Below are 104,792 nucleotides of genomic sequence, written 5' to 3'. Positions count from 1 at the left end.
ACGAATACTAATCGATCGAGGGCTTAACCTAAAAACATTATTGGAAAACGTTGTGAGTGCTATCTAGTTTTCAGGGAGCAAACCCCTGAAACAAGGAAGTTCGACTAAGTTCCACCACGTCCTGTGGTGAACATCGAACGGCTAACATCCTGTTAGTCTAGTGATGATGGCGAAGAGGTCACACCCGTTCCCATGCCGAACACGGAAGTTAAGCTCTTCAGCGCCGATGGTAGTTGGGGGATCTCCCCCTGCAAGAGTAGGACGTCGCTGNCCAGAGATCAAATGATCTCTGGCTTTTTTTGTATGATTTTTGCTAATAAACGCTCCTTTCAAAAGTAATCGCGGATATAATCTCAAATTCGCGGATAAAATGGTGGGAATCGCGGATATATTTCTGTTTTCGCGGATATATCGAAAATATCGCGGATAAACAGGAAATAAAGGCCAAACAGTGAAAAGCATACATCTCCTTTTAGAATTCTATCTATAGGGTAATAAAGTAAAGAACACATTATAACTGTTAACAATAACTCTAGGAGATTACAATAAGTGTTGAGGTGAAGGCTATGAGTGATACTGTGATTGTTTGGTTTCGTCGGGATTTTCGATTGAATGACCATACAGCACTTCAGAAAGCAATTGAATACTGTGAAGAACATGATAAAAAATGGATGGGGCTATTCCAATTAGACCCTCAATTTACGAAAAAAATAGATTTGCATCATGATTACTTTTTTCAAACAGTTGCGGAGTTTCAGAAGCGCTGTACTGAAGAGGATATTTCTTTTCAAATTATGAGTGGTGAGGCAATTGATGTATTTGATAAAGTGACGAAAAAATTAAACGTTGATGCTGTTTTTTACAATAAAGATGAAGCTGGTTATGGTAAGAAACGGGATAAAGAAGTGTCAGATTGGCTCAAAGAAAAAGACATTAAAGTGAAAGCTTTTCATGATTACTATCTTCATGGTGCTACTGAAATTAGAACGAAAACGGATAATACCATGTATCAGGTGTTTACTCCTTATTATAAACAGTGGCGATCCGTACAGAAGCCTTCAGTCATTAACACGGCCCTTAAAGAAGTTAAAAAGCACAGCGAAAAACGGAAAAAATCAATTGATGCTGAATCCGACAAAGAATTTGAAAAAGTAATAAAGGAATGTAATCAAACTTGGAAAGCACTTGGAGAAAAGAGTGCATTGAAACGAGCGAAGCGTTTTGTAAAGGAGAGAATGGTAGATTATGATGAGAATCGCGATCTGCCTTATGTGGTTGGAACAAGCAAGCTGTCACCCTATTTAAAAACAGGTTGCCTATCCGTTCGAACGCTTTACCATATGGTAGCAGAACATGATAGCAAGGGGGCAGAAACCTATATTCAAGAACTTGCTTGGCGTGACTTTTATGGTATGGTGCACGCTGAATTTCCTGAGTTTCGCGATAAAGAGTACCAGTCAAAGTATCGGAATTTGCCATGGAATAATGATAAAGAACGGTTGCAAAAATGGGAAGACGGTAAGACAGGATTTCCAATTGTAGATGCTGGCATGAGACAACTTAATAAAGAAGGTTGGATGCACAACAGACTTCGTATGATAACAGCTTCTTTTTTAACGAAAGATTATTTAATTGATTGGCGAGAAGGGGAAAAGTATTTTGAACAAAAATTAATAGACTATGATGAATCATCAAATACAGGTGGATGGCAATGGGCGGCTTCCACAGGAACTGATGCGGTCCCTTATTTCCGAGTTTTTAATCCGACAACTCAGGCTGAACGGTTTGATCCTGATGGGAGTTATATAAAAAAATATGTTAAGGAATTAAAGGAAGTACCTAAAAAGTATATTCATAATCCATCAAAAATGAGTGAAGATGAACAAGAAGAAAGTAATTGTATTATAGGAGAAGATTATCCCTCACCTTCTGTTAATCATAAAGAACAGCGACAGACTGTTTTAAGTGTATATAAAGAAAGGACCTAGAAAGCCAGGTATTATTGTACCTGGTTTTTATTAATTTAATCAGTCTCTTATCCATGAACAGTTCCTTAAAAGATATTTTTGAAATGAATGATCTTTTCACAGGGAATTGGCCCTTGCTACAGAACATTATATGGGAAGTGATAATTTTGAAATAACGCTGATAATAAGATGGATAGCAAATTAGCTCTGCAGTTGATTTAATAGTTGAACTAAATAGAGATAGGGCAGAATATACTAGTGTCAGGAATATGTGATTAATGAAAGGTGTCGATGGATCATGGTCCATTACGACCGTTTCCTCTATACAAGTCACCCGCTTAAAAAATCGATTTGATTTTTTAGGCGGGTTTTTTGATGGGCCTTTACTCAGATAATATGGTAGAGGAGTTGAAGATAATGGTTATTCTTGATGGGTATAGCTTAACAATAGACTCTTTAAGATCTCTCTTATATGATGATGTGAAAGCAGTTTGTGCTGAAGGTAGTTTACTTCGCGTGGATGAGAGTAGAAGAGCAGTTGAAAGAATTGTGAAAGATGGTGACATCGTTTATGGGATTACAACTGGCTTTGGTAAATTGAGCGATGTTCGAATCAATCCGGCAGATGTAGATCAACTTCAGCTTAATCTCATTCATTCCCATGCATGCGGGATTGGTGAACCATTTCCTCCAGTTGTTTCAAAGGCGATGTTAATTCTAAGAGCCAATGCGTTATTAAAAGGCTTTTCAGGTATTCGTAGAGAGGTAATTGAGCGACTTGTATTCTATGCAAATGAAGGGATACTTCCGATTGTTCCGCAACAGGGATCGCTTGGCGCAAGCGGAGATCTAGCCCCACTTGCTCATCTCGTTCTCCCATTGCTCGGTGAAGGAGAAGTTATTTATCTAGGAAATCGCACAAAAACAGAGACGGTATTACAGTCTCTAGCTTTACAGCCTCTGAAGCTTACTGCGAAAGAGGGATTAGCGCTCATTAACGGAACACAAGCTATGTCAGCCATGGGGGCAGTAACGTTCATAGAAGCTGAGAAACTCGCATTAGAAGCAGATGGTATTGCTGCGCTTACGTTGGAAGGATTAAGAGGCATAAGAACGGCATTTGATGAAGAAATTCATTTAGCTCGTGGTTATAAAGAGCAGTGTGAAGTAGCAGCTCGAATGAGAGGGTTACTTCAAGGTAGTCAGTTAGTGACGGACCAAGGCGAGCTACGAGTTCAAGATGCTTATTCACTTCGATGCATCCCTCAAGTACACGGAGCATCATGGCAAGCACTTCGCTATGTGAAGGAAAAATTAGAAATTGAAATGAACGCAGCGACGGATAACCCGTTGATTTTTCAAGGTGGTGCAAAAGTGATATCAGGTGGAAATTTTCATGGTCAACCGATTGCGTTAGCGATGGATTTTTTGTCAATTGCAATGGCTGAGTTTGGTAGTATTGCCGAACGAAGGATTGAAAGACTTGTTAACCCCCAGCTTAATGATTTACCACCTTTTTTAAGTCCAGAGCCAGGACTCCAATCGGGGGCAATGATCATGCAATATGTTGCAGCGTCGCTCGTATCAGAAAATAAATCGCTAGCACATCCTGCGTCTGTGGATTCCATTCCATCATCTGCGAATCAAGAAGACCACGTTAGCATGGGAACAATCGGATCTCGTCATGCGTGGCAAATCACATGTAATGTAAGGAGCGTACTCGCTATAGAAGCTATATGTGCAATGCAGGCCATTGATTATCGTGGATCTACTAAACTTGGATCACCAACAAAAGAAATTTACTGTGCTAGTAGAAAAATAGTGCCAGCAATTGATAAAGATCGTGTTTTCTCTTACGATATAGAAAGGTTTACTGAATGGTTGCGTTGTAATGATCAAATCCAGAAAATTGTACTTGATGCGTAGGAACTATTCTTTCTATACGAATGTCAAAATGAAATAAAATACGAACAATGATATAGTAGATGAAATAGATGAAAAGCAGGGGGATTTGCAGTGAACGAAAAAGAAATAGAAATTCTTGAGATTCTAGAAGATAATGCACGTGTACCGATGGAAGTATTGGCAGACATGGTTGATTTATCAGTTGATGAAGTCGAGAAAATCATTAAGTCTCTCGAAGAAAAAGACATCATCTTAAGTTACTCCTCTGTTATTAACTGGGATAAAACAGCTGGCAAAGATAGTGTCGCTGCTATGATTGATGTAAAGGTAACACCAAAACGGGAAGTCGGTTTTGATGAAATTGCTGAGCGTATTTACCGTTTCCCTGAGGTCAAGGCTGTTTACTTGATGTCAGGCGCATTCGATTTGTCTGTTCAAATCGAGGGCAAAACGATGAAAGAAGTGGCTTTCTTTGTTTCCAATAAGCTATCAACGCTTGATTCTGTTCTCTCTACGACCACTCATTTCTTACTGAAGAAATACAAACACGACGGAGTGATTTTTGAGCCGGAACAGAAAGATAAACGGATTGTGGTGTCACCATGAAGGAAGTTCAGCAACAGTATCTTTCCAAAACAGCTTCTAAATTAAAGCCATCAGGAATTAGAAAGTTCTTTGATCTTGCATCACAGATGGATAATGTCATCTCACTGGGCGTTGGAGAGCCAGACTTTGTCACACCGTGGAATGTATGTGAAGCGGGATATGCATCACTTGAGAGCGGTTATACAGCTTACACAGCAAATGCAGGACTACTTGAACTAAGAGAAGAGATCTCATCCTATTTATCTGATCAGTTTTCCCTTTCTTATTCTGCTGAGTCCCAGATCATTCTAACCGTTGGTGCAAGCCAGGCAATTGACCTTGCATTTCGCTCAATTATCGATCCTGGAGATGAAGTGGTTATCGTTGAACCTGGGTTTGTCGCTTATGCGCCAGCTGTAACGCTTGCTGGTGGTATACCAGTTTCTTTAGAGACGAAGGCAGAGGATGAATTCAAGCTTACACGTGAAAGCCTTGAGAAGGCAATTACGAAACGAACGAAAGCCATTCTACTTTGTTTTCCAAGTAATCCGACTGGAGCAACAATGTCGAAAGAAGAATTACAAAGCGTAACTGACGTCATAGAGAAGCATGATCTTTTAGTTTTATCTGATGAGATTTATGCGGAATTGACCTATGATGAGACGCACTATAGTATAGCGCGATTAGATGGAATGAAAGAGAGAACGATTTTAATATCAGGTTTCTCAAAAGCATTTGCGATGACAGGCTGGCGACTTGGGTATGTTACTGGCCCTGAAGAGATTATTGCGGCTATGCTCAAAATTCACCAATACACGATGATGTGTGCACCGACAATTGCACAACATGGTGCACTTGAAGCACTTCAAAACGGGCGAGACGATCTTGAAAAAATGAAGAAGAGCTATCGTCAGCGTAGAAATTATCTAGTAAAAGCATTTAATCAAATTGGTCTGTCCTGTCATATGCCTGGAGGTGCTTTCTATGCCTTTCCTTCTATTCAATCGACAGGAATGACATCCGATGAGTTTGCGGAGAAGCTCCTTGAAGAAGAACGTGTAGCTGTCGTCCCTGGTCATGTGTTTGGCGCAGGTGGGGAAGGATATATTCGCTGTTCCTATGCAACTTCAATCGAATCACTTCAAGAAGCAGTGAAGCGAATCGGGGTATTTGTTGAGCGTCATAGAGCAGAATAATAGAAGAAGACGCCGACCATAATTGGGCGGCGTCTTTTTCTTAGGCTCTTTTCTCAAAGGTTGTTGCTTTTGAAGAAATCTGTATAAAAAACCAAACTTAGCTGATTGGAGCGGAAAGCGAGCATCCTGAAGCGGAAATCACCCCCACGCTTATAGCAACAGTGTTTACGAAAAGAGCCTTTTCTTAATGAGATGTAGGATCATCGTTTTTTGTTCGTGAAGGCGTGTTACTAGAAACCAATTGACGCAGCAATTCATTTTGCTCCTGATCCGCTGCATTTTTTCGTTTCATAAATCCCATTGCTTTGAAAATAAATACAATGGTTAGAACGATAATAAATAACGCAATTGCAAAATATAAGATTCCGAAAAGGCTGAACATCATGCCAACACCGTCCATGCCCATTCCTTGATTATTAGACATCATAACTATCACCTCTTTTATCAACTATTGCTTTTTTACCACTTTATTCTTTGTGTGAAACATATATTTCATGCTTATTCTTGAACGACTGGGATTAAGTATGAAAAGAGGGTAGATTTACCGGCTGCTTTTCTATATAGGCATGTTATGATATTATTATCAGGTTGGAGAGTTCGTAATTCCCTCCTCTCGTAAAACAAAACTAGGGACCGTGAAAAACTGTAACCCTATTCTCAGGTTGAGAAGGGCTTTTTCATGCGTCTCCCTTTACTGATTAAAGAAGGGGGCTTTTTTATGTCTTATATGATTCCAAAGAAAGTGGAAGTACTTGGAGAAGATATTCAGAAAAGCGAATTAAAATATCATAATAAACGAGTAGCAGTAACAAAAGAATTTACTTTTGACGCAGCACATCACTTGCATTGCTACGAAGGCAAGTGCAAAAGCATGCATGGTCATACGTATAAGGTCGTCATTACCATCAGCGGATTTGTGAATGAAATCGGCATATCAGTTGATTTTGGTGAAATTAAAACGCTGTTTAAAGAAGTGATTGATTCAAAACTCGATCATCACTATTTAAATGAAGTTCTTCCAAATATGAACACAACAGCTGAGAATATGATTGTTTGGATGTGGGAGCAGTTAGATCAGGCTCTAGTTGAGCGTAACATGAAGGATCATGGTCAGCGCCTTGAAGAGCTCGTTCTCTATGAAACACCAACAAGCTACGCAACGCTAAAGCGGGAATGGATGGAAGACAATGAATAAGTGGTTACTACCAGAACGATCAGAATATATGAAGTGGGAATTACCAATGGTCGAGGTATTTGAAACAGTAGAAGGAGAGGGAACGCGCGCTGGATTTCCAACTGTATTCGTGCGCGTCTTTCACTGTAACTTGCGCTGTAGCTGGTGTGATACGCCATATAGCTATGCACCTGATAAGGCAGAGTACACCGGATCAATTGAAGCAATCGTAGATCAGATTAGCCAATATAAGAGTCGCCAGATTTGTTTCACAGGCGGTGAACCATTGATTCACCGTGAGAAATCAATGGCGTTACTTCAGGCGATGGTTGATCTTCCACATATTGAAGATATTCACATCGAAACGAATGGTGCCATTGACCTTACACCATATGAAGCTGTCCGACTTGAAGATAAAAAGTGGCAAGAGAAGGTACGTTTTGTGATGGATTATAAGTTACCTGACTCAGGCGAACAGCATCGCATGCTTCATGAGAACTTTAACTTGCTTGATACACAAGATGAAATTAAATTCGTTATCGGATCGGACGAAGATTTCACTGTCGCTACCGACGTTGTAGCTAAGCATCATGACAAAGGTCAGGTGCTCTATAGTCCAGTGTGGGAGACGATGCCACCACATAAGCTTGTGGAAAAAATACTTGAAGCAGGCTTAAGTAAAGTAAAGTTAAGTATGCAGCTTCATAAAATCATCTGGGATCCTAATAAAAGAGGTGTGTAACGTGAGTAAAAAAGCAGTTATTGTGTTGAGCGGTGGCTTAGATAGCACAACATGCATGGGGATGGCGAAAGAAAAAGGGTATGAGCTCTACCCAATTACGTTTCATTACGGACAGAAGCATAACCGAGAAGTTGAACAGGCAAAGAAGGTAGCAGAGTACTATGATGCACCAGATCATCGCATCGTAAACATTAGTTTTCTCAATCAAATTGGGGGCAGTGCACTAACGGATGATTCTATCGATGTTCCGAGTGATATGGATGAAGATGAAATTCCGGTAACGTATGTCCCTGCTCGTAATATGATCTTTCTCTCTCTTGCATCTGCATATGCTGAAGTTATCGGAGCGGAAGCAATCTATATAGGTGTTTCAGCTGTCGATTACAGTGGCTACCCTGATTGTCGACCAGAGTTCATTCAAAGCATGAATGAAACAGTGAATCTTGCAACGAAAGCGGGCGCGACAGGCAGTGAGATGAAGATTGAAACACCGCTTATTGACATGACAAAGGCAGATACGGTTAAGGAGGGGCTTCGTTTGAACGTTCCTTATGAACTAACAACCTCTTGTTACAACGGTGAAGAAGAGGCGTGTGGCGAGTGTGATAGCTGTCGCCTGCGGTTGAAAGGTTTTGAAGAAGCACGAGCGGTTGATCCGATTCCGTATAAAGCATAATCATGTATGAAGAAAAGCTGCCGAGAAACCGGCAGCTTTTTATTTTGGACATATTTCGACAAATAGCGGGTGGTGACAGGCACCTGCGAACCTGAGAATTATTCCGGCATGCTTCCACTATACACAGAAGAAGGACGGATGATTCTGTTGTTCTCATTTTGCTCATAAACGTGAGCAATCCAGCCTGCACATCTTGCTGCTGTGAAGGTTGGTGTGAACAATTCTGTTGGTAAGTCGATGGCACGTAGAATCGCTGCTGCGTAGTATTCTACATTCGCATATAAGTTACGATCAGGTTTGTATTCCTGAAGGAGACGTACAGCTGTTTGTTCGACTTCGTGCGCCATCGCAAACTCTTCATCGTCATAGAAGGTTGATGTAATCTCACTAAGTGCTACAGCACGCGGATCTTTTGTTTTGTATACGCGATGACCGAATCCCATGAGCTTTTCTTTGTTATCAAGTTTACGTCTCAATACTTTTTCCACGTCACCATCTTGCTTGATTTCCTGCAGTAAATCGATGACGCCTGTTGGTGCACCTCCGTGAAGCGGACCCTTCATTGCTCCAATGGCTCCAGTAACAGCAGAGGCAAGATCACTTTCTGTTGAGGCAATGACGCGGGCTGTAAATGTTGATGCATTTAAACCGTGCTCCATCGTTAAAATAAAATAGGCAGTCAACGCTTGTACGTGATGATTTTCTGCTCGTTCGCCATTAAGCATATATAAATAATTTCCAACATGTGATAGTGACGTGTCGGGCTCTATGAAAGGTAAGTCATTTTGTGAACGATACCGATAAGCAATAATTGTAGGAACAATTCCAAGTAAACAAATTCCCTCGTCATGCTTAGCTGGAAAGGAGAATTCTTCGCTCCCCTTTGCAGATAACAATGTGCGGATCACTGCCATCATATCCATATTAGCAGGTAATCGATCAATGATTTCTTTCTGAGCCTTTGTTAAAGTTCTTGCCTCACTTAGGCTAGTTGTAAAGCGTTCAAGCTCCTCTGCTTTAGGGTAGGTCCCGTTCCAGAGAAAGTAAGCTGCTTCTTCAAATGACCTCTCTTTTGCTATCTTTTTAGCCCATTCTCCTCGATAGACGAGAAACCCGTTTTTCCCATCTACAAGGCTTATTTTTGAATCAGCTGCAACTATTCCTTCCAATCCAGCATGTATCATACACTCATCTCCTGACTATTATTCTTATTTATAGTCTATCGCTCTTATATAATTATGACTAATAAAGAATAAGTGTATAATTAATAGAGATACGTTATTGATTGGAGTGAGCAAGGTTGAACATCAATTGGTTACGAACGTTTGTCGCTGCTGGAACATATGAGAATTTTAGAGAAACATCAGAGAAGCTTTATCTTGCGCAACCAACAGTGACCGTCCATATTCAACAGCTTGAAAAGCAGATTGGTAGTAAGCTTTTTATGAAAAGTGGTAGACGTGTTGTTCTTTCTGAAGCGGGAAGACAGTTCCTCCCACATGCGAGAGAGATCCTTGAACAATACGAGCAAAGTTTACGACATATGAATGGTTTTAAGCAGGGCTATCATCGTAAATTAACACTGGCTGTTTCGCCACTTATTGCGGCTACTGTTCTTCCATACGTTCTTCAACAATTTATGAAAGATCATCCTTCGATTGAGGTTGTTGTAAAAGTAAGCGAATCAAATGAAATAGGGGAGTTAATATCTAAAAACAAGGCAGATTTCGGATTATCTAGAATGAAGTCCATTCACCCTGATGTTACTAGCGAAAAAACAGGTCCTGATCCCATTGTCCTTGTTGTGCCACATGATGGTGGGGACGCTGAGACAAGTTTGCCTCTTTCGCTTGGAGATTATTGTGCTCATGCTACTCTATTAACCCACAGTCATCCTGGTTATTGGGACGATCTTCTCATTGAATTGCGGAACAGATATGAAGGTATTCGAACAATGGTTGTATCTCAAGTTCATATCACAAAACGATTTATCGAGGAAGGACTCGGATTCTCCTTCCTACCTCGTTCATCTGTCCAACGAGAGCTTTTAGAAGGAAGAATGCTGCAAGTTGATACAAATGAAGTTCGATTACCATTCGTTCATACGTACTTGGTTTATCACCATTTATCAGAGGAAACAGAGATCTTTAAGGAGTTTATTGAGAAACATATGCACTAAAAAACCCGAACAGCGTCCTGAACGGGTTTGTCTCTTATTTACCGAGTGTGAAATAAGAGTGTGGGATGGGTACGTGCTATAGTACCTAATGGCTAGCTTACACGTAAGTATAGTTTGTGTACATTTGGTGTAAGTATACATTTAATATGTGGTTAGTCCCCAAATCATCCAACCTGTTGTTTCTTTTGTTGCAAAAAGGTGCATGCGAACAGGCAATTGTCCTGATTGTTTTGTGAGTAGAATGTCGATAAGGTAGGAACTTGCAGCGATCTTTTGTTTACATGCACTAACAGCAGGAGAATAATAGGGAGAACCTTTCTTAAGAGGGGATATGGTAAGAATTTGCCATGACTTCGCACCTTGAGTGGATGCCATTAGACTCGATACAAATAACGTTGCTTTAGAAGTGAGTCCCTTTTGGGAGAGCTTGCTTAGCTTATTTGAATCAGGACATTTCCCTTGTACAAGTTGAACTGGACCTGCTGCATGAGACTGTAGTGGAGTAATGAAAAGAAAACCTATAAGTAGAAAAGATAATAATCGAAGCATCCTATTTGCCACCTTTCTACTTTTACCGTGTCCAGTTTATCTAAACTCTATACATCGAATGGGAATGTATGTTCTGTTTATGGTACACTAAAAATAGGGGGGATACACGTTGAAACCTTCTGTTCAAACCCGAACTTCGCGATCGATACTAACGAAAGGGAGCGGCTTTTTACATGGTTACAGCCATACATTAAATCCATATGCTGGATGTGCATTTGGCTGTTCTTATTGTTATGTACGCAGAATGCCAATTGCTCTCTTTCGTGAGGAAGATTGGGGAGAATGGGTAGATATTAAGGAAAATGCAGTTGAACTTGTGAAAAAAGAAATACCAAAAGCTCGGAAAAAAGGGAAAGTATCTATTTTCATGTCGTCTTCAACTGATCCATACCAACCAGTTGAGTATAATACAGGTTTAACGAGAGGATTACTTGAAGCAATGGTAGAAGAACCGCCTGACTTTTTGTTTCTTCAAACACGGTCACCTCTTGTTTCACGAGATATTGATTTATTAAAGGTGTTAGGAAGCCGTGTCATGGTTAGCCTAACAATTGAAACGGACCTTGATTCAGTTAGGAAAATCTTTGCCCCTTCTGCACCTCCGATCGCAGCACGATTAAATGCGCTCAAGGAATTGAGAAGAGAAGGTATACCTTCCCAGGCTGCTATTGCTCCATTGCTACCATGTTCAGAAGAATTTCCTGACAAGCTATCCGACGTAACGAATCGCATTACGCTAGATGACTTTTTTATGGGAGATGGAAGTGGGGGAAATCGAACAGAACAGCTTGGCATTCGTAAGTTGTTTGAAGAGAATGGACTCTCTGATTGGTATGATCGCAGTACGTATTTAAAAATAAAGAAGCGGCTAGAAAAAACGTTTGCTGATGATGCAATCTATATATCCCAAAAAGGTTTTTTCCCACCTGATCAATTGTAAGAGGATATAGTAAAAAGCTTGAGGATGTTTAAATCCCCAAGCTTTTTTAACTTCCAGTTCATTTACTTCAACTTCTGAGCTTTCCCGGTAAGAATTTTGAGATGGTCATTTTCGTAACCGACTTGATAGGTGACATTATAAAGTGCAGTTGTTGTCTTTTGATCTTCTGTTCGTTCTTCAGCTTTAATCGTAGCTGTAACTTTTACTTCGTCATTCGTTTGATTTAAGCTTCCAGTCGTGTTGGAGACTTCAACGTGAACCGTATGAATATAACCACTTCTGAAATCCTCATAAGACATTTCACTTTGCCAGCGACTGCCTAATAGTGAGTAAGCTGTAACGTAATCTTGAGTTGATAAACTTTCATAAAAGTAGCCAATTAAATATGTCGCGTTATCTTTGTAATCTTCTCCAGTTAGACCTTGAGGTGTAACAATAACTTCATGGCCCTCACTATCAACCGTAATTTCTACAGGCTCCTCTGACCAACCTTTAATCTCGTCAATCACATTTGGAAGAGGAATACTAAATCCGATTGCACCCGAGTCAGTTCCTGCTGAGTTAATTGCAATTGCTTCTCCTGTATCTGCGTCAATTAGAGGTCCACCGCTGTTTCCATTCGTTATCGGTGCAGATATTTGGTAAATGTGTTCGTATCGATATGGCTCTAGGATGAACTCACGATCAAGTCCGCTGATGATTCCTGTTGTGACTGTATTTTGTAAGCCAAGAGGACTGCCAAGAGCAATAATCTCATCACCAACTTCAGCCATTCGTTCTTCAGCTACCACTAGTGGTTCGGTTTCTTTTAAGCCAGGAACACGGATGACAGCGATGTCTGTCGTGTCCCCCATACCAATAATTTGCGCTTCGAACTGTTTGGCATCAGAGGTTTTCACAGTGATTTTCTCAGCACCATCCACAACGTGAGCGTTTGTTATAACATCGCCAGTAGTGTTATAAAGGAAGCCAGATCCAGAAGAAGTATCGTCATCTTTAAGTTGTGCTTCAATTTGTACAACACTTTTTTGTGTTTCGTGAATAATGGATTTTAAATCAGTAGATTTATCTGATTCTGTTGGTGTCTGTACCTTTTCACCGAGAGATGAAGTAGCGTCAACCTCATTCCCGTTGTAGTAATCGTGTAAGCAATAAAAACCCACGCCAGTGCCAATCAGTAGAAAAAGGGAGCTGACTATTGATACTAGTAAAGAACGTTTCATATAAATCCCCAAGCCCCTTTTCGTTAGTTCAAATACCATGTGAAATGATCAACTTCAACTGTGAATTGATCTAAATTCTTCTCGTCTTTCCCGACATCGTATATCATAAAATCAAACTTTCCCGTATCGTCAGGATAAAGCTCGTCAGGATTAATATACACTTCGCCTTTATCAAATTGTTTGCCATCTGCATCTAGAACTCGATAAGAAGCTCCAATGGAGTTGACCGGAACTGTGGCTTTGCTTTTTACGCTTCCTGTTACTTTTAATTCGTTGTAATCTGTAACGGTCGTTTCTAAATCGATAAGCTCAATAGCACTAGTTTGGTTCATTTCTTCTTCTTTTGCTGCAGCTACCATAGCATGCTCGATTCGTTTTTGTTGTTCTTCTTCAAAAGCGGTTCTTCGCTTTTCAATAACGGTCTTTAGATTCAATAATTTCTCATTTTCCTTGTTAATTTGAAGTCCCTCTTCAACAGAGTCCAATGCTTTTGAAAAATGATTATCTTTAAGGTAGTTATTTACTTCGTTAATGGAAAAGTCGACTATTTGATTCCTAATTTGTCCAGCAACTTCCTGTGCTTCGTCGACTTGTAACGTTTCAGCTCTCGTTAGAACTGGTTTAAGATCGTCAATTGATTCTTTTCCTTTCATATCAAACTTTAACTCTGAAACCATAACAGTCGTCCTAGCAGAAACAATTTCTTCTTGAATAGTAGTAAATAGAGGACCATTATAGGGTGCTGAACTTTGTTCTGCATTATTAACAAGTTCCATGGCTTCTGTAAAGTTATCATTTCGTCGTGCTTTATTTGCTTTACTGAGTGTATCGTTCACTTTCATTGCTGTTGAAACCATATTTTCATTCGTTTCCGCTGCTGGAAAACGAGAACGTTTTTGTTTTGCTTCTTCGAATTTTTGTAGAGCTGCCTTCAAGTCGCCTTCTATAGCTAATTTTTCTCCCTGTTCAAATGAACGAATCGCTGCTTTGGTTACAGATTCTTCATAAAGGTAATACCCTGTAAGACCACTACCAAGAAAGAGAAAAATCATTATTGGCATCCATCTCCATAGGAAAGAGCGCCTTTTTTGTTCGTTGGATTGAAATACTAACTCTTTTCCGCAGGAAAAACAAAATTGGTCGTTTTCATTCCTCTTTTTTCCACATTGTGAACAGTACATTCCTATTCCACCTGCTTTCAATCTCCGTAACTAGTTATATTTTGACACAAATAGTTAAGAAGGGAAATATCTTTCAAAGCGATGTTGACGAATTGAAATATAAAGAAATTTTCACGCAAATTAGCTCGTTTCTAGACTTTTAAAATAACTTATTTTGTAATGTTTTTTATGATGCAATAGTAGTGATTTATTTCAATTAGAAGAAAACTAATCTTAACGTCATAGGAGTAAAGTAGTGAATCACGAAAATATGATGTATTTCAACCGTTCGGACTAGGTTTGACGTACCTGTTCACATGAATAATCGTTTGATAAGATGTTTTCAAGACCCCCTTTCAAATATTCCGTTACCAGGAAGACCGGCATTTGCCGGTCCTTTTTTTGGTCTTTTTTTGTAGAAAGTAGATTTATTGTCTGTTTTCCAAAAAATATAAAAAGCTTCACCGCTCGCCCCATGGAAAGCTGGTAGGAGCGGAAATTAACCCACTCATATAGCAACAATGTTTACGAAAAAAGCCTTTAATTTTGAAACCATATCGGTGGCTCTTTCGTCAAATATAGGTGAAACCCTTATTCCCTTAGATGCAGCTACTAGGAGATTCTCCAAGTGGCTGCTTTTTTTGTTTATCAGAACTCACTGATTGCAAGGATACAGAAAACTTGTTATACTAACTAACGAACGGTAGGCAATCGCCTGCTTTTTTATAATGTATCAACCTAACGATCGGTAGGTGTTTTGGATGAAAGAAGAATCGACACAAAACAAGATTAAAGATACAGCTCTCTCTTTATTTGCTCGTAAAGGCTTTGAAGGAACCTCTCTCTCTGATATAGCGTCAGGTGTTGGGATCAAAAAGCCTTCTCTATATGCTCACTTTAAAAATAAAGAAGATCTTTTTCTAGGTGTCATTTACAAAGTAACTGTTGATTACAACGAGTTCTTTGCAAATGAAGCGGAAAGGCTGAATGGTGAATCGCCAGAAAATCAGTTATATTACCTTTTAGTTAAGAATACTGAGTATCTGCGTAATGATGAGCTAGGTCTTATTTTTAAACGAATGATGCTTTTTCCGCCAGAATCATTAAGAGAAGAGATTTATCAAATGTTTGAGAAAACAGAAGAAGTGATGAAGAGTGTGATTAAATCCATTCTTATGCAAATGGATCGGCACAAGGATTGGGAGCAGGTGTTTGATGCGTATTTATGCTTGTTGGACGGAGTCTTTGAGCAAGTATTCTATTACTCACCGGAAGAGCACCAGAAACGTTTAGAAAACTCGTGGAGCCTTTTTATTAATGGTGTTCACTGTAGAACGGAGGGGAAGTAATATGGCTTGGATGTACCTAGTGATGGGTGGACTATTAGAGGTCTTGTGGGCTATAGGATTAAAATACTCAGATGGGTTTACTCATCCGCTCATTAGTGTGTTAACAATCATGGGGATTGCAACGAGTTTCTACTTTTTTGCAAAAGCGTTAAAGTATTTACCTGTAGGAACGGCTTATGCGATTTTTACAGGACTAGGTGCTGCAGGAACAACCATTATTGGGATGGTGTACCTAAATGAATCGGTTAGTCTTATTAAAGTATTTTTTATCTTATTACTCATTTCTTCGATCATTGGATTGAAGTTAAATTCGAAAGAAGAAGCATAGGAGGGATTTAGTATGGCGTGGATCGCATTAATGATTGCAGGTCTTGGTGAAGTTGGCGGTGTCATTAGTTTAAAATTATCTGAAGGATTTACAAAGCTAAAACCTTCTGTCTTCACAATTCTTTTCGGAGGATTAAGTTTCTTTATGCTTTCTCTTTCTCTTAAAGCACTTCCTGTAGGTACCGCTTATGCGATTTGGACTGGGATTGGCTCAGCTGGGAGTGTTCTGATTGGAATGTATTGGTTTAAAGAACCTAGAAATAGAATGCAGTTACTGCTTATAACGTGCGTTATTATATCAGTTGTAGGATTACGCGTAGTAGAGGGTTGATTTTATCAGATCATTCAGATAAGATAAAAGTATTAATTGGAGGAGGTGAGGTAGAGATGTCAAACGCTTTTGTTCGTACGGATTTTATGGAATTTGTTTCAATTTGCCGTGCGATTATTCATGGAGAAGTTGCTAACGGGATAAGTCTGTCCAATAGTAACTTCATATGAAACAAAGCGTAAGGCTCTCTTACCCTGCTTCAGGCGGAATGAATAGGTAACAAGAGGAAGAGAGCGGCATTCCATGTCGTTCTCTTTTTCATATACGTTACGTTTGTCAAACTAACGTAAAAAGATACCAAGTATAGCCACAGGTGAGGTGTATCCTTATCTGTGGCTTTTTTTATACATTTTTATACTGAAAGGATGAACTGGTGATGATGGTTTGCACAGCACAATCAATTAGCAAAATGCTAGGCGGAAATAGTATTTTTGAAGATATTACCTTTGAAATTAATGAGAAGGAGCGCGTAGGTATTGTCGGTAGGAATGGCAGCGGGAAAACGACGCTTTTTCAATTGCTTGCTGGAATCGAAGAGGCTGATAAAGGCATGATTCACTATAAAAAAGGAACTAAAATTGGCTATTTAGCTCAGATTCCAGATTATCCAGGATATACGGTCACAGCTGTTATGAGACAGGCCTTCGAGCATCTTGAAGAAATGGCAAACCGAATGCGTGAGCTCGAAAGTGTGATGGCGAATGGAGATGAAAGTGACAGAGTTCTAAAAGAATATGGTCAAGTACAAGATGAATTTACAAGGAAGGGGGGATATGAGATCGAACCCGCGATACAAAATGTGGCGAATGGTTTAGGTATTGAGGATTTGTTATCAAGTTCATTCGAGCAGTTGAGCGGTGGAGAGAAAACGAAAGTAACGCTCGGGTTAATGTTACTTCAAGAGCCCGAATTACTTCTACTGGATGAGCCGACAAATCATCTTGATGTTGAAGCGGTAGAATGGCTTGAAACTTTTCTGAAGCAATACAACGGAACTGTCCTGATTATTTCTCATGATCGTTATTTCCTTGATGAAGTAGTAACCAAGATTATTGATTTAGAAGAAGGAGAGCTTTCTGTGTATCACGGTTCATACACGGAATTTGTTAAACAAAAAGAAGAAATGCTTCTCGCAGAATTTGCGGCTTATCAAGAACAACAAAAGAAAATCAAAAAGATGAAAGAAGCGATTAAACGTTTGAAGGAATGGGCAAATCAAGCAAATCCCCCAAATGCAGCGCTTCATAAACGAGCTCGTAATATGGAGAGAGCTCTTGAGAGGATAAATAAGATTAAACGACCTGTACTTGAACGTAAGAAAATGGGGCTTGCTTTCGATGTAAATGATCGAAGTGGAAAAGATGTTATTACATTTGAAGATGTCTCTGCTGGATATGACGGGGAACACCTGCTGGTACATGTGGATTTGCACGTTCGATACAAAGAAAGAGTGGCGATTGTTGGAAGAAACGGGAGCGGCAAAACGACTTTACTAAACGTTCTTCTCGGCAACCTAGCGCCTGAGAAAGGAAAGGTCAGTATCGGTGGGAGTGTGAAGGTTGGTTATCTTTCTCAACATGTTCTTGAAGATCGTGGTGAAGAAAGAGTGCTGGATGTCTATCGTGAGACGGCAAAAGTTTCTAAGGGAGATGCAAGACATGCCCTTGCGAGGTTTCTATTCTATGGATACAACGTTTTTGCAAAGATTTCGTCCTTAAGTGGCGGTGAGAAGATGAGACTTCGTCTAGCTCAGTTGATGAGTAAAGATCTTAACTTACTCGTTCTTGATGAGCCGACAAATCATCTTGATATTGATTCAAGAGAAGTGTTGGAAGATGCACTTGATAAGTTTCCTGGCACAATTATTTGTGTATCGCATGATCGGTATCTTTTGAATAAATGTTTTCCAGTAACGTATTGGCTAGATAATGGGAAGCTTCACCATTATGTCCATCCTTATAGTGAGGCGAGGGAGAAGCATACACAAGTTATCGAAGCTGCTTGCGAAGAACCTAGACAAGAAGTGAAGCAAGAGACAAATCCTAAATATGAGAAGAAAAAAAGTCTAAATGAAGGACAGATAGAGGATCAAGTAGAAGAACTTGAGAAAAAGATATACGAGGTCGAGGTGAAGCTAGGCCAAGTACAGGAACAAGAGGAAATGGTAGCGCTCTACGTTGAGAAGGAAAAGCTAGAATTAGAACGTGAAGAACTATATAGCATGTTATTGGAGGAAAAGTGATGAGTGAGATGAATGCAGTAGATAGAGTATGTCTGCCGCATACAATTACTAGTCTTATAACCGATTTTCGAGATTTAGGAGTTAAGGAAGGTATGACGCTAATCGTACATTCTTCCTTAAGCTCATTAGGTTGGGTTTCCGGTGGAGCAGAGGCTGTCATTCGGGCACTTATGAAAGTTGTTGGTGAAAGTGGAACCATTGTCATGCCAGCTCAGTCAGCGGGAAACTCCGATCCGGCAGGATGGATTAACCCACCAGTTCCTGAATCGTGGTGGCCGATTATTAGGGAGTCAATGCCAGCTTTTTGTAAAGAGACGACGCCAACGCGAGGTATGGGCGCAATTGCAGAGCTTTTCAGAAGCTTTCCAGGTGTTGAGCGAAGTAATCATCCTATGTATTCGTTTGCTGCATGGGGAAAAAATCGAACGTATATTACAGAAAGCCAGCCTCTTGCTAGTGGTTTTGGAGAGGAATCACCACTAGCGAAAATATATCAACTTAATGGAAAGATTCTGATGATTGGAGTAAGTCATGAGAGTAATACATCGCTCCACCTGTCTGAACATGCTGGTTCGAAGTCACAAGTAACAAAATCAGCAGCAATAGTAGAAGAAGGAAAACGTGTGTGGAAAACCTATCGTGAAATTGACTATGATTCAGATCGTTTTGATGAAATTGGATTTAATTTTGAAAGTCAAAAAGACTATAGAGTAATGAGGATTGGAAACGCAACATGTAAACTAATTGATCAGAGAAGTCTGGTGGATTTCGGTCAAAGGTGGTTTAAAGAGAAATCTAGGAAGTCTTAATTGTAGGATCGTATCTTACTTTATCTATTAAAACGATTGCCAAGAAAAAATCTCCTATCTAAAGGGGTTTTTTTCGTTGTATTCTGCTCACTAAGAAGGAAATTGAGTATTTATCCCGAATTTTATTTAAGTGATATTATCCCTCTAAAGACCCAAAACGTCATGAAGAATAAATCATAAAAGGAGAAGCTTATGACTTCAAATGACACTCATGCACCATCTATTAATTCGAGCCTTCCTCCTGAAATTAAGCAACAGGGATTGGGGGATACGATAACAAATCTTATAAAATACTATGAATTCTCAACAACAGCCGTAGTCGTTCAAAAGAACGGTATGTGGGTATATTTAAACCCTTCTGCGCTGCACCTTCTTGGATATGAGCATCTTAGTGAAGTTCAAGGAAAGTCGATTTGGGACTTTATCGTTAAAGCGGATCAACAGATGGTTTCAGAAAGAATAAAAGCTTCAATAAATGGAGTGAATCCAGGAACGCATGAGCAGAAATGGTTCAAAAAGGATGGATCGATTATTCCTTTAGAAATAACGGCGGTTCCTGTCGAGAATTTCTTGGGGCAAACTACAGCTATTATTAAAAAGGTGAATCAAGAAAGCCAACACGTGCGAGACACTCTACAGCATTATCAATTGATTACCGAGAATATGAATGAAATCGTAAGCTTATTGGATCGTAGAGGAAACTTACTATACGTTTCACCTACGTACAAAGAATATTCCAAAGATGGAATTCACAATGAGATTGGTCAAAGCGCTATTAAATATGCTCATGAGGATGATAAAGAATTCCTGAAAAGCGAATTCTTAAAACTGCTTAAATATAGAGAACCTCAAACACTACAGTATCGTTTGAAGAAAACAGATGGAACCTATCGATTCATTGAGTCGCAAGTTACCTGTATTTATGGTCAAGCAGATTGTCAATTCATTGTTGTATCAAGAGATGTTACCGATCGCCATCTTGCTGAATCGAAGCTACGCATAAGTGAACTTAAACATCGAATGATTCTTGAACATAGTAATGATCTAATATGCTTGATGAGCGATGAAGGTGTTGCAGTATATGCATCATTATCATATAAATCTCTTTTGGGTTACGAACAGGATGAAGTAGTAGGAAAAGATATTCTCTCATTTATCCATCCAGAAGATTACGAGAAGTGTCAGAAGGCAATTGTGAAATTAACAGAAACAAAACAACCGGTTACAACTATCTATCGCAAAATGCATGCATCTGGTCATATTCTTACGCTAGAAGCAAAAGGGATGGCTGTGTTGGACGATCGCGGAGATGCGAACCACTTTGTATTTATTTCCAGAGACATTACCGAGAAAATTAAATTAGAACAGTATAGAGAAAACATCGAGAAGTTAGCTCTTCTTGGCGATGTAGCAGCTGGATTTGCCCATGAAATTCGTAATCCTCTTACTTCTATTAAAGGTTTTATTACCTTACTTGCAGAAGAAAGAAAAGAAAGTGAACGTGGTTATCACCAAATCATCGAAAATGAGCTTGAGAAGATAGAGGAAGTAGTGAATGGCTTTATTGCACTTGCCAAACCTCAAGCTGGTGACATAGCAGAAGTCAGTTTGCTTAAACTTGTAAAGAACGCCATATCAGTGCTAACTCCGCAAGCTTCATTAAAAAATATAAGAATAAACATTAACAGCCAACTTAAATCAATCATTATCCGTTGTCAAAGAAACCAAATGAAGCAGGTTTTTATAAATATTCTAAAGAACGCCGTTGAAGCCATTGAGCAAGACGGTCATATTGATATCATTCTTGAAGAACAACAGGATCGAGTATGTGTCATTATTCATGACAATGGAATAGGGATCGAAGAGGAACGCTTGCAGCGAATTGGAGTTCCATTCTATACGAATAAAGAAAAAGGAATTGGGCTAGGTATGACGGTGAGTAATAAAATTATCACAGAACATAAAGGTCAACTAAAGGTAGAGAGCAAGCCAGGTGAAGGCACGAAGGTAGTAATCGATTTGCCGAAATATCCTTTTAAATAAATGTATAATTGCCTCCTATTGTGATTTGGAATAGGGGGTTTTATTAATTGGCAAGAAAGATAGATATAAATCAGCTAGGAAAAGAGAGGGTACTTATGACTGAATGTATTGGGATTGACGCAGGTGGAACGCTTATTAAAGTCGTTTACAAAGAAAGAGACGAGTACCTCTATCAAACATTTTTATCGAATGAAGTGGAGAAGCTAGTGAAATGGATCAATGAGTGGCATCCTAACGCAAAATTAAAGATTACAGGTGGAAAACAAGAAAACATCTCTAAGCTTCTTCATAATCCCCATGAACTGATTGATGAATTTGAGGCAACGACAATTGGTATTAAAGAGGTTTTGAAAAGAGCTGAACTCTATCTACCTGAAAAATATTTACTTGTTAACGTTGGAACAGGCACGTCCATTCATTCAATGATAGGTGAAAATTCTGAACGTCTTGGTGGTAGCGGTATTGGTGGAGGCACGCTTATGGGCCTAAGTTATCTGTTAACAAGACAAAAGCAGTTTGAGGAAATAATGTTACTCGCGGAGAAAGGGAAACGAACAGGAATCGATTTGAAAGTAAGAGATATTTATGAAGGAGATAGATCTCCAATCAGTGGCGATTTGACGGCAAGTAACTTTGGGTTTCTTGAACGAATGACAGGCGAGGAATTACAAGAAGACATTCTTGCATGTTTGGTTGGTATGATTTCAGAGGCGGTTTTGATGATGGTGATGCCATTTGCAAAAGCGATAGAATCATCAACGATCGTGTTCATTGGGTCAACCTTTCACAATAATGCTTTGTTTAAGAAACAGCTTCAACGATTTGAAGACTTATTTGAACTAAAACTCCACTTTCCGTTTAATGGACAATATAGTGGTGCGCATGGAGCTTTGTTGTATTAAAAATGAGGGGAGAATCCCCCTCATTTAGCATACTCATGTACTTTTAAAACGTTGTTCGAACAAATTTGATTTCTTCCTTTTCGTTTTGCAGTGTATAGTGCTTGATCCGCTTTACTATAGAATTTGTCCGGGGAGACAATGGTTTCAGGGTAAGTAGCAACGCCAATTGATGCTGTGATATGGATATTCTCTTCAGGATTAACTTTGAACGTATGGTTCTCAATGATCGATCGGAGTCTTTCCCCTATTTCTAACGCGGTATCATGTGGGGAGTTGAGAAGTAATAATGTAAACTCTTCTCCGCCGTTCCGAGAAACGATATCCTCATGACCAGCTGCTTCTCTAAGGACAAGTCCAAACTGCTGAAGAACGGCGTCTCCTGCTGAATGGCCATAAGTATCATTGACATTCTTAAAGAAATCAATATCAATGACAAGAAGAGAAAGTGGCTGATCATTAGATTTGGAGTCGTGAATGGCATTGTTAAGAGCTTCATCAAAACTTCTTACGTTATTTAGACCAGTTAGTGGATCAATTGTTGCACTACGTTTGTATTGACTAAATAGCTGATTCATTTTCCGTAAATGTTCTGTTGTATAAATCGCCATTAATCCTGTAATCATAGACGTTATCCAGAAGAGAAAATTAATCTGATTAGAAAGGCCTGAGAGTTTTAGTAGGAAATACACAATAAGGATACTAAAAACAACATTTGAGTAGATTAACATCCAGAATGCTTTTGTTAGAATCTTTGCATTCCATTTACGCAATACGAGGTATCCTAAATAAAGTGAAGTCATTAATCCAAATGAGAAAAAGGATGAAACATTCACACCAATGATAAATCGAGCTGTTTGTATGACTACTAGGGCTATTAAACCAGGTAAAGTACCGCCATAAAGCGTCACAACAAGCAATGGAATATGTCTAAGGTCAACGATTGTCGCATCGTTTACTTTAATACTAAATATCATAAGGAATATGCTGATCATACCTGCATACAAACCACTAAAAACCTTTCTTTTAATAGAGGATGGAAATTTCAAATCGTCATCTCGAAAGACCTGGAAATAAATAAATATTAAAGCAAGTACAATCATCATGTTGATAAAGAAATCTTGTAGCAATTGCAAACGGGTACACCTCTTAGTGATCTATGTATAGTTTGACTTAATTTTACCATTTTTCAACAAAAATGGTCTCGTGTTTTCTTAATTTGTTGTTCATGAAGTTTCTCATCTAAGAAAATATGATTTAATAGAGACAACGAAAGGATGAGAGAATATGCCATGGATTAAACCAGCTAAGCAATCAGATTTAAAGGGGATGGAGATCTACAGCGAACTCGATCAGCCTGTTCCTGTATTTAATCGTCTTATCGCAAGGAGCCCTGAAATTTTTTCAGCATTTATGCCTCTTGCATCCGCAGTGAAAGCGGGGGTTCTAAGTGAATTTGAAACCGAAACGGTAGTTGTATTCGTTTCTAAACAAAATGGCTGCAACTTTTGTTACAACGGTCACGGCTCTTTACTGAAAGAGATTAGTGGAAATGAAGAAATCTTAGAAGATCTCAATGAATATCAAGAGTCTAGTTCATTTCCAGATCACCTAAAGCATATATTGGTTTATGCCGAGAAATTAGTAACAAGTCCACAAGACTTGAAAAAGGAAGATATCAAGAGGTTATTGGAAGATGGTTATTCTGAAAAAGAAATTGTTGAGATTAATCAATTGATTTCCTATACTTCTTATACGAATCAGACGTCAATTGGTCTTGGATTATAGAAATAATGAAGCTCTAAATGTAAGCCATCTTACATCTAGAGCTTTTTACTTTGCTTCACAGAAAAGAGGATGTTATATTGTTTTTGTACCAACTGGTTGGTTTTGATTCAGCTTCTTCATTCATATGAAAGCTGATCCACTCGGATACGATAGAATTCTAGGTCCCCTTGAATCACTATTTAGGAACATGTTATAGTTGACTGTACCAACTGGTCGGTTATAAATGTTTTAAAGTAGGTGATGTTATGACAAATCGTAAAGAAGAGATTATCTCAGCTACCGCAGGCTTAATTCATGGAAAAGGGTATGAGAGTACTCGATTGAGCGATATATTGTCTGAAGCTAATATAGGTAAAGGGCAGTTCTATCATTATTTTTCATCCAAGCGTGATCTTGGGATTGCGGTTGTTGATCATTTCGTTGAAACCTGGCAACGAGATCTCATTCAGAACATCTTGCAAACCGATGATTCTGCGAGAAGTAAGCTGGATAAAATGCTTTCTTGGGCTATTCAATACCATGAATCACAAGCTAATATGCATGGATGTCCGTTTGGCAATCTTGCTCTTGAAATGAGTGAGCACGACGAAGTGTTTCGTGAGAAAGTGAATAAACTTCTTCATGATTGGATTGAGAGTCTTGAGAATGTCGTTGAAAACCTTGTTGATGATGAGCCTTTGAAGCATGCGCAGTCTATTGTTGCACAGCTTGAGGGAGGCATATTACTGATGAAGAACTACCAGGATATTTCAATTTTGAAAAACATTGCGGATACGATTCGGATCCACTATTTACAAAAATGAAGGGAGACATGACATATGTCTAAAATGATTGAGAAAATTACAGCAGTATCAAAAGGAATGAACACAGTAGGTGATTCAAAAGGGCATAAAGTTGTTATTGATGAACCAGCTCAAATGGGAGGAACTGACGAAGGTGCTAACCCGTTAGCTTCACTTCTTATCTCGCTTTCAGGTTGTGAAAATGCGATTGCAAACTTTGTTGCAAAAGAAATGGAATTTGATCTTCAGGGTATTGAATTCGATATTCGTGGTGAAATTGATCCACGAGGCATGATGGGTGAAGAAGGTGTCCGTCCTTACTTCCAGAAAATCACGGTTAACGCAGTAGTTGAAACATCAGAGAGCGAAGAGCGCATCCAAGAGCTTCAGCACATTGTTGATTCTCGTTGCCCGATCTACACAACTCTTGTAGCGGCAGATGTTGAAATGGTACCTAACTGGACAAAAGCATAAAATGAAGTCGAAAAAGGAGTTCCTGAATTTCAGGAACTCCTTTTGTTTTGTTACCGATTTACTTGTTATTGTAATAATCAACTACACCCTGGTAGATGCCTTCTGCCAGTTCTTCACGATAAGACTGTGTTAATAGTAGTTGGTATTCTTCGTCATTTGTTAAGAAACCAAGCTCCACCAGAACACTAGCCATTCTAGATTGGCGGATAACAGAAAAGCTTTGGTTCTTCACGCCACGGTCTCTTGCCTCTGTTACTTCAATTAAACGCTTTTGAATACTTTCTGCAAGAGCTTTACTTTCTGCTGAACTGTATTTGTCATACCAGTATGTTTCAATACCATGTGCAGCTTCAGGTCCAGCATTGGTGTGGACACTTACGAATGCATCTGCATTTATGTTATTCGCAATGTTTGATCGCTCTGTTAATTCAAGGAACGTATCATCTGTACGGGTCATAACGACAGTAGCACCTGCTGCTTTTAGCTTCTTCTCAAGATAGAGGGATACATCAAGGTTAATATCTTTCTCAAGAAGTTTGCTTCTGCTAGCACCAGGATCATGGTCACCGTGTCCAGGATCTACCACGATTTTAATATCGTTTAATAGGTTGCTATTTTTCTTGACTAAGTATGCACCATGTACATACGCAGTTTGACCCTGGTACTTTATTTTTGCCCAAGATCCTTCGTAACCGTAGATCGATACTTCAGTATTACGCAACAGTGCTCCAATTTTCGTTCCTGAAACTGCTGGAGCTGTACGAACGTTTAAGCTTGAAGCTGTCACAAAAGCTGTTTCTAGAACAATTTCTTCTACTGGCTGTTTCACTTTATAAGAATCTACAATAGAAGAAGGTAAAGCTAACTCTCCTCCTAATACCATCAACCTAGACGCGTGTTTAGAAAGGAAGGTAGCAATGTCTGGATTAACAGTAGAATGGTGAGATAAAACGACTGGCGCATTGTTCATTTTGGAAATAGATGAAGCAGCAACTGCGTCAGGATAATCTTCTCGATCCGTTTTTGTTGAAGTTCCTCTCGCTACAATAAAAGAATCGCTTGATGGAAAGAAGGCTTCATTTACTGCAATATTTGTTTCAAAGCGATCCTGACCTGCAAGGCGAATAACCTTTTTCCCTTGTTGTTCTAATTGTTTCATTAGATTCCCAGAGAGGACACTTTCGCCACCAATTAAATACACAGTCTTAATCGTAGAAGGAAGAGTCGGTGCCTTCTTGTTGGAAGTTAAATAAATCGGATAGTGTTTAATTGAGGAGACACTTGAAGCTGATAGTGAATCTGCCACATTGTTCCCGTTCACAACGATAGCGGTTGAAGATCGATCTAATCCGGCTTCTTTATTAATCGCTTCAGCTGTAGAATAGCGATTTGATCCTTCAAGTCTTGTAACGGCAAAGCTTTTTTTAAGTTCATTCTCTACACCTTGACTAATAGCGGTTGGTCCACCAAGAATGTAAACTTTTCTAGCTTCTAAACGTTTTAATTCGTTTAGTACCCTTGAATCTAGGGTAGTAGGTTTCGTAAGTAGAACTGGTGCATCTTTAACTCCGACAAGGCCTGAACTTGCGAGTGCATCAAATGGCATGTCAGCACGTGTTAGTATAACTGCTTTTTCTGAATTGGTTAATTTACCAGGTGATACTTTCTTTGAAATCTCTAAAGCAGTCGATATGCGATCGTCTCCGCTTATACGTTCCATGTTGTTGTTCGCAGATGATTCACTTGGAAAAGCCATTCCTATAAATAGTAGTATTGCAATAATAAAAGTAGTAAACATTCTCCGCACGATAATTTCCCCCGATATACTTTTTTCTCTGACCTATGTACGTAGTGACTTTACTAGTTTTTGTGTAAAAGTATGAGCTTAGCTCCTTTCTAAATTTAGTAACCATGGAAAGATTTACTTAACTATTTCTTATATCGGTAGCGAAATTTAGATATTATAGGGTCCTTTTGTACTAATTGAATGAAAAAAGTTGTAATTTGTCAGATCCGTTCTATGTAGAAAGATGTAGATGTTGATTGACAGCGCTATCATATTTCTGTAAACTTAATGGAAATTGAAATGGAAGGGAATGGTTAAGAAGCGATGAAAAACTAATCTTATTTTTCTAGGTCAACTTTCGAATAGCGAAATTGATTTACTGGAGAATAGGATTAGTCTGCCGTTTTTTACCATGTGTAATAGCTTGAAGAGGCTTATTTAGTTTGCTTTCTTCCAAGCTAACCCTATGGAAATCGGAATGACTTGTCTCTCCAGTTAGATGGGAGGCTTTTTTTGTGCTCCCGAAAACCGGATAACGAAATGGGGGACACGTATGAACGTGCTATTGATTAAAGGTTTACAAAAAAAATATGATGATCGCGTATTGTTTGAGAAGGTGAACGTTGCTATTCATCGCGGAGAGCGAGTGGGCATTGTTGGACGTAATGGGGCTGGTAAAACAACTCTTGCAAAAATATTGATAGGTGATGATAAACCAGATAAAGGAAGTTGTGAAGTACGAGGTTCAATCGGCTATTTACGACAATCTACCGACCATGAACCGGTCAAGAATGAAGACACTCGAGATCATTATTCATTCCTTCGAAAAAGGGAAAAGGAACTAGGCTTATCACGCGACCTTAAGGAAGGAAACTTAAACAAGTTAAGTGGTGGAGAGAGGTTGAAATTGTCGCTTGCTCAAGTGTCGTTAACAAATCCCGATCTTCTAATCCTTGATGAGCCGACCAATCATCTCGACTCAATTGGTGTTCAGTGGCTTATCCGTGAGCTTGAGAACTATAAAGGAGCCGTTCTTGTGATCTCGCACGATCGATATTTTCTTGACCAAACCGTTCATCGTATTTTAGAAATTGAGAGCGGTGAACTTCATGAATTTAGTGGAAACTATTCAGCTTATCGTCATGAAAAGAAGCGAAGGTATGAGGAACAGCTTCATCGTTATCGTGTTCAAGAAAAGGAGAAAAAACGAATAGAAGAGCAACTTGCTGGCTTAACGAATTGGTCGGATCAGGCACATAGGCAATCAACAAAACAAGAGGGGTATAAAGAACACTACAGAATGAAGGCGAAGAAGATGGATGCTCAAGTTAAGTCGAAACGAAAGCGTCTTGAAAAGCAACTTCAAAAAAGTGGAGTGAACGAACCTTCTAAAGAGAGTGGAGTTCGCTTTCAGTTTGAATCTGAGAACTCACGTGGAAAAAGAATCTTTGAAGCAATTAATGTAAGTAAACAGTACGATAAACGATGGTTGTTTAAAGAAAGTTCATTTTATATTAAGCATGGTGAACGCGTTGGCATGGTTGGTGAAAACGGGTGTGGGAAAACAACGTTTCTACGTATGATTCTCGGTGAAGAAGAAGTTAGTGAGGGAGAGATCTGGAAAAGTCCAATGCTCAGAATTGGTTATTTATCTCAGGATGTTCATAATCTTGCTTCTCATCAAACTGCTCTTCAGTCACTTGAAGTGGAGACAAGGGATGAGGTTTTTAGAGCGAAATCAATCCTTGCTTCAATGGGTATGGAGCGAAGCCGTGTTAATGTGCCAATTCAGGAGCTAAGTCTTGGTGAGCGAACAAAGGTGAAAATGACGCGACTTCTAATGAACAAATACGATGTTCTCATTCTTGATGAACCAACAAACCACCTTGATTTATCTTCAAGAGAGCAACTTGAAGATACGTTACAGCACTTCAAAGGAACGCTTCTTGTTGTGTCTCACGATCACTACTTCATGGATAAGATTTGTGAGCGTCTACTAGTATTTAAGAACCAGAATGTTAATAGGCTAGAAATGAGTCTATCAGAGCTTCGCGAAAAAGAAAAAAGCACTTCTAGCTTCTCCCAACAGATAGGAGAAAAGAAGATGCTGCTTGATAACGAAATATCCGCTTTAATTAGTGAAATCAGTCTGTTGATGGCTGGCGACCCTAGAATTGCTGAACTAGATAAACGGCTGAATGACTTGTTTAAAGAGAAGAGGGCACTTTAAACGTCTTCCACTGCAAAAAAGCGCTCGATGGAATATAAATCTGCTTTTGGATGGTTTCGGAGAAGCACAAATCCTTCACGCTGTGCTTCATCGAAATTATCATATTCATCTTCAGAATGATAAATAGCTCTACGTTTCTCATTGTATAGTGTAATAGAATAGTATTCTTTGATTTCCATTAAACGTCTCCCCTTTTCATAGTTTTTACTAGTTTTATGCAAATCTCTCATTGTTTATACTAGTAAATTAGCAATTAAGTAGATTTACATGATTGGGTTATACTTGGAGTAATGAGAAAAAGGAGGCAGATGTGTGTGGAGGTTGGAAGAATTAAAGAAATGACGCGTCATCCCGTCAAATCAATGACTGGAGAGAAAGTACAGCATACAAAGGTTATGCCTTATGGTCTATACGGTGATCGGAGTCATGTCCTTCTAGATGAGAAAGAATCATTTTTAACAATTACTCAATTTGCAGATCTAGTTCAATATCGAGCTTCTTTTAGCGGGTCGGAATCACTAGATGCTTATCCGGAACCACATATCGTGACACCGAATGGGCAGAAATATATGTGGAGTGATCTAGAATGGCTTAAAGAAATTGAAAGTAAATCCTTAAGACAGCTATCTAGAAAATCGTATCACCCAGAACATGTACCAATTGGTCCGATTGAAGAAGAACATCTCTTGATTGTGACTGACGCATCTCTTCAGTCACTTTCACAATCATGGGGTCAGGACGTAGATGATCGCCGATTCCGTCCGAACCTAGAAATCAATTTGTTCGAGAAAACCCCTTTTGTAGAAAAAGAGTGGGTAGGAAAGTTTCTCCGTATTGGAGAGGAAGTAATTCTAGAAGTAGTGAAGCCATGTGAACGATGCATGATTATCACTGTCGATCCAGCGGATGGAACAAAGCAACCAGGTTTATTGAAAAAGCTTGTGAAGGAACAGAATAATGTATTTGGTGTGTATGCACGTGTTATTCAAAAAGGGGAAATTTCTACTGGTGATCGAGTGTTTGTTACTGAACAATGACGATTTTGATAGGAATGGAAAGAGAGGGATGAATGAAGAAATTTGGACTATATGGCGGACTATTTCTACTTATGGTGATTTGGGGTTTTAATGTGATTGCAATTAAACTCCTTGTGACTGAGTTTACTCCGATTATGATTCAATCGGTACGTATTTTTTCAGCAAGTCTAGTTGTTTTTGCAGTACTCCTTATCGCTAAAGATCTTAGAAAACTATCGCGCAAAGAAGCGAATTATACGATATTTGGGGCAGTGACAGGGGTAGTTGGCCACCACTCTCTTCTCGCCATTGGTTTAACGGATACATCTGCTTCAAATGCAGGTTTAATTCTCGGGCTTGTTCCGTTAATGACCGCTCTGTTTGCGGTTCTTTTCTTGAAAGAAAGGATGACGTTTCTAAAAGCAAGTGGAATTCTTCTAGCACTTATCGGAGTATCATTTGTCGTTCTAAGCGGAGGCGATGGATTAGGATCTGCTTCAAGTGGAGATTTATATGTTTTCTTATCTGTAACAGCACAAGCTGTAAGTTTCATCTTTATTAAAAAAGGGACGGAAACAATGTCATCAAGACTTATGACAGGGTGGATGCTTCTTGCGGGTTCTAGCACTTTATTTATCATTGGGCTGATAGTTGAGCCTCAAGGGTCTAGTGCACTTCAAGAAGCGACGTGGACCATGTGGCTTATTTTTGCCGTTTCCGCAGTATTCGCTACAGGACTTGGGCATATGTTCTACAACAAAGCAATTTACCACATTGGACCTGGAGAGGCAGCCGTTTTTAATAATCTTACACCGTTTTTTGCACTTCTAGGTGCTGCCATTTTTCTTTCTGAGCCAATAGGGTGGAAGCAGGTCATTGGATTTGTCCTCATAGTAGTTGGTGTTATGCTTGGGACGGGAACAGTTGATTATATAATGAAACGAAGAGAAAGGCGCTACACCAGCCTTCAAAGCTATCCTCGAATGAGGGGATAATATTTCTACATTAATCGTTAGAAATATACGTTTATCAGTTCCCTTTTATTGGGTACGAACATGAATGAAGCCCCGTCTTTGGATGGGATGCTTCGGTTTCCACACAGGAGGGGTCCCATCCACGGGGTGGGGGCCCATTTTTTATGGTCAAATACCGGGTATGTTCTTGTTTGGAGGGTCATATGCCAAAGGAGCAATTGTGGTAAACTTATTAGTAGTACATAACACATCTTAAGGGGGAAGCTGATGAGTACATTTTATGTGGAAACGTTTGATTTTAAAAATCCAGGCAAATTAGAAGAAGAGTTTAAAGCGCTCTTACATCAGTCAATCGAATCTACTGATGAACTAGAAAAATGGTTAACGAATGTATCTGATTTGATGGATGGAATAGCTGAAGGGCTTAACGGGCATTATATTGACTTTCAATGCCATAGCAGCAGTGAACAAGCAAAGAAAATGATTGAGCATGATCAGGAGCATATTGAACCTTTGGTGAAACGATATGAAGGTCTTTTTGATAAGAAATTTCAAGAGTCACCTTATCGATTACGCCTTAACCAGGATTACTATAAGCAATTTCTACTTAGAAAAGAAAATGCTATCGATCTTTTCAATGAGAAGAACATTGAATTAGAAGTAGAAGAAGATCGGATTGTAAACAGCTACTTCGAACATACGGGTTCACTTTCATTTAACTGGCAGGGAGAAGAAAAGACGCTTAGTGAAATGTTTCTATTGATGCAGGATGGTAATCGAGAGATTCGTAAAGGTGCTATGGAAGAGATCTTTACGACACTTTTAACAAAAAAAGAAGATTTGCAAACAATCATGGATCAGCTAATTCAGCTTCGACAGCAAAAAGCTGAGAATGTTAATCTCGAGAACTATAGAGATTATATGTTCAAAAAGTATGAGCGGTTTGATTACACTCCTGAAGATTGTAAGGCGCTTGCTGAGTCAGTTAGAAAGCACGTTGTTCCTCTCAAGGAAAAGTTGCAGAAGAAACACCAGCAAGAGCTTGGTCTTTCAGACTATAAGCCCTGGGACACGCGAGCAGTATCTAAAGATAAGTTACCGCTACAACCATTCAATCGTATAGAAGAATTGATTCAAGGAACATCTGACATATTTGATGAGCTTTCTCCTCGCTTCTCTTATCTTCTTAATGATATGAATGAGAGAGGTGCACTTGATCTTGAAAGCCGTAAAGGAAAAGCACAGGGAGGATTTTGTGAATACCTGCCTGTTTCTGAGCTATCCTTTATCTTCATGAATAGTACAAAGTCACAAGATGATTTCATTACTCTTCTTCATGAAATGGGTCATTGTATTCATAACGACTTCAAACGTAATCAACAATTGTCTGCTTATCAGGAAACACCAATGGAATCAGCTGAGCTTGCGAGTATGACAATGGAACTTCTGACGATGGACTACTGGAACCTCATGTACAGTGATGAGAAGGAATTGTTACGGGCTAAGAAAGATCAGCTTGAAGGGTTGATTCTCTTTCTTCCAAATGGCATTGTTGTTGATCAGTTCCAACACTGGATGTACGAGAATCCTAACCATACAAGTGAAGAACGAAGCGAGAAATATATGGAACTGTCACGCACTTATGATTCATCTTTTGTCGATTGGAATGGACAAGAGGAGTGGATTCAAAATAACTGGCAACTAATACTACATATTTTCGAAGTACCGTTTTATTATATTGAATATGTTATTGCCCAACTTGGAGCCATTCAAATGTATCGTCAGTACAGAGAAAATCCAGAGCAAACGTTGAAGAACTATAACCGCGCTCTTTCAATGGGAAGTTCTGTATCCCTAGCAGAAGTGTATGAAGCAGCGGGTATTCATTTCGACTTCTCTGAGACAATGATCAAAGGTTTAATGGATTTCATTTCATTAGAACTTGATGCTTTACCTGAATAATAAAGAAATCCCCTTTCTCAGAAGAGGGGATTTTTTGTTATTCATCAATTGTCCATATCTTACAGCTAGGGCACTGAATGATTTCAAAGCGGTCCTTTTTTAATTCATCCATCCAATCTTCCCATGAATGATGATCTGGTGTTATTTCTAGAGTTTTGACCGTTTGCAACTCATCGCCATCGCTGTTTGTACACGTACATTCGACAATAGCAAGTTGTGTATCACGATAGTCATGATCCTTTGTTCGATCAACAGACCAATTAACTAATCTCTCATCCATTGGTTTACGTTGTTTGTAATGTGAATGATTAAGCAAGTTACATCACTCCTTATTTAATGTTGTTCTTTACATCTCAAGGGGGTCTATTTGTTGGAAAGCGAGCTTTTTAATGCAGTAGTCTTACAAAATTCTAAGTATTTTAGTAACAACAGCCATCAATCCGCAAGAACTTTTCATGCAATATTGGCCCATTTTAGAAGAAGAATAGAAAAAGCAGAAAATTCTTGCCTCGGGTGTTGCTGCTTCTTCATTTTTTAGGCTCTTATTTCCGCTCCAGTGGGGTCTCACCTGTCCCGCTAGTCCCGCAGGAGTCGAGCACCTTCCGCTCCAATTAGCTAAGTGTGGTTTTTTATATTAAATTCTTTCAAAAGCAACAAACTTTTAGTAAAGAGCCTTTGCTTATTAAACCGTATCCTAATAATCCTCTCTTTCCGTTCTTAACAATGTTACCCGTTTTTCATCAGAAAAAATCCTCTAAATCCTATAGGTTCATTAGAAGTAATAAGATATACTGACAGCATACAATCCTATTCATCCTACTGGGGGAAACAATGCAAACGATAAGTGCAACGCTACTTTCTATGGTTATTCTACATAATGAGGAAACTGATGAGATTCTATTATTGAATCGGCCACCTGAGGCAGGTTTTCCTGGGTTTATTGGTCCAGGTGGAAAAATTGAGCTATCTGAAAGTTTTGCAGAAGGAGCAGCAAGAGAGCTCCATGAAGAAACTGGGTTTACGGTAGATCCCTCTGATCTTACGTTCAAAGGGGTGGATGAATTTATCCTTCGTGATGAAATGTACCGCTACATTGTCTTCAATTACGTTGCCACTTCTTTTTCTGGAGAGCTACTAATAAATCCACCAGAGGGCGAGTTATCGTGGGTGAAGCGTCAGTCTGTTAACGAACTTCCTATGCAAGAATGGTTTAAAAGCAGACTTCCAAAGTTCTTTGAAGAGGGGACTTTTGAAGTTTCGATTGAGTATGAGAGAGGAAACAAGGTTCCATTAAAGGAAACGACTAGGAAACTAGGATGAGGAGGTCTACATATGATTCAAAGACAGGATGACGCACGTGAGTTAATTCGAAGGAAAGTTGTTGATTATAACGTAGAGCAGCTATCAAAACATGTCAAAACACCACTTGAAAAAGTGGCGTTTGTTATTGAAGAAGAAGGTGAACTTGTTGGAGGAGTATCTGGCACGATGTTCTGGCAGCATCTTCATCTAGATTTTCTTTGGGTAGCAGAAAACAAGAGAGGCAATCAATATGGCAAGAAACTACTTAAAAAGATCGAAAACCTTGCGGAAAAGAAAGCATGCAATCTTATTCTGCTTGATACATTTAGTTTCCAAGCGCCAGGCTTCTATCTACGTCAGGGCTATGAGATTTGTGGCAAGGTTGATAACCATCCACAGGGGCACACTCAATATTTCTTTCAAAAGAGGTTAACCTAAAGGAGCGTATAAGTAGTGGATAAGATACAACTGAGAGAAGTAAAAGAAGAAGACTGGAAAGCGATTCATTCCTATGCTTCTATAGAGGATGTGTGCAAGTACCAACCATGGGGACCTAACACAGAGGAAGAGTCGAAAGCGTATGTAAGAGATATTATGGATGATGCTCTTGTAGAGCCACGTATTCGCTATGCCTATTCTATTGTTGAAAACGAAACTGTAATAGGAGTGTGCGAATTAAGCATTCGAGACCGAACAAATGAACGAGGTGAGATTGCGTACATTCTCCATCCTGATCGCTGGGGACTCGGTTTCGCTACAGAAGCAGCACGAGCACTTCTGAAATTCTCATTTCAAGAACTGGGTTTGCATAAAGTAAGTGCAACGTGTAACCCAGAAAACAGCGGATCGAAAAAAGTTCTCAATAAGTTAGGGATGAAACAAGAAGGCGTATTACGGGACGACTTAAAGATGCGAGTTGGATGGCGTGATTCCCTTCTGTTCAGCATTTTAGAACGAGAATGGAAGAAACATTAACGAGATTTTCGCTTCTTCATATAAAGTAGCAGACAATAACAGCTAATGAAAAAGACAGCACCAATGCTCAAGGGTAACGTATACACTCTTGCTACTGAATGAATGTGCTGCCAGTTACGACCTAGTTTAAAACCGAAATATAGAAAGAGAATTGACCAGGGGATCATGGCGATTGCAGTATAAAGGGTAAATCGTACGAGAGACATTTTGGCAATCCCTGCAGGAATTGATATGGCATGGCGAACGACGGGAATGAATCTGGCTGTGAAAATGATGCTTATACCGTTTCGGTCGAACCATTCTTCAGCAAGGTTAAGAGACTTTTGCGATATAAGAAGGTATTTTCCATAACGCTCCAAAAACGATCTTCCTCCATAACGGCCAAGCCAATACAAAAAAAGCTGAGCAAAGGTACCACCTACTGTACCTGCTATGACAGCTCCAGTGAAATGTATTGTTCCATTTGAAACCATATAGCCACCGTATGCGAGAACAAGCTCACTTGGAATGATTTCGATCATAAGAGCAAGAGCGATACCGGGGTATCCAAGGCCAAGAAGCCAGTTCAGACACTGCATGATGAAATTCTCCATATGGAATCACTCCTTTCAAGGACAAACTTTTCGTGTTCTCATGTCTATTACAAAATAAGTTTCGTTAGACCTGAAAAAATGAATAAGTGGTATACTCATAAAGTGCTAGTAGTAAACGAAAAATATAGCACCCGGAATTTAAGTAATCCGGGTACTGTTCGTTCTCGCTTGAGAATGACATTTGATTAGAGAGGTGAAAGGTAAGGATGTTAACATCCATGAAGAAATTTCTATCGACGCTGGATCAGCCACTTCAAGCAAAATCGGGGAAAGAAAAAGCATTAACGGTTCTATCTGTTATTGGATTTATTCTATTATTATATCTTGTAGCTTTTTCACCATTTATGTTCAGGTTGTTTCTAACGTGTCTTGGTGTTGGTGTATCGCTCTACGTAATTAAAAAAATTCAGGATTTTGATAAATTACTAAAAGGTGAGGAGATCAAGAGCGGTTCAAAAGCCGCGAACGATCAGTTATCGTTCTCTCTCACAAAGCCAATCGAAGAAGTAGAAGTAGAAGAAGCAGAAGAAGCTGAAAAGGAATTAGAACTTGAGAGAATTAACAGTGATAAAACGCTTCTTTTTGAAGAACTTCTTTCAAAAGCCGATCTTGATGAATTAGAAAAAGAAAACTATCGAAATCGTATGCAGCAAAAGGAATCCGAAAGCAATCGCATTAAGCAAGACATTCTACTGTTTAAAGATCGGATTCAAAAAGCTGTTAGTGATAAGAAGAGCTTATTTATTAAAGAAACGCCCGATATGAAGCTTGTTGCAGAATTAATTGGACTTGAATCTGTTGAGTCGAGTTCACATATTCAATTAAACGAAGAGCTTCGCATGATCCATAATGATATTCCTGAAGCAAAGCGAGAAACGCTACTTGAATATGAAATGGTTAATGAAGATTTTGAATTAACTAGACTTGGCTATAAAGAGCTTATGAAAGAAGTAAGAAAGCTCGAGAAGAGAACGAAGCAGGTTGTAGAACAATAGTAATTCAAAGACGTGTATGAGACTTCATACACGTCTTTCTTTTATTCCAAATGACTTTTGCTACTTGAGGAATTTACTTTATGATAGACTATCAAAAGAGCACTTTTTACGAAATGAGGACGAGCAAATGGAACTAAGACACATTAGCAGTAACGATGCTGAAGCATTTGTACAGTTGATTAGAGATGTCGAGAATGATGCGCAATATATGCTTTATGAACCTAGAGAACGAACGATGTTAGCAGAAGAACAACGTGAGCGAATTAATAAAATGAAACATCAACAATCTACAATAATAGTAGCGGAGGAATCAGGGAATCTGATTGGCTACTTAATTGCAATAGGTGGTCAAGCTAAGCGAAACAGACATTCTGCCTATTTAATTGTGGGAATTAAGAAGGAAAACCGTGGCAAGGGAGTAGGCACAAAGCTAGTTCAAGAAGTAGAAGACTGGGCCTCCGACAATAAGATCCACCGTTTAGAATTGACTGTTGCGACGCGAAATGAAGCAGGACTAGCACTATACAAAAAAGCTGGATTTGAAGTAGAAGGATTAAAAAGACGTTCCTTGCAAATTGATGATGAATTTGTAGATGAATATTACATGTCCAGGCTTTTGTTAAATCAATAATCATATTTGCTACATCCTTCATCCATACTATCGATAAGAAGGAGGCTAAAATGATGTACGATCATAACAAACACATTCCGCTTGAAGGAATACCTGGAGAATTCAAAAAGAACAGTGATTTACCTGAAATAGAGGATAGAGCCGAGATGAGTTTTCCGTTCGATTACAGCATGATGATTCCTCTAGATAATGTAATAAGTGAGGAATAAAAAAAGCGCAAATGCGCTTTTTTTGTTAGAAGTCTAGTGCCACCTTATGGGCTCTGTCAATTGTGTTGGTTTTGATTTCTTCAGCTTTCTCAGGCATTTGAGCCATTCCCTCTGCGATCACTGATTCAACAGAAGGAATACCTAGAAAACCGAGGACAGCGTGGAGGTATCGATCACCAAACTCCATTTCTTTAGCTGGTCCCTCTGAATAAACGCCGCCTCTTGCTTGTATATGAAGAGCTTTTTTATCCGTTAATAACCCAACTGGTCCTTGATCTGTGTACTTGAATGTTTTCCCAGCAATAGCAATTGTATCGATATACGCTTTTAGCTTAGGAGGAAAACTAAAGTTCCAGAATGGTGTAACAAAAACATATTTATCTGCGTCGATGAATTGATCAGTCAAATCGTTTATCTTACTAACTTTCATTTGTTCATCTGCAGATAAATGATGAAATTCATTGCCGCTTTGTAGCTTCCCCCATCCGTTAAATACATCTGTATCGATGTATGGGAGGTCTATGTTATAAAGATCTAGCTTAAGGATTTCATCGCCGGAATGGTTTTCTTGATATGTTTGTAGAAAGGCTTCTCCAATCGTCAGGCTATAAGATTCGTTTACAGGTTTAGGATTTACCGTAATGTATAGCAGTTTTGCCAATTTGATCATCTCCTTTATAGTCGCCACTTAGTATGTCTTCTGAAGATGAAACTATTCCAATAGAGAAACCCGCGTTAGAATGAAAGGAAAAGATAGGAGGAGAAGACTTGTGAAGCGATGTGCATGGGTAAACGATGAAGAGATCTATAAGGTGTATCATGACCAAGAATGGGGAATCCCCGTTTGCGATGATCAAAAGCTTTTTGAAATGTTAATTCTAGAAGGAGCACAGGCGGGTCTGAGCTGGATCACGATTCTAAAAAGAAGAGAGAATTACCGTGAAGCCTTTGATGAATTTAATGTGGAGAAAGTTGCATCTTATGATGAAGATAAAGTACAGCAGCTTTTAAGCAATGAAGGGATTATTCGAAACAAACTAAAAGTCCGAGGCACCGTTAAGAACGCAAAAGCCTTTCTTACTATCCAAAAAGAATTTGGTTCTTTTTCGTCTTACATATGGGCATTTACAGAAGGTACACCGATCATCAACAATTGGCAGTCAACTGACGAAGTTCCAGCCGAAACAGAACTCAGCAAAAAAATAAGCAAAGATATGAAGAAAAGAGGCTTCACTTTCGTGGGACCCGTTATTATGTATAGCTTTATGCAAGCAGTTGGTATGGTAAATGATCATACAAAGGATTGCTTTCGACATCCTACAAATCAGGGGGGAATCACTCAGTAGTGCTGATTAAGAAAATAATTTGTGAAGTTAAGAAAGAACATGCTATAGCATTTGCGCTAGGGCAAGAGCGATGGAAAGAAATAAAGCATATTGATGGGTTCGTTGCACAATATGGTGGATGGTCGGAAAGCGAGCATAAGGCATTCATTATGGGATTCTGGAGAAATCGATCATCTTATAACGAATTTATGGAGAAGTACCATGATCCTATTTATGAAAAAACAGGACAAAGTGGTACGATCGAATCGATCGATGTTTGGATCGATGAAAAAGAAGTAGACTCTATCAAAGCATTAACAAAAGAGTGGCTTTATACCGAAGCTAGTACTATTTGTGAAGAGTGGACGATTACAACGGATCAAACGGAAGGAAGTGTTTTATAGGATGAGTAAATGGTTATTCATTGGTGATAGTATTACAGATTCCGGAAGAAATCAGGATCCTGAGAGGCTAGGCTCTGGCTATGTACGCATGATAAAGAACGAGCTCGAGAGCACTGTTCAAGTAGTAAATAAAGGTGTTAGTGGTAATCGCATCACCGATCTAGAAAAAAGGTGGCAGAGGGATGTAATTGAAGCTAATCCCTCAGTACTGTCTATTTCAATAGGAATAAATGATGTGTGGCGTCAACTCGATCATCCTGAAATGAAACAAGTGTATCCAGATGACTTCAAAGAACGATTTGAGGGTCTACTTAATCAGACTAGCAAACTGATTAATACCAAGCTTGTTTTAATGGAGCCTACAATCATTAAGGAAGATGTTCATTCGAAGGGAAACCAAATGCTAGTCCCATACGTTGAGATCGTTCGGCGTCTAGCGATTAACTATGATGCTATACTTGTTCCTACTCATACTGTTTTTCTAGAGCGAGTCAAACAAAATGATGTCATTCTAACAACAGATGGCGTTCATATGACTGAAGCGGGCAACAAGTTAATGGCAAATACATGGTTAGAAGCAAGTACTCCTAAATTATTGCGCTAACATCCAACAAGATGTTGGAAGATCAATCACTTCTATCTTCTTATACTAGAGATAGAGGTGATTTTTGTGTATAGAAAACTTTTTACAAATGCAACGATTCGCTATTATTTACTCGGTGGTGGTATTTCTAAGCTTGGGGATGTTCTATCAGCGATGGCATTTCTATTTCTAGCTTATGAGATAACGGGCTCAAAAATCTTAACAACAGGAATGGCGATAGCTGAGACAGTTCCTTACCTATTGTTTGGATTAGTAGGAGGAGTTGTTGCTGATTGGGTTAAGAAAAAAAGGCTTCTCATCTTACTCGATGTAATAAGAGTACCCCTCGTCGCTTCAATCGTTATATTCTACTATGCAGGTTTGTTAGGTTATGTGCACTTATTAATTGTTAGTTTTCTCATTCAAACGATTGGATGCTTTTTTAATCCTACACATCGAGCAGTGTTGCCACTTATAACAGATGAAGAAAATCGGACCGTAGTCAATAGCATGAATGATACATTACAGAGAGGTGTGACTGTTGTTAGTCCTTTCATTTCAGTTTGGCTACTAACGTCTTATGGAGCCATTCATTTTTTTACAGTTGACGCGCTAACATACATGATAAGTGCGTTATGTTTCTTGAAGGTGCAGGTAAAGGAGAGCAAATATCCTGGGAAACGGTCCATTAAAGGTGCATGGCTATCGATCGTTTCATTCAGGAAATGGGCATGTGAAAACATAACAATACGGACGCTCTTCCTGTTTACATTTCTTATCGTTTTCTTAAATACATGGGTGTGGGAAGTGGGATTGCTACTCGCTTTGTCAGAGATGACGACAAAAAGTGAGGAAATGTATAGTATTATTCAAGGGATTTTTGGTGCGGTGGTTATTGGAACAAATCTAGTTATCCCTCTCGTTTTCAAAAGAATGAATCTTGCAATTTATATGGTAGGGTCGTTCATATGGGGTGCAGGTGTTTTGTATTATGGGCTTTGGTACGAACTTGAACACTTTTTCATAGGTGCTGTATTTGTAGGGATCGGCATTCCGATAGCTGGGCTAGCAAGAGTTTATCTCTTACAGACGATTGTTCCAAATGATCAGCTAGGAAGAGGATTTAGCACAAATGCTGTTCTACTTTATCTTGCAAATACATTATCGCTTGCACTTTTTGGCATCCTTTCATCGTTTATACCTATTCAAACAATTATGATTGTGAGCGGAGTTAGTATGACTACGGTGAGTGCAGGGTACTTAGTGATGATGAATACGAACTTGCGAAGGCGTCTTACCGTACAGTTTTTTAAATAAGTGGTTATATGAAGAAAGGTTTTTAAATCCAGATGAAAGAGCAATTGAGAGAATTGAATCATTGGTATGAACAAGTTTCTCCTGACTTTTTATTATCCGATACAATTGCAGAAAGGAGTATGGTGAGACACCGAACGACTCTTTAAAGGCATGAGCGAACTGATATTTTGATAGTCCAGTGAGAGAGGCGAGTTCATCAAGTGTCCAATCCTCTTGAAAGCTTTCCTTTATGGCGGTAACAGCGTAGCTTAGAGGAGCTGATGTAGAAGGAATGGACAGCTCGCTTTGATGAGATCCAGGAGCGTGTTTCATCAGAAGTAAGATAAGTTGTGTGATGCTGTGCTCAAGAAAAAAAGAGCGCTCATTTGAATCGCTATGTACAATAAATTCTCTTACGAAAGCAGCCCATTGGATGAGCTGGGGGTGACGGATACTGATTGATGCGAAATCAGGAAGTGTATTTGAGATTCCAAGATCTACACAAACATTCTTCACTAGTGTTTCGTTCAATTCTACTAGGAACTTCTCATCTGTCACATGAAGTTGTCGATGAGGCTCACCTGGATTCATCATAAGGAACTTGCCCTCTTCAATTATTATGTCACCTCGAGCCATCTCGTAAAGCCCATTTCCTGTATGAGAAAATATAAATTTATAGCACTGGTCGCTACGCCAGCCTCGTTCATGTAGTCGATCATTTCTCATAAGTAATAATCCGTGCTTGTATGGTGTAATCATAGGTGTAACTCCTTATCTCCTTAATCAAAAACGGTTGGCAATGTTGGATTCTTATAGAGTCTGAAAAGCATAGTGATTTGTGATTCGGTTATTCGTCCAATGGACAATGGTGGAAGATTGTCTAAAGAGAAGAAGTCACAATCGCTAGTTTCGATACTATCTGCCGCGTTCCCACCTACTAGTTCACAACCGATGATCATTTTATAAATATGATAAGGAGATGGCGGATGAGGATGATGTTTGTGATCCAGAACAGCTAGTAAACGTTTTGCCTCAACAAGATAACCAGATTCTTCCTCTACTTCTTTAACAGCGACTTCTGCAGGTGAGAAGCCCACATCTCCCCATCCTCCTGGAATCGACCATTTTCCATCAGCTTTCTCTTTAACGAGAAGGATATTGTCATTCTTAAATACAGCAGCGCGAATATCCACTTTAGGAGTTTGATACCCTGTTTCATTCGTAAAGAGTTCTTGGATCGTTTTCATGTCATATTCAGTGTAAGTCTCTAGTATGTCTGCACTAAGCTGTCTGAGTTCAATGTAACGCTCATAATCGTAATCATCACGTGTATAGGTTAACCCTGCCTGAGCAATCGATTGGATTTGCTTTGCCCAGGCAAGCCACTTTTCTTCCATCATGAAGCATCCTTTCCGATTCGTTCTCTATCAACTATTATTCTAGCAAAGAATAGGAAAGCCTGCTTTTGCTTCTATTCAAATCTCGGTTCTGGATATCGTCCAAACCAGTCATAACGGTTTTTAGAAAACCAAATATAGAATGGTGATCCAAGCTTATCGATAAAAGGTAAATATAGTAGTATCGATAGCGGAATAGTGAGTGGTAGAGCCATTAGAAGTCTTCTTACCGAATAAAACCCAGCGTGAAGATTTCCTGATTCCGTTAGCATATGAATCTCGTCGTACATGCGTTTATGTCGAAATTGCATGTAAGGGTAATCGTCTGGATTCTTCTCAACTTCTTGAACGGAGACCCAGTCAATTTTATTCAACCAGTCTAGCTTTCGTAACGATTTTTTTACATAGAAGCAAAAAGGGCATTCTGCATCATAAAATACAAGGTGTTTCATAGTGTTAGCCTCCAATTCCTAAATATCATCTTTTTACTCTATTTCACTTTTTATCTTCAAGTTAAACTAGGTGGTAACAGTTGACAGAAAATTTAAATATTAATATAGTCGAATTATACTGATAAAGAAAACGATTACAGGAGTGGTGGAATGAAAAGACTTGAGGGTAGAAGCGCATACATAACGGGTGGTAGTAGAGGAATTGGAGCGAGTATTGCTGAGAAATTTGCGTTTGAAGGGGCAAGCATTTATTTAGCTGATGTAAATGAAGAAGCACTAGAAGTTACTAGAAAACAATTTGAAGAAAAAGGCTATTCTGTTATGACAGGTATTGTCGATGTTACGAATCGAGCACAGGTTGAGCTTAGTATGAAAGAAGCTGCGAATGCATTTGGTGCAATTGATATTCTAATTAATAACGCAGGTGTAATTCGTGACAATCTTCTTTTCAAGATGACAGATGAGGATTGGATGACTGTTATGCAGGTTCATCTTACTGGGAGTTTCTATGCATCACGAGCAGCGCAGAGTTATATGGTTAATCAAGGATACGGACGAATTATTAGTCTATCCTCAACATCAGCACTAGGTAATCGTGGTCAAACGAATTATGCAGCAGCAAAGGCGGGAATCCAGGGATTAACCAAAACGCTTTCTCTTGAGCTTGGGAAATATGGAATTACCGCAAATGCGATTGCACCTGGATTCATTGAGACGGATATGACAAAAGCAACAGCAGAGCGTCTAGGTGTCGAATTCGATCAGTTTATGGAATACAATATGAAGCAGATTCCAGTTGGGAGAACTGGAAAACCAGAAGATATTGCAAATGCTGCGCTCTTTTTTGCAGATGAACAGTCTTCTTTTGTAAGTGGACAAGTCCTATACGTAGCAGGCGGTCCAAGAACATAATGAGCAATTCAAGCAGCCAACCGGCTGCTTGCTTATTTTGTCATCCACGTTTCGTCTTACTTTTCTTAGGGTAGTTTTTCTTTATGGAAAAGGACGCGAAGGAGGAGTCATGATGTTTGATAAAAATGCTGGTGAAATATTGCTCGATACATTATCTGAATGGGGTGTAGACCATATTTATGGTTTACCTGGTGATTCGATTAATCACTTTGTTGAGAATTTACGAAATGCACAGGATCGTATGAAATTTATTCAGGTTCGTCATGAAGAAGTAGGTGCCCTTGCTGCAGCATCATATGCCAAAATAACCGGTAAAATCGGTGTATGTCTGTCAATTGCAGGACCAGGTGCTGTTCACTTATTGAATGGTCTATATGATGCAAAAGCTGATGGTGTACCAGTGCTCGTCATCGCGGGACAAATTGCTAGTGATCAGCTTGGAATGGATCAGTTCCAAGAGGTTAACCTTGAGCGAATGTTCGACGACGTTTCTGTATTTAACCGCAGAGTTGAAACGGCAGATTCATTGCCTGATCTAACTCATCAAGCTATTCGGACGGCTGTCGAAAAGAAGGGTGTGGCCATTCTAACGATTCCGGATGACCTTGCGGCTGAGAAGGTAAAACAAAAGATTGAGAATACCTCACTTATTCGTTCGAAAGCAGTCGTTCATCCTCATGACTCCAATTTAAATGAAGCAGTTGCTCTTCTAAATGAAGCAAAACGCCCGGTTATTCTTGCAGGTAAAGGGTCGAAGCATGCTAGGGAAGAACTTCTTAATTTTGCAGAGAAAGCTGGAGCACCGGTCATTTTAAGTCTACCAGGTAAAGGCGCTATTCCTGATGTTCACCCATATAACCTTGGTCAGCTTGGACAGATTGGAACTAAGCCAGCATATGAAGCGATGGAAGAAACGGATTTACTTATCATGGTAGGAACCTCTTTCCCATATCGAGATTATTTACCTGACAAAGCAAAAGCGATTCAAATCGACATTGAACCAACGCAAATTGGAAAGCGTTATCCGGTAACAGTTGGTTTGATTGGAGATGCAAAATGGACGCTCTCCTATTTAACAGATCACACGAGCTATCAAGAAGATCGAGATTTTATTGAGAAGTGCCAAGAGAACATGAAGAACTGGTGGGCTCATCTAGAGAAAATTGAATCTGAGGAATCAACGCCAATTAAACCACAGCAAATTATGCCACAGCTGCAGAAAGTAGTGGATGATAATGCAGTGCTTTCTGTTGACGTTGGGAATGTAACGGTTTGGGCATCACGACATTTCCGTGTAACAAACCAGAAATTCATTATTTCCTCTTGGATGGCAACGATGGGGTGTGGTCTACCTGGTGCAATTGCTGGTAAAATCGCTCACCCTGATCGCCAGGCTGTTGCGATTTGTGGAGACGGTGGCTTTACAATGGTTATGCAGGACTTCTTAACTGCAGTAAAATATAAGCTTCCAATGATGGTTGTTATTCTTAACAACGAGCGTCTAGGAATGATTAAATACGAGCAGCAGGAAATTGGAAATATCGATTTTGAGACAGAATTAAAAGACTTTAATTTTGCTGCATTTGCTGAAACAGCGGGCGGTGAAGGCTACCGTGTCGAGAAATACGAAGAACTATTGCCAGCGTTTGAAAGGGCAGCAAAATCAACAAAACCTGCCATTGTTGATATAGTGATTGAAGAACAACCGCCGCTTCCAGGCAAAATTACGTACGAACAGGCGGCAAGCTATTCGAAATATATGCTGAAAAAAGCATTTGAAGAGCAGGAAATCGACATGCCGCCATTGAAGAAAGCGCTAAAGAGAATTTTCTAATAAGAGTAGGAAAGTCCGCTTATGGCGGGCTTTTTGTCTGCATAAGATTAATCGTAAACAGTGGAGAGGTGGACGAATAAGAGTGAATCTAGTCTTTTGTTATGGAACTTTAAGGTATGGAGAAAGCAATCATGAAGTGATACAGGGCGCGGTACTAAAAGAACGAAATAGTTGGACAAAAGGTATGCTCTACGATACAAGAAACGGCTATCCCGCGTTAATTGAGTCAGTTGAAGAAGAGGTATATGGAGAACTATACGAAGTAAATGAGCAGCTTCTTGAACGGATTGATATTCTAGAAGGATTTCAAGAAGGACGTGATCATAATTTGTATGATCGAATTGTACAGAGAATTGAGAGCGAGAATGGAACTTACGAAGCCATTACGTACGTTATGCGAGATACAGAAGACCATTTCATTAAAATTGAAGGAGGGGATTGGGTTCCATATCAAAACAAGTCATCTTAATTATGTGAAATAAAATGAAGTAGCTTATGAGATGAGTTAGAGTTTTAGATATATTAGAAAAAAACGAGTGCTAAATTTAGTTAGAATTTAACACTCGTCTTTAAAGAAGGCTCTTTTTATTAAAGATTGTTGTATTTGAAAGAGGTTTATGAATAAAGAAATTCACACATCAAAGTTGATTGGAGCGGAAGGTGCTCACCGCCCGCCCCGCGGAAAGCGTCCTTGAGTGGAAATCAACCACTCCTCTAATAGTAACAATGTCTACGAAAACAGACTAAAAGAACTCAGCATTTCATTTAATTAGATGTTTGTAGCTCTCTTTTCTCAAATTTTGCTTCACGGTTATTTCGCATGAACATATAAAATGAGGCAGAGAAAATGATCACGTATCCGAGAATGCTCCATGCATCTGGTATTTGTCCGAACAATACGATGCTAATCAACGCTGAATACACAACGGTTGAATAGAAGAAGATCGAAATTTCACGAGCAGGTGCAAATTTGTAAGCAATCGTTAATCCGAATTGTCCAAGAGTTGCAAATACACCGGCTAAGAGTAAGTAAATGAGCTGACGCGTTTCCATTGGCTCATAGAACATAATCACAAATGGTAAGAGAACAACAGTTGAAAAAAACGAGAAATAGAAAACAACTGTATAGAATTTCTCTCGCTGTCCAAGTACTCTTAGAACGGTATAAGCTCCAGCTGCGAAAATAGCGGACAATAGCCCAGAAATATATGGTATGGTTTCCACAGAGAACTGTGGTTTAATGATTAACAATGTGCCGATAAAGGCAATGATAATGGCGCTAATCTGAAAGCGCTTGGCTTTTTCTTTTAAAAAGATGGCTGAGAAAATAATAAGCAAAAACGGGCTAAGCTTGTTTAACATGTCGGCATCTGACAGTACTAGATGGTCTATTGCATAGAAGTAAAAAATAATTCCTAACGTCCCAAGCGCTGACCTTAGAAGTAAGAACTTTTGGTTCTCTTTTTTACCGAAAAGCCGTTCTTTGTAATACATAACGAAGCCGAATGAAATAATGGCTGAGACGGCATTTCGAAACATCGTTTTTTGAATGGTCGGCACATCACCTGAAAGTTTTACGAACGCTGCCATCATCGCGAAGCCAAAAGATGATATTAGCAGCAGTATAATTCCTTTATTACGATCGCTCATTATATTCCTCCTGTAAACATTCACAAATCACTTCTATCACTTTACTGTAAAGCGATCCTACTTTTCAACTACCAGACTTATTGTCCTAATCGTCACAACATTGATAAATTCGAGAAAAGCTTGGTATAGTAGGAAATAAAGAAAAGAGGCCGATTGCATGATTAAACTATTAAATCATCAAAACGCAGATACAGCTAAACAAATTTTAAATGTTCAACTTCCCGCTTATCGTAAAGAAGCAGAGATCATTAATTTTGACGGTATTCCTCAATTGAGTGAGACGGTTGCCTCAATCCAAATGAGCGATGAAACATTTATTGGCTGTTATAGGGACGGGGAGGTAGCAGGTGTTCTATCATTTGAACACATAAAAGGTACCATTAGAATTTGCAGACTCGTTGTACATCCGGATTATTTTCGGATGGGGGTCGCAAAAGAGATAATGGAGTATCTCCTTGTTACGAACGATAAAGATTTTGTAGTGAGTACCGGTGCCGATAATGTTCCTGCAGTGAAATTCTATGAGAAATTCGGCTTTCAAGAGGCCGAGAGATCGGAACCAGTTAAAGGTGTTTTTCTTACTCACATGAAAAAAGAAGCAAAGATCGGTTAGTGACATGCTTCGTTTGGGTAATGTGTGTAGTAGAAGCATAGGAAAAGGAGAAAGACTGACATGTTTGTGTGGCGAAATATATATAGAGGCTTATTAATGGGTGTTAGCGATTTAATTCCAGGCGTAAGCGGAGGAACAATTGCAATGGTGCTCGGGATCTACAGAAGATTAATAAGTGGAATTAATGGATTAATGAGCAAGAAGTGGAAGAAAGAATTAGGATTTTTCATTCCTCTTCTAATAGGTGTTGGACTTGCTTTACTTCTTGTTAGTCAGTTAATGGAGAAACTTCTTAACGATTATCCACAACCGACTTTCTTTTTCTTTATTGGTTTAATTATTGGGGTTGTACCTTTTTTACTAAGAAAGGTAGAATACAAGAAAACGTTTGAACCTGTTCACTATGGATTGTTACTTTTAGCAGCTGTGCTAATTGCTTCAACTTTGTTCCTAAAAGGAGAGGGCTCTGGAGAAATAATGAAATCGTTAAGCACGATGGATTACGTTACTCTATTCTTTTCAGGGTGGCTTGCCAGCACAGCGATGATTCTACCAGGGGTAAGTGGCTCATTCGTGCTGTTGCTTCTAGGATCTTACCAAACTGTTATTCATGGTCTCTCGTCTTTTCAAATCCCTCTTCTCCTTACAGTAGGAGCAGGAATAATTATTGGACTAAGTTTAACCGGTAAGCTAATTTCCCTGTTATTAAAAAAATATACGGTTGCTACCTATTCCGTTATGATCGGATTAGTCATCGGATCAGTTGTCGTACTGTATCCGGGCTTTAAGTCTGATATCATGCTTGGAATAGCAAGTGTAGTAACGCTACTTCTAGGACTCGGAGCAGCCTTTATTCTAGGTAAAATCGAGCATAAGCAAGGAAATACAGACTAATGCAAAAACCCACAGAAATGTTCTGTGGGTTTTTTAATCATGCTTTTGTTTCGTTCGTGGAAAGACCAGGTGTTTCATCATGAAAAAGCTAGAAGCTGAAGAGAGTAGCATGGCGAGTCCTTTTGAAATGTTACGTTCAATGTACCGTGGGAATGTTAGCCATTCAAAAATAAGAAGGGCACCATAAAAAACAAGGTTACTGATGCCAAGCGCGATGATTGCTTGTACGAGAAATAAGAGCACCTGTTTTCGATCATGGATAGCTTTTGAGGGGAATGTTAACTTTGCATTCCAAAAGTAACTGTTCGTAATTGCTAGCGTATATGCAATTGTATTGTAGACAATAAGCTGGATTCGATCATCCGTTGGAAAGAAAAGCATGAGTAGATTCAGTGCGCCGATGTCGACTAAAGCGTTCATGACACCGATCGCACTGAAACTCATAACTTGTTTTGAACCCTTGCCAATTCCCGATTGCTTCATAAACTCAACCTTCTATCTATTGGATCGCCTGCTGTTCGTCATTTTGCTTGAGCTCAATGGCTGATTCGTAGAAATCTAGAAGCTGTTGTGCTGGACCTCTCCATCCATAGTCCCTTGAATGAGCAAATGCTTCTTTGGACATTTTCTCTAATAGTCCAAACTCATCAAGGCGGTTAACTACCTCCGTCAGATTTCCATTTGGACCAGAACGATAGAGAAGACCAGTGGACCCATCTTCGACTTGTTCGTTCGTTGGTCCAGACTTAGCGGCAATAACTGGTAGTCCACTCGCCATGGCTTCTAGAATGACAAGACCTAATGTCTCAGTAGTTGATGGGAACATGAAAGCATCAGACGAAGCGTAGGCTTGATCTAATTCTTCACCATGAAGAAAACCAGTGAACGTCACATTGTTAAGATGTGCAAAGTTCTTCTCCAGTTCTTCTCTGTAAGGACCATCTCCAACGATGGCAAGATGGGCATCGGGCTTTTGCTCAAGCATAGGAATTAGTGAATCAATTTCCTTTTCGAAGGCGAGTCGCCCTACAAAAAGTAGCAGTGTTTTATCGGGATTCCCATTCGTAAGACGCTGTCGCATTTTTTCGTTACGGTGCTCTGGATTGAATCGGTCTGTATCAACGCCGCGTTTCCAAAGATGCACGTTATAGAAGTTTTGTTCTTCCAATTCTTCTAGAATCGCCTGAGACGTGCATAAATTAATATCCGCTTTATTATGCATTCTTCTAAAATGCCACCAGAGCAACGGCTCTGACCATGAAACGTTGTAATAGTTAGCATATTTTGGAACATGCGTGTGATAAGAAGCAATCAGTGGAACGCCAAGTCTCCTACCGTACTTTATCCCTGAGTAACCCATAAAAGCAGGATTAACCACGTGAACGAGATCTGGATCAAAGTCTTCAAGATACGTTTTAATTGAACGTGTAGGCATTCCGAATTTGCGATGTTTATAAAAGATGAATGTACGAGGTTGAACACCATCAAACCGAATATTCCGATAGCTGCGAACTCCTAAATCTGGTGCAATAACCTGGATGTCGTGTCCTTGATCAAGTAAGTAATCGATCGAGGCGCGAAGGCGGGTAACTACACCATCAGTTGAAGGTAGGAATGTTTCTGTTACGATGGATATTTTCATACGAGCACCTCTATTGGTTTTAGCGTCATCTTATTTCCAGGTAACGTTTGGAAGGACATTTTCTTTAAGAACACGATCTTTATACTTCAAAGCGGTATCAAGTGTTCTCGAAATATGATCATCCGTCAATAAAGAAGGTTCTAGACCAAGATCGATTAAACTGGTGTTAACTGCTTTGTAATAATGTTCTTCCTTCTCAATACGTGGATTTTCTATGTGCTCAATACCGATGTTCAGGCCTTTTGCTTCTGCTACTCTCTGAACTTTTTGAGCAAGTTCAAGTACTGAGAATTCTTCTGTAAACTGGTTAAAGACTCTAAATTCGCCTTTGTCAGCAGGATTTTCAGCTGCGATCTCAACGCATCGGATCGTATCTTTAATATTTAGGAATGCACGAGTTTGTTTACCAGACCCGTAGACGGTAATATCGTGTCCAATCGCAGCCTGAATAATAAAGCGATTGAGGGCTGTCCCAAAGACACCGTCATAATCGAGACGATTGATAAGACCTTCATCATATTCATCTTCTTCTGTATGCAGACCATATACAATACCCTGATTTAAATCAGTTGCACGGATGCCCCAGATTTTACAAGCAAATTGGATATTATGACTATCATGCACTTTTGATAAATGATAGAACGATCCCGGTTGTTTAGGGAAAGGAAGAACATCTTCGCGTCCTTTATGTTCTATTTTTATGTAACCTTCTTCAATATCTATGTTAGGCTGTCCGTATTCACCCATTGTGCCCAATTTAATCAAGTGGCAGTCTGGAGTTACCTCTTTAATGGCGTAAAGAACGTTAAGGTTACCTACTACATTATTGGTTTGTGTGAAGACAGCATGTTCACGGTCAATCATAGAATAAGGAGCTGAGCGCTGTTCGGCAAAATGAACAAATGCTTCAGGCTGAACCTGTTTGAAAATTTCTTTGAGGAAATCATAATGCATTAAATCACAGTCATATATAGCAATCTTTTTGCCGGTTTTCTCTTCCCATAATTTCACACGCTCTTCAAGGGATAAAATGGGCGTGAGCGAGTTGGAGCGCAGTTCATCATCCCATTTTCGGCGAACCATATTATCAACGATCGTTACGTCGTGGCCCTGTTTTGATAAATAAAGTGCTGTTGGCCACCCACAGAAACCATCTCCGCCTGCAACAATAATTCTCATAGATCTTACCTCCATCAAATGGTCGATTTAGTTGTGGAAATGCTTGCTTATCAAGTATTTACGATAGCATTCATCAAGGTTTCATTCAACTTAGGACATCTAATTTACGAAATCTTTAGATGAATCAATGAATGGGTAATTCCCTAATTGAAAAGTGTCTACACATTTAAGTTTGCCTGAAACAAGCGATAAAAACAATTTATAAATTCGGAAAATTGGAATTAATGTCTCTTTTATTATGGTAAGATGGAAGCAATGAATCAAAAAATAAGTAGATAATGTATATATGAATTTTAAACGTACCCTACATAACTTCCCCTCCAATGAATGTAACAATTCCAATTGCCTAATAAGAGAGTCATGCGATAAATGGAGGAAAAGGAGTGATAGACCCTATGTAACTCACCTACCCTTAAAAAATGAAAGAATATCAAAAAGGGGTAGTTATGATGAGGTTACGTTCGTTTCGTTTTCTGTGGATTGGTCAAGCGTGCGCCAATACGGGGGACGTTCTTTATATTGTTGCGTTAATCGCAATTCTTTATCAATCAACAGAATCCGCTCTCTATTTATCACTTTTGCCTTTCACGATAACCTTAGCACGGTTTATCAGTGGAATGGGTGCACCACTCATGTTGAGTCATTTCGCCTTAAAAGGAATGTTGGTCTGGTCTCAAGGATTAAAAACAATCGTTTTAGGTATCCTTGGTGCTTCTTTTTTACTGTATGTACCAGAACTAGAAGTCGTGTTTATGCTCGCATTTATCATTGCTTTTCTTGACGGTTGGGCAGCACCTGCTCGAAATGCCATGCTACCTATGATTGTGAAAGAATCAGAGCTTACACAAGCAAATAGCTTTGTAGCAGTAGTTGATCAGTCGATCCAATTTGGAGGGTGGGCTGTTGGAGGCATCATTGTTGCCTTCACTTCTGGCTCATTTGTGATTTGGCTTACCTTTGGCCTATACTGCATTTCAACATTCATAATGGCAATGATTGAAAATGCGATCAAAGATCAGAAAAGGAAGAGAAAAATTCCGCTATTAAGCGGCTGGCAAACCATCTGGAAGCATCCAATTTTGCGAACGGTTCACATCATGATTTTTCTAGAATCGATCGCAAACGTCGTTTGGATTGCTGCAATTCTTTATATCTTTGTGAGTGATGTTCTTCAGAAATCAGAAGCTTGGTGGGGCTACCTAAATGCAAGTTTCTTTTTTGGATTAATTGCTGGAGGGCTCATTGTGTCGAAGTATACAAGGCTGTTTGAAAAGCACATGAAATTGATTCTACTTACCACATCATTCGTTGTAAGTGGAGTGACCATGTTATTCGGTTCCATTCAAATTGCTTTACTAGCCCTAGCCCTTACGCTGGTTTCAGGTATAGTAGAGCAAGTGAAGTCGATCGCAATCGTCACATTTATCCAAAAGTCCTGTCCAAAAGATGCTCTACCGGAAGTATTTAGTGCTCAAAGTGCATTGATTTCAATAACCTTCGGGTGCGGGACGCTACTTGTTGGTTTCCTTGCAGAAGTTGTTAGTATTCCGTTTGTCTTTGCATTCTCAGGAATTTTACTTCTCAGTTCTGCTCTTTATATGTGGAAATACCATCGACATTTTCAACTGTAAGATGTAAGTAACAGCCCGAGCGTCGCGTTCGGGCTGTTAAAGTTGTCTTCTCATCGGTCTCGATCTTTATTCCCTGTTACATCAATCGCAGCCATACTATTCCCAAGATAGCTTGTAGGTGTAGAATCATTTTTTTGTTGGTTAGAATAAAATGCTTCATTCACTTTCTCATCACTATTTTTTTGTTCATCACCTTTGTAGAATTGCTCGTTAATGCTGAGATTCGCTTGTTTCGTTTCTTCCTTGCTATCCATGCTGTTTCCTCCTTTGTAAAAAGATATAAGCATAGCATGTGCTCATCATCTTTGTTTCATTATGAAGAAACAGAATCTGTTTCGCACACTACTAAATGCTCCAATAATGATTAGAAGAGGACGGAATCGGGAAACCATCCTTTGTGAGATCATAAAAAGGAGTTGAGTGACATGAGTAAATCATTACAAGCCTATTTCAAAACAGAGAACGATGCTGAAAGCGCAAAAGCTGATTTGCAGACTTACTCAGTAAGTCAATTGTCAGTTGAACATATTCCAGAAGATCAAAAACTTAGCTTGGATATTCCATATCCTGGGCAAGGTCCTGGCACACCTGCTGGAGCAAACAATGATCTGTTTTTCTCTAATGAAACGCCAACAGGCAAGCAAGAAGAGAACGCAGACCCTGCTGAACAAGCTGATAAAGAATTTCGGTATCTTCTAGCTTTCAAAACAGACCAAAGTGATGATACGGATCTAAGAGAAATTGTCTCTAAGCATAACGGAGCAATGGAGAAATAGAGAAAGAAGAACTGCGCAACTATAGTTTGCGCAGTTTTTTAATTGAAGTATGGGGGTCAGGCTCGAGCCTGACCCCCATTCCACTACCTCGTTACCATAAAAAAGTATGAAAGCATCTGTAGTAGGGGACGATGAAACTGATAAGCATCGAAGGAAAGACAGAACGATCATAGTTCGCTATACTAAGTAAGGAAGCGCATCCGAAGTGGCATAATACATAAAGGTTTGGTTCAATAGGGATGACACAAAACGTTGCGATTTTTAAGCCAATTATCTTTGATTCCTTGTAGGAAAAAAGGTATACTGGCAACTAGATGATAATGATTATAAAAAGATATTCGATGTAATTTATTTTGGAATGAGAGGGGAACACATTCATGGCTAAGAAAACAATGGGATTACTTGTGATGGCATATGGAACGCCATATAAAGAAGAGGATATTGAACGATATTATACACATATCCGTCGCGGTCGTAAGCCTTCTGAAGAACAATTAACTGATCTAACAGATCGTTATAAAGCAATTGGGGGCATTTCTCCACTTGCAAAAATAACAGAGGATCAAGCTAAAGGTCTTGAAGCGCACCTTAATGAAGTTCAGGATGAAATTGAATTTAAACTCTATATTGGGCTGAAGCACATTGAGCCATTTGTAGAAGATGCCGTTCAAGATATGCACAATGATGGCATTGAAGAAGCAGTTAGCATTGTTCTAGCACCTCATTTCTCTACGTTTAGTATTAAATCGTACAATGGCCGTGCAAAACAAGAAGCTGAGAAAATTGGTGGACCCGTTATCCATTCAGTTGAAAGCTGGTATAATGAGCCGAAATTCATTTCCTACTGGTCAAAACGCATTAAGGCGATTTTCGATGGCATGTCTCATCAAGAACGTGAAAAAGCCGTGCTAATTGTTTCTGCTCACAGCTTGCCAGAGAAAATCATTGCGAACGGTGACCCTTATCCAGAACAGCTGAAGGAAACAGCAGATCTTATCGTTGAAGAATCTGGCGTGAAAAATGTAGCGATCGGCTGGCAAAGTGAAGGGAACACACCGGATCCTTGGATCGGGCCAGATGTTCAGGATTTAACAAGAGATTTATATGAAAAACAGGGGTATACTTCCTTCGTTTATGCACCTGTTGGCTTTGTAGCTGATCATCTTGAAGTATTGTTCGATAATGACTATGAATGTAAAGTAGTAACCGATGAGATCGGTGCGAACTATTATCGTCCAGAAATGCCCAACGCACAAGATGAGTTTATTGATGCTATTACAACGGTCGTTCTAAAAGAATTGAATATGCAGTAAGAAAAGGAACAGCCGTCACTAGTTATGACGGCTGTCTTTTTTGAAAGAGAAGAAAAAAAGAATTGACATCGCATCATATTCAAGCTAGAGTTATTAGAAATTAAAACAATGTAAATAGCATAAAGGCAAAGAAGAGGATTCAGTAGCGCGTTATGGTGAGTAGTGTCAGAGAACCAGTGGCAGGTGAGAACTGGTACAGCCTAATCGTGAATTACCCCTCTGAGCCTTCCTGGCGAACAACATGATGAAGTAGTCAGGAACGGGAAAACCGTTAACGTATTTGAGCTGGGAGACGATTTGTCTTCAATCAGGGTGGTAACGCGTGTTAAACCACGTCCCTACTATATAAGGGGGCGTGGTTTTTTTGTCGTTCATCAACCAATAAACTATACTAGGAGGTCGACAGGAATGGGTGCAATTTTGGATCAGCTATCAGATGAGCAAAGAAAGGAAATGGAGAGGCAGTATGCTGTTTATACGCATGGCACAAGTGAGGTCATTCCTGGAGACGAATTAAAGAATAAGATTGCGAAGTCTCTTCTTGAGAATAAGCCGCTTAAAGTGAAACTCGGACTCGATCCTACAGCACCTGATGTGCATATCGGTCATACTGTTGTATTGAATAAGCTACGACAGTTTCAAGAGAATGGCCATATTATTCAACTCATTATTGGGAACTTTACAGGTAAAATCGGAGACCCAACTGGTAAATCTGTAGCAAGAGTGCAATTAACTGATGAGGAAGTTGAGCGGAATGCAAAGACGTATCTAGATCAATTTGGTAAAGTTCTGGACGAAAATAAAGTTGAACTCCATTACAATGCAAAATGGTTGTCAGAGTTGAAATTCGAAGATGTGATTCATTTAGCAGGAAAAATAACCGTTGCCCGTTTATTAGAACGAGACGATTTTGAAAAGAGAATCAATGCGAATAAACCAGTCTCACTTCACGAATTTTTCTACCCTCTTATGCAAGGCTATGACTCAATCCACCTTGAAAGTGATATCGAAATTGGGGGAAACGATCAATATTTTAATGTGCTTATGGGAAGACATCTTCAAGAGCAGTTCGGTAAGGAGAAGCAAGTGGTACTTACAATGCCCTTGCTTGAAGGGTTAGATGGCGTTGAAAAAATGTCTAAGTCAAAAGGGAACTACATTGGTATTACAGAAAAGCCTTCAGAGATATACGGGAAAGTGATGTCTATACCAGATCAATTAATTGTAACGTACACTGAGCTCATTACCGATTTATCTCTAAGTGAAAAGCATTCTATTCGTGATGAATTAGCAAGTGGTAAGGCACATCCTAGAGCTCTGAAAATGCATTTGGCAAAAACGATAGTACGGCAGTTTCATGGGCAAGAAAAAGCTCAAGAGGCAGAGGAATCCTTTCAAAAAGTATTTCAGCAAAACAAGCTTCCAACGGATATTGATGAAGTTCATTGGGAGGGAGAACAGTATATCACTGTACCTTACCTTGTAACATCGCTTGGAATGCTCGGATCTACAAGTGAAACAAGGCGAATGATTAAAAATGGAGGTATTAAAATAAACCAAGTGAAAGTAACAGACATTCACTTGGAAATAAAGGTAGAGGATGGGCTTGTCATTCAAGTAGGTAAGCGAAAGTTTAAGAAATTAAAGCTTAAATAAATACAAAATCCCCAATCAGTAGATTGATTGGGGATTTCGCTTATTCGGTAACTGTTACACGTTCTTCAGTGTGCTCGTGAAGACCTTCATCGTTTTCAACATGAATGGTGACTGTATAATCGCCAGCTTCTTTGAAAGATGTGCTTCCTTCGTATTCGCCATCCTTCATTTCTTCTGCATCAACCCACTCAGCGTTCTCTTCACCTTCTTTTGAGATTTCGAAGCGAACGTTAGCGTCTGATAAGACAGTATCATTTTTCTGGAGGTGAACCATTAAATCAACGTCTTGGTTAGCTTTTATTTCGTCTGGTTTCAAAAGATGAATAGAGACGTCACTTTCGTGTTTATGCTCATGACCACTTTCTGATGTAGCCTTTTCCTCAGATTCAGATCCAATTACTATTTCATTTTTAGGCATTGTATGTAAATCTCGAGCTGTGACATGAGATTGCACGAAATACTTACCCTCATTTTCAATTACTTTCTCAGCAGAATAAACGCCTTCTCCATCGTTAGATGCTTCGATCTTTTCGCTATCGTCTTTCGAGCCTTCTTTCCATATTTCAAACATTACTTCATCCGCATCGTCTACTTTGTCATCACCTTGAGTTACAGTAGCTGTTAACGTTAGCGTATCTCCAGCTTCTGCTTCTTCCGGTGTATCAAGCTCGACATCGAGTATTTCAACTTGAGTTTCTTCAGCGGTTGTCGCATTTTCCGTTTCGTTCGTGCTGTCTTGACCACATGCTGCAAGCACCATTGATATGCTCACAATTGATACCCATGATCCAAGTTTGTTCATATAAATCTTCCTTTCTAACGTTTCCTCTTACTAAATTTACAGTATAGCCTGCTGTTGAAACTGGGATACTTCCTCTCCTATTTAATAGTATGGCAGTTAGGTTCTTCTCTCAAGTGATAATGACATCTACTTGTGACTACTTGTTGACAATAAACAAAGCAGTCCTGAATATTCAGGACTGCTTTGTTATACGATGACTGATTGTGTTTCAAAAGAAATCATCATCCATTTCTCAATATCTTGAAATCCGATTCGCTTATAAATAGTACCTGCCTCTGGGTTATCATAGAAGAGGCATAAGACCTTTCCTTCAGACAAAACGTCATAACAGAGTTTGCTCGTGCACTGTGTAGCATACCCTTTTCGTTTATAGGCATGCAATGTGCAAACTCCTACCACCATTGCGGACTCTGAATTTTCTGCAGCGGTGGAGGCAGCGGATACGGGCTTTCCATCTTCTTCTATATAATATGTCCTCGACACACCCTTTTCCTGATTACGCTTTTTCTCTTCTACTGTTTCACCGGTTTCGAATTCATCGATTCCCTGATGAAGCGTATGAATTTTATCAAGATCTTGTAAGGTAGCGATCTGAACATGATCCAACTGATCGAGTGCAAGTTGGGAAACGCTATCACATTTCGCATAGAACAATTCTCTACTCGAACGACAAGAATGTGATATATGAGGTTGAATCTGACTAGTGACATGCTTCAGTCCTGACATCATAATAAATTCTGTGTCTCTTGATATAATTTCTCCTATTCTTTTTGCATCAAATTCACCTGGTGCAAATGGAATATAGTTTTTTTCGTACTTTAAAAGGACTGCTCGCAGTTCACCATTCTCAGAAAAGTCGCCCCATAACTTTTGGAAAGGTTGGTCGTATCCAAAGGCTTCAATATCTCCTATAATAAATAGGTTTTCTGCTGCATAGGGCGTTAATAATGAAAGACATTGATGATGATCTTCTTCCGTTAATCTTCTGATCAATATGAGTTCCTCCTTCACGATTCTAAGAAACTATTTTACAGAAGATAACAAAAAAGTAAATAGATTTAGAAAATTTATCCTATTTCGTAAGTGGTCTTTTACTGTCATTCCTTTTCTGTCATTCCGATGAACAGAATCACTCATATATTATGAAAAGGTAGCTGCTAAATCAATGTTAAAAGTGGGAAGGGTGCCAAAGAATCTAAAAATAGTTGTACTGTAAATTCGGAAGCTCAAGTTGAATTAGTATAGGGGAATAAAGAAAAGCTTTTAAGTGAGAAATCAAATGAGGTATCGGACAAACATCAATCTTAATTAAAGTAGGAAAACATTAAAATGCGAACAAAAAGCAGCAGCTTAACTTATTGCGTAGCTGTTTTTTGTTGTAGCTTAAACAACTTATAGTAAAGATTGAAAAAGATGTAGAATGTAGCAAATATTAGGGGGACAATGATGAAGTGAGCACCAGAACGTAAATCAGTAGTGATGCTTGCTGTGATTAAAATAAATAAAGCTGTACTAAAAAATAGAATGAAAGATAATTTATTTACGATGTTAGATTTATTTTTCATATCGATTCTCCTTTTGAGGTTGTTAGTTCTATTTACCCAAACCCTTGATCTAATAATCTTTCATAGCACATCGATGATCAGAGATAGGTATATTGTAAAAGGAAGGAATAGAACACTGCGGACAAGAAGTTAATACAGTGAGTTAGAGAAAGGAATGAAAGTCATGATAAAGGCAATTCTTTTTGATCTGGATGGAACGCTTTTAAATCGAAAGGCTTCCGTTCAAGCGTTCATACATAATCAATATGAAAGGCATGTACACGTCTTCGAGGGCATTGAAAAGGATCAGTACTGTAAGCGATTTATAGACCTGGATAATAACGGATATACGTGGAAAGATCGAGTTTATCAACAGTTGGTTAACGAGTATAGGTTACATTTATCTGCGGATGAACTATTAGAAGATTACATCTCTACTTTTCAAAACCATTGCATAGCCTTTGAAGGAATGATCAATGTTCTCCATTTTTTAAACCAACAGGGTTACTTACTAGGATTAATATCAAACGGAAGAACTCAGTTTCAGCTAAGTAATGTACGTGCTCTCGGAATAGAAGAGCTGTTTGACACAATTCTTATTTCAGAAGAATTAGGGGTTAAAAAACCAGATTCAGAAATCTATTTTCAAGCACTCAATCGGTTAAATGTTACTCCGCATGAAGCAGTATATATTGGTGACCATCTAGAAAATGACATTGAAGGAGCAGAAAAGATCGGAATGAGAACCATATGGAAAAGGAATGATCAAATAGGTAACGAAGAAATTATTTCCATTACGAAATTAGCCCAAATTCCTCCAATATTAGATATGTGGACACATCATGATAACCAGAACTTATTAGAGAAAAAATAATTCGAGTGCTATTTCAACCTTTCAACAAAACCATCAGTAGACAGTAAATTCGTAAACCAACCCAGCGTACGATTATGATGTTGAATAATTTTATGTGCAGAGAGATCGGGGCTGCTCCATGTGCTATGTGCATCAAGAATAAGATCGATTGAAAAGCCTTTACTAAAAGCACTTCGACACGTTGTATCTACACATACTTCTGTTTGAATACCTGAAATGACAAGATGCTGTATTTGTCTGTCACGAAGCTTTTGTTCAAGATTGGTCTGATGAAAAGAATCAGGTGTTGTTTTGTGAATTACCTCATCGTCTTTCTCAACTTTAAAGAAAGGGTGAATCTGCCACTCAATACTATTTCGATTAAGTTGTTTTCCTTTTGTTTCATGTTGGATATAGAAGATAGGCATTCCTTCAGATTTAGCAGAAGCGGTAACCTTCTTTAGATTGTAAAGTAGTTTGGCATCATTACAAACTGAGGAGCCTCTTTTAAACATACCGTTTTGGACATCGATAATAAGTAATGCGGTTCTAGTCATGAAATTCCCCCTAACAAAATAGAACAAACGTTCTATTTTGTTCTATCATACTCCTTACGTAGAATGAATTCAACCTTTTATAGAATAAAAGAGAGATTTATACTATGAGATGTTTAAGAGTTGATAGGGAACGGGTACACTTCAGATATGCAAATCAGAAGGAGATGGTATTCAATGAGTAACGTATTATTTACTTCACAGGCAACTGCAGAAGGTGGCCGTAAAGGTACAGTAAAATCTTCAGATGGTTTAATTGATTTTAATCTTGTAATGCCAACAGATGATTCTGAAGAAACTGGCTCTAATCCTGAGCAATTATTTGCTGCGGCTTACTCTGCTTGTTATGATGGCGCGTTAAACCTTGTAGCAGGTAAGAAGAAAAAGGATATTAATTCCAAAACTACTGCAGACGTTAGCTTTTTGAAAGATGAAGCAGACAATGGCTTCAAAATTGGTGTAACTTTAACTGTGGAAATTAACGGAGTTAGCCAGGAAGATGCTGATATGCTTGCAAAAGAAGCTCACAAAGTATGTCCTTACTCCAAAGCAACAAGAGGAAACATTGACGTAGAAATTAATGCTAAAGCAGTATAATAGAATGGTGCCGCCTCAATTTTTGGGGTGGCTTTTTTATTGATATGTTTTCTTATATAAGGTTCTTTTCTAAAAGATTGTTGCTTTGGAAAGAATTTTTATATAAAAAACCACACTTCGCTAATTGGAGCGGAAGGTGCTCGACTCCTGCGGGACTAGTGAGACAGGTGAGACCCCACAGGAGCGTAAGCGACGAGGAGGCTCAAGCATCCCACCCCGCGGAAAGCGAAGTATGTTGGCGAAGCGGTTGTTTCCTATCTGTAAATTACGAAAGACCCGATCTGATTCAAATGAAATGAATTNGATTCAAATGAATTGTTCGGGTCTTTCTCATAGTTATTTACTTATGTCCCAGCCTCTTACATCTTACTTTTGAAATTCAATATCCTCCGGTAGCTCAGTAACGTTAGCTCCATCAAAGAACTCTACGGATAGCCTTTCAATTGTGCCATCTTCAAGCATTTCTTTTATCACTTCGTTGACATTCTTAATTAATTGTTCGTTTTCCTTATTCATCAACAAACCACCTTCACTTGGCATGTATTGGATATCGGGGTGGATGGTTAACTCAAGTTCAGGAAAAGCGGCTAATGCTAGTCGTTGCAAATAGACATCATTTAAAATGACGTCGGTACGACCAGTTTCAACGTCTCTGAGATATTGCTCATTAGTCGCATTATCATAAATTACTTCTTCTGCGCCCTTTTTCTTAGCTAGCTTCATAAAGTTAGTTGTTGCAGCACCAGCTGCTTTTTTTCCTTCTAAATCATTAATCGATTCAATTCCTGACAGATCATCTTTTCTCACAATTGCTGTACCGTATGAGAATTTGTAAGGAGTGGAAAGCGCAAATTTTTCTTTGCGTTCTTCTGTAATACCAATATCGTTAGCAGCCATATCGACTTTACCAGTTTGTACTGCAGTCAGCATGCCATCGAATCCCATTTCAGTGAATTCGACAGATAAGTCCAGACGCTTCGCTACTTCTTTTACAATCTCCACATCAAAACCTGTTAAGTCATTCGTTTCTTGTTCGTGATAAGAAGTTGGGTAGAGTGTACCAGAAGTGGCGACTTTAATAGTTGCTTCTTCTTTAATATTGTCCCATGCAGTAGATTGCTCTTTAGAGTCAGTTGAGCTACATGCTGCTAATAACAGAATAGCTGCTAGAATGAGTGCCATTCCAATTCTAGGTTGTTTCATTGATGATTTCCCCCTTTTTTTCGAACTTTACCATAGCAAGAAATGTTGTGGTTATGCAAATAATACGTATGTTCCGACAGATTACCCAGTTTAGTTTAGTGAAGAAGGGGAAATCAGACGGTAACCCTGTTAATTCCGACGATTTCAGGTTAACCCATAGTGAAAGGGGAATGGAGCAGTGAAGCATTCGGTAGGATCCTTTACGCACCGTTACTCAGTGGTGCATTATCAAACAAAATCGGCTGTGCAGTCGTCTAAGCGTCTATCGAAGAAAAAAGTAGATATTCGACAAATTTCACAAATGACTGGGTTTTCGGAAGAACAAATTCTTGAATCAATGGAATTTGGAGACCCATCTTTAAAGTTGTCTACCAGACCAACACTTCCCAAACAAAACCTTCATTTAGAAGTGTAATTGATAGGAAATTGACATGTTAATGAATAAAAGGGCGCTATCTAAAATCGACTTCAGTAGTCGATTTTTTTTTTGAGTAAGGAGGAACCTATCATAATTATCCGGATATGTTGGTTAGTTTGAAATGAAGGAGGGTACTAGATATACGAATAGAAGCTGTTAAGATATCTCTAATGAGAATGAAGAGAGAGGATTGAGAATGTCTGATATCTTATGGATTGCTTATCTTGGCTTACTAGGAGCGCCTGCTATTGGCTTCTTGTTGAAAGGAAAGTACAAAACAGTAGCGATGAAAATCGATTTTCTCGTTTCAGTTATGACTTGGACTGGCCTGTTCGGATATGTGACTGGAATACCAATAGGTGATGCTCTCATCTGGAAAATAGTCTTTTTTGTAGGGATTCTGTGGGATTTGATTTTTGTTATGTTTCTTGATCATAGCGATGAGAAAATGGGAGGAATTAGTGAAACGGCAGTTAAGATAACAACGGTTGTTTTTTCAATTATTATGCTGATACCGCTATATTATGGCCTTTATCGCTATGCGTTTCATGTGATGTGACGGTGTTTGTTTGAATTGTGAAAATAACACACAAAAAGCGTGAAAACCGATTACGAGGTTTTCACGCCTTTTGATTTAGCCAAGTGCCACATCGAGAACCATCATAACAGAAAAACCAATCATTAGTGAGATGGAAGCAATCTGCACGTTTCCTTTTTCCTGTGAACCTGGAATGATCTCTTTCGCCACTACGAAAATCATAGCACCTGCTGCAAAGCTAAGGGCATATGGGAGCAACGGCTGAATATAAATAACGGCAAGTGCCCCAACAACTGCAGAAATTGGTTCGACGACTCCTGAAAGTTGTCCATAGAAGAAACTCTTTCCTTTCGACATACCGTCTCCTCTTAGAGGGACGGATACAGCCGTTCCTTCAGGTATATTCTGAATACCAATACCAATGGCTAGTGCGATAGCACCTGCTAAAGTTGATGTTGAGAAATCTGCAGCAACTGCACCGAATGCAACACCAATAGCAAGTCCTTCAGGAATATTATGCATTGTAATTGAGAATACAAGCATAGCAGTACGATGCTTTGCTTTTTTATCTTTAATGTCTTTAAAATACAAGTCTTCGTTTAGATGAGGAAGTATCCGGTCTACAAGCAAGAGGAAAAATCCTCCTAACAGAAAGCCAACGACTGCAGGTATATAGCCAGGAACACCTTGTTGCTCTGCCATTTCAATACCTGGACTCAATAGGGACCAGAAGCTTGCTGCGATCATAACGCCGCCAGCGAAAGCGAGCATCCCATCAAATACTTTTTGGTTCACTGTCCTTGTGAAAAACACGAAAGACGCTCCTAAAGCAGTCGCTCCCCATGTAAATAGTGTAAAAATAAATGCCTGCATGACAGGGCTTAATCCTACTATCCAATCACCCAAGGGTAACCTCTCCTTCTAATTATTAATCTATTATTTCCTACAATCATATTTTTTGCCTTAAGGAAAAATCTATACCCCCCAGTCTAAATCGACTGGTTTCGACTGTCAAATTAGAGGATTGTTTGGTGTGAGAAGAAAAAAGGTGGCATCAAAAAAAGCCCGGCAAATGCCGAGCTGAACGTCTTTATTTAGTGACTGATACGGATTGTTTCATCATTGAAATCATATCTTCCTTTATATGTGTCCACATGTCGATGTCTGTCGTAAAACGTTCAGTCGTTTCACTAATGAATGAGAGGAAAGCTTGTTTGAATTCTGGTTCTCCTTTAGGAGGTAATTCTTGTTTCGCATTGTCTACATAGGACTGAACTTGAGGAGCTCTTGGTCCCCACTTACCAATTTCTTGTCCATTTTGATCAATTAGAATAATGATTGGAATAGATCTTGAAGTACCGTTTGTAAGGTATTGATCCATTAGTTCAAGATTATCATCGCGATTAAAGTATTTGCTTTCGATCATTGCTTCATCAGCCATTCTCATAAAGATAGGAAGGTTCACCATAGCATCACCGCACCAGTCAGCAGTCAATACGAGGGCGCGGATACGTTCTGATTGAAGAGAGTGGAGAAATTCTAGATCAGATTTTTCGAGTTGAAAGTGATTGTGGATGGTTAATAAATCGTCTCGGTGCTCATCCATCGTATGGATGTATTGCAGCTTTGACAATCCCTGTTCAAACCAAGTTGCTAGATTCATCAAGATCCCTCCTATATTCGTTCATTATTTATTATTATACTACGAAAGGAAGCGAAATCCTTTCTACAAAACCTTGATTTCAGAAAAACGATGCACAATCTTAGTGACATATTCGTTGCTGTGATATAATTGAGTCACATACAGTGGAGGTGTCATTTTGAGATACGTTGGGCCAATACATAGTAAGACAAACATATCTAAGTTAAAAAAAACGTTGTTGAATAGGTCAAAGCGTGATTACTTACTTATGGTAGTCAGTTTAAATACAGGATTGCGTCTTGCTTCTTTATTGAGCCTTACTCTTGCTGATGTAATGAAAGATGGGAAAGTGAAAGAGTATCTAGATTCGACCATCACAGGAACGACAGATGTTTACTTGAACTCAACCGTGAAGCGCGCATTGAAACACTACATAGATGATAAATCTACTTCGATTAACTTTTTTTTATTTCATACGAAAAGGAGCTATGAATATCCAATAACTCGCCAGCAAGTACACCGGATCTTATCCGGGGCTGCAGAAGAAGCACAACTTGATCAACCGATAAGTTATCATAGTTTGCGAAAAACGTTTGGATATCATGCGTATCAACAAGGAGTTGCAGTATCGTTAATACAGAAAATATATGGCCATGCTACTCGTAATGAAACGCTCAAATATATAGGAATAAAATCGGAAGATATCCCGAAACTGAAGATTGATGTGAATTTATAGAAGGGGCAAGATAAATGGAGACAAATACAGTCATATTATTTAGTGCATTATTTTTAATCGGTGGCGTGATGATGGCGAAATTCTCTTCACGATTAGGGGTACCTGCACTCGTTCTTTTCATTATTGTTGGTATGTTGTTTGGTAGTGATGGGTTTGGATTTATTTACTTCGATAATGCTTCTCTCACTCAATCGCTTGGTATCTTAGCACTTGTTCTTATTCTATTCGATGGTGGTTTACAAACAGAGTGGCGCAGAACGAAAGCCGTTCTTCCTATTTCATTATCGCTAGCAACTGTAGGTGTATTGATTACTGCAGGAATTTTTGGAGTTGCAGCGAAACTGTTTCTTGATGTGACCTGGAACGAAGCGCTTCTTGTAGGTGCGATCGTTGGTTCTACTGATGCTGCTGCCGTGTTTGCAGTGATGAAAGGTAAAAATATTAAGCGCAAACTGCAATCCACGCTAGAGGCAGAATCGGGATCAAATGATCCGATGGCGATGTTTTTAACGCTTTCTCTGCTTCAACTAGTTGTAGGAGAGGAATCCTTCGGAGCGTCTCTCTTTCTATCCTTCTTTTGGCAAATGGGTGCAGGACTTCTCATAGGGATTCTATTTGGATTTGCTGCGTCTTGGGCAATGAAGAGTATTGATCTTGGATCAAACGGTTTATATCCTGTGTTCTCAATTGGCATCGCTCTGTTCACATACAGCATGACGGATCTTGTTAACGCTAGTGGATTGCTTGCTGTTTATGCTGCAGCACTTGTGCTTGGGAATACAAAAAGTCTTCCATACGGTCAGACGATCTTCCGTTTTCATGATGGAATTGCCTGGATGATGCAGATCTTAATGTTCATTGTACTAGGTCTTCTTGTTTTTCCTTCAGAATTATTTTCTACATGGATTGTTTTAAAAGGATTGGCCTTATCATTTATTTTGATTTTCATCGCTCGCCCAGTCGCTGTTTTGATTTCAAGTATTCCATTTAAGTTCACGATGAAAGAAAAGGCGTTTCTGTCATGGGCTGGTCTTAGGGGAGCGGTTCCGATTGTGCTTGCTACGTTCCCATTATTAGAAGGACTTGAAAATAGTCAACTTTTCTTTAATTTAGTTTTCTTTATCGTAATGACTTCGGCTTTATTTCAAGGTACAACGATTCCATATATAGCAAAACGCCTTGGACTTACTGGCCCGGAGGTTCATATTCCATCTCATTCACTCGAACTTGTATCGTCTACAACGGTAAATGCAGAGATGATTCCGTACACGATAACCTCTTCTTCCAAACTCATTGGAGAAGAACTGTCGGATATTTCTTTCCCTGATAAAGTTCTCGTGAGTGCAATCATACGTCAAGATGAATTGATTGCTCCGTCTGGAGATACGAAAATTAAGGTGAACGATGTTCTTTACATACTTGTAGAGAACCAAAAAAGGTCAGAATTGGAAAAGGTTTTAGGCATTCGAAAAACAATCGGTGGCTAATCGGATAGGTGATGAGAAAAGGGGCCTCTATAGAGAGCCTCTTTATTCGTTTAATTAAAGTCTCGTTAGGGAAGTTGAAGTTATCACTGTATGAGAAAGAAGGTCTTTAGCGATGCCAGAAGGTCCAGAAATTAGAAGAGCAGCAGACCAAGTAGAAAAAGCGCTACTAAAAGGAACTGTGTTGGATGTATATTTTGCATTTGATCAATTAAAAGGATATGAGTCCATTTTGAAAGGAGCAAGTGTAAAAAGGGTAGATACAAAAGGAAAAGCGATGTTAATTCGATTCGATAATGGGTATACAATCTATTCTCATAATCAGCTTTATGGGAAGTGGTATGTTCGAAATGCCTATAATTATCCCAAAAACAACCGTCAGCTTCGTCTTGCTCTACATAATGAGAAGAAGTCTGCGCTTCTTTACAGTGCTTCTGATATTGAAGTACTAAGAGATGAAGAAGTTCCGTTACATCCTTTTGTAGCTAAAGTAGGCCCGGATTTACTAAGCGAAGAAGTGACGGCAGAACAATTGAAAGAACGATTTCAATCAAAAGCATTTTCCGGTAAAAAATGGACATCTCTTTTGCTTGATCAATCTTTCATTGGTGGGATTGGGAACTATTTGCGAAGCGAAATTCTTTTCTTAGCAGGTATTCATCCTGATTATCGTCCTAAAGATTGTTCAGAAGAACAGCTAGAGAGGGCGGCAGAGGCAACGATAACCATGGTCACGCAATCGTACAAACATAATGGCATTACGAACGATTTAGAGCTTGCTATGAAACTGAAGGAAGAAGGAAAAACGCGGCGTGAGTATAGACATTGGGTGTTTAATCGTGAAGCACAGCCCTGCCGGATTGATGGAACGGAGATTCAGAAGATGAAAGCAGGATCAAGAAGATTGTATTTCTGTCCAACTTGTCAGACAAAGTTGAAATAAAATATTGAAACTGTAGTTGTATGTATGGTATTTTATGTGTAACCGGTTACATAAGTAGGGAGGAGTGAAGTTAGTGGCTACTATACGAGATGTTGCAAAGGAAGCTGGAGTATCAGTTGCTACTGTATCACGTGTTTTGAATGATAACGGGTACGTTGGAGTTGAAACGAGAAAACGTGTATTAGAAACAATTGAACGCTTGAATTACAGTCCAAATGAAGTAGCTCGTTCCCTCTATAAACGAAAGTCCAGGCTTATTGGATTATTGCTTCCTGATATTACAAATCCATTTTTTCCTCAGCTCGCACGTGGAGTGGAGGATGAAGTTAATCAGGCGGGTTTCCGTTTGTTGCTCGGTAATAGTGATGAAGAAGCAACCAAGGAGCTCGATTACATTCAAACATTTGAACAAAATCACGTGGTTGGTATAATCTCAGCAACAAACAATACTGATCGCGAAAACTACGAAAATATAGATTTACCTGTCGTTTTCTTAGATCGGACCTCTAAGCATCATCCTTCTGTTTTTGCAGACGGAAGAGAAGGTGGGAGGCTGGCTGCTAGGGCGCTAATAGACAGAGGCTCAACGAAAATCACGCTTATTAAAGGCCCTGCACACGTTCAGCCTGCTCAGGACCGTTTTCAAGGAGCGCTTGCAGAGCTAAGCAAAGCAGCTGTTGATTTCTCAGTACTCGGAACGACTTCTTATGCATTTGAAGAGGCGAAAACATGGGCAGAGGAGCTTTTCACTAAACATCCCGAAACAGATGGAGTCATTGCCAGTAATGATATCGTTGGTATTGCTATTCTACATGAAGCACTTCGACTCGGTAAAAGTATTCCAGACGAGCTTCAGATTATAGGTTTCGATGATATTCCACTTAGTAGTCTTTCTTATCCTTCGTTATCGACAATCAGGCAGCCTGCTTATGAGATGGGGAAAGAAGCCGCGAAGCTTCTTATCCGAATGATTAAGAAAGAACAAGAAATTGATCAAATGATTCAACTTCCTGTTTCATTAATTGAACGAAATACGACAAGAAAGGTTGATAAAGATGAGTAAAGCAAAAGTAGCAGTTATCGGTAGTTCATCAATGGATCTTGTGGTCACTTCCAAGGAACGTCCTAATGCAGGTGAGACTGTACTTGGTGAATCATTTAAAACCGTTCCAGGAGGCAAAGGAGCAAATCAAGCTGTTGCAGCAGCACGTCTCGGAGCGGACGTTTATATGATTGGTTGTGTAGGTGATGATGATTACGGGAGAGCGATCTTGGAGAATTTTGCAGACAATGCAGTAAATACAGAATATGTGGAACCGGTTACAGGTGTGGCGAGCGGTACGGCTCACATCATTCTTGCAGAAGGTGACAACAGTATTGTAGTTGTCAAAGGAGCAAATGATCACATAACGCCTGCTTATATTGATAAAGCGATGAAACGAATAAAAGAGTGTGACCTTGTGATGATTCAACAGGAAATTCCAGAAGAAACGGTGGAGTATGTTGCAGAGCTTTGCAAGAAGGTACATGTACCACTTTTACTAAACCCTGCACCAGCTCGTGAGATTTCAAGAAAGCTTATTGAGAATGCAACGTACATTACACCAAATGAGCATGAAGCAACTGTCCTTTTTCATGATCAACCGATCAAAGATGCATTAATGGCATTCCCTGAGAAAGTCATGATTACAGAAGGAGCGGCAGGAGTGCGTTATTTTGATGGTGTGAAAGAAGTGCTTGTTCCTTCTTTTAAAGTAGAAGCTGTTGATACAACAGGAGCTGGAGATACGTTTAATGCAGCGTTTGGTACCGCCATTGCAGAAGGAAAAGGAATTGTGGAAAGCATAACATTTGGAAATCGTGCGGCTTCCCTTTCTGTAACCGGTTTTGGGGCACAAGGTGGTATGCCAACGCGTGAAGAGGTAGAAAGGGTGCTATCGGAATGAAAAGAAGAGGTATGCTCAATAGTCATATAGCAAAAGTCCTTGCAGATCTCGGTCATACGGATCAAATTGTGATAGCGGATGCAGGGCTTCCAGTACCAAATGGTGTAACCAAAATTGATCTTGCGCTTAGGCCGGGCACGCCATCTTTCATTGAAGTGGTAACTGAACTTCTTAACGAAATGGTCGTTGAACAAGTCACGCTTGCTGAAGAGGTGGAAACAAATGTAGAGGTAGATCAAGAACTTAAGCATCGTCTTGATAAGATTCCAACAAAGTATCTTACTCATGAACTGTTTAAGGAACGTACAAAAGAAGCGAAGGTTGTCATTCGAACAGGAGAGACAACCCCATTTGCCAACTGCATTCTTCACGCAGGTGTAAACTTTTAAAAGAGGTGAACGATTTGCAAATTAGCATGCACGATATTCATAAAGCGTTTGGTAGTAATAAAGTGCTTGAAGGGGTCAACATTGAAATTAAAGATGGAGAGGTTCACGCTCTTATGGGTGAGAATGGAGCTGGCAAATCCACTTTGATGAATATTCTTACTGGTCTACACAAAAAAGACAGTGGAACAATTTTGTCAGATGGGAAGGAAACGTTTTTTGATAATCCGAAGCAGGCAGAGGAAAATGGTGTAGCATTTATTCATCAGGAACTGAATATCTGGCCTGATTTAACCGTTCTTGAGAACTTATTCATCAATAAGGAACCGGTTACACATTTCGGATTACTAAATACGAGAAAAATGAAAGCGGTTGCGAATGAACAGTTTAAAAAGCTTGCTATATCCATCCCTCTTCACCAGGAAGCAGGTAAATGCTCGGTTGGACAGCAACAAATGATTGAAATTGCCAAAGCATTAATGACAGATGCCAAAGTGATTATAATGGATGAGCCGACTGCCGCGTTAACTGAGCGAGAAATTCAAACGCTTTTTCAAGTGATTCAATCACTGAAAGTTCAAGGTGTTTCAATTGTATATATTTCACACAGAATGGAAGAGATTTTCACAATTTGTGACAGCATTACGGTTATGCGAGATGGTAAAACCGTTGATACAAAACCAATACCAGATACGAGCTTTGATGAAGTCGTACGGAAAATGGTGGGACGTGAATTAACAGACCGCTTTCCAGAACGATCCCCAAACCCTGGTGATACGATGCTTGAAGTTAAGGGACTTTCACGTAAAGGTGCCTTCGAAGATGTCAGCTTTTCGGTGCGATCAGGAGAAATCGTTGGTGTGTCAGGTTTAATGGGAGCTGGACGTACGGAAATTATGCGTACCATTTTTGGGCTAGATGGAAGATACGGTGGGGAAATTCACCTTAATGGAAAGCAAGTGACAATTAAAAGTCCACATCAAGCTGTATCACTGGGGCTAGGTTTTATTACGGAAGACCGTAAAGAAGAAGGGCTCGTCCTAGATTTCTCATTAAAAGACAACATTGCACTTCCGAGTTTATATAGTTTTGCCCCTAAAGGTCTCATTAATGAGAAAAGCGAGCAGGATTTTGTAGAACTGCTCATTAAAAGACTGACAATTAAAACAGAGTCTGCTAGTACAAGTGCCAAAAATCTATCAGGAGGCAATCAGCAAAAGGTTGTCATTGCGAAATGGATTGGTATTGGTCCTAAAGTCTTGATTCTGGATGAACCAACGCGCGGAGTTGATGTAGGCGCGAAGCGTGAGATCTATCAGCTTATGAATGAGCTAACAGATCGTGGTGTCGCGATCATAATGGTGTCATCAGAGCTTCCAGAAGTTCTTGGAATGAGCGATCGTATTCTCGTTTTTCGAGAAGGGGAGTTGACTGGAGAAGTATCTAAAGAAGAAGCAACGCAAGAGAAAATAATGACACTGGCAACAGGAGGTCAGGAAGATGAATAAAATGAAAACGAATCACGTTGGGGATGTTATGCAAAAGCTTGGACCACTTCTAGGATTAATGGTTCTCGTTATCACCGTTTCAATTTTAAATCCTAGTTTCCTAGAGCCATTAAATCTACTCAACTTGCTTAGACAGGTTGCCATTAATGCCCTTATTGCATATGGTATGACCTTTGTTATTCTAACTGGCGGAATTGATTTATCAGTTGGGTCAATTCTTGCCCTATCCAGTGCGCTAATGGCTGGCATGATGGTATCTGGTATTGATCCGATATTAGCTATACTAATTGGGTCACTCCTTGGTGCATTAATGGGAATGGTAAACGGATTATTGATTACAAAAGGTAAAATGGCGCCGTTCATTGCAACGCTCGCTACAATGACAATGTTTCGTGGACTAACTCTCGTATACACAGATGGTAATCCAATAACAGGTCTTGGTGATAGCTATGCCTTTCAACTGTTCGGTCGTGGTTATTTCCTTGGCATTCCAGTTCCTGCCATTACAATGCTTCTATCGTTCGGTGTTCTATGGGTTATTTTACACAAAACTCCATTCGGTAGAAAAACATACGCAATCGGTGGAAATGAGAAAGCAGCACTTATCTCAGGTATTAAAGTCTCGCGTATAAAAGTAATGATTTATTCATTAGCAGGGTTGTTATCAGCACTTGCAGGGGCAATCCTTACGTCACGCTTAAATTCAGCACAACCAACAGCGGGTACATCTTATGAGCTTGATGCGATCGCCGCAGTTGTACTAGGTGGAACGAGTCTTTCAGGTGGACGTGGGTTAATTATTGGTACGTTAATTGGTGCACTCATTATTGGTACATTAAACAACGGACTTAATTTACTCGGCGTATCTTCTTTCTTCCAGATGGTTGTGAAAGGTGTCGTTATTATCATTGCCGTACTAATTGATCGTAAAAAAGCAGCTTAGGAGGATTACAATGAAAAAAATATTGCCATTACTGCTTGGGGTGTCACTTCTTATGCTAGGGGCTTGTTCGTTGCAGCCTCCTGAGTGGGCGAAGCCGAGTCAAGATACAGACCTAGAAGATATTAAAATTGGCTTATCTGTTTCTACATTAAATAATCCATTCTTCGTATCCATGAAGGACGGGGTAGAAGCAGAAGCGAAAGCAAACGGAATGGATGTCGTTGTAGTAGATGCACAGAATGATGCCGCTAAGCAAATTAACGATGTGGAAGATCTAATTCAGCAAGGTGTCGATGTATTATTGATTAATCCAACAGATTCTGCAGCGATTTCTACCGCCGTTCAATCGGCAAATAGCTTAGGTATTCCAGTTGTCACACTAGATCGTTCAGCTGAAAAAGGAGAAGTTGCAACGCTTGTCTCTTCTGATAATGAAAAAGGTGGAGAAATGGCTGCCAAGTATCTAGTTGATCAGCTTGGTGAAGGTGCAAAGATAGCAGAACTTGAAGGTGTACCGGGAGCTTCAGCTACACGCGAACGCGGTAAAGGATTTCATAACATAGCTGACGCTAAACTTGATGTTGTTGCAAAGCAAACAGCCAACTTTGACCGGACAGAAGGTTTGAATACGATGGAGAATTTACTTCAAGGAAATCCTGATATTGAAGCGGTTTTCGCTCATAATGATGAAATGGCGCTTGGAGCGATACAAGCGATACAAAGTTCAGGAAAAGATGTCCTCGTAGTAGGGTTTGACGGAAACGAAGATGCGATTAATAGCATCAATGATGGTAAGCTTTCAGCAACGGTTGCGCAGCAGCCTGAGGAAATAGGAGCACTTGCTGTGAACGCTGGTGTAGATGTTTTAAAAGGAAATGAAGTAGAAGAAACGATTCCTGTCCCACTTAAACTAGTGACGCAAGAAACAGAGTAATAAGGAGCGCCCTCAACTATTGAGGGCGTATTGTTGTTTAAAGGAAATGTCATGAGTGAAGTCGAATTTTCTAGTTATTACAACAAATAGTGAGGTGTTGAGATGGAAGCGTGGATTGAAGCCTTATTTTCTAATGCAATTGTTGAAGAAGCAATGACTTTGTTTGGTATACATGGTGAAGAGAAAAAGAAGCTCGGTGATTTTGAAAACTATGTTTATGAAGTGAAGCGGGGTGAACAACTTTGGATTTTAAGACTAACACATAGCTCGCATCGATCATTTGACGAAATTCAAGCAGAACTAGACTGGATTAATGAATTACACAGGCAGGGCGTTAACGTCTCCCGTACTGATTCAGGACATAGAGTTGAGATGATTCCGGTAGAAAAGGGATGTTTCTATGCCTGTTTATTCGATAAAGTACCAGGTTATGCAGTTAAAACCGATGACTCAGCGTTTCGTTCTGAGTTGTTCGAAGCATGGGGAAGAGAAATTGGAAAGATGCACAGAATATCAATGAATTATCAACCCGCTAACGGCAAGCGGGAGAGATGGGATCAAGGAGATTTACTGCGATTTGACCACTATCTTACACGTAGTGACGACGCGAATATTATTACAGAGGGAGAAAGACTGGTCGATGAAATTAAATCTTTTCATGAAACGGGTAAAACGTTTGGTCTTATTCACTCTGACGTTCATCATGGAAACTTCTTTTATGATGGCAACGAAATACACATCTTTGATTTTGACGATAGTATGTACCATTACTATAGTAGTGATCTCGCCATTCCGGTTTATTATGCTGTTTGGGATAAATATGGAGATGAATCACTTCAAGTAAGATCTGCTTTTGCGACAGAATTCCTTTATTCATTTTTGAAAGGATACCGCATGGAGGCAACAATCTCGAACGAATGGCTTAAAACAATACCCTGTTTTCTCAAATTAAGAGATTTTGAACTATATACGGTTTTCAATAAGAAATTTAACGTGGACCGAATGCAAGAAAAAGAGAAAAAAGCTCTGGAGAATATTCGTCACCGTTTAGTAAATAAAGAATTAATTGCCGATATTTCTTTCGACAGTGTAATGAAGAAGTTAGAAAAAGCATAGTGATGTTTTCTGACTGGTTATAAGTGGTAATACATGTTTGAAAGGCTCAACCATGATTGCCAGCATGTTTAAGTGAAGTTGGTTGAGAAACCAGGGGAGAACTCCTCTGGTTTTTAATGTTTATCCGTTTTATCCTCGAAATTTCGAATATATCCGCAAAAACCTAATTCCCGTTATGATCGAAGGGAGGTATCGAAATGAAGAAAAAGAAATACATGGTATTTACGATAAGCTTAATCTTCATCGTTAGTGCGATTCTCTTGATCTTTTTTTTAGAGGAAGATCGGTCAGCGCGTCCTGGTTTGATTATGTCTCTTGGGGCATTAATCGTCGTGATCCAGCGGGTTGCATGGTTATTTCTGAATAAAAAAGGGAAGAAAAAGAAGAAGAGGAGGAAGTAAGATGGGGATAAAGGTGAAGTCACTAGGACTACTCATAAGAGGAGATAGCATCCTCGTGGAAGCCTACCATGGTTCTCATTCGGAGGGAGATGGTGATTATTATCGACCACTAGGTGGAACGATTGAGGTCGGGGAACGATCGTATGAAACCGTTGTGAGAGAATTTAAAGAAGAACTCGGGCTTGATATTACTATTGATACATACATAACGTGTTTAGAAAATATATATACCGTTGATCATGAGCTAACTCATGAGATTGTGCAATTATATGCTGTTTCATTCAAAGATGCTTTTTCCTATAACAATGAAGAGTATCAACTCATAGAAGAAAATGAGGCAGTTGCTAGCTGGATACCGATTGAGACGGTTCTATCAGGAGCGAGAACGGTTTATCCAGAAGGAATCAGAGAAGCGTTGAGAACTTTTCTAGGGAAGTAAAGACCATTTTAAGAAATCACAAATCATTTCTTGTCATGTAATTGAAATATCTAATTCACACAATATCCTTTTAATCATAAGGAAAGACTACTATAATGACTAATGGATGGGGAACAAAAAAGTTCCTGTCTTAAGATAAAGGGTGAACAGTATTGGAGCCTAAATCAACTGAAGCAGAAATTGCAAGTTATGTTGGTAAACTGTTAAGAGATAATTTTGGAAAAGGGCCTTCATCGGTTTATGTGTCGATTATGGAGCCTTATATTACGATATATTTCCGCGATTTTCTAGCGCCAATGGAGCGAGTACTCGTGGATCAAAAAGAAGACATGAGGGTAGAAGAAACAAGAGATCTTCTTATGCAAGGATTGTTGCCAGAAATCAAAGCATCACTTCGTGTTATGGGAAATCTTGAAATAGAGTCTTTCTATCATGATTGGTCTCTACAAAATCGTACAGGGATGATCCTTGGTGTGATGAAAAATGTGGAGAATGCAGAAGAGAATGGCCTTAGTGAGTACCATGGTAAAGAAAGAGTTCATGAAGAAATCGTGCGGGTCAGTAAGCTAGCGGAAAAAGCACCTGAAGGCGTGGATTCATGTATGCTTAATGAACGAACGCTCGTTGTACTTCGTGATGGTATTCTCGTCAGGATTGAAAAAGAACTTATCCGTAGTGGCTTTGAAGAAGAGCTTAAATTAACGAAAAGACGCTTGGAAAAAGGGTTGCTTCACGATAATCAATTTGAATCAATTCTATCTACCAAAGTGCAAGACATTTTCGTGGATTGGGATTTCAATCTGGATAAAAGCTATATTACGATTATCATTAAACCGAATTAACGCAAGGTGGAAATACACTGGGCAATAGAACCAGTTATAAGCCGAAAAAAGACCTATAGAGGTCTTTTTTCGGCTTTTTTTTATTTCCATTACTTCTTGCTTAAGGAGGAAGATAAATACATGATAAGGAGGAAGATCATGAAATATTTAATTGATCATACAAAACGCGTGATTCATCGCACAACATTTGCGGGCGATCAATGCGAATTTCATACAACACCAATTGATAAAAGGGAAGGCACTTATGATAATCTTTATTTAGAAAAGTTAGTAGATAAGGAAAGTTATCAGGTGTGTATCCATTGCAAAGGTAGCATAAAGTAATTTTACGTTTCACAAAGGAAAAGAACGATACGATTTAGAATCTAAGAAAAGGAGTTTGCGAGGAAGGGGTAAGGTTAGTGGCTAGAAACCGAGCAGGTGTAGTAATAGTAAGAAATAGAGATGTGGCGTTAATTAAACGAGTGAAGAACGGTGAAACGTATTATGTTCTACCTGGAGGCGGAGTTGAGTATGGAGAATCATATGAACAAGCAGCCAAAAGGGAAGCTTATGAAGAGTTAGGCGTAACTGTGCAAGTAGGTACTCTTTTTGCTGCAATCGAAGATAATGGTGAGCAGTATTATGTCGCAACTATATTATCTGGCGAGTTTGGTAGCGGAAATGGGAGCGAATTTGCAAACCGTAACTCTGGAACATATCAAGCCGTCTGGGTTCCACTTTCTAGTATAGATCTACTAACCGTTTATCCTAATTCAATTGCTTCCCTTCTTATTAAAAGGCTCTTTTCGTAGACATTGTTGTTATAGCTGGTCAATTTCCGCTCCTACCCGCTTTCCGCGGGGCGGGACGCTTGAGCCTCCTCGTCGCTAACGCTCCTGCGGGGTCTCACCTGTCCCGCTAGTCCCGCAGGAGTCGAGCATTCTTCCGCTCCAGTTAGCGAAGTCAGGTTTTTTTTAGAAAATCCTTTCAAAACAACAATCTTTCAGAAAAGAGCCTATTAAAATGGAAAGCTCGGAGTGAGAAATATGAACAGTGAAATGAGCTGGGTTGGCAATGAACGAACGTATGTTGATGAATTGAACGTTTGTCAGGTTGGAAGAGTTAGTATTGGGAGGTTTGGTGGAAACTCATCAAGCGGTCAATATAAGAATGAAGATGGCTGTTTAGTGTGGACTGGATCTGACTGGGAACTTAGTATAGTGCTCGACGCTCACAAAACAGCAGACAGTGCTAATCTTATTGTAAAGGAATTCAAACATCACCGGTTTATTCTTGAACGCATTCTTGAGAAACCGGTTGGTGTTGCAATTGGAGCATTGCCAGAAACCATTTTAACCATCTTCCAACATGACGATTTTAGAAGAAGGTGTCAAGAAGTATCAGGAGAGACAGCGTGTTTAATCGTCGTACGTAAAGCGAAATATGTTTGGTGGTTCTCTGTAGGTGATTGTGTTCTTTATTTGTTTCATTCAGAGCTAGAAGCATTGGGTGAATACAAACAAAATCATCGGAGTTTCTATGAGTGGATAGGCGAAGTGAACACGTTTGATACCGCTGTTCCATGCTTTAGCACAGGAACGAAAGAACTTCGAAAAGGGAAGACGATACTGTTGCTTACGACAGATGGCCTTATTGAATGTCCTAATACTAACTTCTTCTCATCAGGTGAAGTTGCTAAGCGTATGAAGGGGTGTTCTATACCTGAAGGTGTTCGGCAATTGCTAAGTGAAGTGAAAGAAAATGGGGTAAGAGACAATACAACGATACTGTCCTGGGAAATCGATCGTTCAGAATATGCAACGATGCCAAGTAATAGTTAACTTCTAGCATACAATAATAAAATCGAAGGCACCAAGTGCCTTCGATTTTATTTAACTAATCCACTGGAGTAGATATCCACCTATTACACCAACTATAACGATCATCCATGCAGGTAACTTCCATATCGAGAGCAGTGCGAAAAGAATAGCGGCTAAAGCGAAATCTTCTGGAGCAAGAATGGAGCTTTTTATAACAGGATCATAGAAAGCAGCTAACAAGATTCCAACAACACTAGCGTTCACACCGATAAGAATTTTTTGAAAAGATGCTCGTTCTCTTAGCTCGTTTAGAAAAGGAAGAGCTGCAGTTATTAATAAGAAAGAAGGTAGGAAAATAGCGATTGTAACAACAACAGCCCCCATTATACCTTCTAACATCGTACCGAGGTAGCTAGCAAACGTAAACAGTGGACCTGGAACTGCTTGAGCCATACCATATCCTGCAAGAAATTGATCCGCTGTTAGCATTCCTTGAGGAACAATTTCACGTTCAATCATAGGGAGAACAACATGACCGCCACCGAATACGAGTGCACCAACTCGAAAGAACGTATCGAACAGGTTAATCAGAGAATGATCCGTAAACCGATTAATAACTGGTAAGATAATGAGAAGCGATCCTAAAGTAAGGAGCGAAAAAACGCCCGTCTTTTTAGAAATCGATACGGGAAATGGTTTAACATTTGTTTCCGTTTTATTGCTAAATAATTTTAATCCTAATAGGCCAGCTCCAGCGATTATGAGCAGCTGCATCCATGCAGAAGGATAAAGTAACATAATAAGTGTAGCTGATAGGGCAATGGCTATTCTCGTTCTGTCTGGCGTTAGTTTTTTCCCAAGTCCAATAATGGCATGAAGGACAACGGCTGCCGCCACGATTTTTAAACTATGAATAAACGTCCCGTCTCCGAAAGAGAACGTTTGATACAGCATTGCAAAGATTACAAGAATTAGAATAGAAGGCATTGTAAATCCAAACCAGGAAATCACTCCGCCAAGCATACCTCCCCGCAACATTCCAATTGCGATACCAACCTGACTACTTGCTGGGCCAGGTAAGAACTGGCACAAAGCAATAATATCTGCGTACATTTTCTCATCAAGCCATTTTCTTCTATCGATATATTCCTCTTTAAAGTAAGCTAAGTGTGCAACAGGTCCACCAAAGGATGTCAAACCTAGTCTCGAGGATACTAGAAAAATTTCTATTAAGGTTTTTAAAAAGTATTTACTAGACATTGATATCCCCCATTAACTTTTAATTTCCTTAAAAAGTTCATAAGCTTTTGCTCTCGCTTCATGTAATACATGATTTCCTTTATCTGTCGTACGGTAATACTTTCGAATTTTGCCGTTCACATTTGTTTCTTCTTTCGTAAGCAATCCATCCTTTTCCATCGTGTGTAGAATTGGGTAAAGGGTGCCGGCACTAATTTCATATCCATGCTCCATTAGTTCGTCAAGCATCCATGACCCGTAGATGGCTTCTTCCTTCGCATGATGAAGAATATGGATTTGAATAAAACCTAGAAAAAGCTTACGAAGCACTTTGTTATCCAGAAAACCAACCTCCTATAATCGCATATCGATATCGAAATTCGATATTATTGTAATTTGTTTTCAAATACCGGTCAAGTAATCGGGGGAGAGTTAATAAATCATTTACAATAACTATTGGAGAAAAGCAAATGCTTTTAATAGGACATGATATATAGTAAGATGTTTTTTTATTGATTTGCGCGTAAAAAGGGGTTACTTAAAGATGGAAAATAACAAGACATTCGAATTTCTGGCTGAGGATCCAGATTTTAATGTAAAGCCAGTGATGATATCTCTAATTATAGGAGCATTCTTTGCGATTCTTAATGAGACGCTCTTGAATATAGCTTTAACAACTTTAATGGAACGATTCAGTGTGACACCTGCCACGGTTCAGTGGATGGCGACTGGATTTATGTTAGTAATGGGGATATTAACACCGATTTCGGCACTACTACTTCAATCGTATACGACTCGTCAAATGTTTCTTGGCACGATGACAATCTTCACGATTGGAACGGTTATTTGTGCGATTGCCCCAACCTTCACCATTCTATTAGGTGGCAGACTGCTTCAAGCGGTTGGAACGGGCTTACTAATTCCGATTATATTTAATACATTTCTACTTGTGTTCCCACCTGAACGACGTGGGTCAGTTATGGGAATGATAGGACTTGTCATTATGTTTGCTCCTGCTATTGGTCCAACCCTTTCTGGCCTCATTGTTGAGCACCTTGGATGGAGATACCTTTTTATTACGGTAATTCCATTTGCACTATTCTCAATTGGATTCGGCTACAAGTTTCTTAAAAATGTTGGAGAGGTTACGAAGCCGAAAGTTGATATTCCTTCAATCATACTTTCGACACTTGGTTTTGGCGGTATTGTACTCGGATTTAGTTTTGCGGGAGAAGGCGATATGGGTTACCTTAACCCAAACGTTTTCTTACCACTCATTATTGGAGTTATTTCACTTATCTATTTTGTGTTCAGACAATTGAAATTAGAAGAACCGTTACTTGATGTACGGGTTCTCCAATACCCGATGTTCACGATAGCTGTCGTCTTATTTATTATTATCATCATGGCAATGTTTTCATCTGAGATTATTTTGCCAATGTATATGCAGGGTCCACTCGGTTTATCGGCTGCAACAGCTGGGTTAATTCTATTGCCCGGAAGTCTATTGAACGGAATCATGTCACCGGTGATGGGAAAGTTGTTCGATAAATTTGGTCCTCGTAAGTTAATTATTCCTGCATCATTTGTACTTACAGGTGTTATGTTCACGTTTAGTACAATTGGATTAACTACTCCGATATGGATTATCATAGGCAGCTACGTTCTATTAATGCTGTCGATCTCAGCAATCATGATGCCTGCCCAGACGAATGGATTAAATGGTCTGCCGAAACATTTGTATCCGCATGGAACGGCAATCATGAACACGCTGCAGCCAGTTTCAGGTGCGATAGGTGTCTCTGTTTTTATCAGCATTATGACAAATCGTCAACAAACCTATTTAGATGAAGCAAGTAATCCAACAAATGCTGAAACAATCAGTCAGTCTCTCGTTTCAGGTGTAGGCCTTGTCTACCTTGTTGCATTTGGGTTAACGATAGTTGGCTTAATAGTCGCACTGTTTATTCGTAAAGCTGTTCCAGAGGAAAGAAGGGATCAGAGCGAACAACCTGCGGTCAATGAATCATGAGAAAAGCGCCTCTAAATGAGGCGCTTTTTTTCATTAATATTGAAACGAATATTGTATTGGAACGTAAACGTAATATGCTTGTTAAATGAATGGATAACATTAACAACTTTCTTCAGTACCCTTTTGTTTTCATCCTAATTCTTCATAATAATGGCATCGTTTTTGAAGGTTCTACCTTCTTTCTTTTACTGTAGCGTTACATTCATTGAAATTAACGTAATTGACGTTAAAATAACGTTTCCAACTTAACTTATCATCAATTACATACCTCGAGCGAAATTTGACATTAAACTAGATTGGGCGTATTATACTCGAGTATTAGCGTGTAAAAAAACAATAAATTTACATTTAATTAATAGATCTTATATAAAACGGGAATTTCCCGTAAGGAGGGTAATGACAGTCATGCGTGAACAATTTAAAGCTCAAATGAATAAGCCGTGGACATTGTTCTTTGGCGTCATTCTATTATTCTGGTTAAAAACCTACGCAGTCTATCAAACTGAATTTGAATTAGGTATTAAGAATGGCCTTCAGTCATTTCTACTGATTCTAAATCCGATTAGTTCATTATTATTTTTCTTTGGTTTTGCTTTATTCTTTAAAGGACGTAAACGAGCATGGGCGATTCTGATTATTGATTTCTTGCTATCATTCGTTCTATATGCAAATGTCGTTTACTACCGCTTCTTTAATGATTTTATTACGTTGCCAACAGTTATGCACACAAATGATGCTGGAGAATTGAAAGACAGTGCATTTGCGCTAATGAACTTTACAGATGTTTTCTACTTTGTTGATACACTGCTCATCCTTGGATTGATTCTATTTAAGGTTGTTAAACCGCAGGCACCAATTAAAAGAAAGAAAATCTCGTTACTATTTGCTTCAGCCGCTGTCTTTTTTATCGTGAACCTTGGCCTTGCTGAAACAGATCGTCCGGAACTTCTTACACGTTCATTTGATCGTACGTACCTTGTTAAGTATCTTGGACAATTTAACTATCAAATTTTCGATGCTATAACGACTATTAAATCGAATTCACAGAGTGCATTTGCCAGCAGCGATGATCTTACAGACGTAAGGAACTTCGTTGAGGCCAACCGTACTGAACCAAACCCGGAGTACTTCGGTAAAGCGGAAGGAAAAAATGTGATTTATATTTCACTTGAATCATTCCAAACTTTCGTTATTGGTAAAGAAGTAAATGGTCAAGAAGTAACGCCATTCTTAAACAGTCTGGTAGAAGATCAGAATACGTTCTACTTTGACAACATTTTCGGTCAAGTTGGACAAGGAAAAACATCTGATGCCGAATTTATGATGGCAAACTCTCTTTATTCGCTACCAAGTGGCTCAGTTGCAATGGAAAAAGCACGTAATACGTATCATGCTCAACCAGCGATCCTTGAACAAAGAGGATACACTACGTCATCTTTCCACGGTAATGGTAAAACATTCTGGAATCGTGATGAAATGTATAAATCGTTTGGTATTCAGAAATTCTTTGATTCAAGCTACTATGATATGAGCGAGGAAAACGTTCATAACTATGGTCTAAAAGATAAACCATTCTTCGAAGAATCCATGCCATATCTTGAAAATCTTGAAGAACCGTTTCATGCGAAGATGCTAACGTTGTCGAACCACTTCCCGTTCACGATGGATGAAGGAGATGTCGATTTCCCTACACCTGAAACAGAAGATTCAGTTGTAAATGGCTACTTCCAAACTGCGAAGTACATGGATGAATCGATTGAACAATTCTTTAATGATCTTAAGGAATCTGGTTTATACGAAGATACAGTAATCGTTATGTATGGTGATCATTATGGTATCTCAAACAATCACAACAAAGCAATGGAAAAAGTAATGGGTAAAGAAATGAATCCTTACGAAAATGCACAAATGCAGCGAGTACCGGTATTCATTACTGCGCCTGGTGTTGAAGGAAAGCAAGTCCACAAATATGGTGGACAGATCGATATTAGAGATACAGTCCTTCATCTACTAGGTGTTGAAACGGATGAGTTCATCTCATTTGGTTCAGATCTTCTTTCTGAAGATCATCGTGAGATTGTTCCATTCCGTAATGGAGATTTCGTAACACCTGAAGTAACATCAGTTAACGAAAAGTGTTATGCAAATCCGACTGGTGAAAAAGTTGATTCAGAAGCATGTGAAAATGCTGGTAAATACGTTAAGGAAACATTAGATCTTTCTGATAAGGTTGTATATGGTGATCTGCTTCGCTTCTACGATCCAGAAGGTTTTACACCTGTTGATCGAAATGATTACAACTACAATGTTAATCAAATTGATCCTGAGCAAGAAGCACCTGAGCAACCAAAAGAACAATCCAATGAACATTCAAAAGAACATTAGTCATCAAAAGCACTCTGCCAACTTGGTAGGGTGCTTTTTTTTTTACTTGGTCTTTTTGTAGACATTGTTGCTGAAAGAGTAGGTCAATTTCCGCTCCAATTAGCGAAGTCAGGTTCTTTTAAGAAGGCTCTTTTCTAAAAGATTGTTGCTTTTGATACAAATATTGAAAAAAAACCACAATTAGTGATTGGAGCGGAAGGAGGCTCACCGCCCGCCCCGCGGAAAGCGAGCATCCTGGAGCGGAAATTACCCTACTCCTATAGCAACAATGTTTACGAAAAGAGCCTTTGAGAAAAATCCTTCAAAAAGCAACAATCTTTTAGAAAAGAGCCTTACAAATAGACATCGTACAAAAGTTGTAGACCCAAATAAGACATTTGCTTGAGTCACTCTGAAACAAGTTAGGTTATAATTCCCATAAGGATTAAGGAGTAAATGAAAGGGAGAAGATACCCATGAACCGATCCATTTGTATTACCTGTGGTACGCAATATGCATTAATGGAGAACGATCCAGAGGGTTGTACTATTTGTAGGGAAGAGCGGCAATATGTGAATCCTGAGGGACAGGAGTGGACAACGCTTGAAAAGATGCAGGAAGGGAAACAGTTTCAAAATCAAGTGATTGAAGAAGAAAGAGGACTTTATAGTATTACAACTGCGCCATCTTTTGGAATTGGTCAGACAGCATATATTGTTCAACAAGGTGGCTTTAATCTAATGTGGGATTGCATATCCTATCTTGATTCACAAACAATCAACCGTATAATGGACCTGGGTGGACTCGATGCAATTGCTCTTTCCCATCCACATTATTATTCAACTCAGGTAGAATGGGCAGAGGCTTTCAATGTACCGATTTATATTCATGAAGACGATCAACAGTGGGTGATGAGAGATAGTGAGCTTATTCATTTTTGGAGCGGTGAGGCGCTAGAACTTGCATCTGGGTTAACGATCTATCGTCTTGGAGGTCATTTCAAAGGTGGAGCAGTACTTCATTCAGAAAGTGGAAATGATGGAAGGGGCTTATTGCTAACTGGAGATATTATTCAAGTTGTAGCAGATCAAGAGTGGGTAAGCTTTATGTACAGCTATCCGAATTTAATCCCCCTACCTGCAAATAAAGTGAAAGAGATGGCAGACAAAGTAAACCCACTCAAGTTTAATCGAATTTATAATGCATTTCATAAGATAGTAGTAACTGAAGCAGATCGTGCTGTACAAAAATCAGCTGAACGTTACATCAAAGCACTAGAAGGTCAGTTGTTTCATACATAGACAAAAGCAATCTCCTTGGAGGTTGCTTTTGTCTATGCTTGAAAATAATCAAATCCATTATTTTCAAGCGGGAGGGAATAGTCACAAGGAATGAGAATAAAGTATCTAGGGAGAATTTTATGAAGAGAGTAACCAAGAATGGTAGGTTTTGAGTACTTTGAGAAGAGGTACCATATAAGGAAGTAACTAGATATAATCTTTAGCTGCCAATATAAGTACTATAAACAGATTTTAGCGAATGTAGGAGGATATCGATATGGAAATTTACAACTTTAATCGCACATCAGGCAAAGAAATAACGAAATTTGGTTCACAATTTGTTATGTCAAGAATTACCCAGACGGATTCAAGTGTACATATCGGAGCAATGTATTTAGATAAAGAGAATATTATCGGTTACCACCAGGCTGTCACCCCTCAGCTATTCTTAATTCTGAGTGGAGAAGGGTGGGTGAGAGGAGAAGAAGATGAACTCGTTAAAGTAAAAGCGGGCGATGCAGTGTTTTGGGATAAAGATGAATGGCATGAAACGACAACTGAGGATGGCCTGACTGCAATCGCAATTGAGGGTGATTTGGATCCAGCTAAATTTATGAGTATAAAAGAGGAGGCAACTTCATAACTTTTGGTTAAAAAGGTAATTCGGGAGGGGCTTTCCAGAATGGATCCTACGGTTACAGTTGGGTTTTGGCCGCGTGTAGGTGCCTGTTTAGTCGATGCTTTTCTACTTGGTGTACCGTTATCACTTTTAACTAATTACGTTATTCAAGGGCAATCTGGAGAAGAAGTGAGTGGATTAATACAGTTTCTTTATTATTTTCTTCTGCCAATTTTCTGGTATGGCTATACGGTTGGAAAACGAGTACTCGGGATAAGGATCGTTCGAATCAATGGGGAACCGCCCGGATTTCTAACGATGGTTCTTAGAATTGTTGTAGCTTTCTTAGTGTATGTCTTAACGATGGGAATAGGGTTTCTTATTAGTATAATTATGGTTGCAACTCGTTCAGATCATCGTTCTCTTCACGACTTAATTGCAGGTACCTATGTGACAAATGTATTACCCGTAATTGAATAGAAAACAAAATAAAAGGCTTTTCCCAGAAGGGAAAAGCCTTTTAGTATATGCTATTTACGCTTTAGTTACGTTAGTAGCTTGTGGTCCGCGGTTACCTTGCTCAGTGTCAAAAGTAACTGTTTGACCTTCTTCAAGAGTTTTGAAACCTTCGCCTTGAATAGCTGAGAAATGTACGAATACGTCGTCTCCGCCTTCAACTTCGATGAAGCCAAAACCTTTTTCTGCGTTAAACCATTTTACTGTACCTTTGTTCATATGTGTATCCTCCAAGTGCGTTTTGCACAAATATTACTATTACTGCTCTACATAATCATTTGAGATGTAAGTACTTTCTGAAGTAGCCTATTCTTTAATAATCAGTACCGAACAACAATAATTAACCTTAGTATAACACGTCCTCCAAAAAAAGCAAACATCATCTGGAAAAAGGTTTTGAAAAGCGAAGGACTAAAGAGAAAGAAGTGTTGGATTTGAGCGTGTTTGTTTCTTTGAAAGGATGATTATAAGCCTCCATGATGCAAACAAAGAATATAAAACGGAGAGGGACTACGAAGTTTTTAATGTAAAATAAATTTTTTTCTTCTATAATGAAGAAGAGATTCGATATGATATCGGAGGTTAGAAGTATGTCAGTACATCCTGTCATTGAAAAAGAAGTCATCATGATTGGAGAGAAGATTCAAGAGAGAAAATACGAAATAGCAAAAAGCCTAGTTAATGACGAGTTTGAATATGAAAAGGTAACAAAGTTAAATGAGGAATTGATTCAACTTTGTGTAGATGCCATTCTAGGTGATCGTAGTAAAGCAATGGAAAGTGTCACAAGTTGGGCTCGCGATACTGGTGAATTTGCTGTTAACTATGGATCAGAGCTAGACAATTCACTTAGTAATACATCTCAATATAGACAGGCTTTATGGCAAGTGATCGAGGAAATTTCAGTTGAGTCTAATTGCTCGCTTCAAACTGTTTTTGAGATCTCACGCATTATTAACCCTTTAATTGATCAGGCTGTTTATGCTTTTAGTACAGCCTATGTAGCAGCGTATAAGAGCACCCTTAGTCATGCTCAGGAAGTGTTTCTAGAACTTTCTGTACCAGTTGTTCCCATTCTTGAAGGTGTAGCGGTTTTACCTATTATAGGAGATATCGATACTCATCGTGCAAGTTTGTTAATGGAAACGGCTTTAAGGGAATCGACTCAGAAAAGTCTAACCCATATCTTTATCGACCTTTCTGGAGTAACGATTGTAGATACAATGGTAGCGAATAATATCTTTAATATTATCTATTCTCTAGAACTTCTTGGTGTCAAAGGTATACTCTCAGGCATACGACCAGAAGTAGCCCAGACGATGGTTCATCTAGGAATTGATTTTTCTTCAATCCAAACACACAGTACACTAAAGCAGGCGCTTGCCAAACACATCTTTGATTGAGGCCAAGCTCGAAATGTTCTTTTTAAAAGATTGTGTTTTTGAACGCTTTTTGTATAAAAAACCACACTAATTGGAGCGGAAATTAACCCACTATATCAACAATGTCTACAACAAGAGCTTTGATTAAATTTTAATGTTGTCCAAATGGGCAGCATTTTTTATTGTGTAAAAATAAATCGAAATCCCTGAAAAAAATGGAATTATGTTTTTTAAGTAAAACCGATTGACGATTCGATTAATCGCTAATAAAATGAACTCGAAAAATCGTAGAAAGTATCCTCTCTTCCAATCGATGAGACAGGACCTCGGCTGACAGCAAAGCGTAACAAAAACGTCATCATAAGAGGGAGTTTCACTCTACCAGATTTTATTTATTTTATAGGAAGGGAGGAGGTCGTAATGTTTTATCGAGTTACGATTTACCTTCTAGGTATGTTTATTAACTTTTTCGGTGTAGCACTAATTATTCACGCTACACTTGGCGCAGGTTTCTGGACGTCCTTTTTTATTGGTATATCAGATTTAGTAGGTTTAACAGTAGGATTCTGGTATGGGATGTTTCAGATACTTGTTATATTCATTAACAGTAGTCTTATGAAGCAAAAGCCAGAATGGTTAGCAGCCTTACCGATTGTATTAGAAAGTTTTATTCTCGATTTCTGGCTAGAAATTGTATTTGCATCAATTAATTTATCAGCTGCGCCACTAATGGCAAAAGTCTTTATCCTTATCGCAGGTATGGTAACAATTGGGCTAGGAGTTGCAATCTATATTTTGCCACAGTTTCCAAGAGCTCCGTTCGATCAATTGTTCCTTGTTGTAAGTTCTCGATTTAATCTGAGCTTACAAATGGGACAGACAATTGTTGCTGTGATTATGGCAACACTTGCACTTCTTATAGGTGGACCAGTTGGGATAGGAACAGTTGCACTTGTCATTCTTCTAGGTCCGATTATTCAGTTTTGGTATGAAAGAGCGTATCCGATGTACTATATGCTATATCCAACACATGCACCACATGAAGAATATTTATAAGTTACCAATACACGACATTGGAACGTTAATGGTATACAAATAGAAAAGACCGACTCTTCGCAGAGTCGGTCTTTTCTTACTATTATTTAATGATTTGAAGCTCTTTAGGATATTTGGTTAGCGTTTCATATCCTGATTTTGTAACAAGTACATCATCTTCAATTCTCACTCCACCAACCTCTGGGAGATAAATACCCGGTTCGATTGTGTAGGTCATACCTTCGACTAAAAGAGAGTCGTTATTTTCACTCATTGAAGGGTATTCATGGACATCAATTCCTATTCCGTGACCGATTCGGTGTGGGAAGTAGTCACCGTAACCTGCTTTAGAAATAACTTCTCTAGCCGTTATATCTAAATCGCCTAGTCTTGTTCCAGGTTTTGATATTTCAAGCGTTTGAAGCTGAGCGTTTAAGACAATATCATAAATTTCTTTTTGCTTTTCGTTTACTTCTTGGAATGCAACAGTTCTTGTAATATCAGAGCAATATCCGTCTAATACAACACCAAGATCGAATAGAACAAGATCGCCTTTTTTAAGCTTTCGATCTCCAGGATTCCCATGTGGTTGTCCTGCTTTCTCACCAAATAGGACCATTGTTGAAAAGGACATTTCTCGAATGCCTTTTTTCTTTAGTTCGTATTCAATCGTTGCAAGAACTTCCATTTCCGTACAGCCCTCGCGAAGTGCTTTTACTCCTGTTTCAACACCAAAATCGGCTAATGCAGCGGCCTTCTTAAGAACTTCTAATTCTTTCGTGTCTTTAATTAAGCGAAGCTCATTTAGTTTATCTTCAGCGCTTGTAAATGTAACGGAAGGGTATCGTTTCATCACTTCTTCTGCACGTCCATAAGAGAGGGTTTCTTTCTCGATTGCAACTTTGGTAGCTTCCATAATCCCTCTGTTCTTCAATGCTGTGTGAATCATATCCCATGGGTTATCAGCGTCACCATGACCGATGATTTCATGTTCCCACCCTGCGTCTTTCGCTTGATCTACTTCCATTCCAGGAAGAACTAGAAACGGTTCATGCTCAGGGAAAATAAATAGACCTAATAACCGTTCATGAGGTTCGCATTCGAAGTCAGAAAGATAGAATACATTGGAAGAAGAATGAACAAATGCAAATGTTTGTTCAGTTTCCTTTAGCCAGTTAGAGAATTTTTCTAGTCGTTGATTCATATTTATTCACAACCTATTCTATAGAAAGTCTGATTAGTTTATTAGGCAGTCTTTGTTTTGTTTGATGTCGCGAGCGTTACAATAATTAGTACGATAACAGCGACAGGTACAGCAAAGAGAACACTGTTTAAGTCAAATGGTTTTGATAGTGGAATTTCCCAAACAAGAGTTGTGACAACACCAGCAATCATAGATGAAATACCACCGTAAATGTTCACGCGTTTCCAGAAGAAGACAGCTAGAACAGCTGGCGTGATTCCTGCTCCGTAAACGGTATAAGCATACATTTGAACAGAAAGAACAGTTGGGAAGAAACTAATGATAATGTAAGCAAGTACACCTAGGATAACAATGAACCACTTTGTCATAACTAACAATTGTCTATCCGTTGCATCTTTGTTGATATATTTACCAAAAATATCGTACGTTACATTAGTTGCGGCAGATAGTAGGTAGGAGTTACCCGTTGTAATAATAAATGCAGTTGCTGCTGTTAAAAGAATACCTCCTACAAACGTTGGCATAACAACTGTTGTTGCCATTAGAGCCATTCCTGGATCGATATTTGGAAAAAGTGACCGAGCTGCGAATGCAATTAAGCCAATTGTCGGTGAAATTAGAATCATGGCTACAAGCCAACCAATTTGTGCTTTCTTTGAAGACTGATCGCCACTTGAAGACGCCAATCGTTGGTACATGTTTTGGTCAGCCAACAGTAGAAATAAAGAAGGCAACAAATATCCTAGAAGTTGAATGTTTGATAATTGACCACTGAATGTTAAGTGATCGGATGGCACATTCGCAACGATGTTATCCCACCCTCCAGCAATTACAAAGATTGTTGGTAAGGTGATGGCTAATCCTAGAACCATAAGAATAGCGCTGATTGCATCAGTAGGAGCAACTGAACGCAGACCTCCAATTGTTGCAAGGAAAATAATAAGAGCTGCCCCAATGATTGTTCCTGTTTCAACTGAGATGCCGGTTGTTAGATTGAGTATGAATCCAAAACCCTTCATTTGATAAGAAACAATTCCAACATAAGCAAGAATGATGATAATACCGGCTAACATCCTCGCGAATGAACCATATTTTTCTTCTAGAATCGAAGAAACTGTATATTTACCGAAAGCTCGAATTCTAGGAGCAATAATATAAAGAACGAGAATCCCTATGATTGTCGGTATGGCCATAAGAAACGCTGGAATAATGCCGTAGCTATAAGCCATAGACGTTTCTCCACCGGAAATACTACCGCTACCAGTCCATGTAGCTAGCAGGGTTCCTGTTAGTACAAGAGCACCGAGTCCCTTACCAGCAAGAATGAAGTCCTCACTATTAGAAACCTTCTTTGAGAAATAAATGCCCAAACCTACCATTAGGATGCCATATGCAATGACAAACCATAGGAGGTTCGGATTATGTGTAATTTCCATTATGCCACTTCCTTGTCTGTGTATTTTCTAAGGTGCGCACCGATAAGTATGCTACCACATTACATTCATAAATTAAAAAAGCCCTAAATTCTACATTGGAATACTTTAGTAGTCAACCATATTATGCGCGAAGAAAATCACTACTATTATCACCTTTATTTGTATTATTTTGGTTTTTATTAAGAGGTTTTCCGACTTTTGTAGGATTATAGTACTAATTTAATATTAAATTCTCGCTATAAAAAAGCGTTATTATTTACAATTTTCTAGTAATTTAGACTCAGGATGCAAAAAGTAAGTTGTGAGCGACCAATTTTCTTTTGGTAGTTCATAAAAAAGGGTATCAGTAGCTTTCGCTCTGATACCCTTCTATTTATGAATAGGAGTCATCACTTAATCGATCGGATCTTCGGCTTTTCCATAGCGTATTACATCAAAGATTGCCATGCCATCGCTTGGCTTTCCAGCGTCGTTTCGATAAGGCATAAGGGAGAAGAAAATAAAGTAGATCGAGAAGTAAGTGAATTGATAGAAAAACAAGTCAACAGGTATTACGTCAGCATAGATTAAAGCGTTCATGATGAGAATTACAATGATATTAAATAAACTACCTGCTGCATAAATCGCCACGTGTGCCCACGTTCTGTTATAAGTTAGATCTTCGTACTGACACCATCCTTCCATAAAATACTTCTTTTTTACTTCAAGTGGACCAATATGAAAGACCGTCTTTCCTGTTCCTATACAGAATTTAATTTTACCGCCAAAAAGTCGAGCAATAAGAACGTGACCTGCTTCATGTATGAGCGTGATAATTGGTAATATCACAAAAAAGTTCACAAAGAACATTGGAATATCACTGAACGTAAACATTAGAAAACCTCCGTTATCATGTCGTATGTCTAAACACGCTTTAAGAGACGTTCCCGAATGTTGTCGTTTTATAACCACAAGTTAGACTAGAAAATTTTAGGTTATTGGGAAATGTCCTTCTCGAAAATGCTTTTAAGTTGAAATAATCAACTGTCATTTCCCAATACAAAACATTCTGAATGTTCTTTATACTAGAGGCGTGGGTACAACTTAATTACGAATAAAGACGGAGGGATTTAATGAAATTTCTAAGTAAACTATTATTGGTGGCAGTTCTAGTATTGGCTATGCTGATTCCAGGTCATGCTAAACCAACTCAGGCGAGTAACCTTGAAATTGACAGCACATTGGATAATGTTCTAAACAAAGTAACAGGGTGGACAGAGGTTGAAGCGATTCTTACATATGATGCTAAACCCACTGTCGAGGAACTAGATCTTCTGAAATCGTTAGGTTTATCACTCAAAACGTTCAGTGAATTGCCGATTGTTGGGATAACGGGAACCGCATTAGAAATCGATTCACTATTGAAAAGTAAGACAAATGCTGTATCCATTTATAAAAACAAGAAATTAGACTACTTAATGAAAGATAGCAGAACAGTAATTGGTGCAGAAAAAGTTTGGAGTGATCTTGGCTATACTGGTAAGGGAACTACTGTTGCTGTGATCGATAGTGGTATTGATGGCACACATCCAGACCTTCCATTTGGTTCTAAGGTTGTACAAAACGTCAAGATGCTGGTAGGCGGCAGCATCTTCGGTGGACAAGACGTTTATCTAGAGAATGTGCCAAACACAGATACAAGTTCAGGCCACGGGACACATGTTGCTGGGACAATTGCTGGACTTGGTGAAGCAAGCGATGGGTTATATGCAGGCGTAGCACCTGACGCTAAATTAGTTGGACTTGGTGCGGGTGAAGGTCTAAATATTCTCTGGGCTCTTGAAAGCTTTAATTATGTTATTGAGCATCAGGAAGAGTACGGTATTGATATTATTAGTAACAGCTGGGGATCAACTGGAGAATATTCTCCGAACGACCCAATTAACGTAGCAAGTAAAATCGCACATGATAATGGTATGACTGTAACATTTGCAGCCGGAAACGAAGGGCCAGAAGATAACACGTTGAATCCTTATTCTGCAGCACCTTGGGTTATCTCAGTTGCAGCTGGTACTAAGGATAAGCAGCTTGCTGACTTTTCTTCTAGGGGAGTAGCCGGTGATCCACTTCTTCACCCTGATATTACTGCTCCAGGTGTTGATATTGTCGCTACTAAATCATCTACAGGAGTTATTATTAATACGCTAGGTACAACGAAAGATGTAAATTACATTGCACCTGAGTACCTTCCATATTACACAACATCCAGTGGAACAAGCATGGCTACACCTCATATCTCGGGTGTTCTAGCTTTAATGGAAGAAGCGAATCCAGATCTCCAACCTGATGCTGCTTTAAGCGCTCTCGAGAATACGGCAGAACCAATGTCTGGTTATGCTTATCACGAGGTTGGAGCAGGTTATGTAGATGCTTATAAAGCTGTTCAAGAAGCTTTGCAAACAGCAGCTATTGCAGGACCTAAATAATAATAGTGCTTATGCCGAATAGTGTTTTTCACTATTCGGTTTTTCTTTTGTGTACATTGAGAGTAGGAATTTCAAAGTTTAGAAAGGATAAGGTTAGGTAATAAAGACTTATATAGAGTGGACTACCTTGTAGGGTATAAAAGCAGAATGGTTGAAGAAAATTTTAAAAGGGTTTATGATGAATTCAAATACCCCATAGGGTAATTAATCATTTTTCATTCAGGAGGCAAAACAAATGTATTTACGAACGTTTTTCGACGAAAAGCTCGCACAATATTCTTATTTAATTGGATGTCAGCGAACAGGTGAAGCATTGGTTATTGATCCTGCACGTGATGTTACGCCATATTTAGAAGTAGCTAAAAAGGAAGGCTTTCATTTAGCTGCAGCAGCAGAAACGCACATTCATGCTGATTTTGTTTCGGGCGCACGCCAGCTCGCAGAAAAACACGATGTGAAATTATACTTGTCTGATGAAGGAGATCAAGACTGGAAGTACGGTTATCTTGACGGATTAAATGTTGAACTTGTTAAAGATGGTTCATCGATCAAAGTAGGTAATATTGAACTTGGTGTTATGCATACCCCAGGGCATACCCCAGAAAGCATTTCATTCGTTCTAACCGATCACGGTGGCGGATCTGAAGTACCAATGGGCATTTTCACAGGAGACTTTGTTTTTGTTGGTGATATTGGTCGTCCAGATTTGCTTGAAAAAGCGGCTGGGGCAAAAGGAACAGCTGAAACTGGAGCAAAATCAATGTTCAGTTCGCTACAAAAATTTAAAGAACTACCAGAATATCTCACAGTTTGGCCGGGGCATGGTGCAGGAAGTGCATGTGGTAAGTCGTTAGGTGCAGTTCCACAATCTACTGTAGGCTACGAACTACGCAATAACTGGGCGTTAAAGGAAGAGAATGAAGGTTCATTTGTGAAAGAACTTCTTAACGAACAGCCTGAAGCTCCAACTTACTTTGCGGTTATGAAAAAGGTAAATAAAAAAGGACCGAACGTTTTAACTGGTGAGAACCTAGAAAAAATCTCAAATGTTGATGAGTTTAGTGCTCTTGCTTCAAAAGAAAACACAACTGTCGTTGATACTCGTCCAGCAACTGATTTTGCGGCTGGTCACATTGATGGTGCGATTAATCTCCCATTTAATAAAGCATTCACGAATTGGTCAGGTTGGGTACTTGATTATGACCATAACTTGCTTCTAATTGCAGAGGAAGACAAGCAAGAAGAAATTGTGAAAGCACTGCATTCAATCGGAATTGATAACATTAAAGCATTTGCAGGTCCAGAGCTACTTTCACAGTGGAATGATCTCGAAGGGTACTCCTTTATTACTGCTGAAGAGCTAAAGGATGTCTATGAAAAAGACGACGTTTATGTTGTCGATATAAGAAAACAAGATGAATGGAACAAAGGCCACATTCCTGGTGCAAATCACCATATGCTAGGGTATTTAGAAGATCAAGCTGAGGAAATCCCAGAAGACAAAACGGTAGTCGTTCACTGTCAATCGGGTACACGTTCAGCAATCGGAACAAGCCTACTACAATCTCTAGGGTTCAAAGATATCTTAAACTTTAGCGGTGGTTTTGCTAAATGGGAAAAAGAATTTGATCATATCGAGAAGTGATGGAAAGAGCGTGAAGCACTAGTGCTTCACGCTTTTTTTGTCTTCACTACATCAATAGCATTGCCCCTGTAGATAATGCAAGCACAACTCCAATAGGGGCTAACTGAATTTTGAGTAGCAATGAGGGTGATATTGACTTACTGTCAAGCGGGTTAGATACTGGCTCTGTCAGAAAATCTCCAACTTGATCTAACTTGTTTTTTCTAAGAGGTATAGGGGGAACATCCACCGTATACTTATCTAAAAGTTCATGTAGTTCTTCTGGGATCGTTTGGTTATTTTTGCGTTTCATCGGGTTTTCCCTCCATTACTTCACGCATACGTTTAATCGCAGAAGATAATCTCGATTTGACGGTGCCGATCGGAATTTCAAGCACAGCTGACGTTTCTTCCTGAGTCATATCGTGATAGTAAATTAGTAAGATAACAGCACGTTGCTTTTCAGGAAGTTTCTTTATAGCCCATTGAACTGCCATTTTATCATCTAGTTTGTTAGTAGGATGATCTTGCTCATTGACGAGAAAAGGAAGAAGAGTCTTAAGTTTGTGGCGACGCTTTAATTTATTGATCATCAATTGATAAGCGATAGTAAACAGATACGTTTTTAATGACGATTGATTAGAATCAAAGCGTTTCTTATAGTTATGAAACTTAAGGAATGTATCCTGTACAAGATCAATGCTGAGCTGTTCATCCAGGGTATAGCGATAGATGAAACGATACAGTGAATCTTTATAAAGTGTATACGCTTGTTCTAGCGTTTCAGGTTCGGTGATCTCAACAGACGATTTACTTAAACGATTAAAACTCATTCGGCCAGCGCTCTTTTATGCCCTTATACGTATACGCAAGTCGGAAAATGAACCAGAGAAATGTAAGCAATGGGAAGACGAACGTTTGATGAAGAAAAAACTGCACAAAAGGATTTTGGATATCCTCTCCACTTACTACTAAATAGAAAAGCCCCGTTATACAAATGATTGAGTAAGCAGCTGACGTAATCATGACGTAATCCCATCGTGACCAGTAAAAGTAGAGATTCGTTTTTGAGAAGTCAATCTTCCCGTTTTTCTTGTGAACATGCTTCTGAAGTGAAGCAATGATTACACCAAATAGAATGCCTAATACACCTGCAACAATTAATCCTACGAGAAAACCAGTACCCATATTGTCACACCCTTCATTTTTTCATTTTCACATATTTATACAATTATGGAAGGGGTAAAGTTCATTTTATTTTAAATAGAAATAAAGCGGAGGTTATATGTCATTGCTGCTACCAGTGTATTTCCTGCATTAAACGCTAGAAGAATAGAGGCTGTAATTAGTGAGGGGAATCTCAATCCGCTATTTAGTAAGCGTTTCCAATAGTTTATCATAGGGGATAGCCTGGTTAATCCATAGATTATTGAGACCTTTTTGAAAGGCTCAATATATAATGTAAATGTTCCCATAACGTTTTTCTTTTGTAGAGAAATCGCTATAATAAGAGTGGATGAACACGACGTAGACTAGTATTGCTAAAACCCTTTAGTTTCAATGTTAATGGCGGTACAGAGATGGAGGGGTAGATCATGATAAATGTAAAAGAACAGATTTTAGAAGCGACGGATATTCATAAAGTAACTGAAATCATCAGCATCGCTATAAACAAGCCGGTTATTATTGAAAACAAAAATTTCGAACTGATTTCATATAGCACAGCATCTGAAAGCTTTGATCAAACGCAACAGAAAACCATTTTGTATAAAAAGTGTCCTGTTTTCATTATTGATCGACTGAAAAAAGAAGGCATTGTACAGCAGTTGGAAAGCAATGAAGCACCGATTCGGATAGCTCCAATTGAAGAGATCGGTTTTTATCAACGGATTGTTGTGAAAGCGATTTATGAAGAGCGAACAATGGGCTATGTATGGGTTCAAGAAACGAATACGCTTCTATCGGATGAAGAGGTGACGTTTCTAACTGAAATCACTCCACATATAGGTCAGCTGATTCATAAATCCTACCGAAAAGGACAGGAGCACGAGGGAAAGCAGGAAAAACTTCTATGGAACGTTCTTCTTCATGAGTATGAAAGTGAGAATCAAATTCGGAGGAAAGCACAGGTAGCGAGTTTGCCATTACCTGACCGCTTTTCTGTGCTCGTCATGTCGATAGCCGAACCTGCGCAGGAACCGCTTCTTAATGAAGTAGTTGAGCTTTTATCTCGATTCAAACGTCACAAATTACAGGTACTTAAAACAGATTTACAAGTTGTCGCTGTGATATCAGGAACTAAAGACCGGAAAGGTTCAGCGATCGAAAATAGTCGTGAGCTCGTAGAATACGTAAAAAGTGCACTTACTCATGAGGAATTCTATTCCTTTTTGATTGGTATTGGAAAAGAGTATGTTGAGCTCATTGATATGAGAAAGAGTTTTCTTGAAGCACTGGAAGTCATTGAGACCGCTGATTTTATTGGACCTAGACCTGACGTGATGCCACGCGAGTTCTCCAAACTTGGCGTATATCGATATCTTGCTGCGCTTTATGAGAAAAACAATACAGAACATTATTACAATCAGAACCTATTAAACTTGATGGAGAAAGATTCAGTGAGTCATTCTAGTTTGTTAAAAACACTTGAAGTGTACTTATCAAACAATGGTAAAGGAAAGCATACGGCTGCCGAGCTCTTTATCCATCCGAATACACTTAATTACCGCATGAAGCAGATCCAGGATTTAACGGACATCGATTTTGAAGATTTTAATATGAAAAGTCATATTTATATTGAATTGTTGTTACTAAACAACATTCCGTCTTACTACAATCGATATCTGGCTGCTGTAGAGGAGCAAAAAGGCGCTACGAAATAGGTCGGTTTGTTTGGAGTGGGTGGGTTATTATCCAAAATTCGGATATATTGTCCGAAACCAAATTATATTAGCCAAAATACATTTTTATTGTCCAAATCCCAATTATATTGTCTAAACAGAGAAGCTGCGGTTGCAGCTTCTTTTTTGTGAGCACGCTCCACAGTGCCTGTGGGGTCTAAACAGCCGCTTTCGCTTTTCTATTGTGCTTAAACCACAAAAATCGGTGGGAACTATTGTGTTTTCAATACGTTGTCAGATGGACTATAAAATCGATATAATTTTCACAAGAAAGAAAATATTATTACGACTTGCTGCTTGATGAATGTTTGGAGATATAGGTTAAAGGAGCGTGGTAGCGTTGGAAGCCCTCAACAAGAGTTTTTTCCTTTTTCTTGCCAGCAGGCCTTCACTCGATCGATTTGCTAAACGATGGGGTAGTAAGTTTGGGGCTGATAAGATTGTTGGCGGGGAATCCTTTGAGCACGCTGTACCTCTAATTCAGAGTTTGAATAGTCAGGGGTTACGTGTGACAGTCGACCATCTCGGGGAGTTTGTTGCTTCAGAAGCTGAAGCGAGAGAACGAACGCTTGAGTGTTTACAGACGATTCGAATGATCAGCGCTCATGATTTGAATTCACAACTTTCCCTTAAAGTAACGTCACTTGGTCTTGATATTAATCACGATCTTGTATGGGAGAATATGATTCAGATTATGGATGAGGCTAGGAAGTATGATGTGTTTGTGACGATTGATATGGAAGACTCGTCAAGGACACAGGCAACGCTCGATCTCTACAAAGCACTAAAGAAGCAGTACAGCAACATTGGAACTGTTATTCAATCTTATTTATATCGATCAGATCAGGACCTGGATGATTTAAACGAAGTAAAGCCAAATTTACGACTTGTTAAAGGCGCTTACAAGGAATCAGCGGAAGTAGCATTTCCTGCTAAATCTGATGTTGATCATAACTTGAAACTCCTTATTAAGAAGCATTTATTGAATGGGAATTACACAGCAATTGCAAGTCATGATGACGCGATTATTCAGTACACGAAAGAATTAGTCAGAGAACATGGCATTTCGAAAGATCAATTTGAATTCCAGATGCTATATGGCATGCGAAGCGAAAGACAGCTAGAACTTTTATCTGAAGGCTATACAGTAAGAGTGTATATGCCCTATGGAAATGACTGGTATGGGTATTTTATGAGGCGGTTAGCCGAACGACCTGCCAACATTGCTTTTGCGTTAAATGGATTGTTAAAAAAATAAAATCAATTTTTAAATTCGAAAGGGGAATTTACTCATGGTAGTACCATACAAACACGAACCGTTTACTGATTTCACTGTTAAGGAAAACAAGAAGGCTTTTGAAGAAGCACTGAAGCTAGTAAAAGAAGAGCTCGGTAAAGATCATGATCTTCTCATTAATGGTGAGCGTGTAAGTACAGAGGACAAAATTGTTTCCATAAATCCGGCAAACAAAGAGCAAGTTGTTGGACGCGTTTCGAAAGCAACAAAAGAGCATGCTGAGAGAGCGATCCAAGCTGCTGATGAAGCATTTGAAGGCTGGAGAAAATGGTCTGCTCGCTCTCGTGCTGAACTTCTATTCCGCGCAGCTGCGATTGTTCGTCGCCGTAAGCATGAATTCTCTGCATACCTTGTTTATGAAGCAGGAAAGCCTTGGAAAGAGGCTGATGCTGATACTGCAGAAGCAATTGATTTCATGGAATACTATGCTCGTCAGATGATTGAGCTTGGTGAAGGAAAAGCAATCGAAAGTCGTCCAGGCGAACAGAACCGCTATGTTTACACGCCAAGCGGAGTAGCTCTTGTTATTCCACCGTGGAACTTTGCGTTTGCAATTATGGCTGGTACAGCAGTAGCACCGCTTGTTACAGGAAATACAGTACTTCTTAAACCAGCAAGTGCAACACCAGTTGTAGCTGCGAAATTCGTAGAAGTACTTGAAGAAGCTGGCCTTCCAAAAGGCGTATTGAACTTCGTACCAGGAAGCGGCGCAGAAGTAGGCGACTATCTTGTTGACCATCCAAAAACATCAATCATTACATTTACTGGTTCACGTGAAGTTGGAACGCGCATCTATGAGCGTGCGGCAAAAGTACAGCCTGGTCAACAACACTTGAAGCGAGTGATCGTTGAAATGGGTGGTAAAGATACGATCGTTGTAGATAAAGATGCAGATCTTGAACTTGCTGCACAGGCAATTGTTGTCTCGGCATTTGGTTTCTCTGGTCAGAAATGTTCTGCAGGCTCCCGTGCGGTCATTCTTAAAGAGGTATACGATCAAGTCCGCGATCGCGTCGTAGAATTAACAAATGAACTTACGCTAGGCGAAACGACAGGTCCAGATGTGTACATGGGACCAGTCATTGACCAGGCTTCTTTCGATAAGATCATGAGCTACATTGAGATCGGGAAAGAAGAAGGACGTCTTGTTGCAGGTGGAGAAGGCGATGACTCTAAAGGGTATTTCATCAAGCCAACTGTGTTTGCTGATCTTGCTCCGAAATCCCGGATGCAGCAGGAAGAAATCTTCGGACCGGTTGTTTGCTTAACGAAAGCAGATAACTTCGATGAAGCAATTGAGATTGCGAACAATACAGAGTATGGCTTAACAGGTGCTGTTATCACGAATAACCGTGCACACATCGAACAGGCGAAAATGGACTTCCATGTAGGTAACCTATACTTCAACCGTAACTGTACAGGTGCGATTGTTGGATACCATCCATTTGGTGGATTCAAAATGTCTGGAACAGATTCTAAAGCAGGTGGTCCGGATTATCTTGGACTTCACATGCAAGCAAAAACTGTTTCAGAAATGTTTTAAGCTGAATTGAAATGAGAACAGTAACCAGCCTGCCACTTAAAGGATCTCCTTTAGGTGGCAGGCTTTGTTATGTTTTAGATAAAAAAAAGAGAAGAGGTGTTAAACCTCTTCTCTTTGATATGGTAGGGTAAGATGGACTTTTGTTCCATCGCCTTCTTCTGATTCAACAGAAACTTTTCCTTCATGTGCCTTGATAATATCAAAACAAATTGAAAGTCCGATCCCAAGCCCACTTCTTTTTGAACTGAAGAAAGGCGTACCAAGTTGTTTAACTTCTTCCTTAGTCATACCCTGGCCGTTGTCTTCAACGGTAATAGTAACACTCGTGCGGTCCTTTTGAAGACTAACCCAGATCTGTCCACCCTCAGCCATAGCTTCTATAGCATTTTTGATGAAGTTGATCAGCACTTGCTTAATTTGTGAAGCGTCCATACATATAAATAGATTTTCCCGATCATTGAAGTAAATTTCAACATTAAATAAATGAGCATTACTATTCATTAATTCAACTGTTTCTGAAATTAGAGTCGTTAAATTTCCTGTTCTACGTTGGCTAATCGTTGGTTTTCCCATCATGACAAATTGATTAACGAGGTTTTTCATACGTTCTAGTTCATCTTTAATGATATTCACGTATTTCGCTTGCTCGTCATCGACATCTAACATCTGTGTAAAACCGATAATGGACGTGAGTGGGTTTCGGATTTCATGTGCAAATCCTGCTCCTAGCTTTCCGATAGCGGATAGTTTCTCCGATTGAATCACCTGGTCCTGCAATTCATAATAAGATGTCATGTCTCTAAACTGTGCAAAAGCCCCAACGAGCTGGTTGTTTGTTTCATCAAAAAGAGGCAAAATATCAAGGAAGCATCTTTTCTCATTACTAGCAGAGAATGTTAACTCGATATTTACAAGGCTCTTTTTTTTATTGCATACGTGCTGGAAAAAAGGAGCAAGTTCTGGAATTGACGTAATTATTCTTCCGATCATTTCTTGCTTGTTTCTACCAGTAATCGTCTCGGCGCTCAAATTGTATTCAAGAATATGTCCTTCTTGATCGGTGATGATTATTCCCAGTGGTGTGGCACTCATTAACATTTGATTATAAAGATGCAGCTGATCGTTCTGTTGATTCAATTTAATTTCTTGTTCAATCGTATCAATTGCAGATGAAAGCAATCCAAGGTGGAGCGGGGACGCATATTCTTTCGTTGTCATGAGAGATACCGTACCCATTAGTTGTCCATTCTCGTAGGAGAATGGAGCAGAGTAGCATGCAACCTGTTCAAAGCAGTTGTGATAATGATCCAAACCGACAAGATGCACAGGTTCGTTATATTGAAGTGCAAGTGAAATTGAATTTGTTCCTGCAGTAGATTCATCAAAACGAACTCCTCTAGCGATTCCGAAAGAATCTGTCATACTTTTAAAACGATCATCACCATAAGCATCGAGAATATATCCCTCATGATCTGTTGTGACAACCATAGTGGGAGTTTCGGTAAGATAGCTTAGGAGCTTCTGCATGAATTTTTGTATGATAGAAAGTGAACTTTCATATTTTTGTAAACGTAATTCTAGTTCTTCTTCAGAAAGTAACACATGTAAAACGGGAATTGAGTTGGGATCCATTCCATAAACATGCTCGCAGGTGTTTTTAGATTTTTGTATGTATTGATCACGTTGCGCCATGGGTATCCTCTTCTCCTGTTAGTAGTTATTCTTACATGATTGTCTCCTATAGTTGAAATCATTTTGTAATAGATTATCATACTTAAGTACCGATTGGGTTTATTTTAACTCAAAAAATGTCTATTAACTATTCAAAGCTCATGAAAAAGGAGTGATAGATTTATGAAAGCTATTCTATTATTCGTACTAGCAGGTCTTGCAGAAATTGGAGGTGGCTATCTGATATGGCTCTGGCTTCGGGAAGGATATTCAAGTTTACTTGGACTAGCTGGTGGTGTTGCATTAGTTCTATATGGCATCATTGCAACGTGGCAGGTTTTCCCGTCGTTTGGAAGAGTGTACGCTGCATATGGTGGCGTTTTTATTATCATGTCAGTCCTCTGGGGATGGGGAATAGATAAGAAAACGCCTGATTTATACGACATTCTTGGAGCTGCTATTTGTTTAGTAGGAGTCACCATTATGTTAGTTCCGCGGAATTAAGCATTTTAGTGAATAGAGGGAGATGGTTGGTTATACATCTAAAGTACTATAAATAGTTATATCCTTAGTTGAATTGGTAAAAGGGAAGATGTTTGTCATAATGAAAGGTATCAAACCCTTACATCAAAGGGTTGGCCCCGGGATTGGTTAGTGGATCTCCATTTCGACTAGTTCCGGGTTGTTTATAACTTCTCAAAGGATCCTCTAGTTCGAGGATTCTTTTTTTATGACAGAAATGTAGAATCGCGGATATAAACCAATCTCAACTTTATTCGCCGACTAATTTGTGTTCTTTATAAAAAATTCAAAGTCATGTAAACTAGTTATAGAGGGAAAATTCAGATAATGTCGAATGGAGGCCGAAATGGAGCATAAAGCACCTATTCAGAGAAGAGAAAGGCACGCCAGGTGGTTTTTAACGCTTGTATCCCTTATTGGCTGGTTATCAGTTGGTTGGATGGCTTTGCATATTCAACAACC

At 39.2% G+C, this 104,792-nt stretch carries 112 protein-coding genes, 1 rRNA gene and 1 other annotated feature (1 of these 114 running past the window's edge); of the genes, 78 read left to right on the top strand and 35 right to left on the bottom strand.

Annotated features, from left to right (window positions below):
* Positions 1-156: 156 nt before the first annotated feature.
* The 5 genes from rrf to AB986_RS10300 all read left to right on the top strand — a co-directional run bounded on the left by rrf (position 157) and on the right by AB986_RS10300 (position 5,653).
* A 5S ribosomal RNA gene (rrf, locus tag AB986_RS10320) occupies positions 157-273 on the top strand.
* A 293-nt stretch (positions 274-566) separates the two neighbouring features.
* Positions 567-1,988, top strand: coding sequence for a cryptochrome/photolyase family protein (locus tag AB986_RS10315; RefSeq protein WP_048310732.1), 1,422 nt, complete (start codon positions 567-569; stop codon positions 1,986-1,988).
* 396 nt (positions 1,989-2,384) lie between these two features.
* Positions 2,385-3,893 carry a histidine ammonia-lyase gene (gene hutH, locus AB986_RS10310; protein ID WP_048310731.1) on the top strand — a complete coding sequence of 503 codons (1,509 nt, stop codon included), beginning with the start codon at positions 2,385-2,387 and terminating at the stop codon, positions 3,891-3,893.
* Positions 3,894-3,983: 90 nt separating this feature from the next.
* Positions 3,984-4,478, top strand: coding sequence for an Lrp/AsnC family transcriptional regulator (locus AB986_RS10305; protein WP_048310730.1), 495 nt, complete (start codon positions 3,984-3,986; stop codon positions 4,476-4,478).
* Entirely contained in the window at positions 4,475-5,653 is a 1,179-nt protein-coding gene (locus tag AB986_RS10300) for an aminotransferase (protein WP_048310728.1), read from the top strand. The genes AB986_RS10305 and AB986_RS10300 overlap by 4 nt, the downstream gene beginning before the upstream one ends.
* A 184-nt stretch (positions 5,654-5,837) precedes the next feature.
* Here AB986_RS10300 and AB986_RS10295 read toward each other — a convergent pair whose 3' ends face one another.
* Positions 5,838-6,080, bottom strand: a complete 243-nt coding sequence (locus tag AB986_RS10295) for a hypothetical protein (protein ID WP_048310726.1) — start codon at positions 6,078-6,080, stop codon at positions 5,838-5,840.
* 291 nt (positions 6,081-6,371) lie between these two features.
* Here AB986_RS10295 and queD point away from each other — a divergent pair, with 291 nt between their 5' ends.
* The 3 genes from queD to queC are packed head-to-tail and all read left to right on the top strand — an operon-like array spanning position 6,372 to position 8,245.
* Complete coding sequence (queD, locus tag AB986_RS10290; RefSeq protein WP_048310725.1) at positions 6,372-6,848, top strand: 6-carboxytetrahydropterin synthase QueD; 477 nt, start codon at positions 6,372-6,374, stop codon at positions 6,846-6,848.
* Positions 6,841-7,569, top strand: a complete 729-nt coding sequence (locus AB986_RS10285) for a 7-carboxy-7-deazaguanine synthase QueE (protein WP_048310724.1) — start codon at positions 6,841-6,843, stop codon at positions 7,567-7,569. Before queD ends, AB986_RS10285 begins: the two co-directional genes overlap by 8 nt.
* 1 nt (position 7,570) lies before the next feature.
* A complete protein-coding gene (gene queC, locus AB986_RS10280) occupies positions 7,571-8,245 on the top strand; it encodes a 7-cyano-7-deazaguanine synthase QueC (protein ID WP_084006484.1) in 675 nt (224 codons plus the stop codon).
* A 98-nt stretch (positions 8,246-8,343) separates the two neighbouring features.
* On the opposite strand, the gene AB986_RS10275 is transcribed toward queC, so the two are convergent.
* Positions 8,344-9,429 (bottom strand): citrate synthase/methylcitrate synthase, encoded by a 1,086-nt coding sequence (locus AB986_RS10275; RefSeq protein WP_048310722.1) that lies wholly within the window; start codon positions 9,427-9,429, stop codon positions 8,344-8,346.
* A 116-nt stretch (positions 9,430-9,545) separates the two neighbouring features.
* Here AB986_RS10275 and AB986_RS10270 point away from each other — a divergent pair, with 116 nt between their 5' ends.
* Positions 9,546-10,424: a LysR family transcriptional regulator gene (locus tag AB986_RS10270; protein ID WP_048310721.1), complete on the top strand. Its 879-nt coding sequence runs from the start codon at positions 9,546-9,548 to the stop codon at positions 10,422-10,424.
* Positions 10,425-10,565: 141 nt separating this feature from the next.
* Here AB986_RS10270 and AB986_RS10265 read toward each other — a convergent pair whose 3' ends face one another.
* Positions 10,566-10,973, bottom strand: coding sequence for a hypothetical protein (locus AB986_RS10265; protein WP_048310720.1), 408 nt, complete (start codon positions 10,971-10,973; stop codon positions 10,566-10,568).
* Positions 10,974-11,082: 109 nt separating this feature from the next.
* Here AB986_RS10265 and AB986_RS10260 point away from each other — a divergent pair, with 109 nt between their 5' ends.
* Positions 11,083-11,913: an SPL family radical SAM protein gene (locus AB986_RS10260; RefSeq protein ID WP_048310719.1), complete on the top strand. Its 831-nt coding sequence runs from the start codon at positions 11,083-11,085 to the stop codon at positions 11,911-11,913.
* Positions 11,914-11,975: 62 nt separating this feature from the next.
* Here AB986_RS10260 and AB986_RS10255 read toward each other — a convergent pair whose 3' ends face one another.
* Positions 11,976-13,136, bottom strand: a complete 1,161-nt coding sequence (locus AB986_RS10255) for a S1C family serine protease (RefSeq protein WP_048310718.1) — start codon at positions 13,134-13,136, stop codon at positions 11,976-11,978.
* A 23-nt stretch (positions 13,137-13,159) separates the two neighbouring features.
* Positions 13,160-14,188 (bottom strand): hypothetical protein, encoded by a 1,029-nt coding sequence (locus AB986_RS10250; protein WP_048310717.1) that lies wholly within the window; start codon positions 14,186-14,188, stop codon positions 13,160-13,162.
* Positions 14,189-15,057: 869 nt separating this feature from the next.
* Between AB986_RS10250 and AB986_RS21160 the strand changes: the two genes are divergently transcribed.
* From AB986_RS21160 to coaW, 8 genes are all read left to right on the top strand, one after another.
* Entirely contained in the window at positions 15,058-15,645 is a 588-nt protein-coding gene (locus AB986_RS21160; RefSeq protein WP_053216121.1) for a TetR/AcrR family transcriptional regulator, read from the top strand.
* A gap of 1 nt (position 15,646) precedes the next feature.
* Entirely contained in the window at positions 15,647-15,973 is a 327-nt protein-coding gene (locus AB986_RS10240; RefSeq protein ID WP_048310716.1) for a DMT family transporter, read from the top strand.
* A 12-nt stretch (positions 15,974-15,985) separates the two neighbouring features.
* Complete coding sequence (locus AB986_RS10235) at positions 15,986-16,303, top strand: DMT family transporter (RefSeq protein ID WP_048310715.1); 318 nt, start codon at positions 15,986-15,988, stop codon at positions 16,301-16,303.
* A 56-nt stretch (positions 16,304-16,359) separates the two neighbouring features.
* On the top strand, positions 16,360-16,473 hold the full coding sequence (locus tag AB986_RS22910) for an RAxF-45 family protein (protein ID WP_321212276.1): 114 nt from the start codon (positions 16,360-16,362) through the stop codon (positions 16,471-16,473).
* A gap of 206 nt (positions 16,474-16,679) precedes the next feature.
* Complete coding sequence (abc-f, locus tag AB986_RS10230) at positions 16,680-18,545, top strand: ribosomal protection-like ABC-F family protein (RefSeq protein WP_048310713.1); 1,866 nt, start codon at positions 16,680-16,682, stop codon at positions 18,543-18,545.
* On the top strand, positions 18,545-19,354 hold the full coding sequence (locus AB986_RS10225; protein ID WP_048310712.1) for an AAC(3) family N-acetyltransferase: 810 nt from the start codon (positions 18,545-18,547) through the stop codon (positions 19,352-19,354). The genes abc-f (AB986_RS10230) and AB986_RS10225 overlap by 1 nt, the downstream gene beginning before the upstream one ends.
* Before the next feature lie 192 nt (positions 19,355-19,546).
* Complete coding sequence (locus AB986_RS21155) at positions 19,547-21,397, top strand: PAS domain-containing sensor histidine kinase (RefSeq protein ID WP_053216120.1); 1,851 nt, start codon at positions 19,547-19,549, stop codon at positions 21,395-21,397.
* A 47-nt stretch (positions 21,398-21,444) separates the two neighbouring features.
* Positions 21,445-22,299, top strand: coding sequence for a type II pantothenate kinase (gene coaW / locus AB986_RS10215; protein ID WP_053216119.1), 855 nt, complete (start codon positions 21,445-21,447; stop codon positions 22,297-22,299).
* Positions 22,300-22,319: 20 nt separating this feature from the next.
* Here coaW and AB986_RS10210 read toward each other — a convergent pair whose 3' ends face one another.
* A complete protein-coding gene (locus AB986_RS10210; RefSeq protein WP_053216118.1) occupies positions 22,320-23,432 on the bottom strand; it encodes a GGDEF domain-containing protein in 1,113 nt (370 codons plus the stop codon).
* Between the two features lie 151 nt (positions 23,433-23,583).
* On the opposite strand from AB986_RS10210, the gene AB986_RS10205 reads away from it, so the two are divergent.
* From AB986_RS10205 to AB986_RS10195, 3 genes are all read left to right on the top strand, one after another.
* Positions 23,584-24,084 carry a carboxymuconolactone decarboxylase family protein gene (locus AB986_RS10205; RefSeq protein WP_048310711.1) on the top strand — a complete coding sequence of 167 codons (501 nt, stop codon included), beginning with the start codon at positions 23,584-23,586 and terminating at the stop codon, positions 24,082-24,084.
* A gap of 245 nt (positions 24,085-24,329) precedes the next feature.
* Positions 24,330-24,887 carry a TetR/AcrR family transcriptional regulator gene (locus AB986_RS10200; protein ID WP_048310710.1) on the top strand — a complete coding sequence of 186 codons (558 nt, stop codon included), beginning with the start codon at positions 24,330-24,332 and terminating at the stop codon, positions 24,885-24,887.
* Between the two features lie 15 nt (positions 24,888-24,902).
* A complete protein-coding gene (locus AB986_RS10195) occupies positions 24,903-25,340 on the top strand; it encodes an OsmC family protein (RefSeq protein ID WP_048310709.1) in 438 nt (145 codons plus the stop codon).
* A gap of 58 nt (positions 25,341-25,398) precedes the next feature.
* Here the strand turns inward: AB986_RS10195 and AB986_RS21150 are convergent, their stop codons facing one another.
* On the bottom strand, positions 25,399-27,138 hold the full coding sequence (locus tag AB986_RS21150; RefSeq protein WP_161797362.1) for an N-acetylmuramoyl-L-alanine amidase: 1,740 nt from the start codon (positions 27,136-27,138) through the stop codon (positions 25,399-25,401).
* Between the two features lie 541 nt (positions 27,139-27,679).
* On the opposite strand from AB986_RS21150, the gene abc-f (AB986_RS10185) reads away from it, so the two are divergent.
* Positions 27,680-29,356 carry a ribosomal protection-like ABC-F family protein gene (gene abc-f, locus AB986_RS10185; RefSeq protein ID WP_048310708.1) on the top strand — a complete coding sequence of 559 codons (1,677 nt, stop codon included), beginning with the start codon at positions 27,680-27,682 and terminating at the stop codon, positions 29,354-29,356.
* On the opposite strand, the gene AB986_RS10180 is transcribed toward abc-f (AB986_RS10185), so the two are convergent.
* Positions 29,353-29,535: a hypothetical protein gene (locus tag AB986_RS10180; protein ID WP_048310707.1), complete on the bottom strand. Its 183-nt coding sequence runs from the start codon at positions 29,533-29,535 to the stop codon at positions 29,353-29,355. The two genes, abc-f (AB986_RS10185) and AB986_RS10180, sit on opposite strands and share 4 nt — an antisense overlap.
* Before the next feature lie 135 nt (positions 29,536-29,670).
* Between AB986_RS10180 and AB986_RS10175 the strand changes: the two genes are divergently transcribed.
* From AB986_RS10175 to AB986_RS10165, 3 genes are all read left to right on the top strand, one after another.
* On the top strand, positions 29,671-30,393 hold the full coding sequence (locus AB986_RS10175) for an MOSC domain-containing protein (RefSeq protein WP_048310706.1): 723 nt from the start codon (positions 29,671-29,673) through the stop codon (positions 30,391-30,393).
* A gap of 32 nt (positions 30,394-30,425) precedes the next feature.
* Positions 30,426-31,367: a DMT family transporter gene (locus AB986_RS10170; protein WP_048310705.1), complete on the top strand. Its 942-nt coding sequence runs from the start codon at positions 30,426-30,428 to the stop codon at positions 31,365-31,367.
* A 246-nt stretch (positions 31,368-31,613) separates the two neighbouring features.
* Positions 31,614-33,308 (top strand): M3 family oligoendopeptidase, encoded by a 1,695-nt coding sequence (locus AB986_RS10165; protein WP_048310704.1) that lies wholly within the window; start codon positions 31,614-31,616, stop codon positions 33,306-33,308.
* Positions 33,309-33,345: 37 nt separating this feature from the next.
* Here the strand turns inward: AB986_RS10165 and AB986_RS10160 are convergent, their stop codons facing one another.
* On the bottom strand, positions 33,346-33,624 hold the full coding sequence (locus AB986_RS10160) for a hypothetical protein (RefSeq protein WP_048310703.1): 279 nt from the start codon (positions 33,622-33,624) through the stop codon (positions 33,346-33,348).
* A 515-nt stretch (positions 33,625-34,139) separates the two neighbouring features.
* On the opposite strand from AB986_RS10160, the gene AB986_RS10155 reads away from it, so the two are divergent.
* From AB986_RS10155 to AB986_RS10145, 3 genes are read left to right on the top strand one after another with little or no spacing between them, the layout of a single operon-like run.
* The gene (locus AB986_RS10155) at positions 34,140-34,628 is read left to right on the top strand and encodes an NUDIX domain-containing protein (RefSeq protein WP_048310702.1); all 489 of its coding nucleotides are present in this window, start codon (positions 34,140-34,142) and stop codon (positions 34,626-34,628) included.
* Positions 34,629-34,640: 12 nt separating this feature from the next.
* Positions 34,641-35,048 carry a GNAT family N-acetyltransferase gene (locus AB986_RS10150; protein ID WP_048310701.1) on the top strand — a complete coding sequence of 136 codons (408 nt, stop codon included), beginning with the start codon at positions 34,641-34,643 and terminating at the stop codon, positions 35,046-35,048.
* Between the two features lie 15 nt (positions 35,049-35,063).
* Positions 35,064-35,585: a GNAT family N-acetyltransferase gene (locus tag AB986_RS10145; protein ID WP_048310700.1), complete on the top strand. Its 522-nt coding sequence runs from the start codon at positions 35,064-35,066 to the stop codon at positions 35,583-35,585.
* On the opposite strand, the gene uptA is transcribed toward AB986_RS10145, so the two are convergent.
* On the bottom strand, positions 35,582-36,178 hold the full coding sequence (gene uptA / locus AB986_RS10140; protein ID WP_048310699.1) for an undecaprenyl phosphate transporter UptA: 597 nt from the start codon (positions 36,176-36,178) through the stop codon (positions 35,582-35,584). The genes AB986_RS10145 and uptA overlap by 4 nt on opposite strands.
* Positions 36,179-36,396: 218 nt before the next feature.
* On the opposite strand from uptA, the gene AB986_RS10135 reads away from it, so the two are divergent.
* From AB986_RS10135 to AB986_RS22360, 3 genes are all read left to right on the top strand, one after another.
* Complete coding sequence (locus AB986_RS10135) at positions 36,397-37,173, top strand: hypothetical protein (RefSeq protein ID WP_152670958.1); 777 nt, start codon at positions 36,397-36,399, stop codon at positions 37,171-37,173.
* Positions 37,174-37,300: 127 nt separating this feature from the next.
* Entirely contained in the window at positions 37,301-37,804 is a 504-nt protein-coding gene (locus AB986_RS10130; protein WP_048310697.1) for a GNAT family N-acetyltransferase, read from the top strand.
* A gap of 50 nt (positions 37,805-37,854) precedes the next feature.
* Positions 37,855-38,013, top strand: coding sequence for a hypothetical protein (locus tag AB986_RS22360; RefSeq protein WP_161797361.1), 159 nt, complete (start codon positions 37,855-37,857; stop codon positions 38,011-38,013).
* A 25-nt stretch (positions 38,014-38,038) separates the two neighbouring features.
* Here the strand turns inward: AB986_RS22360 and AB986_RS10125 are convergent, their stop codons facing one another.
* Positions 38,039-38,674, bottom strand: a complete 636-nt coding sequence (locus tag AB986_RS10125) for an FMN-dependent NADH-azoreductase (protein WP_048310696.1) — start codon at positions 38,672-38,674, stop codon at positions 38,039-38,041.
* 109 nt (positions 38,675-38,783) lie between these two features.
* Here AB986_RS10125 and AB986_RS10120 point away from each other — a divergent pair, with 109 nt between their 5' ends.
* From AB986_RS10120 to AB986_RS10105, 4 genes are all read left to right on the top strand, one after another.
* Positions 38,784-39,359, top strand: coding sequence for a DNA-3-methyladenine glycosylase I (locus AB986_RS10120; protein WP_048310695.1), 576 nt, complete (start codon positions 38,784-38,786; stop codon positions 39,357-39,359).
* Positions 39,359-39,742 (top strand): DUF4937 domain-containing protein, encoded by a 384-nt coding sequence (locus AB986_RS10115; protein ID WP_053216116.1) that lies wholly within the window; start codon positions 39,359-39,361, stop codon positions 39,740-39,742. Before AB986_RS10120 ends, AB986_RS10115 begins: the two co-directional genes overlap by 1 nt.
* A gap of 1 nt (position 39,743) precedes the next feature.
* Positions 39,744-40,346 (top strand): SGNH/GDSL hydrolase family protein, encoded by a 603-nt coding sequence (locus tag AB986_RS10110; protein WP_048310694.1) that lies wholly within the window; start codon positions 39,744-39,746, stop codon positions 40,344-40,346.
* Between the two features lie 66 nt (positions 40,347-40,412).
* A complete protein-coding gene (locus tag AB986_RS10105; RefSeq protein WP_048310693.1) occupies positions 40,413-41,642 on the top strand; it encodes an MFS transporter in 1,230 nt (409 codons plus the stop codon).
* On the opposite strand, the gene AB986_RS22715 is transcribed toward AB986_RS10105, so the two are convergent.
* From AB986_RS22715 to AB986_RS10090, 3 genes are all read right to left on the bottom strand, one after another.
* Positions 41,586-42,380, bottom strand: a complete 795-nt coding sequence (locus AB986_RS22715; RefSeq protein WP_236690346.1) for a helix-turn-helix transcriptional regulator — start codon at positions 42,378-42,380, stop codon at positions 41,586-41,588. The two genes, AB986_RS10105 and AB986_RS22715, sit on opposite strands and share 57 nt — an antisense overlap.
* A gap of 20 nt (positions 42,381-42,400) precedes the next feature.
* On the bottom strand, positions 42,401-43,021 hold the full coding sequence (locus AB986_RS10095) for an NUDIX hydrolase (RefSeq protein WP_407921917.1): 621 nt from the start codon (positions 43,019-43,021) through the stop codon (positions 42,401-42,403).
* A 71-nt stretch (positions 43,022-43,092) separates the two neighbouring features.
* Positions 43,093-43,470, bottom strand: a complete 378-nt coding sequence (locus tag AB986_RS10090) for a thiol-disulfide oxidoreductase DCC family protein (protein ID WP_048310691.1) — start codon at positions 43,468-43,470, stop codon at positions 43,093-43,095.
* 150 nt (positions 43,471-43,620) lie between these two features.
* Here AB986_RS10090 and fabG point away from each other — a divergent pair, with 150 nt between their 5' ends.
* The 3 genes from fabG (at position 43,621) to AB986_RS10075 (ending at position 46,685) form a co-directional block, all read left to right on the top strand.
* Entirely contained in the window at positions 43,621-44,382 is a 762-nt protein-coding gene (fabG, locus tag AB986_RS10085) for a 3-oxoacyl-ACP reductase FabG (protein ID WP_048310690.1), read from the top strand.
* A gap of 112 nt (positions 44,383-44,494) precedes the next feature.
* Complete coding sequence (locus AB986_RS10080) at positions 44,495-46,216, top strand: pyruvate oxidase (RefSeq protein ID WP_048310689.1); 1,722 nt, start codon at positions 44,495-44,497, stop codon at positions 46,214-46,216.
* Positions 46,217-46,298: 82 nt separating this feature from the next.
* A complete protein-coding gene (locus AB986_RS10075) occupies positions 46,299-46,685 on the top strand; it encodes a gamma-glutamylcyclotransferase family protein (protein ID WP_048310688.1) in 387 nt (128 codons plus the stop codon).
* A 296-nt stretch (positions 46,686-46,981) separates the two neighbouring features.
* Here the strand turns inward: AB986_RS10075 and AB986_RS10070 are convergent, their stop codons facing one another.
* Positions 46,982-47,866: a DMT family transporter gene (locus AB986_RS10070; RefSeq protein ID WP_048310687.1), complete on the bottom strand. Its 885-nt coding sequence runs from the start codon at positions 47,864-47,866 to the stop codon at positions 46,982-46,984.
* Positions 47,867-48,023: 157 nt separating this feature from the next.
* Here AB986_RS10070 and AB986_RS10065 point away from each other — a divergent pair, with 157 nt between their 5' ends.
* Together AB986_RS10065 and AB986_RS10060 are read left to right on the top strand one after the other, a co-directional pair.
* On the top strand, positions 48,024-48,479 hold the full coding sequence (locus AB986_RS10065) for a GNAT family N-acetyltransferase (protein WP_048310686.1): 456 nt from the start codon (positions 48,024-48,026) through the stop codon (positions 48,477-48,479).
* Positions 48,480-48,539: 60 nt separating this feature from the next.
* On the top strand, positions 48,540-49,373 hold the full coding sequence (locus tag AB986_RS10060) for a DUF368 domain-containing protein (RefSeq protein ID WP_048310685.1): 834 nt from the start codon (positions 48,540-48,542) through the stop codon (positions 49,371-49,373).
* A gap of 33 nt (positions 49,374-49,406) precedes the next feature.
* Here AB986_RS10060 and AB986_RS10055 read toward each other — a convergent pair whose 3' ends face one another.
* Genes AB986_RS10055 through AB986_RS10045 form a run of 3 tightly spaced genes read right to left on the bottom strand, consistent with a single transcriptional unit; the run spans position 49,407 to position 52,194 of the window.
* Complete coding sequence (locus AB986_RS10055) at positions 49,407-49,856, bottom strand: GtrA family protein (protein WP_048310684.1); 450 nt, start codon at positions 49,854-49,856, stop codon at positions 49,407-49,409.
* Positions 49,857-49,872: 16 nt separating this feature from the next.
* Positions 49,873-51,015 carry a glycosyltransferase family 4 protein gene (locus AB986_RS10050; RefSeq protein WP_048310683.1) on the bottom strand — a complete coding sequence of 381 codons (1,143 nt, stop codon included), beginning with the start codon at positions 51,013-51,015 and terminating at the stop codon, positions 49,873-49,875.
* 30 nt (positions 51,016-51,045) lie between these two features.
* A complete protein-coding gene (locus AB986_RS10045; RefSeq protein WP_048310682.1) occupies positions 51,046-52,194 on the bottom strand; it encodes an NAD-dependent epimerase/dehydratase family protein in 1,149 nt (382 codons plus the stop codon).
* 446 nt (positions 52,195-52,640) lie between these two features.
* On the opposite strand from AB986_RS10045, the gene AB986_RS10040 reads away from it, so the two are divergent.
* Positions 52,641-53,825 (top strand): MFS transporter, encoded by a 1,185-nt coding sequence (locus AB986_RS10040; protein ID WP_236690345.1) that lies wholly within the window; start codon positions 52,641-52,643, stop codon positions 53,823-53,825.
* Positions 53,826-53,875: 50 nt separating this feature from the next.
* Here AB986_RS10040 and AB986_RS10035 read toward each other — a convergent pair whose 3' ends face one another.
* Positions 53,876-54,079 (bottom strand): hypothetical protein, encoded by a 204-nt coding sequence (locus tag AB986_RS10035; RefSeq protein WP_048310681.1) that lies wholly within the window; start codon positions 54,077-54,079, stop codon positions 53,876-53,878.
* A 171-nt stretch (positions 54,080-54,250) separates the two neighbouring features.
* Between AB986_RS10035 and AB986_RS10030 the strand changes: the two genes are divergently transcribed.
* The 3 genes from AB986_RS10030 (at position 54,251) to tyrS (ending at position 57,570) form a co-directional block, all read left to right on the top strand.
* A complete protein-coding gene (locus AB986_RS10030) occupies positions 54,251-54,601 on the top strand; it encodes a hypothetical protein (RefSeq protein WP_053216115.1) in 351 nt (116 codons plus the stop codon).
* A 377-nt stretch (positions 54,602-54,978) separates the two neighbouring features.
* A complete protein-coding gene (hemH, locus tag AB986_RS10025; RefSeq protein WP_048310679.1) occupies positions 54,979-55,914 on the top strand; it encodes a ferrochelatase in 936 nt (311 codons plus the stop codon).
* Positions 55,915-56,033: 119 nt separating this feature from the next.
* Positions 56,034-56,257 (top strand) — a binding site (T-box leader).
* A 65-nt stretch (positions 56,258-56,322) separates the two neighbouring features.
* Complete coding sequence (tyrS, locus tag AB986_RS10020) at positions 56,323-57,570, top strand: tyrosine--tRNA ligase (protein WP_048310678.1); 1,248 nt, start codon at positions 56,323-56,325, stop codon at positions 57,568-57,570.
* 40 nt (positions 57,571-57,610) lie between these two features.
* Here the strand turns inward: tyrS and AB986_RS10015 are convergent, their stop codons facing one another.
* Positions 57,611-58,372 (bottom strand): FixH family protein, encoded by a 762-nt coding sequence (locus AB986_RS10015; protein ID WP_048310677.1) that lies wholly within the window; start codon positions 58,370-58,372, stop codon positions 57,611-57,613.
* 186 nt (positions 58,373-58,558) lie between these two features.
* Positions 58,559-59,365 carry a GNAT family N-acetyltransferase gene (locus tag AB986_RS10010; protein WP_048310676.1) on the bottom strand — a complete coding sequence of 269 codons (807 nt, stop codon included), beginning with the start codon at positions 59,363-59,365 and terminating at the stop codon, positions 58,559-58,561.
* Positions 59,366-60,100: 735 nt separating this feature from the next.
* Here AB986_RS10010 and AB986_RS10000 point away from each other — a divergent pair.
* On the top strand, positions 60,101-60,790 hold the full coding sequence (locus AB986_RS10000) for an HAD family hydrolase (RefSeq protein ID WP_048310674.1): 690 nt from the start codon (positions 60,101-60,103) through the stop codon (positions 60,788-60,790).
* 8 nt (positions 60,791-60,798) lie between these two features.
* Here AB986_RS10000 and AB986_RS09995 read toward each other — a convergent pair whose 3' ends face one another.
* Positions 60,799-61,326: a cysteine hydrolase family protein gene (locus AB986_RS09995; protein WP_048310673.1), complete on the bottom strand. Its 528-nt coding sequence runs from the start codon at positions 61,324-61,326 to the stop codon at positions 60,799-60,801.
* Positions 61,327-61,500: 174 nt separating this feature from the next.
* Between AB986_RS09995 and AB986_RS09990 the strand changes: the two genes are divergently transcribed.
* Positions 61,501-61,920, top strand: coding sequence for an organic hydroperoxide resistance protein (locus tag AB986_RS09990; RefSeq protein ID WP_048310672.1), 420 nt, complete (start codon positions 61,501-61,503; stop codon positions 61,918-61,920).
* A gap of 366 nt (positions 61,921-62,286) precedes the next feature.
* Here the strand turns inward: AB986_RS09990 and AB986_RS09985 are convergent, their stop codons facing one another.
* Positions 62,287-63,123, bottom strand: coding sequence for a transporter substrate-binding domain-containing protein (locus AB986_RS09985; protein ID WP_048310671.1), 837 nt, complete (start codon positions 63,121-63,123; stop codon positions 62,287-62,289).
* Positions 63,124-63,301: 178 nt separating this feature from the next.
* Here AB986_RS09985 and AB986_RS09975 point away from each other — a divergent pair, with 178 nt between their 5' ends.
* Positions 63,302-63,538 carry a hypothetical protein gene (locus AB986_RS09975; protein WP_048310669.1) on the top strand — a complete coding sequence of 79 codons (237 nt, stop codon included), beginning with the start codon at positions 63,302-63,304 and terminating at the stop codon, positions 63,536-63,538.
* A 199-nt stretch (positions 63,539-63,737) separates the two neighbouring features.
* Positions 63,738-64,100 (top strand): hypothetical protein, encoded by a 363-nt coding sequence (locus AB986_RS09970; RefSeq protein WP_053216114.1) that lies wholly within the window; start codon positions 63,738-63,740, stop codon positions 64,098-64,100.
* Between the two features lie 75 nt (positions 64,101-64,175).
* Here AB986_RS09970 and AB986_RS09965 read toward each other — a convergent pair whose 3' ends face one another.
* The gene (locus AB986_RS09965) at positions 64,176-64,985 is read right to left on the bottom strand and encodes a ZIP family metal transporter (RefSeq protein ID WP_048310668.1); all 810 of its coding nucleotides are present in this window, start codon (positions 64,983-64,985) and stop codon (positions 64,176-64,178) included.
* A 184-nt stretch (positions 64,986-65,169) separates the two neighbouring features.
* On the bottom strand, positions 65,170-65,742 hold the full coding sequence (locus tag AB986_RS09960; RefSeq protein ID WP_048310667.1) for a thioredoxin family protein: 573 nt from the start codon (positions 65,740-65,742) through the stop codon (positions 65,170-65,172).
* Between the two features lie 157 nt (positions 65,743-65,899).
* Between AB986_RS09960 and AB986_RS09955 the strand changes: the two genes are divergently transcribed.
* From AB986_RS09955 to AB986_RS09880, 16 genes are all read left to right on the top strand, one after another.
* Positions 65,900-66,457: a tyrosine-type recombinase/integrase gene (locus tag AB986_RS09955; RefSeq protein ID WP_048310666.1), complete on the top strand. Its 558-nt coding sequence runs from the start codon at positions 65,900-65,902 to the stop codon at positions 66,455-66,457.
* 14 nt (positions 66,458-66,471) lie between these two features.
* Positions 66,472-67,944: a potassium/proton antiporter gene (locus AB986_RS09950; protein ID WP_048310665.1), complete on the top strand. Its 1,473-nt coding sequence runs from the start codon at positions 66,472-66,474 to the stop codon at positions 67,942-67,944.
* Between the two features lie 112 nt (positions 67,945-68,056).
* Positions 68,057-68,884: an endonuclease VIII gene (gene nei / locus AB986_RS09945; RefSeq protein ID WP_048310664.1), complete on the top strand. Its 828-nt coding sequence runs from the start codon at positions 68,057-68,059 to the stop codon at positions 68,882-68,884.
* Between the two features lie 73 nt (positions 68,885-68,957).
* Positions 68,958-69,947 (top strand): LacI family DNA-binding transcriptional regulator, encoded by a 990-nt coding sequence (locus tag AB986_RS09940; protein ID WP_048310663.1) that lies wholly within the window; start codon positions 68,958-68,960, stop codon positions 69,945-69,947.
* Positions 69,940-70,830 (top strand): ribokinase, encoded by an 891-nt coding sequence (gene rbsK, locus AB986_RS09935; RefSeq protein WP_048310662.1) that lies wholly within the window; start codon positions 69,940-69,942, stop codon positions 70,828-70,830. Before AB986_RS09940 ends, rbsK begins: the two co-directional genes overlap by 8 nt.
* Positions 70,827-71,219 (top strand): D-ribose pyranase, encoded by a 393-nt coding sequence (gene rbsD / locus AB986_RS09930; protein WP_048310661.1) that lies wholly within the window; start codon positions 70,827-70,829, stop codon positions 71,217-71,219. The genes rbsK and rbsD overlap by 4 nt, the downstream gene beginning before the upstream one ends.
* Positions 71,220-71,233: 14 nt before the next feature.
* Positions 71,234-72,724, top strand: coding sequence for a sugar ABC transporter ATP-binding protein (locus tag AB986_RS09925; protein ID WP_048310660.1), 1,491 nt, complete (start codon positions 71,234-71,236; stop codon positions 72,722-72,724).
* Complete coding sequence (rbsC, locus tag AB986_RS09920) at positions 72,717-73,667, top strand: ribose ABC transporter permease RbsC (RefSeq protein ID WP_048310659.1); 951 nt, start codon at positions 72,717-72,719, stop codon at positions 73,665-73,667. The genes AB986_RS09925 and rbsC overlap by 8 nt, the downstream gene beginning before the upstream one ends.
* A 10-nt stretch (positions 73,668-73,677) precedes the next feature.
* Entirely contained in the window at positions 73,678-74,601 is a 924-nt protein-coding gene (gene rbsB, locus AB986_RS09915) for a ribose ABC transporter substrate-binding protein RbsB (protein ID WP_048310658.1), read from the top strand.
* Positions 74,602-74,703: 102 nt separating this feature from the next.
* Positions 74,704-75,717: a phosphotransferase enzyme family protein gene (locus AB986_RS09910; RefSeq protein ID WP_048310657.1), complete on the top strand. Its 1,014-nt coding sequence runs from the start codon at positions 74,704-74,706 to the stop codon at positions 75,715-75,717.
* A gap of 197 nt (positions 75,718-75,914) precedes the next feature.
* On the top strand, positions 75,915-76,118 hold the full coding sequence (locus AB986_RS09905) for a hypothetical protein (RefSeq protein ID WP_048310656.1): 204 nt from the start codon (positions 75,915-75,917) through the stop codon (positions 76,116-76,118).
* Position 76,119: 1 nt separating this feature from the next.
* Complete coding sequence (locus tag AB986_RS09900) at positions 76,120-76,557, top strand: NUDIX hydrolase (protein ID WP_048310655.1); 438 nt, start codon at positions 76,120-76,122, stop codon at positions 76,555-76,557.
* 152 nt (positions 76,558-76,709) lie between these two features.
* Positions 76,710-77,399: a Na-translocating system protein MpsC family protein gene (locus AB986_RS09895; RefSeq protein ID WP_048310654.1), complete on the top strand. Its 690-nt coding sequence runs from the start codon at positions 76,710-76,712 to the stop codon at positions 77,397-77,399.
* Between the two features lie 138 nt (positions 77,400-77,537).
* Positions 77,538-77,723, top strand: a complete 186-nt coding sequence (locus AB986_RS09890; RefSeq protein WP_048310653.1) for a hypothetical protein — start codon at positions 77,538-77,540, stop codon at positions 77,721-77,723.
* 77 nt (positions 77,724-77,800) lie between these two features.
* The gene (locus AB986_RS09885) at positions 77,801-78,193 is read left to right on the top strand and encodes an NUDIX hydrolase (protein ID WP_048310652.1); all 393 of its coding nucleotides are present in this window, start codon (positions 77,801-77,803) and stop codon (positions 78,191-78,193) included.
* Between the two features lie 234 nt (positions 78,194-78,427).
* On the top strand, positions 78,428-79,222 hold the full coding sequence (locus AB986_RS09880; RefSeq protein WP_048310651.1) for a PP2C family serine/threonine-protein phosphatase: 795 nt from the start codon (positions 78,428-78,430) through the stop codon (positions 79,220-79,222).
* Positions 79,223-79,273: 51 nt separating this feature from the next.
* On the opposite strand, the gene chrA is transcribed toward AB986_RS09880, so the two are convergent.
* Together chrA and AB986_RS09870 are read right to left on the bottom strand one after the other, a co-directional pair.
* On the bottom strand, positions 79,274-80,461 hold the full coding sequence (gene chrA / locus AB986_RS09875; RefSeq protein ID WP_048310650.1) for a chromate efflux transporter: 1,188 nt from the start codon (positions 80,459-80,461) through the stop codon (positions 79,274-79,276).
* Positions 80,462-80,473: 12 nt separating this feature from the next.
* Positions 80,474-80,782, bottom strand: a complete 309-nt coding sequence (locus AB986_RS09870) for a PadR family transcriptional regulator (RefSeq protein ID WP_048310649.1) — start codon at positions 80,780-80,782, stop codon at positions 80,474-80,476.
* A 202-nt stretch (positions 80,783-80,984) separates the two neighbouring features.
* Here AB986_RS09870 and AB986_RS09865 point away from each other — a divergent pair, with 202 nt between their 5' ends.
* The 5 genes from AB986_RS09865 to AB986_RS09845 all read left to right on the top strand — a co-directional run bounded on the left by AB986_RS09865 (position 80,985) and on the right by AB986_RS09845 (position 87,215).
* Positions 80,985-82,472 (top strand): MDR family MFS transporter, encoded by a 1,488-nt coding sequence (locus AB986_RS09865; RefSeq protein ID WP_048310648.1) that lies wholly within the window; start codon positions 80,985-80,987, stop codon positions 82,470-82,472.
* Positions 82,473-82,868: 396 nt separating this feature from the next.
* A complete protein-coding gene (gene ltaS / locus AB986_RS09860; RefSeq protein ID WP_048310647.1) occupies positions 82,869-84,857 on the top strand; it encodes a lipoteichoic acid synthase in 1,989 nt (662 codons plus the stop codon).
* Positions 84,858-85,312: 455 nt separating this feature from the next.
* On the top strand, positions 85,313-86,137 hold the full coding sequence (locus tag AB986_RS09855) for an MBL fold metallo-hydrolase (protein ID WP_048310646.1): 825 nt from the start codon (positions 85,313-85,315) through the stop codon (positions 86,135-86,137).
* Positions 86,138-86,393: 256 nt separating this feature from the next.
* The gene (locus AB986_RS09850; protein ID WP_048310645.1) at positions 86,394-86,759 is read left to right on the top strand and encodes a cupin domain-containing protein; all 366 of its coding nucleotides are present in this window, start codon (positions 86,394-86,396) and stop codon (positions 86,757-86,759) included.
* Between the two features lie 39 nt (positions 86,760-86,798).
* The gene (locus AB986_RS09845) at positions 86,799-87,215 is read left to right on the top strand and encodes an RDD family protein (RefSeq protein WP_048310644.1); all 417 of its coding nucleotides are present in this window, start codon (positions 86,799-86,801) and stop codon (positions 87,213-87,215) included.
* A 54-nt stretch (positions 87,216-87,269) separates the two neighbouring features.
* Here AB986_RS09845 and AB986_RS09840 read toward each other — a convergent pair whose 3' ends face one another.
* A complete protein-coding gene (locus AB986_RS09840) occupies positions 87,270-87,470 on the bottom strand; it encodes a cold-shock protein (RefSeq protein WP_048310643.1) in 201 nt (66 codons plus the stop codon).
* Positions 87,471-87,841: 371 nt separating this feature from the next.
* Here AB986_RS09840 and AB986_RS09835 point away from each other — a divergent pair, with 371 nt between their 5' ends.
* A complete protein-coding gene (locus AB986_RS09835; protein WP_053216113.1) occupies positions 87,842-88,654 on the top strand; it encodes an STAS domain-containing protein in 813 nt (270 codons plus the stop codon).
* 399 nt (positions 88,655-89,053) lie between these two features.
* Positions 89,054-89,689 carry a YczE/YyaS/YitT family protein gene (locus tag AB986_RS09830; RefSeq protein ID WP_048310642.1) on the top strand — a complete coding sequence of 212 codons (636 nt, stop codon included), beginning with the start codon at positions 89,054-89,056 and terminating at the stop codon, positions 89,687-89,689.
* 82 nt (positions 89,690-89,771) lie between these two features.
* On the opposite strand, the gene AB986_RS09825 is transcribed toward AB986_RS09830, so the two are convergent.
* The 3 genes from AB986_RS09825 to AB986_RS09815 all read right to left on the bottom strand — a co-directional run bounded on the left by AB986_RS09825 (position 89,772) and on the right by AB986_RS09815 (position 93,181).
* On the bottom strand, positions 89,772-90,872 hold the full coding sequence (locus AB986_RS09825) for a M24 family metallopeptidase (protein ID WP_048310641.1): 1,101 nt from the start codon (positions 90,870-90,872) through the stop codon (positions 89,772-89,774).
* A 41-nt stretch (positions 90,873-90,913) separates the two neighbouring features.
* Positions 90,914-92,308, bottom strand: a complete 1,395-nt coding sequence (locus AB986_RS09820; protein ID WP_048310640.1) for a sodium:solute symporter family protein — start codon at positions 92,306-92,308, stop codon at positions 90,914-90,916.
* Between the two features lie 393 nt (positions 92,309-92,701).
* Entirely contained in the window at positions 92,702-93,181 is a 480-nt protein-coding gene (locus AB986_RS09815; RefSeq protein WP_048310639.1) for a site-2 protease family protein, read from the bottom strand.
* Positions 93,182-93,420: 239 nt separating this feature from the next.
* On the opposite strand from AB986_RS09815, the gene AB986_RS09810 reads away from it, so the two are divergent.
* Both AB986_RS09810 and AB986_RS09805 read left to right on the top strand, forming a co-directional pair.
* Positions 93,421-94,773: a S8 family peptidase gene (locus AB986_RS09810; RefSeq protein ID WP_053216112.1), complete on the top strand. Its 1,353-nt coding sequence runs from the start codon at positions 93,421-93,423 to the stop codon at positions 94,771-94,773.
* A gap of 235 nt (positions 94,774-95,008) precedes the next feature.
* Positions 95,009-96,418, top strand: coding sequence for an MBL fold metallo-hydrolase (locus AB986_RS09805; RefSeq protein ID WP_048310638.1), 1,410 nt, complete (start codon positions 95,009-95,011; stop codon positions 96,416-96,418).
* Positions 96,419-96,464: 46 nt separating this feature from the next.
* Here AB986_RS09805 and AB986_RS09800 read toward each other — a convergent pair whose 3' ends face one another.
* Genes AB986_RS09800 through AB986_RS09790 form a run of 3 tightly spaced genes read right to left on the bottom strand, consistent with a single transcriptional unit; the run spans position 96,465 to position 97,585 of the window.
* Positions 96,465-96,710, bottom strand: coding sequence for a hypothetical protein (locus AB986_RS09800; RefSeq protein ID WP_048310637.1), 246 nt, complete (start codon positions 96,708-96,710; stop codon positions 96,465-96,467).
* Entirely contained in the window at positions 96,694-97,230 is a 537-nt protein-coding gene (locus AB986_RS09795; protein ID WP_048310636.1) for an RNA polymerase sigma factor, read from the bottom strand. Before AB986_RS09795 ends, AB986_RS09800 begins: the two co-directional genes overlap by 17 nt.
* Positions 97,220-97,585 carry a hypothetical protein gene (locus tag AB986_RS09790; RefSeq protein WP_048310635.1) on the bottom strand — a complete coding sequence of 122 codons (366 nt, stop codon included), beginning with the start codon at positions 97,583-97,585 and terminating at the stop codon, positions 97,220-97,222. Before AB986_RS09790 ends, AB986_RS09795 begins: the two co-directional genes overlap by 11 nt.
* Positions 97,586-97,992: 407 nt before the next feature.
* Between AB986_RS09790 and AB986_RS09785 the strand changes: the two genes are divergently transcribed.
* The 3 genes from AB986_RS09785 (at position 97,993) to pruA (ending at position 102,137) form a co-directional block, all read left to right on the top strand.
* The gene (locus tag AB986_RS09785) at positions 97,993-99,279 is read left to right on the top strand and encodes a PucR family transcriptional regulator (RefSeq protein ID WP_048310634.1); all 1,287 of its coding nucleotides are present in this window, start codon (positions 97,993-97,995) and stop codon (positions 99,277-99,279) included.
* 358 nt (positions 99,280-99,637) lie between these two features.
* Positions 99,638-100,555, top strand: a complete 918-nt coding sequence (locus tag AB986_RS09780) for a proline dehydrogenase family protein (RefSeq protein ID WP_048310633.1) — start codon at positions 99,638-99,640, stop codon at positions 100,553-100,555.
* A 34-nt stretch (positions 100,556-100,589) separates the two neighbouring features.
* Positions 100,590-102,137 (top strand): L-glutamate gamma-semialdehyde dehydrogenase, encoded by a 1,548-nt coding sequence (pruA, locus tag AB986_RS09775; protein WP_048310632.1) that lies wholly within the window; start codon positions 100,590-100,592, stop codon positions 102,135-102,137.
* Between the two features lie 99 nt (positions 102,138-102,236).
* Here pruA and AB986_RS09770 read toward each other — a convergent pair whose 3' ends face one another.
* Positions 102,237-103,829: an ATP-binding protein gene (locus AB986_RS09770; protein ID WP_048310631.1), complete on the bottom strand. Its 1,593-nt coding sequence runs from the start codon at positions 103,827-103,829 to the stop codon at positions 102,237-102,239.
* A 162-nt stretch (positions 103,830-103,991) separates the two neighbouring features.
* Between AB986_RS09770 and AB986_RS09765 the strand changes: the two genes are divergently transcribed.
* Both AB986_RS09765 and AB986_RS09760 read left to right on the top strand, forming a co-directional pair.
* Complete coding sequence (locus AB986_RS09765; RefSeq protein WP_048310630.1) at positions 103,992-104,312, top strand: YnfA family protein; 321 nt, start codon at positions 103,992-103,994, stop codon at positions 104,310-104,312.
* 364 nt (positions 104,313-104,676) lie between these two features.
* Positions 104,677-104,792 carry the 5' portion of a GAF domain-containing sensor histidine kinase gene (locus tag AB986_RS09760; protein WP_048310629.1) on the top strand. It continues 1,735 nt past the right edge of the window, so only the first 116 of its 1,851 coding nucleotides appear in the window; its start codon is at positions 104,677-104,679; the stop codon falls past the right edge of the window.

This window comes from Guptibacillus hwajinpoensis, from assembly GCF_001039475.1.
Lineage (GTDB): Bacteria > Bacillota > Bacilli > Bacillales > Guptibacillaceae > Guptibacillus > Guptibacillus hwajinpoensis.
This window is presented reverse-complemented; position numbering and strand designations above follow the sequence as displayed.

Coding starts and splice junctions, on each gene's coding strand:
- AB986_RS09845 (WP_048310644.1), top strand. CDS start 86,799: ATGGATCCTACGGTTACAGTTGGGTTTTGGCCGCGTGTAGGTGCCTGT.
- AB986_RS10235 (WP_048310715.1), top strand. CDS start 15,986: ATGGCGTGGATCGCATTAATGATTGCAGGTCTTGGTGAAGTTGGCGGT.
- chrA (WP_048310650.1), bottom strand. CDS start 80,461: ATGTCTAGTAAATACTTTTTAAAAACCTTAATAGAAATTTTTCTAGTA.
- AB986_RS10050 (WP_048310683.1), bottom strand. CDS start 51,015: ATGAAAATATCCATCGTAACAGAAACATTCCTACCTTCAACTGATGGT.
- AB986_RS10015 (WP_048310677.1), bottom strand. CDS start 58,372: ATGAACAAACTTGGATCATGGGTATCAATTGTGAGCATATCAATGGTG.
- AB986_RS10200 (WP_048310710.1), top strand. CDS start 24,330: ATGACAAATCGTAAAGAAGAGATTATCTCAGCTACCGCAGGCTTAATT.
- AB986_RS10240 (WP_048310716.1), top strand. CDS start 15,647: ATGGCTTGGATGTACCTAGTGATGGGTGGACTATTAGAGGTCTTGTGG.
- AB986_RS10070 (WP_048310687.1), bottom strand. CDS start 47,866: ATGAGCGATCGTAATAAAGGAATTATACTGCTGCTAATATCATCTTTT.
- AB986_RS10295 (WP_048310726.1), bottom strand. CDS start 6,080: ATGATGTCTAATAATCAAGGAATGGGCATGGACGGTGTTGGCATGATG.
- ltaS (WP_048310647.1), top strand. CDS start 82,869: ATGACAGTCATGCGTGAACAATTTAAAGCTCAAATGAATAAGCCGTGG.
- AB986_RS09960 (WP_048310667.1), bottom strand. CDS start 65,742: ATGAATCTAGCAACTTGGTTTGAACAGGGATTGTCAAAGCTGCAATAC.
- AB986_RS10155 (WP_048310702.1), top strand. CDS start 34,140: ATGCAAACGATAAGTGCAACGCTACTTTCTATGGTTATTCTACATAAT.
- AB986_RS10060 (WP_048310685.1), top strand. CDS start 48,540: ATGTTTGTGTGGCGAAATATATATAGAGGCTTATTAATGGGTGTTAGC.
- nei (WP_048310664.1), top strand. CDS start 68,057: ATGCCAGAAGGTCCAGAAATTAGAAGAGCAGCAGACCAAGTAGAAAAA.
- AB986_RS10045 (WP_048310682.1), bottom strand. CDS start 52,194: ATGAGAATTATTGTTGCAGGCGGAGATGGTTTCTGTGGGTGGCCAACA.
- uptA (WP_048310699.1), bottom strand. CDS start 36,178: ATGGAGAATTTCATCATGCAGTGTCTGAACTGGCTTCTTGGCCTTGGA.
- AB986_RS22715 (WP_236690346.1), bottom strand. CDS start 42,380: ATGATTACACCATACAAGCACGGATTATTACTTATGAGAAATGATCGA.
- AB986_RS09830 (WP_048310642.1), top strand. CDS start 89,054: ATGTTTTATCGAGTTACGATTTACCTTCTAGGTATGTTTATTAACTTT.
- AB986_RS10255 (WP_048310718.1), bottom strand. CDS start 13,136: ATGAAACGTTCTTTACTAGTATCAATAGTCAGCTCCCTTTTTCTACTG.
- tyrS (WP_048310678.1), top strand. CDS start 56,323: ATGGGTGCAATTTTGGATCAGCTATCAGATGAGCAAAGAAAGGAAATG.
- abc-f (WP_048310713.1), top strand. CDS start 16,680: ATGATGGTTTGCACAGCACAATCAATTAGCAAAATGCTAGGCGGAAAT.
- abc-f (WP_048310708.1), top strand. CDS start 27,680: ATGAACGTGCTATTGATTAAAGGTTTACAAAAAAAATATGATGATCGC.
- rbsC (WP_048310659.1), top strand. CDS start 72,717: ATGAATAAAATGAAAACGAATCACGTTGGGGATGTTATGCAAAAGCTT.
- AB986_RS09865 (WP_048310648.1), top strand. CDS start 80,985: ATGGAAAATAACAAGACATTCGAATTTCTGGCTGAGGATCCAGATTTT.
- AB986_RS09985 (WP_048310671.1), bottom strand. CDS start 63,123: ATGAAACAACCTAGAATTGGAATGGCACTCATTCTAGCAGCTATTCTG.
- AB986_RS21155 (WP_053216120.1), top strand. CDS start 19,547: ATGACTTCAAATGACACTCATGCACCATCTATTAATTCGAGCCTTCCT.
- fabG (WP_048310690.1), top strand. CDS start 43,621: ATGAAAAGACTTGAGGGTAGAAGCGCATACATAACGGGTGGTAGTAGA.
- AB986_RS10205 (WP_048310711.1), top strand. CDS start 23,584: ATGCCATGGATTAAACCAGCTAAGCAATCAGATTTAAAGGGGATGGAG.
- AB986_RS10150 (WP_048310701.1), top strand. CDS start 34,641: ATGATTCAAAGACAGGATGACGCACGTGAGTTAATTCGAAGGAAAGTT.
- AB986_RS09815 (WP_048310639.1), bottom strand. CDS start 93,181: ATGTTTACGTTCAGTGATATTCCAATGTTCTTTGTGAACTTTTTTGTG.
- AB986_RS09785 (WP_048310634.1), top strand. CDS start 97,993: ATGATAAATGTAAAAGAACAGATTTTAGAAGCGACGGATATTCATAAA.
- AB986_RS10165 (WP_048310704.1), top strand. CDS start 31,614: ATGAGTACATTTTATGTGGAAACGTTTGATTTTAAAAATCCAGGCAAA.
- hutH (WP_048310731.1), top strand. CDS start 2,385: ATGGTTATTCTTGATGGGTATAGCTTAACAATAGACTCTTTAAGATCT.
- AB986_RS10130 (WP_048310697.1), top strand. CDS start 37,301: ATGGAACTAAGACACATTAGCAGTAACGATGCTGAAGCATTTGTACAG.
- AB986_RS10030 (WP_053216115.1), top strand. CDS start 54,251: ATGAGTAAATCATTACAAGCCTATTTCAAAACAGAGAACGATGCTGAA.
- AB986_RS10095 (WP_407921917.1), bottom strand. CDS start 43,021: ATGATGGAAGAAAAGTGGCTTGCCTGGGCAAAGCAAATCCAATCGATT.
- rbsD (WP_048310661.1), top strand. CDS start 70,827: ATGAAAAGAAGAGGTATGCTCAATAGTCATATAGCAAAAGTCCTTGCA.
- AB986_RS10225 (WP_048310712.1), top strand. CDS start 18,545: ATGAGTGAGATGAATGCAGTAGATAGAGTATGTCTGCCGCATACAATT.
- AB986_RS09790 (WP_048310635.1), bottom strand. CDS start 97,585: ATGGGTACTGGTTTTCTCGTAGGATTAATTGTTGCAGGTGTATTAGGC.
- AB986_RS09765 (WP_048310630.1), top strand. CDS start 103,992: ATGAAAGCTATTCTATTATTCGTACTAGCAGGTCTTGCAGAAATTGGA.
- AB986_RS09840 (WP_048310643.1), bottom strand. CDS start 87,470: ATGAACAAAGGTACAGTAAAATGGTTTAACGCAGAAAAAGGTTTTGGC.
- AB986_RS22910 (WP_321212276.1), top strand. CDS start 16,360: ATGTCAAACGCTTTTGTTCGTACGGATTTTATGGAATTTGTTTCAATT.
- AB986_RS10090 (WP_048310691.1), bottom strand. CDS start 43,470: ATGAAACACCTTGTATTTTATGATGCAGAATGCCCTTTTTGCTTCTAT.
- AB986_RS09825 (WP_048310641.1), bottom strand. CDS start 90,872: ATGAATCAACGACTAGAAAAATTCTCTAACTGGCTAAAGGAAACTGAA.
- AB986_RS09970 (WP_053216114.1), top strand. CDS start 63,738: ATGTCTGATATCTTATGGATTGCTTATCTTGGCTTACTAGGAGCGCCT.
- AB986_RS10055 (WP_048310684.1), bottom strand. CDS start 49,856: ATGAAGCAATCGGGAATTGGCAAGGGTTCAAAACAAGTTATGAGTTTC.
- AB986_RS09880 (WP_048310651.1), top strand. CDS start 78,428: ATGAACAGTGAAATGAGCTGGGTTGGCAATGAACGAACGTATGTTGAT.
- pruA (WP_048310632.1), top strand. CDS start 100,590: ATGGTAGTACCATACAAACACGAACCGTTTACTGATTTCACTGTTAAG.
- AB986_RS10080 (WP_048310689.1), top strand. CDS start 44,495: ATGTTTGATAAAAATGCTGGTGAAATATTGCTCGATACATTATCTGAA.
- AB986_RS09890 (WP_048310653.1), top strand. CDS start 77,538: ATGAAATATTTAATTGATCATACAAAACGCGTGATTCATCGCACAACA.
- AB986_RS10000 (WP_048310674.1), top strand. CDS start 60,101: ATGATAAAGGCAATTCTTTTTGATCTGGATGGAACGCTTTTAAATCGA.
- AB986_RS09910 (WP_048310657.1), top strand. CDS start 74,704: ATGGAAGCGTGGATTGAAGCCTTATTTTCTAATGCAATTGTTGAAGAA.
- rbsB (WP_048310658.1), top strand. CDS start 73,678: ATGAAAAAAATATTGCCATTACTGCTTGGGGTGTCACTTCTTATGCTA.
- rbsK (WP_048310662.1), top strand. CDS start 69,940: ATGAGTAAAGCAAAAGTAGCAGTTATCGGTAGTTCATCAATGGATCTT.
- AB986_RS10035 (WP_048310681.1), bottom strand. CDS start 54,079: ATGGATAGCAAGGAAGAAACGAAACAAGCGAATCTCAGCATTAACGAG.
- AB986_RS21150 (WP_161797362.1), bottom strand. CDS start 27,138: ATGTTTACTACTTTTATTATTGCAATACTACTATTTATAGGAATGGCT.
- hemH (WP_048310679.1), top strand. CDS start 54,979: ATGGCTAAGAAAACAATGGGATTACTTGTGATGGCATATGGAACGCCA.
- queD (WP_048310725.1), top strand. CDS start 6,372: ATGTCTTATATGATTCCAAAGAAAGTGGAAGTACTTGGAGAAGATATT.
- AB986_RS10285 (WP_048310724.1), top strand. CDS start 6,841: ATGAATAAGTGGTTACTACCAGAACGATCAGAATATATGAAGTGGGAA.
- AB986_RS09995 (WP_048310673.1), bottom strand. CDS start 61,326: ATGACTAGAACCGCATTACTTATTATCGATGTCCAAAACGGTATGTTT.
- AB986_RS10170 (WP_048310705.1), top strand. CDS start 30,426: ATGAAGAAATTTGGACTATATGGCGGACTATTTCTACTTATGGTGATT.
- AB986_RS09795 (WP_048310636.1), bottom strand. CDS start 97,230: ATGAGTTTTAATCGTTTAAGTAAATCGTCTGTTGAGATCACCGAACCT.
- AB986_RS22360 (WP_161797361.1), top strand. CDS start 37,855: ATGATGTACGATCATAACAAACACATTCCGCTTGAAGGAATACCTGGA.
- AB986_RS09820 (WP_048310640.1), bottom strand. CDS start 92,308: ATGGAAATTACACATAATCCGAACCTCCTATGGTTTGTCATTGCATAT.
- AB986_RS09900 (WP_048310655.1), top strand. CDS start 76,120: ATGGGGATAAAGGTGAAGTCACTAGGACTACTCATAAGAGGAGATAGC.
- AB986_RS09855 (WP_048310646.1), top strand. CDS start 85,313: ATGAACCGATCCATTTGTATTACCTGTGGTACGCAATATGCATTAATG.
- AB986_RS10040 (WP_236690345.1), top strand. CDS start 52,641: ATGATGAGGTTACGTTCGTTTCGTTTTCTGTGGATTGGTCAAGCGTGC.
- AB986_RS09850 (WP_048310645.1), top strand. CDS start 86,394: ATGGAAATTTACAACTTTAATCGCACATCAGGCAAAGAAATAACGAAA.
- AB986_RS10110 (WP_048310694.1), top strand. CDS start 39,744: ATGAGTAAATGGTTATTCATTGGTGATAGTATTACAGATTCCGGAAGA.
- AB986_RS10250 (WP_048310717.1), bottom strand. CDS start 14,188: ATGATTTTTCTCTTTCTTGGTAGTGGTCTTACAGGGTATTACCTTTAT.
- AB986_RS09950 (WP_048310665.1), top strand. CDS start 66,472: ATGGAGACAAATACAGTCATATTATTTAGTGCATTATTTTTAATCGGT.
- AB986_RS09800 (WP_048310637.1), bottom strand. CDS start 96,710: ATGAAACGCAAAAATAACCAAACGATCCCAGAAGAACTACATGAACTT.
- AB986_RS10275 (WP_048310722.1), bottom strand. CDS start 9,429: ATGATACATGCTGGATTGGAAGGAATAGTTGCAGCTGATTCAAAAATA.
- AB986_RS09805 (WP_048310638.1), top strand. CDS start 95,009: ATGTATTTACGAACGTTTTTCGACGAAAAGCTCGCACAATATTCTTAT.
- AB986_RS09905 (WP_048310656.1), top strand. CDS start 75,915: ATGAAGAAAAAGAAATACATGGTATTTACGATAAGCTTAATCTTCATC.
- AB986_RS09835 (WP_053216113.1), top strand. CDS start 87,842: ATGTCAGTACATCCTGTCATTGAAAAAGAAGTCATCATGATTGGAGAG.
- AB986_RS10315 (WP_048310732.1), top strand. CDS start 567: ATGAGTGATACTGTGATTGTTTGGTTTCGTCGGGATTTTCGATTGAAT.
- AB986_RS10300 (WP_048310728.1), top strand. CDS start 4,475: ATGAAGGAAGTTCAGCAACAGTATCTTTCCAAAACAGCTTCTAAATTA.
- AB986_RS09810 (WP_053216112.1), top strand. CDS start 93,421: ATGAAATTTCTAAGTAAACTATTATTGGTGGCAGTTCTAGTATTGGCT.
- AB986_RS10265 (WP_048310720.1), bottom strand. CDS start 10,973: ATGCTTCGATTATTATCTTTTCTACTTATAGGTTTTCTTTTCATTACT.
- AB986_RS10135 (WP_152670958.1), top strand. CDS start 36,397: ATGAAGAAATTTCTATCGACGCTGGATCAGCCACTTCAAGCAAAATCG.
- AB986_RS10195 (WP_048310709.1), top strand. CDS start 24,903: ATGTCTAAAATGATTGAGAAAATTACAGCAGTATCAAAAGGAATGAAC.
- AB986_RS09770 (WP_048310631.1), bottom strand. CDS start 103,829: ATGGCGCAACGTGATCAATACATACAAAAATCTAAAAACACCTGCGAG.
- AB986_RS09990 (WP_048310672.1), top strand. CDS start 61,501: ATGAGTAACGTATTATTTACTTCACAGGCAACTGCAGAAGGTGGCCGT.
- AB986_RS21160 (WP_053216121.1), top strand. CDS start 15,058: ATGAAAGAAGAATCGACACAAAACAAGATTAAAGATACAGCTCTCTCT.
- AB986_RS10065 (WP_048310686.1), top strand. CDS start 48,024: ATGATTAAACTATTAAATCATCAAAACGCAGATACAGCTAAACAAATT.
- AB986_RS10180 (WP_048310707.1), bottom strand. CDS start 29,535: ATGGAAATCAAAGAATACTATTCTATTACACTATACAATGAGAAACGT.